This is a genomic window from Maritimibacter fusiformis (assembly GCF_008086115.1).
Taxonomy (GTDB): Bacteria; Pseudomonadota; Alphaproteobacteria; order Rhodobacterales; family Rhodobacteraceae; genus Muriiphilus; species Muriiphilus fusiformis.
On the sequence record NZ_VSIY01000003.1, the window covers coordinates 560,895 to 671,270 of the forward strand.

General features: G+C 65.7%; 117 protein-coding genes and 1 tRNA gene (2 of these 118 running past the window's edge). 53 read left to right on the forward strand and 65 right to left on the reverse strand.

Annotation, left to right across the window (positions count from 1 at the left end; translation table 11 throughout):
• Window positions 1-138, forward strand: partial view of an SDR family oxidoreductase gene (locus FVF75_RS03390; protein ID WP_148376325.1) — the 3' end only. The gene continues 651 nt to the left of window position 1, outside the view; 138 of the gene's 789 nt are visible here — the last part of the coding sequence; the start codon falls outside the window, past its left edge; the stop codon is at window positions 136-138.
• Window positions 139-348: 210 nt separating this feature from the next.
• On the opposite strand, the gene FVF75_RS03395 is transcribed toward FVF75_RS03390, so the two are convergent.
• The gene (locus FVF75_RS03395) at window positions 349-1,422 is read right to left on the reverse strand and encodes an NAD(P)H-dependent flavin oxidoreductase (RefSeq protein WP_148376326.1); all 1,074 of its coding nucleotides are present in this window, start codon (window positions 1,420-1,422) and stop codon (window positions 349-351) included.
• A gap of 153 nt (window positions 1,423-1,575) precedes the next feature.
• Here FVF75_RS03395 and FVF75_RS03400 point away from each other — a divergent pair, with 153 nt between their 5' ends.
• Window positions 1,576-2,046, forward strand: a complete 471-nt coding sequence (locus FVF75_RS03400; protein WP_148376327.1) for a nuclear transport factor 2 family protein — start codon at window positions 1,576-1,578, stop codon at window positions 2,044-2,046.
• A complete protein-coding gene (locus FVF75_RS03405; protein WP_148376328.1) occupies window positions 2,043-3,131 on the forward strand; it encodes an alkene reductase in 1,089 nt (362 codons plus the stop codon). The genes FVF75_RS03400 and FVF75_RS03405 overlap by 4 nt, the downstream gene beginning before the upstream one ends.
• 4 nt (window positions 3,132-3,135) lie before the next feature.
• Here the strand turns inward: FVF75_RS03405 and FVF75_RS03410 are convergent, their stop codons facing one another.
• A complete protein-coding gene (locus tag FVF75_RS03410; protein ID WP_148376329.1) occupies window positions 3,136-3,705 on the reverse strand; it encodes a UbiX family flavin prenyltransferase in 570 nt (189 codons plus the stop codon).
• Window positions 3,702-5,210, reverse strand: coding sequence for a UbiD family decarboxylase (locus FVF75_RS03415; protein WP_148376330.1), 1,509 nt, complete (start codon window positions 5,208-5,210; stop codon window positions 3,702-3,704). Before FVF75_RS03415 ends, FVF75_RS03410 begins: the two co-directional genes overlap by 4 nt.
• A gap of 152 nt (window positions 5,211-5,362) precedes the next feature.
• Here FVF75_RS03415 and ubiT point away from each other — a divergent pair, with 152 nt between their 5' ends.
• From ubiT to FVF75_RS03435, 4 genes are read left to right on the forward strand one after another with little or no spacing between them, the layout of a single operon-like run.
• Window positions 5,363-5,905: a ubiquinone anaerobic biosynthesis accessory factor UbiT gene (gene ubiT / locus FVF75_RS03420; protein ID WP_246137981.1), complete on the forward strand. Its 543-nt coding sequence runs from the start codon at window positions 5,363-5,365 to the stop codon at window positions 5,903-5,905.
• On the forward strand, window positions 5,905-6,882 hold the full coding sequence (ubiU, locus tag FVF75_RS03425; RefSeq protein WP_148376474.1) for a ubiquinone anaerobic biosynthesis protein UbiU: 978 nt from the start codon (window positions 5,905-5,907) through the stop codon (window positions 6,880-6,882). The genes ubiT and ubiU overlap by 1 nt, the downstream gene beginning before the upstream one ends.
• Before the next feature lie 4 nt (window positions 6,883-6,886).
• Window positions 6,887-7,789 (forward strand): ubiquinone anaerobic biosynthesis protein UbiV, encoded by a 903-nt coding sequence (gene ubiV / locus FVF75_RS03430; RefSeq protein WP_148376331.1) that lies wholly within the window; start codon window positions 6,887-6,889, stop codon window positions 7,787-7,789.
• 2 nt (window positions 7,790-7,791) lie between these two features.
• Window positions 7,792-8,307 (forward strand): DUF2478 domain-containing protein, encoded by a 516-nt coding sequence (locus FVF75_RS03435; RefSeq protein ID WP_148376332.1) that lies wholly within the window; start codon window positions 7,792-7,794, stop codon window positions 8,305-8,307.
• 2 nt (window positions 8,308-8,309) lie between these two features.
• On the opposite strand, the gene FVF75_RS03440 is transcribed toward FVF75_RS03435, so the two are convergent.
• Together FVF75_RS03440 and FVF75_RS03445 are read right to left on the reverse strand one after the other, a co-directional pair.
• Complete coding sequence (locus FVF75_RS03440; protein ID WP_148376333.1) at window positions 8,310-9,461, reverse strand: alkane 1-monooxygenase; 1,152 nt, start codon at window positions 9,459-9,461, stop codon at window positions 8,310-8,312.
• A complete protein-coding gene (locus tag FVF75_RS03445) occupies window positions 9,458-10,888 on the reverse strand; it encodes a cytochrome P450 (protein WP_148376334.1) in 1,431 nt (476 codons plus the stop codon). Before FVF75_RS03445 ends, FVF75_RS03440 begins: the two co-directional genes overlap by 4 nt.
• 185 nt (window positions 10,889-11,073) lie before the next feature.
• Between FVF75_RS03445 and FVF75_RS03450 the strand changes: the two genes are divergently transcribed.
• Window positions 11,074-11,787, forward strand: coding sequence for a Crp/Fnr family transcriptional regulator (locus FVF75_RS03450; protein ID WP_148376335.1), 714 nt, complete (start codon window positions 11,074-11,076; stop codon window positions 11,785-11,787).
• On the opposite strand, the gene FVF75_RS03455 is transcribed toward FVF75_RS03450, so the two are convergent.
• From FVF75_RS03455 to FVF75_RS03525, 15 genes are all read right to left on the reverse strand, one after another.
• On the reverse strand, window positions 11,774-12,628 hold the full coding sequence (locus FVF75_RS03455) for an amidohydrolase family protein (RefSeq protein WP_222861183.1): 855 nt from the start codon (window positions 12,626-12,628) through the stop codon (window positions 11,774-11,776). The two genes, FVF75_RS03450 and FVF75_RS03455, sit on opposite strands and share 14 nt — an antisense overlap.
• Window positions 12,629-12,656: 28 nt before the next feature.
• Window positions 12,657-13,394, reverse strand: coding sequence for an SDR family oxidoreductase (locus FVF75_RS03460; RefSeq protein WP_148376336.1), 738 nt, complete (start codon window positions 13,392-13,394; stop codon window positions 12,657-12,659).
• Between the two features lie 12 nt (window positions 13,395-13,406).
• A complete protein-coding gene (locus FVF75_RS03465; protein ID WP_148376337.1) occupies window positions 13,407-14,600 on the reverse strand; it encodes a UxaA family hydrolase in 1,194 nt (397 codons plus the stop codon).
• A complete protein-coding gene (locus FVF75_RS03470; protein WP_148376338.1) occupies window positions 14,597-14,917 on the reverse strand; it encodes a UxaA family hydrolase in 321 nt (106 codons plus the stop codon). Before FVF75_RS03470 ends, FVF75_RS03465 begins: the two co-directional genes overlap by 4 nt.
• A 2-nt stretch (window positions 14,918-14,919) precedes the next feature.
• Window positions 14,920-16,032, reverse strand: a complete 1,113-nt coding sequence (locus FVF75_RS03475) for an enolase C-terminal domain-like protein (protein ID WP_148376339.1) — start codon at window positions 16,030-16,032, stop codon at window positions 14,920-14,922.
• 2 nt (window positions 16,033-16,034) lie between these two features.
• Complete coding sequence (locus FVF75_RS03480; RefSeq protein ID WP_148376340.1) at window positions 16,035-16,685, reverse strand: RraA family protein; 651 nt, start codon at window positions 16,683-16,685, stop codon at window positions 16,035-16,037.
• Complete coding sequence (locus FVF75_RS03485; protein WP_148376341.1) at window positions 16,678-17,007, reverse strand: L-rhamnose mutarotase; 330 nt, start codon at window positions 17,005-17,007, stop codon at window positions 16,678-16,680. Before FVF75_RS03485 ends, FVF75_RS03480 begins: the two co-directional genes overlap by 8 nt.
• 2 nt (window positions 17,008-17,009) lie before the next feature.
• Window positions 17,010-18,131 carry a mandelate racemase/muconate lactonizing enzyme family protein gene (locus FVF75_RS03490; RefSeq protein WP_148376342.1) on the reverse strand — a complete coding sequence of 374 codons (1,122 nt, stop codon included), beginning with the start codon at window positions 18,129-18,131 and terminating at the stop codon, window positions 17,010-17,012.
• Window positions 18,131-19,225, reverse strand: coding sequence for an ABC transporter ATP-binding protein (locus FVF75_RS03495; RefSeq protein ID WP_148376343.1), 1,095 nt, complete (start codon window positions 19,223-19,225; stop codon window positions 18,131-18,133). Before FVF75_RS03495 ends, FVF75_RS03490 begins: the two co-directional genes overlap by 1 nt.
• Window positions 19,226-19,231: 6 nt before the next feature.
• The gene (locus tag FVF75_RS03500) at window positions 19,232-20,089 is read right to left on the reverse strand and encodes a carbohydrate ABC transporter permease (protein ID WP_148376344.1); all 858 of its coding nucleotides are present in this window, start codon (window positions 20,087-20,089) and stop codon (window positions 19,232-19,234) included.
• Window positions 20,086-20,985, reverse strand: coding sequence for a carbohydrate ABC transporter permease (locus FVF75_RS03505; RefSeq protein ID WP_148376345.1), 900 nt, complete (start codon window positions 20,983-20,985; stop codon window positions 20,086-20,088). The genes FVF75_RS03500 and FVF75_RS03505 overlap by 4 nt, the downstream gene beginning before the upstream one ends.
• Before the next feature lie 87 nt (window positions 20,986-21,072).
• Window positions 21,073-22,392, reverse strand: a complete 1,320-nt coding sequence (locus tag FVF75_RS03510; RefSeq protein WP_148376346.1) for an extracellular solute-binding protein — start codon at window positions 22,390-22,392, stop codon at window positions 21,073-21,075.
• A 25-nt stretch (window positions 22,393-22,417) separates the two neighbouring features.
• Window positions 22,418-23,656, reverse strand: coding sequence for a CaiB/BaiF CoA transferase family protein (locus tag FVF75_RS03515; protein WP_246137982.1), 1,239 nt, complete (start codon window positions 23,654-23,656; stop codon window positions 22,418-22,420).
• Window positions 23,653-24,789, reverse strand: coding sequence for a type 2 periplasmic-binding domain-containing protein (locus FVF75_RS03520; RefSeq protein WP_148376347.1), 1,137 nt, complete (start codon window positions 24,787-24,789; stop codon window positions 23,653-23,655). The genes FVF75_RS03515 and FVF75_RS03520 overlap by 4 nt, the downstream gene beginning before the upstream one ends.
• A complete protein-coding gene (locus FVF75_RS03525) occupies window positions 24,782-25,345 on the reverse strand; it encodes a MaoC family dehydratase (RefSeq protein ID WP_222861184.1) in 564 nt (187 codons plus the stop codon). The genes FVF75_RS03520 and FVF75_RS03525 overlap by 8 nt, the downstream gene beginning before the upstream one ends.
• 114 nt (window positions 25,346-25,459) lie before the next feature.
• Between FVF75_RS03525 and FVF75_RS03530 the strand changes: the two genes are divergently transcribed.
• Both FVF75_RS03530 and FVF75_RS03535 read left to right on the forward strand, forming a co-directional pair.
• A complete protein-coding gene (locus tag FVF75_RS03530) occupies window positions 25,460-25,912 on the forward strand; it encodes a MaoC family dehydratase (protein ID WP_148376349.1) in 453 nt (150 codons plus the stop codon).
• On the forward strand, window positions 25,909-26,973 hold the full coding sequence (locus tag FVF75_RS03535; protein ID WP_148376350.1) for a Gfo/Idh/MocA family protein: 1,065 nt from the start codon (window positions 25,909-25,911) through the stop codon (window positions 26,971-26,973). Before FVF75_RS03530 ends, FVF75_RS03535 begins: the two co-directional genes overlap by 4 nt.
• On the opposite strand, the gene FVF75_RS03540 is transcribed toward FVF75_RS03535, so the two are convergent.
• A complete protein-coding gene (locus tag FVF75_RS03540; RefSeq protein ID WP_148376351.1) occupies window positions 26,930-27,739 on the reverse strand; it encodes an IclR family transcriptional regulator in 810 nt (269 codons plus the stop codon). The two genes, FVF75_RS03535 and FVF75_RS03540, sit on opposite strands and share 44 nt — an antisense overlap.
• A gap of 308 nt (window positions 27,740-28,047) precedes the next feature.
• On the opposite strand from FVF75_RS03540, the gene FVF75_RS03545 reads away from it, so the two are divergent.
• Window positions 28,048-29,049, forward strand: a complete 1,002-nt coding sequence (locus FVF75_RS03545; RefSeq protein ID WP_246137983.1) for a diaminopropionate ammonia-lyase — start codon at window positions 28,048-28,050, stop codon at window positions 29,047-29,049.
• Window positions 29,050-29,058: 9 nt separating this feature from the next.
• On the opposite strand, the gene FVF75_RS03550 is transcribed toward FVF75_RS03545, so the two are convergent.
• The gene (locus FVF75_RS03550; RefSeq protein ID WP_148376353.1) at window positions 29,059-30,423 is read right to left on the reverse strand and encodes an MFS transporter; all 1,365 of its coding nucleotides are present in this window, start codon (window positions 30,421-30,423) and stop codon (window positions 29,059-29,061) included.
• 105 nt (window positions 30,424-30,528) lie between these two features.
• On the opposite strand from FVF75_RS03550, the gene FVF75_RS03555 reads away from it, so the two are divergent.
• The 6 genes from FVF75_RS03555 to FVF75_RS03580 are packed head-to-tail and all read left to right on the forward strand — an operon-like array spanning window position 30,529 to window position 35,810.
• Window positions 30,529-30,891, forward strand: a complete 363-nt coding sequence (locus FVF75_RS03555; RefSeq protein WP_148376354.1) for a hypothetical protein — start codon at window positions 30,529-30,531, stop codon at window positions 30,889-30,891.
• 36 nt (window positions 30,892-30,927) lie between these two features.
• Window positions 30,928-32,472 (forward strand): ABC transporter substrate-binding protein, encoded by a 1,545-nt coding sequence (locus FVF75_RS03560; protein WP_148376355.1) that lies wholly within the window; start codon window positions 30,928-30,930, stop codon window positions 32,470-32,472.
• Between the two features lie 57 nt (window positions 32,473-32,529).
• Window positions 32,530-33,468, forward strand: coding sequence for an ABC transporter permease (locus FVF75_RS03565; RefSeq protein WP_148376356.1), 939 nt, complete (start codon window positions 32,530-32,532; stop codon window positions 33,466-33,468).
• The gene (locus tag FVF75_RS03570) at window positions 33,461-34,321 is read left to right on the forward strand and encodes an ABC transporter permease (RefSeq protein ID WP_148376357.1); all 861 of its coding nucleotides are present in this window, start codon (window positions 33,461-33,463) and stop codon (window positions 34,319-34,321) included. The genes FVF75_RS03565 and FVF75_RS03570 overlap by 8 nt, the downstream gene beginning before the upstream one ends.
• Window positions 34,315-35,082, forward strand: a complete 768-nt coding sequence (locus tag FVF75_RS03575) for an ABC transporter ATP-binding protein (RefSeq protein ID WP_148376358.1) — start codon at window positions 34,315-34,317, stop codon at window positions 35,080-35,082. Before FVF75_RS03570 ends, FVF75_RS03575 begins: the two co-directional genes overlap by 7 nt.
• Window positions 35,076-35,810, forward strand: coding sequence for an ABC transporter ATP-binding protein (locus FVF75_RS03580; protein ID WP_148376359.1), 735 nt, complete (start codon window positions 35,076-35,078; stop codon window positions 35,808-35,810). Before FVF75_RS03575 ends, FVF75_RS03580 begins: the two co-directional genes overlap by 7 nt.
• Window positions 35,811-35,845: 35 nt before the next feature.
• Here FVF75_RS03580 and FVF75_RS03585 read toward each other — a convergent pair whose 3' ends face one another.
• The 4 genes from FVF75_RS03585 to FVF75_RS03600 all read right to left on the reverse strand — a co-directional run bounded on the left by FVF75_RS03585 (window position 35,846) and on the right by FVF75_RS03600 (window position 41,020).
• The gene (locus FVF75_RS03585) at window positions 35,846-36,277 is read right to left on the reverse strand and encodes a universal stress protein (RefSeq protein WP_148376360.1); all 432 of its coding nucleotides are present in this window, start codon (window positions 36,275-36,277) and stop codon (window positions 35,846-35,848) included.
• Entirely contained in the window at window positions 36,274-38,880 is a 2,607-nt protein-coding gene (locus FVF75_RS03590; RefSeq protein WP_148376361.1) for a TRAP transporter permease, read from the reverse strand. The genes FVF75_RS03585 and FVF75_RS03590 overlap by 4 nt, the downstream gene beginning before the upstream one ends.
• Before the next feature lie 272 nt (window positions 38,881-39,152).
• Window positions 39,153-40,118, reverse strand: a complete 966-nt coding sequence (locus tag FVF75_RS03595; RefSeq protein ID WP_148376362.1) for a TAXI family TRAP transporter solute-binding subunit — start codon at window positions 40,116-40,118, stop codon at window positions 39,153-39,155.
• Between the two features lie 38 nt (window positions 40,119-40,156).
• Window positions 40,157-41,020, reverse strand: a complete 864-nt coding sequence (locus tag FVF75_RS03600) for a MurR/RpiR family transcriptional regulator (protein ID WP_246137984.1) — start codon at window positions 41,018-41,020, stop codon at window positions 40,157-40,159.
• A 115-nt stretch (window positions 41,021-41,135) separates the two neighbouring features.
• On the opposite strand from FVF75_RS03600, the gene FVF75_RS03605 reads away from it, so the two are divergent.
• Window positions 41,136-42,458, forward strand: a complete 1,323-nt coding sequence (locus tag FVF75_RS03605; protein WP_148376364.1) for an aspartate aminotransferase family protein — start codon at window positions 41,136-41,138, stop codon at window positions 42,456-42,458.
• Window positions 42,455-43,219: a beta-keto acid cleavage family enzyme gene (locus FVF75_RS03610; protein ID WP_148376365.1), complete on the forward strand. Its 765-nt coding sequence runs from the start codon at window positions 42,455-42,457 to the stop codon at window positions 43,217-43,219. The genes FVF75_RS03605 and FVF75_RS03610 overlap by 4 nt, the downstream gene beginning before the upstream one ends.
• A gap of 89 nt (window positions 43,220-43,308) precedes the next feature.
• Here the strand turns inward: FVF75_RS03610 and FVF75_RS03615 are convergent, their stop codons facing one another.
• From FVF75_RS03615 to FVF75_RS03705, 20 genes are all read right to left on the reverse strand, one after another.
• On the reverse strand, window positions 43,309-44,496 hold the full coding sequence (locus tag FVF75_RS03615; protein ID WP_148376366.1) for a glycosyltransferase: 1,188 nt from the start codon (window positions 44,494-44,496) through the stop codon (window positions 43,309-43,311).
• Entirely contained in the window at window positions 44,497-45,645 is a 1,149-nt protein-coding gene (locus FVF75_RS03620; RefSeq protein WP_187392958.1) for a glycosyltransferase family protein, read from the reverse strand.
• A complete protein-coding gene (locus tag FVF75_RS03625; protein WP_148376368.1) occupies window positions 45,642-46,901 on the reverse strand; it encodes a hypothetical protein in 1,260 nt (419 codons plus the stop codon). Before FVF75_RS03625 ends, FVF75_RS03620 begins: the two co-directional genes overlap by 4 nt.
• Window positions 46,902-47,366: 465 nt before the next feature.
• A complete protein-coding gene (locus tag FVF75_RS17480) occupies window positions 47,367-48,260 on the reverse strand; it encodes a sulfotransferase family protein (protein WP_281289565.1) in 894 nt (297 codons plus the stop codon).
• Window positions 48,261-48,289: 29 nt separating this feature from the next.
• Window positions 48,290-49,840, reverse strand: a complete 1,551-nt coding sequence (locus tag FVF75_RS17485) for a lipopolysaccharide biosynthesis protein (RefSeq protein ID WP_187392960.1) — start codon at window positions 49,838-49,840, stop codon at window positions 48,290-48,292.
• Window positions 49,841-49,900: 60 nt separating this feature from the next.
• Complete coding sequence (locus FVF75_RS03635; protein WP_148376369.1) at window positions 49,901-50,815, reverse strand: hypothetical protein; 915 nt, start codon at window positions 50,813-50,815, stop codon at window positions 49,901-49,903.
• On the reverse strand, window positions 50,815-51,081 hold the full coding sequence (locus tag FVF75_RS03640; protein ID WP_148376370.1) for a spike base protein, RCAP_Rcc01079 family: 267 nt from the start codon (window positions 51,079-51,081) through the stop codon (window positions 50,815-50,817). Before FVF75_RS03640 ends, FVF75_RS03635 begins: the two co-directional genes overlap by 1 nt.
• A gap of 108 nt (window positions 51,082-51,189) precedes the next feature.
• Entirely contained in the window at window positions 51,190-52,131 is a 942-nt protein-coding gene (fcl, locus tag FVF75_RS03645) for a GDP-L-fucose synthase (RefSeq protein ID WP_148376371.1), read from the reverse strand.
• A 246-nt stretch (window positions 52,132-52,377) separates the two neighbouring features.
• Window positions 52,378-53,226: an FkbM family methyltransferase gene (locus FVF75_RS03650; RefSeq protein WP_148376372.1), complete on the reverse strand. Its 849-nt coding sequence runs from the start codon at window positions 53,224-53,226 to the stop codon at window positions 52,378-52,380.
• 226 nt (window positions 53,227-53,452) lie between these two features.
• On the reverse strand, window positions 53,453-54,574 hold the full coding sequence (gmd, locus tag FVF75_RS03655) for a GDP-mannose 4,6-dehydratase (protein WP_148376373.1): 1,122 nt from the start codon (window positions 54,572-54,574) through the stop codon (window positions 53,453-53,455).
• A gap of 30 nt (window positions 54,575-54,604) precedes the next feature.
• Window positions 54,605-55,858, reverse strand: coding sequence for a WcaI family glycosyltransferase (locus tag FVF75_RS03660; protein WP_148376374.1), 1,254 nt, complete (start codon window positions 55,856-55,858; stop codon window positions 54,605-54,607).
• Between the two features lie 191 nt (window positions 55,859-56,049).
• Window positions 56,050-56,322: a sugar phosphate nucleotidyltransferase gene (locus FVF75_RS03665; protein ID WP_148376375.1), complete on the reverse strand. Its 273-nt coding sequence runs from the start codon at window positions 56,320-56,322 to the stop codon at window positions 56,050-56,052.
• Between the two features lie 98 nt (window positions 56,323-56,420).
• On the reverse strand, window positions 56,421-57,098 hold the full coding sequence (locus FVF75_RS03670; protein ID WP_246137985.1) for a sugar transferase: 678 nt from the start codon (window positions 57,096-57,098) through the stop codon (window positions 56,421-56,423).
• Between the two features lie 462 nt (window positions 57,099-57,560).
• Window positions 57,561-57,635 (reverse strand) — tRNA-Gln (locus FVF75_RS03675).
• A gap of 65 nt (window positions 57,636-57,700) precedes the next feature.
• Window positions 57,701-59,029: a mechanosensitive ion channel family protein gene (locus FVF75_RS03680; protein ID WP_148376376.1), complete on the reverse strand. Its 1,329-nt coding sequence runs from the start codon at window positions 59,027-59,029 to the stop codon at window positions 57,701-57,703.
• 84 nt (window positions 59,030-59,113) lie between these two features.
• Window positions 59,114-60,814, reverse strand: coding sequence for a KpsE/RkpR family capsule polysaccharide export protein (locus FVF75_RS03685; RefSeq protein ID WP_148376377.1), 1,701 nt, complete (start codon window positions 60,812-60,814; stop codon window positions 59,114-59,116).
• Window positions 60,792-61,451: an ABC transporter ATP-binding protein gene (locus FVF75_RS03690; protein WP_148376378.1), complete on the reverse strand. Its 660-nt coding sequence runs from the start codon at window positions 61,449-61,451 to the stop codon at window positions 60,792-60,794. Before FVF75_RS03690 ends, FVF75_RS03685 begins: the two co-directional genes overlap by 23 nt.
• Window positions 61,452-61,644: 193 nt before the next feature.
• Complete coding sequence (locus FVF75_RS03695; protein WP_148376379.1) at window positions 61,645-62,943, reverse strand: Na+/H+ antiporter NhaA; 1,299 nt, start codon at window positions 62,941-62,943, stop codon at window positions 61,645-61,647.
• A 112-nt stretch (window positions 62,944-63,055) separates the two neighbouring features.
• Window positions 63,056-64,096, reverse strand: a complete 1,041-nt coding sequence (locus FVF75_RS03700) for a permease (protein WP_148376380.1) — start codon at window positions 64,094-64,096, stop codon at window positions 63,056-63,058.
• Window positions 64,089-64,436, reverse strand: coding sequence for an ArsR/SmtB family transcription factor (locus tag FVF75_RS03705; RefSeq protein WP_148376381.1), 348 nt, complete (start codon window positions 64,434-64,436; stop codon window positions 64,089-64,091). Before FVF75_RS03705 ends, FVF75_RS03700 begins: the two co-directional genes overlap by 8 nt.
• 101 nt (window positions 64,437-64,537) lie before the next feature.
• Here FVF75_RS03705 and FVF75_RS03710 point away from each other — a divergent pair, with 101 nt between their 5' ends.
• Window positions 64,538-65,131: a uracil-DNA glycosylase family protein gene (locus FVF75_RS03710; protein WP_148376382.1), complete on the forward strand. Its 594-nt coding sequence runs from the start codon at window positions 64,538-64,540 to the stop codon at window positions 65,129-65,131.
• The gene (locus FVF75_RS03715; protein WP_148376383.1) at window positions 65,128-65,967 is read left to right on the forward strand and encodes an SseB family protein; all 840 of its coding nucleotides are present in this window, start codon (window positions 65,128-65,130) and stop codon (window positions 65,965-65,967) included. Before FVF75_RS03710 ends, FVF75_RS03715 begins: the two co-directional genes overlap by 4 nt.
• A 117-nt stretch (window positions 65,968-66,084) precedes the next feature.
• Here the strand turns inward: FVF75_RS03715 and FVF75_RS03720 are convergent, their stop codons facing one another.
• Window positions 66,085-66,363, reverse strand: coding sequence for an accessory factor UbiK family protein (locus FVF75_RS03720; protein ID WP_148376384.1), 279 nt, complete (start codon window positions 66,361-66,363; stop codon window positions 66,085-66,087).
• 92 nt (window positions 66,364-66,455) lie between these two features.
• Between FVF75_RS03720 and lgt the strand changes: the two genes are divergently transcribed.
• The 4 genes from lgt to FVF75_RS17810 all read left to right on the forward strand — a co-directional run bounded on the left by lgt (window position 66,456) and on the right by FVF75_RS17810 (window position 69,375).
• Window positions 66,456-67,325 carry a prolipoprotein diacylglyceryl transferase gene (lgt, locus tag FVF75_RS03725; RefSeq protein ID WP_148376385.1) on the forward strand — a complete coding sequence of 290 codons (870 nt, stop codon included), beginning with the start codon at window positions 66,456-66,458 and terminating at the stop codon, window positions 67,323-67,325.
• Complete coding sequence (locus tag FVF75_RS03730) at window positions 67,322-68,380, forward strand: class I SAM-dependent methyltransferase (RefSeq protein ID WP_148376386.1); 1,059 nt, start codon at window positions 67,322-67,324, stop codon at window positions 68,378-68,380. The genes lgt and FVF75_RS03730 overlap by 4 nt, the downstream gene beginning before the upstream one ends.
• The gene (gene pgeF, locus FVF75_RS03735) at window positions 68,377-69,135 is read left to right on the forward strand and encodes a peptidoglycan editing factor PgeF (RefSeq protein WP_148376387.1); all 759 of its coding nucleotides are present in this window, start codon (window positions 68,377-68,379) and stop codon (window positions 69,133-69,135) included. Before FVF75_RS03730 ends, pgeF begins: the two co-directional genes overlap by 4 nt.
• 108 nt (window positions 69,136-69,243) lie before the next feature.
• Complete coding sequence (locus FVF75_RS17810) at window positions 69,244-69,375, forward strand: hypothetical protein (RefSeq protein WP_281289563.1); 132 nt, start codon at window positions 69,244-69,246, stop codon at window positions 69,373-69,375.
• Between the two features lie 83 nt (window positions 69,376-69,458).
• Here the strand turns inward: FVF75_RS17810 and FVF75_RS03740 are convergent, their stop codons facing one another.
• A complete protein-coding gene (locus FVF75_RS03740; RefSeq protein WP_148376388.1) occupies window positions 69,459-69,959 on the reverse strand; it encodes an Lrp/AsnC family transcriptional regulator in 501 nt (166 codons plus the stop codon).
• On the opposite strand from FVF75_RS03740, the gene FVF75_RS03745 reads away from it, so the two are divergent.
• The 3 genes from FVF75_RS03745 to FVF75_RS03755 all read left to right on the forward strand — a co-directional run bounded on the left by FVF75_RS03745 (window position 69,946) and on the right by FVF75_RS03755 (window position 73,027).
• Entirely contained in the window at window positions 69,946-70,146 is a 201-nt protein-coding gene (locus FVF75_RS03745) for a hypothetical protein (RefSeq protein ID WP_148376389.1), read from the forward strand. The genes FVF75_RS03740 and FVF75_RS03745 overlap by 14 nt on opposite strands.
• A 4-nt stretch (window positions 70,147-70,150) precedes the next feature.
• Entirely contained in the window at window positions 70,151-71,146 is a 996-nt protein-coding gene (gene trxB, locus FVF75_RS03750; RefSeq protein ID WP_148376390.1) for a thioredoxin-disulfide reductase, read from the forward strand.
• Between the two features lie 174 nt (window positions 71,147-71,320).
• Entirely contained in the window at window positions 71,321-73,027 is a 1,707-nt protein-coding gene (locus tag FVF75_RS03755; RefSeq protein WP_148376391.1) for a bifunctional sulfate adenylyltransferase/adenylylsulfate kinase, read from the forward strand.
• Window positions 73,028-73,088: 61 nt separating this feature from the next.
• Here the strand turns inward: FVF75_RS03755 and FVF75_RS03760 are convergent, their stop codons facing one another.
• Window positions 73,089-73,316 (reverse strand): DUF1150 family protein, encoded by a 228-nt coding sequence (locus FVF75_RS03760; RefSeq protein ID WP_148376392.1) that lies wholly within the window; start codon window positions 73,314-73,316, stop codon window positions 73,089-73,091.
• 54 nt (window positions 73,317-73,370) lie between these two features.
• Window positions 73,371-73,784 carry an Hsp20 family protein gene (locus tag FVF75_RS03765; protein WP_148376393.1) on the reverse strand — a complete coding sequence of 138 codons (414 nt, stop codon included), beginning with the start codon at window positions 73,782-73,784 and terminating at the stop codon, window positions 73,371-73,373.
• 167 nt (window positions 73,785-73,951) lie between these two features.
• On the opposite strand from FVF75_RS03765, the gene FVF75_RS03770 reads away from it, so the two are divergent.
• The 3 genes from FVF75_RS03770 to FVF75_RS03780 all read left to right on the forward strand — a co-directional run bounded on the left by FVF75_RS03770 (window position 73,952) and on the right by FVF75_RS03780 (window position 75,802).
• Window positions 73,952-74,170 (forward strand): YdcH family protein, encoded by a 219-nt coding sequence (locus FVF75_RS03770; protein ID WP_148376394.1) that lies wholly within the window; start codon window positions 73,952-73,954, stop codon window positions 74,168-74,170.
• Window positions 74,171-74,241: 71 nt separating this feature from the next.
• Window positions 74,242-74,730 (forward strand): 5-(carboxyamino)imidazole ribonucleotide mutase, encoded by a 489-nt coding sequence (gene purE / locus FVF75_RS03775; protein WP_148376395.1) that lies wholly within the window; start codon window positions 74,242-74,244, stop codon window positions 74,728-74,730.
• A complete protein-coding gene (locus FVF75_RS03780) occupies window positions 74,723-75,802 on the forward strand; it encodes a 5-(carboxyamino)imidazole ribonucleotide synthase (protein WP_148376396.1) in 1,080 nt (359 codons plus the stop codon). The genes purE and FVF75_RS03780 overlap by 8 nt, the downstream gene beginning before the upstream one ends.
• A 112-nt stretch (window positions 75,803-75,914) precedes the next feature.
• Here FVF75_RS03780 and FVF75_RS03785 read toward each other — a convergent pair whose 3' ends face one another.
• The 7 genes from FVF75_RS03785 to FVF75_RS03815 form a co-directional block, all read right to left on the reverse strand.
• Window positions 75,915-76,673 carry an esterase/lipase family protein gene (locus FVF75_RS03785; RefSeq protein ID WP_148376397.1) on the reverse strand — a complete coding sequence of 253 codons (759 nt, stop codon included), beginning with the start codon at window positions 76,671-76,673 and terminating at the stop codon, window positions 75,915-75,917.
• A gap of 117 nt (window positions 76,674-76,790) precedes the next feature.
• Window positions 76,791-77,912, reverse strand: coding sequence for a DUF8173 domain-containing protein (locus FVF75_RS03790; protein WP_148376398.1), 1,122 nt, complete (start codon window positions 77,910-77,912; stop codon window positions 76,791-76,793).
• Window positions 77,913-78,038: 126 nt separating this feature from the next.
• On the reverse strand, window positions 78,039-79,148 hold the full coding sequence (locus FVF75_RS03795) for a GNAT family N-acetyltransferase (protein ID WP_187392961.1): 1,110 nt from the start codon (window positions 79,146-79,148) through the stop codon (window positions 78,039-78,041).
• A 150-nt stretch (window positions 79,149-79,298) separates the two neighbouring features.
• On the reverse strand, window positions 79,299-80,945 hold the full coding sequence (groL, locus tag FVF75_RS03800; RefSeq protein ID WP_148376400.1) for a chaperonin GroEL: 1,647 nt from the start codon (window positions 80,943-80,945) through the stop codon (window positions 79,299-79,301).
• 46 nt (window positions 80,946-80,991) lie between these two features.
• Window positions 80,992-81,279 carry a co-chaperone GroES gene (gene groES / locus FVF75_RS03805; protein WP_148376401.1) on the reverse strand — a complete coding sequence of 96 codons (288 nt, stop codon included), beginning with the start codon at window positions 81,277-81,279 and terminating at the stop codon, window positions 80,992-80,994.
• Window positions 81,280-81,415: 136 nt separating this feature from the next.
• Window positions 81,416-82,090, reverse strand: coding sequence for an SOS response-associated peptidase (locus FVF75_RS03810; RefSeq protein WP_148376402.1), 675 nt, complete (start codon window positions 82,088-82,090; stop codon window positions 81,416-81,418).
• 90 nt (window positions 82,091-82,180) lie between these two features.
• Window positions 82,181-83,185 (reverse strand): ABC transporter substrate-binding protein, encoded by a 1,005-nt coding sequence (locus FVF75_RS03815; RefSeq protein ID WP_148376403.1) that lies wholly within the window; start codon window positions 83,183-83,185, stop codon window positions 82,181-82,183.
• A 121-nt stretch (window positions 83,186-83,306) separates the two neighbouring features.
• On the opposite strand from FVF75_RS03815, the gene FVF75_RS03820 reads away from it, so the two are divergent.
• From FVF75_RS03820 to FVF75_RS03850, 7 genes are all read left to right on the forward strand, one after another.
• On the forward strand, window positions 83,307-83,966 hold the full coding sequence (locus FVF75_RS03820; protein WP_148376404.1) for a TetR/AcrR family transcriptional regulator: 660 nt from the start codon (window positions 83,307-83,309) through the stop codon (window positions 83,964-83,966).
• A gap of 77 nt (window positions 83,967-84,043) precedes the next feature.
• Window positions 84,044-84,862: an ABC transporter permease gene (locus tag FVF75_RS03825; RefSeq protein WP_222861185.1), complete on the forward strand. Its 819-nt coding sequence runs from the start codon at window positions 84,044-84,046 to the stop codon at window positions 84,860-84,862.
• Between the two features lie 9 nt (window positions 84,863-84,871).
• A complete protein-coding gene (locus FVF75_RS03830; RefSeq protein ID WP_148376405.1) occupies window positions 84,872-86,281 on the forward strand; it encodes an amidase in 1,410 nt (469 codons plus the stop codon).
• A complete protein-coding gene (locus FVF75_RS03835; RefSeq protein ID WP_148376406.1) occupies window positions 86,278-87,345 on the forward strand; it encodes an NAD-dependent epimerase/dehydratase family protein in 1,068 nt (355 codons plus the stop codon). Before FVF75_RS03830 ends, FVF75_RS03835 begins: the two co-directional genes overlap by 4 nt.
• Window positions 87,332-88,171, forward strand: coding sequence for a GNAT family N-acetyltransferase (locus FVF75_RS03840; RefSeq protein WP_148376407.1), 840 nt, complete (start codon window positions 87,332-87,334; stop codon window positions 88,169-88,171). The genes FVF75_RS03835 and FVF75_RS03840 overlap by 14 nt, the downstream gene beginning before the upstream one ends.
• Before the next feature lie 11 nt (window positions 88,172-88,182).
• Window positions 88,183-89,238 carry a dihydrodipicolinate synthase family protein gene (locus FVF75_RS03845; protein WP_148376408.1) on the forward strand — a complete coding sequence of 352 codons (1,056 nt, stop codon included), beginning with the start codon at window positions 88,183-88,185 and terminating at the stop codon, window positions 89,236-89,238.
• 14 nt (window positions 89,239-89,252) lie between these two features.
• Window positions 89,253-90,050, forward strand: a complete 798-nt coding sequence (locus tag FVF75_RS03850) for an ABC transporter ATP-binding protein (RefSeq protein ID WP_246137986.1) — start codon at window positions 89,253-89,255, stop codon at window positions 90,048-90,050.
• Window positions 90,051-90,059: 9 nt separating this feature from the next.
• Here the strand turns inward: FVF75_RS03850 and FVF75_RS03855 are convergent, their stop codons facing one another.
• Complete coding sequence (locus FVF75_RS03855; RefSeq protein ID WP_187392962.1) at window positions 90,060-91,037, reverse strand: AraC family transcriptional regulator; 978 nt, start codon at window positions 91,035-91,037, stop codon at window positions 90,060-90,062.
• A gap of 212 nt (window positions 91,038-91,249) precedes the next feature.
• Between FVF75_RS03855 and FVF75_RS03860 the strand changes: the two genes are divergently transcribed.
• A complete protein-coding gene (locus FVF75_RS03860; RefSeq protein ID WP_148376410.1) occupies window positions 91,250-91,726 on the forward strand; it encodes a hypothetical protein in 477 nt (158 codons plus the stop codon).
• Between the two features lie 71 nt (window positions 91,727-91,797).
• Here the strand turns inward: FVF75_RS03860 and FVF75_RS03865 are convergent, their stop codons facing one another.
• Together FVF75_RS03865 and FVF75_RS03870 are read right to left on the reverse strand one after the other, a co-directional pair.
• A complete protein-coding gene (locus FVF75_RS03865) occupies window positions 91,798-92,079 on the reverse strand; it encodes a PAN domain-containing protein (RefSeq protein ID WP_148376411.1) in 282 nt (93 codons plus the stop codon).
• A gap of 223 nt (window positions 92,080-92,302) precedes the next feature.
• A complete protein-coding gene (locus FVF75_RS03870; protein WP_148376412.1) occupies window positions 92,303-93,061 on the reverse strand; it encodes an SDR family NAD(P)-dependent oxidoreductase in 759 nt (252 codons plus the stop codon).
• A 129-nt stretch (window positions 93,062-93,190) separates the two neighbouring features.
• Between FVF75_RS03870 and FVF75_RS03875 the strand changes: the two genes are divergently transcribed.
• Window positions 93,191-93,799 carry a class I SAM-dependent methyltransferase gene (locus FVF75_RS03875; RefSeq protein ID WP_148376413.1) on the forward strand — a complete coding sequence of 203 codons (609 nt, stop codon included), beginning with the start codon at window positions 93,191-93,193 and terminating at the stop codon, window positions 93,797-93,799.
• 46 nt (window positions 93,800-93,845) lie between these two features.
• Here the strand turns inward: FVF75_RS03875 and FVF75_RS03880 are convergent, their stop codons facing one another.
• A complete protein-coding gene (locus FVF75_RS03880) occupies window positions 93,846-94,109 on the reverse strand; it encodes a hypothetical protein (protein WP_148376414.1) in 264 nt (87 codons plus the stop codon).
• Window positions 94,110-94,145: 36 nt separating this feature from the next.
• Complete coding sequence (locus FVF75_RS03885; RefSeq protein ID WP_222861186.1) at window positions 94,146-94,403, reverse strand: DUF1127 domain-containing protein; 258 nt, start codon at window positions 94,401-94,403, stop codon at window positions 94,146-94,148.
• A 574-nt stretch (window positions 94,404-94,977) separates the two neighbouring features.
• Between FVF75_RS03885 and FVF75_RS03890 the strand changes: the two genes are divergently transcribed.
• The 13 genes from FVF75_RS03890 (at window position 94,978) to FVF75_RS03950 (ending at window position 108,295) form a co-directional block, all read left to right on the forward strand.
• Complete coding sequence (locus tag FVF75_RS03890) at window positions 94,978-95,430, forward strand: GreA/GreB family elongation factor (RefSeq protein ID WP_148376415.1); 453 nt, start codon at window positions 94,978-94,980, stop codon at window positions 95,428-95,430.
• Between the two features lie 98 nt (window positions 95,431-95,528).
• Window positions 95,529-95,966 carry a nucleoside diphosphate kinase regulator gene (gene rnk, locus FVF75_RS03895; protein WP_148376416.1) on the forward strand — a complete coding sequence of 146 codons (438 nt, stop codon included), beginning with the start codon at window positions 95,529-95,531 and terminating at the stop codon, window positions 95,964-95,966.
• Window positions 95,967-96,288: 322 nt separating this feature from the next.
• Complete coding sequence (locus FVF75_RS03900; protein ID WP_148376417.1) at window positions 96,289-97,230, forward strand: mechanosensitive ion channel family protein; 942 nt, start codon at window positions 96,289-96,291, stop codon at window positions 97,228-97,230.
• Window positions 97,231-97,294: 64 nt separating this feature from the next.
• Window positions 97,295-98,611, forward strand: coding sequence for an RNA polymerase factor sigma-54 (gene rpoN / locus FVF75_RS03905; RefSeq protein ID WP_187392963.1), 1,317 nt, complete (start codon window positions 97,295-97,297; stop codon window positions 98,609-98,611).
• Window positions 98,612-98,833: 222 nt separating this feature from the next.
• Window positions 98,834-100,372: an ABC transporter substrate-binding protein gene (locus FVF75_RS03910; protein ID WP_148376419.1), complete on the forward strand. Its 1,539-nt coding sequence runs from the start codon at window positions 98,834-98,836 to the stop codon at window positions 100,370-100,372.
• Between the two features lie 26 nt (window positions 100,373-100,398).
• Window positions 100,399-101,406 carry an ABC transporter permease gene (locus FVF75_RS03915; protein ID WP_148376420.1) on the forward strand — a complete coding sequence of 336 codons (1,008 nt, stop codon included), beginning with the start codon at window positions 100,399-100,401 and terminating at the stop codon, window positions 101,404-101,406.
• Between the two features lie 5 nt (window positions 101,407-101,411).
• Window positions 101,412-102,311, forward strand: coding sequence for an ABC transporter permease (locus FVF75_RS03920; protein WP_148376421.1), 900 nt, complete (start codon window positions 101,412-101,414; stop codon window positions 102,309-102,311).
• Window positions 102,308-103,318: an ABC transporter ATP-binding protein gene (locus FVF75_RS03925; RefSeq protein WP_148376422.1), complete on the forward strand. Its 1,011-nt coding sequence runs from the start codon at window positions 102,308-102,310 to the stop codon at window positions 103,316-103,318. Before FVF75_RS03920 ends, FVF75_RS03925 begins: the two co-directional genes overlap by 4 nt.
• A complete protein-coding gene (locus tag FVF75_RS03930; RefSeq protein WP_148376423.1) occupies window positions 103,315-104,346 on the forward strand; it encodes an ABC transporter ATP-binding protein in 1,032 nt (343 codons plus the stop codon). Before FVF75_RS03925 ends, FVF75_RS03930 begins: the two co-directional genes overlap by 4 nt.
• The gene (locus tag FVF75_RS03935; protein WP_148376424.1) at window positions 104,343-105,422 is read left to right on the forward strand and encodes a C45 family autoproteolytic acyltransferase/hydrolase; all 1,080 of its coding nucleotides are present in this window, start codon (window positions 104,343-104,345) and stop codon (window positions 105,420-105,422) included. The genes FVF75_RS03930 and FVF75_RS03935 overlap by 4 nt, the downstream gene beginning before the upstream one ends.
• Window positions 105,423-105,447: 25 nt before the next feature.
• Window positions 105,448-106,443 carry a sigma-54 interaction domain-containing protein gene (locus FVF75_RS03940; protein WP_148376425.1) on the forward strand — a complete coding sequence of 332 codons (996 nt, stop codon included), beginning with the start codon at window positions 105,448-105,450 and terminating at the stop codon, window positions 106,441-106,443.
• A 147-nt stretch (window positions 106,444-106,590) separates the two neighbouring features.
• A complete protein-coding gene (locus tag FVF75_RS03945; protein ID WP_148376426.1) occupies window positions 106,591-107,979 on the forward strand; it encodes an acyclic terpene utilization AtuA family protein in 1,389 nt (462 codons plus the stop codon).
• Window positions 107,969-108,295: a DUF4387 domain-containing protein gene (locus tag FVF75_RS03950; RefSeq protein ID WP_148376427.1), complete on the forward strand. Its 327-nt coding sequence runs from the start codon at window positions 107,969-107,971 to the stop codon at window positions 108,293-108,295. Before FVF75_RS03945 ends, FVF75_RS03950 begins: the two co-directional genes overlap by 11 nt.
• An 88-nt stretch (window positions 108,296-108,383) precedes the next feature.
• Here the strand turns inward: FVF75_RS03950 and FVF75_RS03955 are convergent, their stop codons facing one another.
• From FVF75_RS03955 to FVF75_RS03965, 3 genes are all read right to left on the reverse strand, one after another.
• Window positions 108,384-108,950 (reverse strand): hypothetical protein, encoded by a 567-nt coding sequence (locus FVF75_RS03955; protein WP_148376428.1) that lies wholly within the window; start codon window positions 108,948-108,950, stop codon window positions 108,384-108,386.
• A gap of 31 nt (window positions 108,951-108,981) precedes the next feature.
• On the reverse strand, window positions 108,982-109,500 hold the full coding sequence (locus FVF75_RS03960; protein ID WP_148376429.1) for a hypothetical protein: 519 nt from the start codon (window positions 109,498-109,500) through the stop codon (window positions 108,982-108,984).
• A gap of 255 nt (window positions 109,501-109,755) precedes the next feature.
• On the reverse strand, window positions 109,756-110,376 hold the 3' portion of the coding sequence (locus FVF75_RS03965; protein WP_148376430.1) for a response regulator. Its footprint extends 333 nt past the window's final position; only the last 621 of its 954 coding nucleotides appear in the window; its start codon lies beyond the right edge, outside the window — the gene reads right to left on this strand; it ends in the stop codon at window positions 109,756-109,758.

Genomic DNA, 110,376 nt, shown 5'->3' on the forward strand with positions numbered 1-110,376 from the left:
CAGATCATCGAGCAATACGAGGCCTTCGGGCGGGCGGCGGAGCCGTGGGAGATCGGCAATACCGTGGTGTTCCTGGCCTCGGACTATTCGAGCTACATGACCGGCGAGGCGTTGTCGGTGAGTTGCCGGCATCCGTGAGGGGGCTTGGCGCCTGAGATTTGAGGGCGGATTTCGAAGTAGATACTTCTTCGCCCGGCGGGCACCGCCGGGCAGCGCCGACCCGCCCCCACGGGGCGGCGCTTCACGCCACCCCGCGGGCCGGCGCTGCCCTCATTTACTCGCTCTAACGAATGCAATGGGCAGTTGGGCGAGAACGGCGGTTCAATCGCGCGGTAGCGTCAGACCCCCTCAGCCCTCGACCACCAGCCCCGACACCGCGTCGATCCGCGCCAGCGCCTCGTCCATGATGCGGGTGATCAGCGCCTCGACGCTTTCCAGCTCACCGATCATCGCAGCGGCCTGACCGCTGGGCAACAGCCCGTGGTCGGGGTCGCCCTGGCCGATGCCGCGATGCACCATTTCCAGAAGGTTCGGCGCCAGCACCGCCTGGGCAAAGCTTTTCGGATCGGACGAGAACGCCTTGAGGCCAAGCCGCGCCATGCCGGTCAGGCCGAGGTTGTTCTCACGCCCCCACTTCACCGCGTGTTTCATCGCCATCGTGAACCGCGCCGCGCGGCCCATGCCCTCGATCCGGCGCAGCTCGTCATTCTCGATGAAGCGCTGCGACAGCCCGTCGACGGCGGTGGAAATCTTGATCACCGAGGGGTCGCGGGTCTCGAGGTAGCGGTTGAGCGCGTTGCGGTGCACCGGGCTTTCCTCGGTCAAGAGAAACCGCGTGCCCATCGCGATGCCCGCCGCACCGTAAGCGAGCGCCGCCGCCAGCCCGCGCCCGTCGAACATGCCGCCCGCAGCCACCACCGGCACATCCACCGCGTCGATGGTCTGCGGCAGCAGGATCGAGGTCGGGACCGAGCCGGTATGCCCGCCGCCCTCGCCGCCTTGAATGGTGATGATGTCAGCCCCCAGTTCCACCGCCTTGACCGCGTGCTTGACCGCCCCCACCGTCGGCATGCAGATCACGCCCGCATCCTTCAGCCGGCCGATTGTGGCCGCATCCGGGCCACGGCCATAGCTGACCGCGCGCACCTTGTGCTTGATCACCGCCGCGATCACCTCTTCGGCGTTGGGCTGGAACATGTGGAAATTCACCCCGAACGGCCGGTCGGTCAGGTCCTTGATGGCAAGGATCTGGTTCTCGACATCGCCCGGCTCGGCAGTCGCCCCGGCGAAAAATCCGATGCCGCCCGCGTTGCAGGTCGCCGCCGTCAGGGCTGCGTCCGAGACCCAGCCCATCGCGGTCTGAACCACCGGATAACGGCAGCCGAGCGTGTCGCACAGGGCGGTGTGCAGGGTTCTGGTCATCACGGGGATCTCCGGTTGGGGCTTTCGGGATGGCATAGGGCGCGGTCGGCATGCAAGCATCGTCCGAACCGATTAGGGCGGCGCGGGATCGTTTGAACGGACGATGCGCGCGGGGGGTTGCGCAGTATCTCTGGGCCGAACACAGGAGCCGACATGACCGATATTGAAAGACTCGTGGCAATCGAAGAGATCCGCAACCTGGTGGCGCGGCGTCTGCGCGCGATGGATGAAAAACGCTGGGCCGATTACGAGGCGATGCATGCCGAGGACCATGTGTCCGACACCTATGGCGGCGAGCCTGCGGTGGGCGCCAAGGCCAACACCGCGCGGCTAGCCGAGGTGCTGGGGCACATCGCCTCGGTCCACCACGCCCATACGCCGGAACTGACCATCACCGGGCCGGATACTGCCGAAGGCGTCTGGGCGATGGAGGACATGCTGTTCTGGACGCAAGGCGACACCGAGCACTGGCTGCACGGGTTCGGCCACTACCACGAGCGTTACCGCAAGGGGCCGGACGGCTGGCAGTTCGTCTATCGCCGGCTGACGCGGCTGCGGGTCAACACCTCGGACGGGGCCAACCTTGGCGATCTGAACGCGCGCAAGCCGGAGGGGTCGCAATGACTGTCGAGACCGCCGAAACCCGGCTCGCGCCGCTGTTTGAGCCGGTGACGCTGGGCGCGCTCGACCTTCGCAACAGCATCGTGATGTCGGCCATGACCCGCTCGCGCGCCGGGCCGGGCGACGTGCCGCTGCCGATCCATGCCGACTACTACAGCCAGCGCGCGGGGGCCGGGCTGGTGGTGACCGAAGGGGTGCAACCCTCGCCCGACGGCAAGGGCTATTGCCGCACGCCGGGGATCTATTCCGAGGCGCAGATCGCCGGCTGGCGCGATGTGGCCGACGCGGTGCACGCCAAGGGCGGGCTGATCGTGATGCAGCTGATGCATTGCGGGCGGGTGGCCTCGCGGCTGAACAAGGACGACAATTCGGACGTGGTCGCGCCCTCGGCGATCCGGGGGGACGCGCAGATATTCACCGACCAGGACGGACTGGTCGATCTGGAAATGCCGCGCGCGCTGAGCACCGACGAGGTGGTCGGGGTGGTCGGCGAATACCGGCAGGCGGCGCTGAACGCGCGTGCGGCCGGGATGGACGGGGTCGAACTGCATGCCTCGTCGGGCTATCTGCCGATGCAGTTCCTGTCGTCCAACACCAACCAGCGCACCGACCGATATGGTGGCAGCGTCGAGAACCGGGTGCGCTTTGTCATCGAAGTGCTGGAGGCGATGGGCGAGGCGATCGGCTTTGATCGCGTCGGGCTTCGGGTTTGCCCGGGGTTCGAATATAACGATATCCACGACGAGAACCCGGCGGAAACCTATGGGGTATTGTTCGAAAAAGCCTCTTCGCTCGGGCTGGCCTATCTGCACCTCGTACGCCGCAGCTTTCCGAAGATCGACAACTTCGCCCATGTCAAAAAGCACTGGCGCGGCAACCTGATCCTGAACAACGACCTGACCGGCGAGACCGCGGCGGCGGCGCTCGCCGCTGGTGAGGCCGAGGCGGTGTCGTTCGGGCGCGACTTCATCGCCAACCCCGACCTGGTCGAGCGGCTGCGCCAGGGCATTCCTCTGGCCGAGCGCGATCTGGCCACCACCTACACGCCGGGGCCGGTGGGCTTTTGCGACTATCCGGCGGCGACCTGAGACCTCACGCGTCGCTCCAGGCCCGGGCTTGCGGCGGCGCGATGCCGAGAAGGTCGATGGCGCGCGCGGCGATCTGGTCGACGATGGCCTGAACGCTGTCGGGCAGCAGGTAGAAGGCCGGCACCGGCGGCAGGATGATCGCGCCCAGTTCGGTCGCCGCGGTCATGTTGCGCAGATGCGCCAGCGTCAACGGCGCCTCGCGCGCCAGCAGGACCACCCGGCGGCGTTCCTTGAGTTGCACCCCGGCGGCGCGGGTCAGGAGATTGTCGTCAAGCCCGTGGGCGATGGCGGCGAGGCTGCGCATCGAACAGGGCGCGACGATCATCCCCGCCACCGGCACCGATCCCGACGAGATGCTGGCGCCGATGTCGCCGATCGGGTGTTCGCGGGTGACCAGCGCACCGAGTTCCGAGCGCGCGCCCGCGCCGCATTCGGTGACCAGCGTGCGCTTGGCAGCGGCGCTGACGACAAGGTCGATCTCGGCCCCCAGCCCGGCAAGCTGGCGCGCCACCGACAGGCCCAGCGCGGCCCCCGAGGCCCCGGCAATGCCAAGCACGACACGCCCGGCGCTCATGCCCCCGGCGCCTTGAAATGGCGCGCGATCAACGCGGCGGCGAATTCGGCATCCTTCGGGTCGGTCTGCATCACTGTCCCCCAGTCGCGGCTGGTTTCCGACCCGATCTTGGTGGTCGCGTCGATGCCCATCTTGCCCGCAAGCCCGGGCCGTGGCGAGGCGAAATCGAGGTAGTCCATCGGCGTGTTCTCGAGGATCGTCACGTCGCGCGCCGGGTCCATGCGCGTGGCCAGCGCCCAGGCGATGTCGTCCCAGTTCGACGGGTCGATGTCGTCGTCCACCACCACGATGATCTTGGTATAGCTGAATTGCGGCAGCATCCCCCACAGCGCCATCATCACCCGCTGCGCCTGGCCCGGATAGCGCTTGTCGATGGATATCACCGCCATGCGATAGGAACAGGCCGCCGGCGGCAGCCAGACCGAGCGGATCTCGGGGATCTGGCCGGTGATCGTGGGCAGGACGAGGCGGTTGAAGACCTCGCCGATGATCGCGGGCTCATCCGGCGGGCGGCCGGTATAGGTCGAGAGGTAAATCGGGTCGCGCCGGTGGGTGATGGCGGTGATGTCCATCACCGGGAACGGCTCGGCGGGGTTGTAGTATCCGGTGTGGTCGCCGAACGGACCTTCGGGCGCGGTCTCGTCGGGCGAGACCCAGCCTTCCAGCACCATCTCGGCCTCGGCGGGCACCATCATCGGCACGGTTTTCCCCGGCACAAGGCGCGGGCGGGTGTCGTTCAGCGCGCCCGCGAAGGTCAGTTCGGACACCGCCTCGGGCAGCGGCAGGGCCGCGGACAACAGCGTCGCCGGATCGGCGCCCAGCACCAGGGCCACCGGCATCCTTTCGCCCCTGGCCTGCCAGCTTCGATGATGGGCGGCACCACCGCGGTGGGCCAGCCAGCGCATGATCACCCGGTCGCGCCCGATCACCTGCACCCGGTAGATGCCGGCGTTGTAGCGGCCCACCGCGTCAGCCTCGGTGCCGTGCGGGCGCGTCAGGACCACCGCCCAGGTGATCAGCGGGCCGCCGTCGCCCGGCCAATGGGTCTGGACCGGCAGGCGCGTGAGGTCGATCTGGTCTCCTTCAAGCACCACGTCCTGCACCGGGCCGGAGCGGGCGATCTTTGGCCGGGTCGCCAGCGCGGCCTTGAGCATCGGCCAGCGCGACAGGGCATCGCGCATCCCGTCGGGCGGGGTGGGCGCGCGCAGGGCGGCCAGAAACGCGCCGAGATCGTCCAGCCCGTCCAATGTGACGCCAAGCCCCGCCGCGACCCGCTCGGGCGTGCCGAACAGGTTGACCACCACCGGCACCGTCGAGCGGCTGCCGTCGTCCAGCACCGGGTTGTCGAAGCGCAGGACCGGCCCGCCCGCCTCAAGCACCGCGCGGTGCACGGCGGTCATCCGGTGGCGGACCGGGACCGCGTCGGGCACGGGTTTCAACTGGCCGTTCTCGCCGCACCAGTCGAGAAATCCGCGAAGGCTTGGAAATGGCGGAAGTTCGCGCAAGATATCTCTCCCGTAGCGCCCACATTGCATGGCCCTGAGCGGGTAACAGCAAAAAAGCTGTCTCGACTTGACGAAGATCAATTCCCCGCTCGCCTCAAGTCAATATCAGAGATGCGCGGATCGTTTCCCGAAAACGACCGGAAAGGACTGCCTTGCCCCAACCCGCCACAACCATCCCGATCTTTCCGCCCTTGTTCGCGGCCCCGCTGCGCACGCTTCCGCTGGCGCCGCTGTCGGTGGCGCTGTCGCTCTATGCGCGCACCGTTGCAAAGACCCATCCGAGGCTGTTTCGCCGGTTGGGCGAACACGCGCACAAACGCTACGTGCTCGACCCGACCGACCTGCCCTTCGCGATCCTGCTGGAGCCGAACGGCGGCGCGCCCAAGGTGCATGTGACGCGCCGGGCGGTGACCGGCGATGCCCGGATCGCCGGATCGCTGGCGGCGCTTCTGGGCATGGTGCATGGCGCCTATGACGGCGATGCGCTGTTCTTTTCGCGCGACCTGATGGTCGAGGGCGACACCGGCGCCGCACTGGCGCTGCGCAATGCCGTCGACGACGCCGAGCTTGACCTGTCGCAAGAGGCCGCGCGCCTGTCCGGCCCGCTGGCCCGGCCATTGCAGAAGATTTTCGCGCTGGCCGAACAGAGAACCGGCGTATCCCTGTCCAGACCCGAGGAGACAACAGCGTGGTAATGGAAATCGTGTGCCCGGCCGGCACCCCGGCGGCCCTGCGGGCTGCCGTCAAGGCTGGCGCCCATACCGTCTATTGCGGTTTCGCCGATGAGACCAACGCCCGGAACTTTCCCGGCCTCAACTTCGACCGCGAGGAAATGCGCGAGGGCGTGGCCTTTGCCCATTCGCATGGCTCCAAGGTGCTGGTGGCGATCAACACCTTCCCGCGCGCGGGCGACGAGGCGATCTGGCACCGCGCCGTGTCGGATGCCGAGGCCGCCGGGGCGGATGCGGTGATCCTGGCCGATGTCGGGCTGCTGGACTATGCCGCGCGCTACCATCCGGGGCTGCGCCGCCATTTGTCGGTGCAGGCCGCCGCCGCCAATGCCGACGTGATCAACTTCTATGCCGAAACCTTCGGGGTCAGACGCGTGGTCCTGCCGCGCGTCTTGTCGGTGCCCGAGATCGCCGCGATCAACGCCGAGACCGAGGTGGAAACCGAGGTGTTCGTGTTCGGCGGCCTGTGCGTGATGGCCGAAGGGCGCTGTTCGCTGTCGTCCTACGCCACCGGCAAGTCGCCGAACATGAACGGCGTCTGCTCGCCCGCCAGCCACGTCGAATACCACGACGAGGGCGGGGTGCTGGACGCCAAGCTGGGCGGCTACACCATCCACCGCGTCGCCAAGGACGAACCCGCCCCCTACCCGACCCTGTGCAAGGGCTGTTTCAGTGCGGGCGACAAGACCGGGCATCTGTTCGAGGACCCGGTCAGCCTCAATGCCGAGCACCTGATCCCGCAGTTGAAAAAGGCCGGTGTCACCGCGCTGAAGATCGAGGGGCGGCAACGCTCGCGCTCCTATGTCGCGCAGGTGGTCGGCAATTTCCGCGCCGCCGTCGATGCGCTCGAGGCCGGGCGGCCGATGCCCGAGGGGATGCTGACGCGGCTGTCCGAGGGGCAGGCGACCACCGCCGGGGCCTATATGAAAGTCTGGAGATAACGCCATGGACCTGACCGTAGGACCGAACCAGTATTTCTGGGCCGCCGACACCTGGGCCGGGCTTTACGACGAGCTTGCCCAAGCCCCGGTCAAGCGCGTGGTGCTGGGCGAGCTTGTGTGCTCCAAGCGCCTGCCGTTCTTTCAGGACCGCATTCCCGACGCCATCGCCACGCTGGTCGAGGCGGGCAAGGAAGTGGCGCTGACCAGCCTTGCGCTGGTCACGCTCAAGCGCGAGCGCAAGCAGACCGCGTCGCTGATCGGCATGGAGGTCGAGATCGAGGTGAACGACCTCACCGCGCTGGCGCATATTCCCGAGGGCACGCCGTTCTCGGTCGGCCCGCTGGTCAATGTCTATAACGAAACCACGCTGGCCTGGCTGGCGAAACGCGGGGCGACGCGGGTGTGCCTGCCGCCGGAACTGTCGCTGGCGTCGATCGAGATTCTTGCCACGGCGGCCAAAAGCCTGGGCGTCGCGATCGAGGTCTGGGGCCATGGGCGCATTCCGCTGGCCATTTCCGGGCGCTGCTATCACGCGCGGCTGCATGGCCGGACCAAGGACAACTGCCAGTTCGCCTGCGAGGACGATCCCGACGGGCTGGACGTGCGCACGCTGGAGGATCAGCCGTTTCTGACCATGAACGGCGTGCAGACGCTGTCGGGCAGCTATGCTGCGATGATCCGGCAGGTCGACCGGCTGGAGGCCGCCGGGGTCTCGGCGCTGCGCCTGTCGCCGCAATCGCAGGATTTCGCCGGGCTGTGCCGGCTCTACCGCGACGTGCTGGATGGCAAGATCGACGCGGATGCGGCCGAGGCCGCGATCCTGGGCATCGACCCGGGCCAGCGCCTGTCGGACGGGTTTCTCGACGGCGAACGCGGTGCGGACTGGTCCGGCCGGATGGCGGTCTGATCATGCGGATCGCGGGGGTCGGATCGGCGGTAAAGGGTGAAACCGACCGGCTGCTTACCGAGTTGGCCGGGCAGTTGCAGGCCGAGGGGTTGGCGCTGGCCGGGATCGTGCGTGACGCGGCGCACGAGGCCGCCTATGCCAATGGCTGCGACATGCATGTGCGGGTGCTGCCCGCAGGTCCGTCGATCGCGATCACCCAGGACCTCGGCCCCGGGTCGGATGCCTGCCGGCTGAACCCCGCCGCGATCTCCGAGGCCGTGGCGCGGGTCGAAGCGGGCGCGCTGGGGGCGGCAGACGTGTTCATCCTCAACAAGTTCGGCCCCGAAGAGGCCGCCGGGCGCGGCTTCGTTCCGGTGATCGCGCGCGCGCTCGACCTGGGCGTGCCGGTGCTGGTGGGCGTGGGGCTGGCCAATGTCCCGGCCTTCGATGCCTTCGCCGGCGGGCTGGCCGAAACCCTGCCACCCGAGCCGGACGCGCTCAGGGCATGGTGCCTTGAGGGCGTCGCGGCGCGGGTCTGACCTCAGCCCGCGCCTTTGGGCATCGGGTTGCTGCCTTCCTTGTAGGGCGTCCAGTCGTTGATCTCGGGATAGAACTGCCGCCGCCAGGCGCGCACGCGCGGATTGAACACCCGGCGCCAGATCGGCGGCACCATCGCCATCGCGGTCATCGGCGGATAGCCGGTCGGCAGCATCGGCACCTGGCTTTCGTCATAGACCTGCAACAACGGATAGCGGCGCATCGGGTGCAGGTGATGATCGGCGTGGCGTTGCAGGTTGATCAAGAGGTTGCCCGACACCCGGTGCGCCGAATCCCAGGAATGATGCGGCTTGACCGGCTCATACTTGCCGTCGCCCAGGTGCTTGCGCGTCAGCCCGTAATGCTCGACGTAGTTGGTCAGCTCGAGCTGCCAGACCGCGACGAAGGCCTGGAAGACGAACAGCCCCACCGCGAGCCAGCCGCCGATGGCGAAGGCGAGCGCCAGCGCGGCCAGCCCCAAGGCCAGATACTTCCAGATCGGGTTGGTCGGATGCCAGGGCGAAAGCCCGCGCCGCGCCAGCCTGGCCTTTTCCGCGCGCCAGGCCGAGCCCGGTCCCTGCCAGAGCACACGCGGGAAAGCGCGCAGGAACCCCTCGTTGTAGCGCGCCGTGACGGTGTCGCGCGGGGTGCCGACCCAGGGGTGATGCACAAGAAGGTGCTCGGTGCGGAAATGTCCGTAAAGGACAAGTCCAAGCAGCAAATCGCCCAGATGACGCTCATACGGGTTTGATTTGTGCATCAACTCATGCGCGTAAACGATGCCCACCGTGCCGGTGGTCACGCCGATTCCGAACATGATGCCCAGCGTCTCGGCGGTGGAATAGCCGGTGCTGTGGGTCAGCACGTAAAGCGTGCCGTAGATCAGGCAGACCTGGATCGGAAACCAGATCCACGTCAGCAGGCGGAACCAGAACAACTCGCTGTCCGGCGTGTCGGGGTCGGGGTTTCGCAGGTCCTGCCCGACCACGATATCCAGCAGCGGCATCAGCACCCAGCCGTAGAACGGGATCAAGAGGATGGTCCAGCCGCCCTCGGCCACCGCCAGCACCACCAGCGGCACGAAGGTCAGGGTCAGCCAGTAGGGCCAGGCCTTGAGCCGCCCGGTATCGGTCCTGGTCTCGATCAGGTCGGTCATGTCGCGGCCTTTTCGGTGGGTTTCACATGGGCACTATCGCGGGGCATCAGGCGCAGGTGGATGCCGTCAGCCGCGCGCACCGTCAGATGCGCCACCGGCATCGGTTCGCGCCCCTCGACCAGTTCGAAGCGAAAGGCGCGCAGGAACATCGACAGGATCAGCGTGCCCTCGGCCATGGCGAAAGCCGACCCGGGGCACACCCTCTGCCCGGCTGAAAACGGGATATAGGCGTTGCGCAGGCATTCCTTGCCGTTGGGTGTGGCAAAGCGCCCCGGGTCGAACTCGTCCGGCCGCTCCCACAGCCGTTCATGCCGGTGCAGGTGCCAGGGGCTGAGGATCACCTGCGAGCCCTTGGCCACGTCGCGGTCGCGGAAATGCTCCGGGCAGGCGGCTTCGCGCACGAACATCGGCACCGGCGGGTAAAGGCGCATCGCCTCGCGGAACACGGCGCGGGAATCCTTGAGTTTCGAGAGCGTCGAGAAATAGATCTTCTCGGGCTCGAAGGCCGCGCGCGCCTCGTCCGCCACCCTCTCCTGCCACTCCGGGTCGCGGGCCAGCAAAAACAGCGCCCAGGCCAGCGCGGCGGCCGAAGTCTCGTGCCCGGCGAGAAAGAAGATGGACACCTGGTCGACCATTTCATCGCGGTCAAAACACTTGTCGGTCTCGGGATCGGGCGTCGTCATGATCTTGGTGGCCAGGTCGTCGGGCGCGGTGCCCTCGGCGATTTCGCGCACCCGCATGTCGACAAGCTGGCCGATCAGATCGCGGATGATGCGGGCGGTGGCCTTGGTCTTGCGCGAATGAAAGCGCGGGAACCAGCGCGGCAGGGGCAGCACGGCGGTGACGTTGGCGACCGGCTGGGCAGCCTGATGCTCGCGGAAGGTCTGAAACGCCGCATTGGCGATTTCGTGTTCGATCGGCACGGAAAACAGCGTGCGAAAGATCACGTCCATCGCCACATGGCTGGTCTGGGCCTCGATCTCGACCGGGCCCTTGTCCGCCAGCGCGCTCAGCCGCTCGACCGCCGCGACGCCGCTGTCCCACATCGAGGGGAACACGATGCGCAGCCGCCCGCCCTCGAACGCCGGGTCGATGATGCGGCGCTGATGCGCCCAGAGCTCGCCGTTGGAAATGAAGATCGACTCGCCCAGAAGCGGCTTCAACCCGACGCGCATCCGCTCGGACTTGGGGAAGTCCTGGGGGCGCTGTTTCAGCACCAGGTCGACAAGCTCGGGGTCGTTGCACAGGTATGAGCGAAAGAACGGCGTGCGCATTTCCGCCATCCAGGCGCGGTAGAGCCGCGCCGGTTGCGCCGACAGAATGTCTTTCTTGAACAGCCGGAAATAGGTCCAGAGCGAGACATTTCCCTTGCGCGCCGCCGGTTTCGGCGGTGGCCCTTTGGGGGTCGGGCTGGGGCTGTCGAACACGCCGGGTCTCCGTGCTGGGCGCCATTGGCGCGGGGTGATGCACCTTTTGGGGCCGTCCCCGGCTTGTCATTGACGATCATCAAAACAGAACGGGAACAGTTTGTTACCCGGTGGAAAACCGTGCTAGGATTGCGACTCATAACCCGAGGCGGATATGCGCCTTTTCCAAACCGCGTGTCTTGCCGATGATCCACGACCGACCCACAGCCGCCAGCCAGACGCCGCATCCCTGCGGCCAGTGCCAGTTCTACGAGGGCAGCGTCTGGACCCCGATCGAGCCGGGATCGGTCTCGGTGCTGGCCGGACGGTTTCACCGGCGCGAGCTTGAGGCCGACCAGGTCCTGTTCGAACAGGGCGACGCCAACCAGGGCGTTTTCTGCGTGTCGCGCGGGCTGATCGCGCTGCGCACGCATCACGCAGATGGCACCTCGACGCTGCTCAAGCTGGCCTATCCGGGCGAGGTGATCGGGTTCCGCTCGTTCCTCGACAACGGCAACCACAAGACCGAGGCGCGCGCGCTGATACCGTCCAGGGTCTGCACCGTGGCGCGGCGCGATGCCGAACGCGTGGTGCGCGCCAGCCCCGGGGTTCTGGCCCGACTCGCCGCGCGCTGCGTGGACGAGATCGACCGCAACCAGGCCCGGATCATCGCCACCGCGACCACCTCGAACAAGGAACGCCTTGCCGACACGCTGATGGAGCTGATCGAGCGGCACGGCGAGGTCGACGGCGAGGTCATCCGCGCCCGCCTGCCCCTGTCGCGCAAGGATCTGGCCGACCTGATCGGAGTGCCGCCGGAAACCCTGTCGCGCCTGATCGGGCGGCTGGGCAAGGAGGGTTTTTTCGCCTTTTCCGGGCGCGAGGTGCGCATCCCCGCCGAGGGCGTCAGGACAGCTTGACGCGGTAAACCCGCTCGGCGGTGCCGTGCGCGATGGCCGTCGCCTCATCCGCCGTCAGCTTGCCCAATATTCCGCGCGTCACCGCGATCCATTCCGGCAGCCCCTTGGCGAGGTTGACCACCGGCCAGTCGCTGCCCCAGACCATGCGGTTGGGGCCGAACACCTCCAGCACATGATCGACATAGGGCGCAATCGCCTCGGCGGTCATGGCATCGGGCGCGCAATAGGCCATCAGGCCCGACAGCTTGCAGGTGACGTTGGGCATCTCGGCCAGCGCCGTCATGTCGGCGCGCCACGGGTCCAGCCCGCCGCCCGCGATATCGGGCACACCGCAGTGGTTCAGAACCAGCCGCGTGTTGGCGCAGGCCGCCGCCAGCGCGGTGGCAAGCGGCAGTTGCCGGGCGAGAAAACACATGTCGAAGACCCGGCCCGTCTCGCCGATCCGGCGGACGTTGCGGCGGAAGGTGTCGCCCTCCGACAGATCGTCGGGCATGACATGCAGGATGCGGCGATAGCCCGCGACGCCCATCGCGGCGGTCTCGTCCAGCCAGGCGTCGAAGCCGTCATCCTCTTCGGGCCGGATCGAGGCGATCAGGCCGCGAATGCCGCTGCCGGGTTCCTGCGCCAGCCCGTGAACATGCCGCGTTTCGGCCTGATAATCCGCATCGTCGACGCCGGTTTCCATGAACAGTGTGCCGCCGACGCCGAGCCCCTCGGTCAGCGCGCTGTAGTCCTCGAGCGTGAAATCGCCCTCGGCCAGCGGCGGGATGCCGTCGGCCCAGCCATAACCGGCCACGTCGCGGTAAAACAGGTGTTGGTGGGTGTCGAGAAGCGGGATCATGTCGTCCTCCTGTGGGTTGCCGGGCGGCTCAGGTATTGGCCCAGCCGCCGTCGATCACGTGGGCCACGCCGGTGGTATAGGCGCTCTCGTCCGAGGCGAGGTAGACCACCAGAGCCGCGATCTCCTCGGGCTTGCCGATGCGCCCGATCGGCTGGCGCGCGATGAAGGCGGCGCGGGCGGCGTCATAATCGCCGGTTGCGGCCAGGCGCTGCTCCAGTGACGGGCTTTCCACCGTGCCGGGGCAGATCGCGTTGCAGCGGATACCTTGGGTGATGTGGTCGGCGGCAATGGCCTTGGTCATGCCGATCACGGCGGCCTTGGTGGTGCCATAGGCAAAACGGTTGGGCGCGGCGATCACCGACGAGGCGACCGACGCCATGTTGATGATCGAGCCGCCCCCGGCCTCGATCATCCCCGGCAGGAAGGCGCGGTTCATGCGATACATCGCGGTGACGTTGAGGTTCATCGAAAAGGCCCACTGATCTTCGTCACAATCGAGGATCGAGCCGTTGGCGACGAACCCGGCGCAGTTGAACAACACGCTGGGCGCGCCGACTTTCCTGACCGCCGCCGCAATCGACTCCGGGTCGAGCACGTCGAGCCGGAAGGTCTTGATCCCGTAGTCACCCAGGTCGGCCAGTGCGGCCTCGTTCACGTCGGTGGCAAAGACCGATGCCCCCTCGGCCTGCATCGCCAGCGCGCTGGCCCGTCCGATCCCTTGCCCCGCGGCGGTGACAAGGCAGGTCTTTCCGTTCAGTCGTCCCATGGTCTTCCTTTCTCATGCCGGCAGGCAGGCCGGCCCAATCGGTTCAAAGCTCTTGTAGGTCAGGATGAACTCGGCATGGCCAAGCGCCTCCGATTTGGTCTGTGCGCCGCTGGCGACATCCAGCACCATGTCGAAAATCTCGGCGCCCACCGCGTCCAGCGTGGCGGTGCCGGTGATGATGCGCCCGGCGTTCACGTCCATGTCGCCCGCGAGGCGTTCATACATATGCGGGTTGGCGGCGACCTTGATGACAGGGGCCAGCGCCGAGCCGACGACCGAGCCGCGCCCGGTCACGAACAGCGTCATATGCGCGCCCGAGGCCATCATCTCGACGATCTCGGCATTGTCCGAGATGTTGGGAAAGCCGAACCGCACCTCGCCATCCGGCACCACGTCCATCAGGTAAAGCCCGCCGCGTGGCGGGATGTCGCCGGGCTTGATCAGGCCGGAAATCGTGGACGCGCCCGACTTGGCATAGGCGCCCATCGACTTTTCCTCGATGGTGGTCAGCCCGCCCTCGGCATTGCCGGCGGCGAAGCTGCCGAACCCCAGCGTGTCGTAATAGCGCGCTGCCTTGGCGACGGCGGCGCGGATCTCGTCTGCCAGCGCAGGGGTCGCGGCGCGAGCGGCCATGATTTCCTCGCAGCCGATCAACTCGCCGGTTTCCTCGAAGATACAGGCGGCACCTTCGTCCACCAGCCGGTCGAAGGCGCGGCCCACGGCGGGGTTGCCAGTGATGCCGCTGGTCCCGTCCGAGCCGCCGCAGACCGTGCCGATCACCAGATCGGACACCTGCATCGGCACCCGTTCGGCCCCGGCCAGCGCCTCGACCTGTTCGGCCACCCAGGCTTGCCCCTTGGCGATGGTCGCCGCCGTGCCGCCGTCGTTCTGGATCACCAGAGTGGCGACCGGGCGGCCGGTGGCGCGGATCACCTGTTCGAGCTGGTAGCGGTTGAAGCTTTCGCAGCCCAGCGACACCAGCAGCACCGCGCCCACGTTGGGATGGCTGCAGAGCCGCTCCATCATCGTCTGGGCATAGGGGTTGGGAAAACAGCCGGGAAAGCCGATCAGATGCGCCTGGTGGCGCTGCGGCCAGGCAATCTCGCGCGCGACGTGGTGGGCGCATTCGACAAGGTAGGCGACCGCGACATGGTTGCGGATGCCCTTGCGCCCGTCGCTGCGGGGATAGCCGGTGAGTTGGGTCATGCCGTGCCTCCGAACCGCGCCTTTTCGGCTTCCAGCGAATGGGTGGCGGTGTAGTCGCTTTTCAGATTGTCCAGATGGACGTGATCGCCCGGCGCGATGTCGCGCGTGGCGGTTCCGATCGGGGCGCCGTATTTCAACACCTTGTCGCCTACCCGGATCGGTTGACGCGCCAGCTTGTGGCCCATGCCGATACGGCTCTGAACGGTCACCTCCTGCCCGGACACCGTCAAAGTCTCGCCCGCCTCGATGGCGGCGCGCAGGACGAAGACGTTGTCGCGCGGGCTGAGCAGCAGAAGGCGGGGGTCGGTGTCTTGCATCGTCATAGCTCCGCGATGGTGGCGTTGTCGATCATGTCCCAATCGAGCGCGATGCCAAGGCCCGGTGCCTCGGGCATCGTGGCGATGCCGTCCGTTATCGGCAGGGGCGCGGTCAGGCCGAAGGCGAAAGTTTCGACCGGCCAGAGCAGTTCGAAATAGCTCGAATTGGCGATGGCGCCGTTCAGGTGCAGGTTCACCAGTTCGAGCGGGTGCAGGATGGTGGTGTGCAACTCGCAGTTCATGTGGTGTGCCTCGGCCAGATGCGCGGTCTTGAGCGTGCCGGTGATGCCGCCCGACCAGCTTGGATCGGCGCGCACCGCGTCGACCACGCGGCTGGCGATGCATTCGGCCACCGAATAGGGGTGTTTTGCCAGCACCTCGGTGCCGACGACGGGGATATCCAGCACCCGCGTCAACTCGCGCAGCGCGCCAAAGGCCTCGTCGGGCAACGGCTCTTCCAGCCAGAGGAAATCAAGCTCTTCCAGCACCCGGCCAAGGCGGATGGCGTCTTCCAGCGTATAGGGCGCGACCGGGTCCGACATCAGGGTGAAGCCGTCGCCGACCGCATCACGCACGGCGCGGTGAATGTCGATATCCTCGGCCAGCGACTTGCCCGGCGGGTGGATCTTGTAGGCCTTCATCCCCGCCGCCTGCACCGCGCGCGCCTCGGCGGCGTAGGCATCGGCATCGGGCAGAACCAGCGACGAGGCATAGACCGGAACTTGCGCCCGCGCGCCGCCAATATAGCGCCAGAGCGGTTGCCCGGCGGCCTCGGCACCAAGCAGCCACAGGCAGCAATCGACCGGGCCGTAGCTGTAGATCGGCAGGTGATGCCACCAGCGGTCGGCCACCCGCCAGTCCTGCCACGCCGCCTCGCGATCCAGCGCGTTGCGCCCGGTGAAGAACGGCCTGAGCGACGCCGCCGCCAGATGCCCGGCCCCCAGCGCCGAACGCCCGGTAAAGCCGAACATCGAGGCCGAGCGGCCGCATTCGGTGTTCAGCGTGTAGACCAGAAACTCCAGCCCTTCCTGCGACTGGCCATCGCGCATCGACGCACCGGCGACCGAAGACCCGAGGTGGCGACAGGCGCGGATATCCAGCCCGGCGATCCGCATGGTCAGAACTTGCCGTAATTCAGATAGGCTTCCTGCGGGTCGACGCCTTCGAGGATCGCCTTTCGCACCTTGCTTTCGGTCTGCATCGCGGTCAACGACGCCTCCAGCACCTCATCGACGATCTCGGCGGGGATGCGCACCATGCCGTCGCGGTCGCCGTGCAGCCAGTCGCCGGGGCGGATCAGGACATCGTCGATCATGATGTCGACCTCATGCGCCTTGGGCAGCCAGAACCCGACCACGTCGCGCGGCGTGTTGTGCGTGCCCCAGGCGGGAAAGCCCAGATCGAGGATGAAATGCGTATCGCGCAACCCGCCATCCACAACGCAGCCCAGCACGCCCTTGCGGTGCAGGGTTTCCGCCGACAACTCGCCCATCTGCGCGATGGCATGGGTGTGCGGCTGGGTCGTCCAGATGTGGCCCGCCGGCGCCTTGGACAAAAGCCCGGTCCAGGCCAGCAGGGTTTCATGCGGGTCGGCGCTCTCGTCCACCCGCCCCTCGATGGTCCAGGCCGGGCCACAAAGCGTCATCTCGGGCTGAAGCGGGCGGATGCGGGGCGGCAGGGTGAAATTGCGCCGCCCCATGCCGCGCAGGATATCGTGGATCACGCTGGTATAGCAGCTCCGGTATTGCGCAAGGCGCGTGTCAGTCATGGTGAAAAACCTCTTCCATCATTGCCCACCATTCGCCCTCTTTTCGGGTCTCGAGCGGCTCCTGGCAGGGCATGCAGATATCCCACCATTCCTGGGTGCGCGGATCGGCGGCCATCTTGGCCGCGTCCGCATCGAAATCGTCGCCGGTGTATTCCCAATAGCCGAACAGAAGGTTCTCGGGTTCGCGCAGGTAGATCGAGTAATTGGTGATGTTGCAGGCCGAGATCATGTTCAGGATATCGGGCCAGGCATCCGCGTGCAGGCGTTTGTAGTCGTCGATCCGGTCGGGCTTGATGCCGATCACCATGGCCATGCGTTGCATTGTCAGGCTCCTTTCTGTCCGAAATGATGCTGCGTTCCGGCCACGATCCGACCCCGGACCGCGTCCCAATCCCAGTCGATGCCGATGCCCGGCGCGCTCGGCGGATGCGCCTGGCCGTCGCGTATGTCGAGCGGCGCGCGCGTCACCTCGTCAAGCTGCGGGATGTATTCCAGCGTCGGGGCGTTGGGCACGGCGCAGACCAGGCTGACATGCAGTTCCATCAGGAAATGCGGGCAGATCGGCACGTTGAACGCCTCGGCCAGATGCGCGATCTTGAGCCAGGGGGTGATGCCGCCGACACGGGCGACATCGGCCTGCACGACGCTGCAGGCGCCGGCCTCGAGGTAGTCCTTGAACTGGCTGAGGCTATACATGCTTTCACCGACCGCAATCGGCACCCGCGACTGGCGGGCAAGCTGGCGGTGCGCGCCGACGTCATCCGCCGGCATCGGTTCCTCGAACCAGTGGATGCCAAGGTCGGCCAGCATGTCGGCGCGGCGCAGCGCCTCGGCCAGCGAGAACGCCTGGTTGGCGTCGACCATGAGCCGAAAATCGTCGCCCACCGCATCGCGCACCGCAGACAGCCGCGCGCGGTCCTCGGCGATGGAGGGCTTGCCGATCTTCAGCTTGGCGCCGGAAAACCCGGCCTTTTTCATCGCCAGCGCATCCGCGACCAGAGCCTCCGTCGGCAGATGCAGCCAGCCGCCCTCGGTGGTGTAGAGCGGAACGGAGGGCTGCGCGCCCCCGGCCATGCGCCAGAGCGGCAGCCCGGCGCGGATGAGCCGCAGATCCCAGAGTGCCGTATCAATCGCGGCCAGCGCCAGTGAGGTGATCGCGCCCACCGCCGTGGCGTGGGTGCTAAACAGTAGATCGCGCCAGATGCCGTCGATCTCCTCGGCCTCGCGCCCGATGAGGCGGGGCACGAGTGTCTCGGCCAGAAGGCTGACAATCGCCTTGCCGCCGGTGCCGATGGTATAGCTGTAGCCGGTCCCCACCTGCCCGTCCGCGTCGGTGATGCGGACAATCGGGGTTTCCTGGCTGACGAAGGACTGGATCGCGTCCACCCGCTCGACCTTGGGGGCGAGGTCGATCATCAGGATCTCGGCTGCGACGATCCGGGCCATCAGTCGAGCCTTACCGAACGGCCAGTGCCGGCGTCGAACAGGTGGACCTTGTCGAGCGCGACCCGGAACTCCAGCACCTCGCCCGGCTCGACATCGCGCGGATCGAACATCTTGCCCTGCGCCTCCTGCCCGGCCAGGCGGGTGTAGATCAGGGTTTCGGTGCCCAGAAGCTCGGCCAGTTCGACCGGCAGCGACAGCATCGCGCCCTCGCCGCTGTCGTGGATGCCGTGGCCGACGGGCGTCATGTCGTCGGGGCGGATGCCGAGGATCACCTCCTGCCCGTCCGTCACCCGGCCCGCCAGACGCCCGGGCACCGGCAGGCGGGTGTCGTCGGCCAGCACCACCTCGCCACCCGCGATCCGGGCCGGGACCAGGTTCATCGGGGGTGAGCCGATGAAGCTGGCGACGAAGGTGTTGACCGGGTGGTTGAACACCTCCATCGGGGTGCCGACCTGCTCGATATGGCCGTCCTTCATCACCACGATGCGGTCGGCCAGCGTCATCGCCTCGACCTGGTCGTGGGTGACGTAGACCACCGTGGTCTTGACCTTCTGGTGCAGCTTCTTGATCTCGGTGCGCATCTGCACGCGCAGCTTGGCGTCGAGGTTCGAAAGCGGCTCGTCGAACAGGAACGCGCCGGGCTGGCGCACGATGGCGCGGCCCATCGCGACGCGCTGGCGCTGCCCGCCGGACAGTTCGGCGGGCGTGCGCTCCATCAACTCGGTGAGGCCCAGAATGTCGGCGGCCTCATCGACACGGCGGACGATCTCGTCGGGCGGGCGCTTGGCGATCTTGAGGCCGAAGCCGAGGTTCTCGCGCACCGACATATGCGGATAAAGCGCGTAGTTCTGAAACACCATCGAGATGTTGCGCTTGCGCGGCGGCAGATCGTTCACCAGCACGTCGCCGATCCGGATTTCGCCGCCCGATATGTCCTCGAGCCCCGCGATCATGCGCAACGTGGTGGACTTGCCGCAGCCCGACGGCCCGACCAGCACCACGAACTCGTTATGCGCGATGTCGAGGTTGATGCCGTGCACGACCTCGGTCTTGCCATAGCGTTTGACGACGGTGTTCAGGTTGATGCTCGCCAAGGGTCTCTATCCTTTCACGCCGCCGAAGGTCAGCCCGGCAATCAGGTGTTTCTGCACAAGGAAGGTCAGGATCAGCGCCGGGACGATGATGATCACCGCCATCGCGCACATGCCCGCCCAGTCGATGGTGAATTGCGCGGTGAAGTCCATCAGGCCCACCGGCAGGGTTTTCGAGTCGGTCGAGCGGGTCAACTGGCTTGCCAGCGCGTATTCGTTCCACGAGGTCAGGAAGGCGAACACCCCCGCCGCCGCGATGCCCGAGCGGGCCAGCGGAAACTCGATCCTCCAGAACGCCTGCCAGCGGGTGCAGCCGTCGACCTGCGCGGCCTCGTTCATTTCCTTGGGGATCTGGCGAAAGAAGCCGTCGATCAGCCAGATGGTGAAGGGCACGTTGAGCGCCACGTAAACGATGATCATGCCCAGCTTGGCGTCGATCAGGCCGAGTTTCGACCAGATCATGAAAACCGGCAGCGACAGCGCGATCCCCGGCACCGCGCGCGACAGCATCAGCCCCAGAAACAGCGAGTTCTTGAAGCGGAAGCGAAAGCGCGCAAAGGCATAGCCGCCCGACATGCCGATCATCAGCGCGATCACCGTCGAGGTGGAGGCGATGATCATCGAGTTGGTGAAGTAGCTCAGCACCGGGATCGCGACCTGGGCATCGCCGAAGCCGAAGATCGCGGCGAAGTTGGAGAAGGTCGGGTTTTCGGGAATCCAGATCGCGGGCTTGGCCATGATCTCGCGATTGGGGCGAAAGGCCGACAGCACCACCCACAGGCCCGGCACCCCCATCACGATCATCAAAAGGAAGGTGGCGATCCAGGTGGCGATCTTCGACAGCCGCTTTTTCAACGCACCGCTCATTCCGCACCTCCCATGTAACGGCGGGCCGCCACCAGCTTGGTGAAGAAATAATAGGTGAAGGCCACCGACAGCAGCGTCGAGACATAGGCCATCGCATTGGCCTCGCCCATCTTGGAATTGTCGTATCCGACCCGCGCGATCAGGGTCCAAAGCACCTCGGTGCGCCCCGCCGGGCCGCCGCCGGTCATCACGTCGACGATGTCATAGGCCCGCGCCACGTCGAGCGAACGGATGGTCATCGCGATGAAGGCGAACGGCATCAGGAATGGCAGGGTGATATGGCGAAACACCTGCCACGGGTTGCAGCCATCGACCTTGGCCGCCTCCAGCGGGTCGCGCGGCATCGCGAACAGCCCCGCCAGCAGCAGGATGGCAAAGACCGACGTGCTCATCCAGACCTCGGCGGTGATGATCGAGATCATGCCCAGGGGCTTGTCGACCAGCCAGGCGATCGAGCCATCGGTGATGCCCAGCGCCTGCAGCGCGTTGTTCAGGATGCCGATATTGTCATTGAAGATGTATTTGAACTGAAAGCCCACGAGGATCGGCGAGAACATCATGGGAAACATCATCATGGTGCGCAGCGTGCGCTGGCCCCAGGTGATGCGGTTGATCAGAAGCGCGATGCCAAGCCCGAGGATAAACTCGAGGTTGAGCGCGACGGCGAGAAACAGGATGGTGCGCCCGAACGCCCACCAGAACTTGTCGTCACTGAACAGCCGCACATAGTTGCGCAGGCCCACGAAGGTGTTGATCGTGTCCGGCTTGGTCAGCTTGTAGGGCGTCATGCTGGTATAGAGCGAGAACGCCAGCGGGATCGCGACGACAAACAGGATCGTCAGGATCGCCGGTGACAGCAGCAGGAACGGTGTGTGTTTTTCCGCGCGCCAGCGCATGGGCAGCACCTTGGGTCAGAGGGCTCGGGTCATCGGGTGGACGGCAGGGGCGACAGCCGAAGCCGCCGCCCCGCCGGGAGGAACGGTCTAGTTCCGGTAGCCCGCGTCTTCCATGATCTCGCCCGCCGCCTCGGCGGCATCGTCGAGTGCATCCTGGATCGACTTTTCACCTAGGATCGCCGCCTGCAGCGCCGGCCAGATCTCGTTGGAGACCTCGATCCAGGGCTCGATCAGCGGCGGGGTGAAGGCATCCTCGGCCATCGACTGGGCGTAGGTCTCAGACACCATCGCCTGGAACTCGTTTCCCTCCGCCAGGAACTCGGCCTTGACCGCATCCCAGACCGATTGCCGCGTCGGCAACAGGCCGGTGCGCGCCTCGACCATCTGGCGGTCGTGGTCGGTCAGGAAGGTGATGAACGACGCCGCCGCCTCGGGGTTGTCACAGGACTCGGTGATCGAGAACGTGTGGCTGCCCGACCAGCCCGAGCGGATGCCCGCCGCCCCCTTGGGCGCGCGCACCAGCCCGACGTTGCCCGCGACCTGCGAGGCGTCCGGGTCGTTGAAATACGCAGCCCAGCCGGCCCAGTCGAGGTTCAGCGCCACCGTCCCCGAGGCAAAGCCCGCGCCGGTGTCGTCCCACAGGTAGTTCATCACCCCCGCCGGCACCGCGCCCGCGTCGTAGAGATCCTTGAACCACTGCACCGTCATCACGCCTTCGGGCGAGTTGAAGGTCGGGTTCCAGTCCTCGTCGAACAGCGCGCCGCCATTGGCCACCAGCATTTCGTAGAACCGGCCGGTGATGGCCTCGTCCTTGCCGACGTATTGCGTGCCGTAGAAATCGGGCGGATTGGCGAAGAACAGCGCCTGGTCCTTGACCTGGTCCCAGGTGTCGGGCGGGGCAAGCTCATAGCCGTATTCGGCCAGGAACGCCGCCTTGTTGTCCTCGTCCTCGTAGAGCGATTTCTGGTAGTAGAGGTTCGAGATGTCCGAGTGGCGCGGCAGTTGCACCAGCCGCCCGTCGACGGTCGAGTTTTCCAGCGCCAGCGGCTGGAACTCGGCGAGCACCGCCGGGTCGAGCAGCTCGTTCAGGTCGCGGTAGATGTTGCCGTATTGTGGCGCAAAGCTGGTGTGGTTCGAGCCGACGCACCAATCGAGCGTGCCCGCCGCGATGTCCTGCTTGATCTCGCGGTCCAGCTCGAAGTGGTTCTTGCGCGACAGGATGTCGACGGTCGCGCCGGTCTCGGCCTCCCATTTCTCGATCTCGGCATAGAGCGGCTCGTATTGCGCGCCGCCGATCAGTTTCACCCGCAAGGTATAGCCGTCGAAGTCGCCGGCCAGCGCCGGGGCCGTCAGGCCAATCGGCACCAATGCGGTCGCCGCAAGCAGTTTCAGGGTCGTATGTTTCATGGTCGTCCTCCCGTAGGTTTGCCGGTCACTTTTCCTCAAACGCGCCCGCCTCCCGTGCGGGCGCCGCCTTTGCACCGCTTTCCCCCGGCAAGTTATCGGAAAGCAGTTCGTCAAATATCCTGTCCCGGTCCGCGCCCAGCGCAGGTGCGGCGCGGTCCGATTTCAATGTGCAATTGTCGATCCGAAGCGGCCCGCGCAGCGCGTTGAGCCGCACCTCGCCATTGCGCCGGATCTCCTGCTCGAGGCTCAGGATCTTCCACGCCTCGCTGGCCATCAATTGCGGCCAGTCCAGCACCTCGGAACACCAGATGTCGGCCGGTTGCAGGATCGCCAGCCACTCGGCGGTAGTCCTCTCACGGATCGCCCCGGCCATCACCGCCTTGATCTCGTCGCGCTGGCGCATCATCGCGTGCTTGTCGTCGTAGTATTGCGACAGGCCGTCGATTCCCATCAGCTCGGCCAGCTTCTGCAACGACGGCGTCATCGCCACGGCAAGAAAGCTGTCGGCGGTCTCGTAGACGCCGTAGGGCGCCCCGAGATAGGCATGCGCGCTGTTCACCGCACCGCGCACCGGCAGACGCCCGCCATCGTTCAGATGGGTGGTCAGAACCTCGAACTGGAAATCCACCATCGCCTCCAGCAGACTGGTCTGAACCAGCGCGCCGCGCCCGTGGATGCCGCGCCCGACCAGAGCCGCAAGGATGCCCTGCGCCAGCGCGTTGCCGGCCAGCATGTCGGCCACCGCCAGCCCCATCGGCATCGGCGGATCGTCGCGGCTGCCGGTCAGCCACAACAGGCCCGAGCGCGCCTGCGCCAGCAGGTCCTGGCCCGGCAGGTCTTTCCACTCGCCCTCTTCGCCATAGCCCGAGATCGAGCCGTAGACGATGCGCGGATTGATCTCGCGCACCGCGTCATAGCCAAAGCCCTGCCGCTCGATCACGCCGGGGCGGAAGTTCTGCACCATCACGTCGGCGGTTTTCAAAAGCGCGCGCAGACGTTCGCGGTCGTCGGGCTCGCGCAGGTCGGCGGTGATGCTTTCCTTGTTGCGATTGATCGCGTGGAACAGCGAGTTGTCGCCGTCGATATCGGTGTCCGAGATATAGAGGTTGCGGCACAGATCACCGATGCCGGGACGCTCGACCTTGATGACCCGCGCGCCCAGATCGGCCAGTTTCAGCGTGGCCAGCGGCGCCGACAGGAACTGGCTGAAATCCAGAACCACCAGCCCGTCGAGCGGGCGTTGAGATTGCGGCAGGGATTTCACTTGAGGCTGTCCTCCCAGGCGGATTGCAGGCGGTCGACGGTGGCCGCGACACTCGCGTCGCCGCGAAGGCAGGCATGGACCAGATCGCCGCCACGCTCCTGAAACCCCATGTAGCCGTCATGGCGCGGGCGCAGATAGGCGGTCTCGAGCGTTTGCCGGGTGTTGCGGAAAAAGTCGCGGCTGGCGGCGTTGCAGGCGTCATCGTCCCAGGCCACGGCATTGGCGGGCTGGCCGCCGGCCTCGAAGAACAGCCCCTTCTGGCACTCGGCCCCGGCGATCCAGAAGGCATAGTCCGTGGCGATCTCGCGATGCGCCGAACGGGCCGACACCGCGATGCCGGTGCCGCCGATCACGGTGCCGCGCGGGCCGTTGTCGCCGAACCCCGGCGCGTCGGCAAAGACCAGCGGAAAGCGGCAGTATCCGTCGCGGCTGTAGTTGGTGTAGCCATAGCCGAACGGCGAATAGGCCGGCGCATCGACGCTGCGCCCCATCCATTCGTAGATGCCGATCGGGTCCAGCGTCAGGCAGCGCGGATCAACCAGCGCCACGATCTCGCGCAGGGCTTCGAGGATTTCGACGGAGTGTTCCGGTGCCATCAGCCGGTCGCCCTCGGCCACGGCGAACCCCTTGTTGTTGGCCAGCCCCAGGTAGCACATCAGCGCATTGATCGGGATCAGCGCGAAGCCCACCTCACCGCTGCGCGCAAGCGTCAGCACGTCTTCCCACCGCGTCGGGGCTTCGTCGATCCGGTCGGGCCGGTAAGCCGCCACCGGCGTCGCGGCGTCGATCGCCAGCGCCCATTGCCGCCCGTCGAATTCGTAGGACGGATGCGACACCCCAACCGACTGCGCTGCCAGCGCCGCCAGATCGTCGTCGCGCCCCTGCCCGTCGAACGGCAAAAGCAGCCCCGAACCGGCCACCTCGCCCACATGCGGGTGGTCGATCACCATCAGGTCGTAGGCATCCGCCATTTCGCCAATCGGCCGGTCCGCGAAGGCCTGGAGCGAGCGTTTTTCCCAGGAAATGGTCACGCAGGGATGCGCCTCGCCATACGCCGCCGAGGTCGCCAGCATCGGGTCGAACCCCCGGCTGTGATCCCAGGTCATGCCCTTGAGGTGCACCGGATCAGCCACGTTTCCTGGCCTCCTGCACCTTGCGGGCTTCTTCCTCGAACGGCTTCGGGTCGCGATAGAGCGCGGTCAGCAGGTGCTCGGCATAGAGCACCAGTTCGCCCTCGCCCTTGTAGACCGAATAGCTGACCCGCAGCTTGCCCATCTCGGCGCTGTGCACCTGTTTGGCCAGGTTCTCGCGGATGGTGTAGATCGTGTCGCCGATGAACACCGGCTTGATGAAGCGCAGCCGGTCGTAGCCGTAGGAAAACGAGTTCAGGCAATTGGTCGCCGCCAGCCCCAGCCCGTAGGAAAACACCATCGCGCCCGCCACCAGCCGCTTGCCGAACACGCCCGCCTGCGCGGCGAACTCCTGGTCGGACACATAGGGGTGGTGGTCCATCACCAGCGAGTTGAACAGCATCGACTCGCCTTCGGAAATGGTGCGGCGGATCGAGCGGATCTTGTCGCCGATCTCGAAGTCCTCGTAATACCAGTCCTCGGAATTCCACACCGGGATTTCGGCGTGGTCCTCCGGCAGTCCCGGCAGGCTGCGTGGATGCACTCCGATTTCGGCCATGTCTCCCCCCATCACGACTCGGTCGCGTTTCGGAAAGTCTCACATGGCTCTTTTCACATGTCAAAGATTTTTGTATATATGAAATCAACGGAACAACCGACCGGGGACTAGCGTATGGAAAGAGAACAGTTTTTCGAGGATTACGTGGTCGGCGAGGTTAGGCACACGACCGGCCGAACGATCACCGAGACAGATATCGTCTTTCATGCCGGGCATTCCGGCGACTATTTTCCGCACCATGTCGACGTCGAGTTCTGCAAGACCCAGCCCTTCAAACGCCCCATCGCCCATGGCACCATGACCTTCGCCATCGGCATCGGCCTGACCGCGACCGAGATCAACCCGCGCGCCATGTCCTACGGCTATGACCGGCTGCGCTTTCCCAATCCGGTCTTTGCGGGCGACACCATCCGCACCGCCGTCACGGTCAAGTCCAAGGAGGTCGACGAAAAACGCCCCGGTTTCGGTCGGGTGATCGAGGCCAAGGACGTGACCAACCAGCACGGCAAGACGGTGATGTATGTCGAGCATATCCTGATCGTCGAAATGAAGGGGGACGCGAAATGACACTGGATCTCAGGCAAAGCTGGCCGGCACCGTCAAAGCCCAAGCCGGTGATCATCGTCGGCGCCGGCGGCATCGTGCGCGACGCCCACCTGCCCGCTTATGCCCAGGCCGGCATCCCGGTGAAGGGCGTCACCGACCTCGACGCCGAGCGCCGCGCGGCACTGGCGCGCGACCATGACCTGAAACATGTCTACGCCACGCTGGCCGAGGCGGTGGACGACAACGGCACCGATGCGGTCTATGACGTGGCCGTGCCGCCGCACGCGATCACCGATATCCTGCCCGCCCTGCCCGACGGCGCGGCGGTGCTGATCCAGAAACCGATGGGCAGCGATCAGGACCACGCCCGACAGATCCGCCAGATCTGCCGCGACAAGGGCCTGAAAAGCGCGATGAACTTCCAGCTTCGGTTTTCTCCGATGATGATGGCGGTCAAGGACGCGGTGGAACGCGGCGTGCTGGGCGAATTGCTCGAGGTCGAGGTGCATCTGAACATCTTCACGCCGTGGACCCTGTTTCCTTTCCTGATCCCGATGGATCGCGTCGAGATCGCGGTGCATTCGATCCACTACCTCGACACGATCCGCGCCATCGCGGGGAACCCGGACGCCGCCTTCGCCCGCTCGATGCGCGACCCGCGCGCCGCCGATTTCGCCCAGACCCGGACGACGGCGATCCTCGACTACGGCGACCGGTTGCGCGCGGTGATGTCGATCAACCACAACCACCAATGCGGGCGCAAGTTCCAGTCGGCGTGGTTCCGGTTCGAGGGCACCGAAGGCGCGATGATGGTGAAACTCGGCGTCTGCTACGACTACCCCAACGGCGAGGCGGACGAGTTGTGGTTTTGCAAAAACGGCGGCGAGTGGGAACAGATACCGCTTGAGGGGTCATGGTTCATCGACTCGTTCATGGGCACGATGCGCAACCTGCAACGCTTCGACGCGGGCGAGGACGACCACCTCTATGCCTCGACCGAGGACGGCTATCAAACGATGGCGCTGGTCGAGGCCTGCTTCAAGTCGCTCGAGGTGCCCGCGGTGGGGCTGGTGCTGGACTGACACCGCTGCCGCCCGCGCCCAGCGCGACCGACAGTTCGCGCGCCGCCTGCACCACCTTCTCGACGCAGGTGGCAAAGCCGACCGGGTCGCCGACCCGCTCGATATGCGGCACCGTCAGCGCGGCGGCGGGGGTGCCGGAATGGTCGAACACCGGGGCCGAGATGTTGACCACGCCGCGCACCACGAAACTGTCGCGCACCTCGTGGCCGATCTCGCGGATCTTGGCGAACTCGGCCTCCAGCCCCGCCCGGGTGACGCCCTGCGGCAAGGGCACCGTGGTCAGCAGTTCGTCGACCCGTTCAGGCGGCAGAAAGGCCAGGATCACCCGGCCGCTCGAGGCATTCCACAGTTCGATCTTGGCCCCGAGCCGCACGCTCATCACGTTGTTGGACGGACTGTCGACCTGCCCGACCACCAGCACCTCGTTGCCGGCGATCAGGCCGAGGTGGACCGACTGCCGGATCTCGCTGGCAAGCGTGCGCATCCGTGGTCCGGCGATCGAGGTCAGGCGGCGCACGATGGGCAGCTTGTGGGCCAGTTCGAACAGGAACGTGGTCAGCACATAGCGCCCGGTGGCGCTGTCCTGCGCCACGTAGCCGCGCGCCTCGAGCACCGCGAGCATGCGGAAAATCTCGCCCACCGAGCGTGACAGCGCGCGCGCGATGTCCGACAGGCTCAGCCCGATCTCCTCGCCCGACAGAAGCTCGATGATGTCGAGGCCCTTCTCGAGCGCGGGCGCGGTGTATTTCTTCTGTTCGTCGCTCATCTGGTGTCCACGCGCGGGCTGTGACGGGAATGAGTTGGCCGGTGCGAGTGTAGGCGTTTGCAGGTCGGGGTAAAGCGTTCACACCCGGAGCGGGTGATATCGACCCGATCCGGGTGTGACTGGGCATCGTCGACCGTGAAGGCGCCGGGTGCGCGTCGATTGCGAAACCACCGGAAATGCGCGAAAAGGTCCGGGTTGCGACCGCGTTCCCGATTGCCGCCCCAAACGTCAGAAAAGCCTGCCATACTGTCCAGATGAAACATTCGAACACTCCCCTTCCGCCCAACCCGCAACCGCCCGGATTTCGTGTGTCCGCCGACCGTCCGCTGGCGTTGCTCGGCGCCTGTCCCGTCTACCAGCCGACCCCGTTGACAGGCGCGCCGGACCTGGCCCGCGCGCTCGGTCTGGCCGGGCTGTGGGTCAAGGACGAAACCGCCCGGATGCAGCTAGGCAGCTTCAAGGCGCTTGGCGGGGCCTTCGCGGTGGTGCAGATGATCCTCGACCGGGCCGGCGTGTCCGACCCGCGCGCGCCCGAGGCCGTGGCGGTGGCAAGCGATCTGACCTTCGTCACCGCCAGCGCCGGAAATCACGGCCTGTCGGTGGCTGCCGGGGCAAAGATCTTCGGCGCGAATGCGGCGATCCTGCTGCCCGCCGCCGCCCCCGAAGCCTTTGCCACGCGCATCCGCGGCAAGGGTGCCGAGGTCATCCGCGTCGATGGCTCCTACGAGGACAGCGTGGCCGAGGCGATAAGGCTGGCCGAGGCGGGCGGCTGGCTGCATCTCGCGGACGGGTCGTGGCCGGGCTACACCGCGCCACCGGCGCTGGTGCTGGAAGGCTACATGGTGCTGGCCGAGGAATGCCGCCAGAGCTTTGCCTCGCTGGGCACATGGCCAAGCCACGTCGTGGTGCAGGCCGGGGTCGGCGGGCTGGCCGCCGCGCTGGCGGCCCATATCCGCGCCACCTGGCCGCGACAGCCCGAGATCGTCGTGGTCGAACCCGACGCCGCGCCTTGCCTGATGCAAAGCCTCAAGGCGGGCAAGCTCACGCCAGCCGAGGGGCCGGTGTCGATCATGGGGCGGCTCGACTGCAAGGAGGCGTCGATGCTGGCCTTCGAGAGCCTGCGCGACACCGCAGACACCTTCGTGACGATCAGCGACGCCCAGGCCACAGAGGCGGTCCGGGCGTTGGCGCAGGCCGGGATCGCGACCACACCCAGCGGCGCGGCAGGGATGGCGGCGCTGCGCCTCCTCGACCTGCCCGCCGATGCGACCTGCCTGATCGTCGCCTCCGAGGGGCCGGAAGACGCCTGACGCCGGATGCTACAGGTTCGACGGCCAGACCGGGTGGTGATCGTCGATCACGAAGGGGTGGCGGTGGCGAACCGGCGGGTGGCGGTGCTGGACTGGCCGGTCCGACCCTGACGCATCCGCATGGTGGTGGGTCGGGTCGCCGTGGGCATGGGCATGTTCGACCGCGGCATGTTCGTGCTCGATCTCGCGCGGATCGAAGGACGGCCACAGCCGAACGGCCAGAAGCGAGGCGGCAGCCGACAGCAGGGCCATGACCAGAAACGTGGTCGGCAAGCCGACCGCGGCACCAAGCCGACCGGCAAGCGGATAGGCCAAAAGCCAGGCGGAGTGCGACAGCGCGAATTGCGCGGCGAACAGGGCCGGACGATCCTCTTCGTTGCACGACCGGGTGATCAGCAGGCCCGCCGGGGTCTGAACCAGCGACGCCCCTGCGCCAAGTGCCGCCCAGATCGCCAGCCCGCCAATCATGCCCGGCACGAACGCGGCCAGCACCAGGCTGACCGTCACCACCGCCGCCCCGGCAAGCATCGCCGGGCGGGCCGAAATCCTGCCCAGAAGCCGGGGCAGCAGCAAGGCGACCGTCATCGAGCCGATACCGCTTGCCGCGAAATAGAGCGCGACAATCTCATCGCCGAGGCCGAGATCGCCCTTGACCCGAACCACGGTGTTGACGATGACCATCGCGGTGCCTGCGGCGACGGAGACATAGAGCGCCAGCAACCCGCGCAGGCGTGGCGTGGCGAGGTAGATCCAGATGCCGCGCGTCACCCGCTTGCGAAACGGCGCCGGCACGGATGCCGCGGTTCGCCGGGGCAGCGCCACGCTGAACACCAGCGCGGCGGAGGCCAGAAAACCGATCGCTGTTCCGACGAACAGCACATGGAACGAGAACACCGCCAGCACCAGCCCGGCGATCAGCGGGCCGATGAGCGATTCGAGGTCATAGGTCAGGCGCGACAGCGACAGGGCCTGGGTATAGTCGGCCTCGTCTTTCAGGATATCGGGGATCGTGGCCTGGAACGTCGGCGTGAAGGCCGCCGAAAATGCCTGAAAACCGAACACCAGCAGATAGATCTGCCAGATCTCGGTCACGAACGGCAGGACCAGCACCATCGCGGCGCGGGCCAGGTCGAGCGCGATCAGGAACGGCCTGCGCGGCAGGCGCGCCGAGATTGCGGCGGCGATCGGGGCGAGGCCGACATAGGCCACCATCTTGAGCGCCAGCGCCGTGCCCAGCACCGCGCCCGCGTCGCCCCCGGCCAGTTCAAACGCCAACAGGCCCAGCGCAATCGTCGTCAGGCCCGATCCCAGGACCGAGAAGATCTGCGCCAGCAAAAGCCGGCGATAGGTGCGGTTGGACAGGGCGCCGTTCATGCGCAGAGATTAGAAGATTGCAGATGCGACACAATGGCATGAGTGACGCAGGCGGGGGCCGTGTTACGTTTTTTCCGGTCCGCCTTTCGGCGGCAGGAGGTGGCGATGCGCTCAAGTGCAGGGAATGTCTTGCGGCTGTTGATGGCCCTGACGATCCTTGCCAGCGTCATGATCCGCCCCCCCGGCACCATGCTGGTGACCGAGGGCGACACCATCACCTACGTGCTGTGCGGGGCCGGCGAGGCCCGGTCCGTGCAGATCGCGCTTGGCCAGGACGAGGGCGAGGAACGCGATCTGAGCTGCGATTTCTTCGCCGCGCAGATCGCCAGCCTGACACCAGAGCCGCCGCAAGCCCCTGAATTCGACCAGTCCGCGTCCCGGCGCGCGACCGATTTGCAGCCCGCGCCACTGGCGCAACGCCGGCTGTGGCTTCCCAATAACGCCCGCGCCCCACCCCTTGTGAGTTGACTTCGAACCAACGTCAGACCTCACAAGGACTTGCCAATGCCCAATATCCGTCTGGCCGTGCATCTTGCCACGGCTGCCCTCGTTGCCTTGCCCCTCGCGCTTGCGCCGGCACGGGCCGAAACCTCGCTCACTGTTGCAATCAAGCGTGACCGGTATTCGGTCGCCGACGACAACTTCACCTTCACCACCCGGCGCCCGGCGGCCCAGATCGTCGAAACGGCGGTGCGGCCGGATGCGAACTTCCTGCCCAGCCCGCTGCTGTTCGAAACCTGGGACTATGCCGATGGCGCCTATACAATCACCCTGCGCCAGGGCGTGACCTTTTCCGATGGCACGCCGTTCGATGCCGACAGCGCCATCGCCGCGCTGAGGCTCTATGACCAGGGCAAATCGGACTTCCTGCAGATCGACCAGGACAGCTTTGTCCGGCTGGGCGACCACGCGATCGGCTTTCGCTCCGAGAAAGGCTCGGCGCTGGTGATCGAGAACATGACGCACCGGGCCACGTCGCTGTTCGGTCCGTCCGACGATCGCGCCGCGAACCCGGTCGGCACCGGGCCCTACCTGCTGCACAGCTATGACCCGAAACAGCAGCTGACCGTGGTCAGGAACCCCGACTACTGGGGCGATGCGCCCAGCGTCGACCGGCTGACGTTCCGCTTCATCGGCGACGACAACGCCCGGCTGATGGCGTTGCAGAACGGCGAGATCGACGTGATCGGAGAGGTGACCCCGCAGATGCTGCTGTCGATGCCGCAGGACGGCTCGGTGGTGCTGCATGAAAGCCGCCCGATCCGCTACGTGGCGCTGATGACCAATATCCACGGCGAGGCTCCGTTCGACATCCTTCAGGACCGGCAGGTGCGCGAGGCGCTGGCCTGGGCGGTCGACCGCGAGACCCTCGCCAGTGTGCTCTATGCCGGGCACGGCGTGCCTGCCAAGGGCGTGCTGCCGGGCTGGATGTTCAACCTTGGCGACGACCACACCGATGGCTTCGGCTTCGACCCGGCCAAGGCTGGCGAAATGCTCGACGCTGCGGGCTGGACGATGGGCGGCAACGGGGTGCGCGAGAAAGACGGGCGCAAGCTCGGCCTGCGGCTGGTCGCGGCCTATCCGAACGTCTCGACCGTGAAACCGATGCCCGAGATGCTCGAGCAGATGTTCGCCGCGGTCGGCGTCGAGATCGACCTGGTCGAGGTGGACGACAGCGGCGTCTACGGCTCGACCTATCTCGACACCGGCGAGGCCGACCTGTTCCTGGAGTTCGCGTCGAACAACAACACCGACCCGACCTACCTGCTCAACAACATCTTCACCACCGGCACGCCCTGGGGCGGCTACAGGTTCTTTGCCCCCGGACCGCATGTGGACGCACTGCTAAGTCAGGCCCGCGAGGCGCAGACCCGTGACGCGGTGATCGACCTCGTGCGCCGGGCGCACCGCGCCATCGTGCAGGACGACCTGGTGGCGATCCCGATCCTGATGGTGCCGAACTTTGCCCTGTCGCGTCCGGGCATCGAGGTTCCGATGTCCGAATACGAGGATTGGATCGACTACGGGCGCGTGACGTTCGCGCAGTAGATCGCCGCATCAGCAACACGGAGCCCCGCGCGGGGCTCCGCCCAAACGGATCTGTCCATGCTGCGCTTTTTCCTCATCCGCCTGGCGGCCGCCATTCCGCCCCTTCTCGGCATGAGCTTCGTTGCCTTCGCCATCGTCGCGCTGGCGCCGGGCGATCCGGTGATGATGGAGCTTCGCGCCATGGGCATCGTGCCGGAACCCGAGGACATTGCCGCGCTGCAGGCGCAGTTCGGCCTCGATAAGCCGTTCCTGCCGCGCTATTTCGACTGGCTGATGCGGGCGGTCCGGTTCGACTTCGGCACCTCGGTCGCCACCGGGCGCAGCGTGATGTCGGAGATCGCCATTCACCTGCCCGCCACGCTGGCGCTGGCCGTCAGCGCGCTGGTCGGCGCGGTGGTCATCTCGCTTGCGCTTGGCGCCTTCGCGGTGGCGGGCAACCGCGTGACCGGCGTTGGCCTGCGCGGGCTGACCATCCTCTTGGTCTCGGTGCCCTCGTTCTGGCTGGCGCTCTTGCTGATCCATGTGTTCGTGCTCAACCTCGGCTGGACCCGGCTGGTCGGCGATGGGTCGTTGCCGGACCTGGTGCTGCCTGCGCTGACCCTCAGCCTCGGCGCCGGGGCGGGGCTGGGGCGCGTCGTCTATGAACGGGTGCGCGCCGAGAAAAGCGAGGACCACGTGCGCCTTGCCATCGCCAAGGGGCTTGATCCCCTGCGCATCATGCTGACCCATATCGCGCCGCGCATCCTCGGGCCGCTGGCCACGGCCTGGGCCAACACCTTCGGCGCATTGCTCGGCGGGGCGGTCATCGTCGAAAGCATCTTCGGCTGGCCCGGCCTCGGGCAGCTTATCCTTCAGGCCATCGCGCAGCGCGATTTCCCGGTGATCCAGGCCTATCTCGTGTTCATGGGGCTGATCTTTTTCGCCACCAGCCTGATCGCGGACATAATCGTGATCCTGGCCGATCCGCAATTGCGCCGGAGGCTCGGGCATGAGTGAGCGCACCCTTCGCATTCCGGCCCTTCGCCTTGGCATCGGCAGCGGGCGGGTCGGCCTGATCCTGGGGCTGGTCCTGATGGCGGCATTCCTCGCGCTGGGCCTGTCGCCCCTGCTGCTCGACCTGCCGCCGCCCGAAAAGATGAACCTGCTTGCCCGCCTCGCGCCACCGTCGCCGGAGCATCCGCTTGGCGCCGATCACCTGGGCCGGGACGTGCTGTCGCGGCTGATCGCGGCTGTGCCGGTGTCGCTCGGGGCCGCTCTGGTGACGATGACGGCGATCCTGGTGATCTCGCTGCCGTGGGGCATCGTCGCCGCGCTGGCGGGCGGGCGGGTCGACATGGTGATGATGCGGCTGGCCGATATCGTCATGGCGTTTCCCACGCTGGTGCTGGCGCTGGCGGTGATCGGGTTCATGGGCGCGTCGCTGGAGGCCTCGATCATCGGCGTCGCGGCGGCCTGGTGGCCGTCCAACGCGCGGCTGGTCCGGGCGCTGGTGCTGTCGGCAAGCCAGCGCGATTTCGTCCATGCCGCGCGGCTGGGCGGTGCCTCGCGCATGCGGGTGGTGCTGCGCCATATCCTGCCGCAGGTTCTGCCGCCGCTTGCCGTCATCATCTCGCTGGAAACCGCCTCGGTCCTGCTGGCCCTGTCGGCACTCAGCTTTCTCGGGATCGGGGTGCAGCCCCCGACCCCGGAATGGGGCGCGATGCTGAACGAGGCGCGGCCGTTCTTTGCGCAGGCGCCGCATATGCTGCTGGCCCCCGGGCTGGCGGTGACCCTGGCCGTGCTGGCCTTCAACCTCGTTGGCGAGGGGTTGCGTGAACTGTTGGACAAGAGGGAGCCGTATCTATGGTAAAAGCGCTTTCGGTAAAAGACCTTACGATCACTTGCGGGGTCGCCCGCCCGCTGCTCGACCGGGTCGGTTTCGACCTCGCCCCGGGCGAGCGTGTCGGCCTGGTCGGTGCAAGCGGGTGCGGCAAATCCCTGACCGCAGGCGCGCTGTGCGGACTGCTGCGCCCGCCGCTCAGGGTGTCCGGCGGATCGGTGCGGCTGGATGGGCGCGAGGTTCTGGACCTCTCCGCGGCGTCCTGGCGGCGGGTTCGCGGCGAACGGATTTTTCAGATCTTCCAGAGCCCCGGCACCGCCCTTACCCCGGGCCGGCGCATCAGAACCCAACTGACCGAGACCGCACGGCTGGCCGGGGTCGAGGCGAAAGCGACTGTCGCGGCGGCGCTGGATGCGGTGGCGCTGGAGCGGCGGGTGGCGGAGTTTTTCCCCTACCAGCTATCGGGCGGGATGAAACAGCGCGTGCTGATCGCCATGGCCCTGATCCTGCGCCCGCGCATCCTGATCGCCGACGAACCCACCACCGGGCTGGACGTTCTGACAGAACGCGAGGTGCTCGCGGCGCTCAACACCATGGCCGACGAAACCGGCGCGGCGGTCCTGTTCATCAGCCACGATCTGCGCGCGGTGCAAGAGGTGGCCGGGCGCGTGCTGGTCATGGAGCACGGGCGGCTGGTCGAGAACGCATCGGTGTCGAACCTGTCGCTATCTCCCGCGCGCGCCGCACGCCAACTGGCCGAGGCAGCCCATGCGCTGCAAGGCGCATGCTAGAGGTTCGCGGCCTTTGCAAGCGTTTCTACGGGCACGAGGTGCTGGCGCAGGTGGACCTGTCGATCCGGCCCGGGGAAGTCGTCGGGCTGATCGGCCGCTCCGGTGCCGGCAAGTCGACGCTGGCGCGCTGTCTGGTCGGGCTGGAGGCGCCCAACAGCGGCGAGATCCGGCTGGACGGAGTCGCGGTCACGCCGGGCAGCGGGCAGGCCCGACGCCGCATTCAATACCTGTGGCAAGACCCGACCCAGTCGCTCAGCCCGTTTCTGGGGGCGCTCGACACGGTGCGCGAAACGTTGAACGGCTTCGCGCTCGGACCGGCGGCAACCCGCGCCGCGCGCGCCGGTGACATCCTGAACGACCTCGGGGTCGAGGGCGCCATGCAGCACCGGCGCCCGCATTCGCTGTCCGGCGGCCAATGCCAGCGCATCGCCCTGGCCCGGGCGCTGGCCGCGGAACCGGATATCCTGATCCTTGACGAACCGCTGTCGTCGCTCGACCTGGCCACGCAGGTCAGCACCATTCGACTGCTGCGCCGGGTCCACCGCGCGACATCGCTGGCGATGCTGATCGTGAGCCACGACCTCGCACCCCTGCGCCAACTGGCCGACCGGATACTGGTTCTGGACGATGCCCGGATCATCGAGGACATCCCGATGCCCGACTTCGCCGCACGGGCCACCCATCCGCTGTCGCGCGCCTATGCCGAGACGCTCGACCCCGCGAGGTAGGCGTTGCCCGTCGCGTGCAACAGTATCGCCACGCCCTAGCGGACCACGTAGACCGAGCAGGTCGAGTGACGCACGACCCGGGCCGCGTTGGGGCCGAGAAGGTAGTCCTTGAAATCGGGCTTGTGTGCACCGATCACGATCAACGAGGCCTTGATCTTTTCGGCAACGCGCAGGATTTCGTCGTAGGCGCGCCCGGTGGTCACAACCTGGCGAACACTCTCTTTCGCCTCCGCACCCAGGGCGGCGGTCACGGACTCACCCAGCAATTCGCGCGCGTGTTCCACCATCTTGTCGTGGTGGCTTTGCCCGAAATACGAGCCCACGACGCTCATGCCATAGTCCGGCACGACGGTGACCACGACAAGCTGCCTGCCGTCAAGTGCGGCGAGCCGGGCCGCCTCTTCGAGCACGTTGTCGTCGCGGTGCGGGTTGGAGATGTCGACGGCACACAGAACGGGACCGGTCATGCGGGAACTCCTTGCTTGGTCATGCGCGCACGCTGCAACAGGGCGACAAGGCCCAAAAGCAGCAGCGCGGGAAGGAAGATCAGTTCTTGCGGCCATTGCTCGGACGGGGCCTTTACCGACACGATCGTCACCGGCGTGTCGCCGTAGAAATCGAACGCCTGCATCGTCTCCGAGAAGGGGGTGCCGAACATCGGCTCTTCCATCACCACGGCGCCGCCGTTCTCCATCAGCATCAGGCCCAACCCGTCGAGCAGCGCCGCGCCGTCCTCGGCCTCGCCAACCGGCAGGACCAGCGTGGTTTCCTTGATCTCGCCCGAGATGAAATCGGGCCCCGAGACCACCACGCGCAACTCCTGCCCCGGCACCGCGACGTCAAGCGCCTGCTCCAACTGCGCCGGCTCGACCATGGTGAACGGCGGCTGCAGCCGGTCCATGATCCAGTCGGGCCGGAACAGGGCAAAGGCGATCAGAACCAGCAGGACACCTTCGTAAAGGCGGTTCTTCGTCAGGAACCAGCCCATCGTGCCCGCGGTGAACACCAGGATGGCAATCGTGGCCACCACGAAGGTGATGATCCCCTGCATCAGCGTCACGTCGATCAGCAGAAGGTTGGTGTTGAAGATGAACACGAACGGCAGCGCGACGGTGCGCAGGCTGTAGAAGAACGCGATGAACCCGGTGCGGATCGCATCGCCCCCAGACACCGCGGCGGCGGCGAAACTCGCCAACCCCACCGGCGGCGTCACGTCGGCCATGATGCCGAAGTAGAACACGAACAGGTGCACCGCGATCAGCGGCACGATCAGCCCCGACTGCGCGCCCAGTTCGACCACCACACCGGCCATCAGCGAGCTGACGACGATATAGTTCGCCGTGGTCGGCAACCCCATTCCCAGGATCAGGCTGAGCAGACCGACCATCACCAGCATCAGGATCAGGTTTCCGGCGGACAGGAACTCGACGAGATTGGCCATCACCTGACCGACGCCGGTCAGGGTCACGGTGCCGACGATCACCCCGGCGGTTGCGGTCGCAAGGCCGATGCCGATCATGTTCCGCGCGCCGTCGATCAGACCGGCCACCAGGTCGAGCACCCCCAGCCGCGCCGCCTCCATCATCTCGCGCCCGCCGCGAAACAGCGCCTTGAGCGGCCTTTGGGTCAGCAGGATCACGAACAGCAGCGCCGTCGCCCAGAACGCGCTCAGCCCCGGCGACTTCTGTTCGATCATCAGGAAATAGACCAGCACGACGATCGGCAGCAGGTAGTAAAGCCCGGTCTTGTAGATCTCGGACACCACCGGCAGTTCGACCTCTTCGGCATCGGGGTCGTCGGGCAGGAGGTCCGGCGCCTGGGCCGCCAGCCACAACAGCGCCAGATAGACCAGAAAGATCAGACCCGACAGGATCAGGCCCGAGGACGGCAGCACGTTGGAGATCCAGCGCACCGGGTATTGCACGCCATAGGCCAGCGCCGCGAACCCGGCGAAGAACAGCGCCATGCCGCCGATGGTCCGGCCCATGCTGACCACGCGGTTGCCCAGCGTCGGCATGTTGTTCTTCACCGCCTCGAGGTGGACGATATAGACCAGCGCGATATAGCTGATGGTGGCCGGCAGGAAGGCGTGGGTGATCACCTCGACATAGGAAATTCCGACATACTCGACCATCAGGAAAGCCGCCGCGCCCATCACCGGCGGCATGATCTGGCCGTTGACCGAACTGGCGACCTCGACCGCGCCGGCCTTTTCGCTGGAGAACCCGACGCGCTTCATCAGCGGGATGGTAAAGGTGCCGGTGGTCACCACGTTGGCGATGGACGACCCCGAGATCAGCCCCGTCGCCGCCGAGCCGACGACCGCCGCCTTGGCCGGTCCGCCGCGCAGATGGCCGAGCGCGCCGAAGGCCATCTTGATGAAGTAGTTGCCGGCCCCCGCCTTGTCGAGCAGCGCGCCGAACAGCACGAACAGGAACACGAACTTGGTCGACACGCCCAGCGCGATGCCGAACACCCCTTCGGACGTGGTCCACATGTGGCTCATCGCCTTTTGCAGGCTGGCGCCCTTCCAGCGGATGACCTCGGGAATCCACTCGCTCGCGCCGAAGAACACATAGCCCAGGAAGATCGTGGCGATGATCGCCATCGCCGGGCCAAGCGCGCGCCGGGCCGCCTCGAACAGGATGATCAGACCGGCCAGCGCGAACCACTTGTCGGTGTGATCCGCCAGCCCGCCGTTGCTGACCAGCTTGGCGTAGAAGAAATAGCCGTAAAGCGCGGTGAACGTGCCCGCCAGCGCCAGCGCCCAGTCATAAAGCGGAACGTGGTCGCGCGGGCTGCGCCGGAACATCGGATAGGCCATGAAGGCGAGGAAGGTCGCGAAGGCCAGGTGGATCTGGCGCGAATTGTTGATCAGATCGCCCGGAAGGACGTAGTTCGAGACCGGCGAGGCCAGCAGCACCTGATAGAGCGACCAGACCACCGCCACCAGGGCCAGAAAGGCGCCGACCAGCCCGACCGGATTGCGGGCGCCGCCATCGCTGGAGGAGACGAGTTCCTGTAGTTCGGCGTCGCTGAGCGGCCCCTTGCCGCCTGAAGTCTCGGTCATCTGGGTCCCTCCCGGTTCCGCCGAAAACGTGGCGGCACATCACTATTTGTTCGTTATGGTTACACTAAACCGGCAATCCGGCGGCGCGCGCAACGTTTATGTGGCCTTGCGCCCGCCATCGTGAATCGTCCTTGCGCGGTCGTCTCGGCGGGAAAACAGCCCTGCCGCCGGTCGCGGCGACCGCCCGGATCGGGCTGCGCAGGGGGCATCGCCGGTGGCGTCGCGGCGCAAACGGTGGAAGGGGGCAGAGACTGCCCCCTTCGCGGGTCGGATCACTCGATCCAGCCCTGTTCCCTGTAATATTTCGCCGCCCCGTCATGCAGCGGCGCGGACAGGCCCGCGGTCGCCATTTCCTGCGGCTCGAGGTTGGCGAAGGCCGGGTGCAGGTTCTTGAAGTCGTCGAAGTTGTCGAAGACCGCCTTGACCACGGTATAGACCGCCTCTTCGCTGACATCCGCCGAGGTCACGAAGGTCGCGCCGACGCCGAAGGTCGTCGTGTCCTCGTCGTTGCCGCGATACATGCCACCGGGGATCGTCGCCGTCCGGTAATAGGGGTTCTCGGCAACCAGCTTGTCGACGACCTCGCCGCTGACCTCGACCAGAACGCTGTCACAGGCGGTGGTCGCTTCCTGGATCGAGCCCGACGGGTGGCCGACGGTGTAGACCATCGCGTCGATCTGGTTGTCGCAAAGCGCCTGGCTCTGCTCGACGGCCTTGAGCTCGGTGGCGAGCGCGAAATCGTCGGTGGTCCAGCCCATCGCGTCCAGCAGAACCTCCATCGTGCCGCGCTGACCGGAACCGGGGTTGCCGATGTTCACGCGCATGCCCTTGAGATCCTCGAAGGACTTGATGCCGGAATCGGCGCGGGCGACGACGGTGAAGGGTTCGGGATGCACCGAGAACACGGCGCGCAGGTTCTCGAACGGACCGTCTTCCTCGAAGCTCGAGGTGCCGTGGAAGGCGTGATACTGCCAGTCCGACTGCGCGACGCCGAATTCCAGCTCGCCCGCGCGGATCGTCTTGATGTTGTAGATCGACCCGCCGGTCGATTCGACCGAGCAGCGGATGCCGTGATCCTTGCGGCCCTTGTTGACCAGCCGGCAGATCGCGCCGCCGGTCGGGTAATACACCCCGGTGACACCGCCGGTGCCGATGGTGATGAATTCCTCGGCCTGCGCGGCCGGGGCCATCATCGCCGCCATCGCGGCGCCGAGAACGGTCAGTTTCAGTTTGGACATCATCTTGGTCTCCCTTTTGGTGATGCTTGGTGGATGTCTCAACCGGCCCAGACTTCGCTGAGCCGGCGGTTGCTTTCTTCGACCTGTGCGATCCGCTCGCGGGCGGCGGGGCCGGCGCGCCCGACCAGCATGCCGACCATCGTTTCGACCAGAACCATCGTCGCGGCGTAGGACGAATAGAAATGCGGGCTGTCGGTCGGCACCACGAACCCGGCCGAGGCATGGCGCAGCGCCGGGCAGGCGTGGGTGTCGGTGATCACGATGACATAGGCGCCCCGTTCGGCGGCCAGTTCGGCGGTCGCGATCGACCGGGTGGAAAACGGCGGCTTGGTCACCACGATCAGGGCATCGCGGGCGTCCAGCCCGGTCAACCCGGACCCCAGCGACGCGCCCATCCGACCGATGACCGACCAGTTGTCGGCGCAGAAATCCGCGATATAGGCCATGTATTCGACCACCCCGGTCGAGCCGAGCGCCCCTGACAGCCGCACATGCCGCGCAGCGTGCAGCCGGTCCACCGCCGCCTCCAGCAGATCGCGGTCGATATCGGCGGCCATCCGCTCCAGGTTGGCCATGCAGGCGCCCACATGCGCGTCGAAAAACCCGGTCTTGCCGGTCGCGTGGTCTTTTTGCAGCGATGCCGCCCGTTCGGCGAAACTGTCGACCCGGCGGCCGATCTTGGTCCGCATCGCCTCGCGCAGATCCTCGAAACTGTCGTAGCCGATCGCTCGCGCCATGCGCGAAAAGGTGGCAGGGGCCAGCCCCGAGTCCTGCGCCACGGTGCGCAGCGAACGTGTGGCGATGTCAACCGGGTTGCGCGCGACGTATTCGGCGGCGTCACGCAACCGCGCGCTCAGCCCGTCGAAATTCTGCGCAAGCCTGTGCTCGAACGATCCATCCACGCGAACGCGCCCCCTCCCAGGAAATTTTCGCCTGCCCGAATACGTTTCATTTGTTTCACATATTGTCAACACGCGATTCATCTGTTTCAGTTCCCGCACCTGACAGGATACCCACATGACCCACGTTTTCCCCCGCCACTCCCGCGCCCGCATGCCCATCGCCGTTCGTGGCGAGGGGGCGTATATCTTCGATGCCGATGGCAAGCAGTATCTCGACGGGTCGGGGGGCGCGGCGGTGTCGTGCCTCGGCCATTCCGACCCGGACGTGATCGCCGCGATCAAGCAGCAGGCCGACAGGATTCCGTTTGCCCACACCGGGTTCTTCTCGTCCGAACCGGCGGAGCGTCTGGCCGACCGGCTGATCGCCCATGCGCCGGGCACGCTCGACCGGGTCTATCTCGTCTCCGGCGGGTCCGAGGCGGTCGAGGCGGCGCTGAAACTGGCGCGGCAGTATTTCCTGGAGCGCGGCGAGCCGCAGCGCACCCGCTTCATCGCCCGCCGGCAAAGCTATCACGGCAACACGCTTGGGGCGCTTGCGACCGGCGGCAACGAATGGCGCCGCGCGCCGTTCGCGCCGATGCTGATCGAAACCAGCCACATCTCGCCCTGCTACGAATACCGGGGCCGGGCCGCCGACGAGACGCAGGAGGCCTACGGGCTGCGCGTGGCCGACGAGCTGGAGACCGAATTGCAGCGCATCGGCCCCGACAACGTGATCGCCTTCGTGGCCGAGCCGGTGGTGGGCGCGACCGCGGGCGCGGTGCCGGCGGTGCCGGGCTATTTCAAGCGCGTGCGGGAGATCTGCGACCGCCACGGCATCCTGCTGATCCTCGACGAGGTGATGTGCGGCATGGGGCGCACCGGCACGCTGTTCGCCTGCGAACAGGACGGCATCACCCCCGATATCGTGACCGTGGCCAAGGGGCTGGGGGCCGGCTACCAACCGATCGGCGCGATGCTGTGCACCGCCGAGATCTATGACGCGATTGCCCAAGGCTCGGGCTTTTTCCAGCATGGCCACACCTATATCGGCCACCCGATCGCCTGCGCGGCGGCGGATGCAGTGGTGCAGAAACTGACCGAGGGCGGGCTGACAGAGCGTTCGGCCCGGATGGGCGCGGTTCTGGACGAGGCGTTGCGCGACGCCTTCGGCCAGCATCCGAATGTTGGTGACATTCGCGGCCGCGGGATGTTTCGCGGGCTCGAACTGGTTGCCGACCGCGAAACCAAGACCCCGTTTGCCCCCGAACAGGCCGTGCACAAGGCGGTGAAGGCCGCCGCCTTCGAGGCCGGGCTGATCTGCTATCCGATGGGGGGAACCATCGACGGGCAGACCGGCGATCACGTGCTCCTGGCGCCGCCATTCATCCTGACCGAGGCGCAGATCGGCGAACTGGTCGACAAGCTCGACACCGCCTTTCGCGCGGCGCTGCCATGACGCCCCTGCCCCGCCTGATGGTCGCGCCCAACGGCGCACGGCGCGGCAAGGCCGATCATCCGGCGCTGCCCGTGACCCTGCCCGAGATCGTCGAGACCGCGCGCGCCTGTGCCGAGGCGGGCGCGGACGGGCTGCACCTGCATCTGCGCGACGCGGACGGCGCGCATGTGCTGGACGCGGGGCTGTATCGCGAGGCTCTGGCCGAATTGCGCACCGTCGTGCCCGGCATGGCGATCCAGATCACGACCGAGGCCGTTGGCCAATACGACGCGCCGCATCAGCGCCGGGTCGCGCTGGATTCGGGGGCCTCCCTCGTCTCGGCCGCCCTGCGCGAGATGACCGTGGACACACCCGACAAGGTCGCCACCGAGTTCTACCGCGACTGCGCGGCGCGCGGCATCGCGGTGCAGCACATCCTCTATGGGCCGGAAGATTTCGACCTGCTCATCCGGCTCGTGCCCGCCCCCCTTCTGCGCAGCCGCGACCTGCAACTGATTTTCGTGCTGGGCCGCTATACCCGCGATCAGGAAAGCGACCCGTCCGATCTTGCGCCGTTCCTGCACGCATTGACCGAGCATGATCTCGCCCTCGACTGGGCCATCTGCGCCTTTGGCCGAGGCGAAACCGCCTGCCTTGTCGAGGCGCACCGGCGGGGCGGCAAGCTGCGGGTCGGATTCGAGAACTCGCTCTGGCACGCCGACGGCCAACTCGCCCGCGACAATGCCGAGCGCGTGCAGGCTGTAAGGGCCGCGTGCGCCTAGGACTCCGACCCGCCGGCAACGTCCCGCGACTGATTTGACAGGTCGGAATGATACCGAGACGAAGGAAAGGGCCAGCACCACCAAAGACCTCAATCCTTCTCGAGGCACCCGGCCAGGAACGCCGCCATCTTTTTCGCGCGATCGTCCCAGTCATATGCCGCCACAGCTTTTCGGCGCGCATTTCGCGCAGCGGTTTCCAGGCGGTCCGTCTCATCCACCAGGTCATTGATCCGACGCATCGCATCTTCGGGGCCATCTACGCGGAAATAATCGGTTTCGGGGTCGAGATCGGTGCCCGCCAGGGCATGCGGATATCCGACCACGGCAAGATCGGAAAAGACATAGTCGAGCGTCTTGAGCTTGAAGCCTCCGCCCATGGTTTCCAGGACGAGGCCAATACGTGCATCCGTCACAACGTCGCTCAACTCGTCAAAGCGGCTGATGAACTCCACGCTGTTGTGCTGGCGCGAGAGCCTGTCGAACAGACCGGGACGGCTTCGCCCCGCTATGCGCAGAGAGAAGCGGACATGCCCGGTATCTGCACGATACCGTTGATACGCGTTCAGAATCTCCTCGAGATTCGCAATCTTGGCGTTCCATTCGAAAGAACCGAGAAGAAGGGCAACCGGTTGGCGATCTCGCATCGGCAGGCTCGGTGCCTGTGAAACAGGGCGAAATCCCGGCGTCACCACGATGGCCGGCAGCGTTGGCGCCAACGTGCGGTATCGCGCGAAATCCTCGGATGTGATCGTTGTCAAACCGCGCACCCGCTTGAGCAAGTCCAGCTCCATCCGCCGGTATTTCTCGGCGTCGCGACGATGCAGGAACCGCTTGGCGGGGTTGCGAACTTTTGCGGCGATTGCGGGGCGAATGTCCGCGTCGACATTGTGCGAGACATAGACCGCCGGCACGCCATGATGCTCAAGCAGCCGCACCGCTGGCGCCATGACGGACTCATTGAGCAGCGCGATATCGAACGTCTCGCGGTCGAGAAGCGCCGCCAGCGCGCGATGCGCCGACGGTGGCATGGCGCGCTGCGCACCTCTGGGAAATCTCCCAAGGAGTCCGCGAATATCCGCGCCACGACCGGGTAATGTGTCGGTCCCGGCCCACCGGGCGTGGCTTTCGGCTGGCGGTTCGCGAAAACCGGAGCCACAGAAAACGGTTACGTCGAGATCGGGGTGGGCTGCCAATGCCTCCGCCAACTCCACCGAATAACGCAGATCACCTGCATGTGCAGGCAAAGGGAACACACGGGTCAGAAACAATACGCGCATTCAATCGTCCAAGGCTGTTCGCAAGACGGCCTCGATGGCTGCGCCGGGCGAATGCTCTTTCAGGAAGGCGCCGGAAATGGCCCTTGCACCGGAGTCGCAGTCAAGCAAAGCCGTCGCAATACGCGCCGGATCGGTGCAATCGGTCGCGCGCCCGAGGCCATAGCGTTCCACCTGATAGCCGATGAGCCCGGTGTTCTGGGTGATCAGCGGCCGCCCTGCCGCCACCGCCCAGTGCAGCACGCCGGACGAGCCGACATGGTTCTGGTAAGGCGCCAGGATGACGGCCGCACTCAGCACCTCCCGGGCAAGGTCGAGATCGCTGACGAACCGATCTTCGAGTTCAATTCGCATATCGGGCCGCCGTTTGCGGCACCCATCGCGCGCGCGCAGGAACCGATCGCGTTCATCGGCCCCAAGGCGTCCGACAAAGCGCAGCGCGTGGCCGGCATGGAAGGCGGGATCGAGCATTTCCCACGCGGCAAGCGCCTGGAAGATCCCCTTGCGTTCGGTCAGGGCGCCGAACACAAGGACCACGCGGCGCCCGTCGTCGCGCAGCGCCGGGCTGGCCGACGCGAGAAGCGAGAGGTCCGGCGCCGGGTCGGGCAGATAACGCAACGCCCCCGTGGCTCGCCCGGCGCTGCTGGCGGGTGCCACTTCATCGAGCGTCAAGAGCGGGCCACCCAGGGTGCGCCGTGCAAGTCTGTAGGTGGTCCATCGCCGCAGCGAGTCGATCCGGCTCTGCCATGTGTCCGCCAGCCCGTGCCGGTTGGGCGGGCGGAAGATCACGCCCGAGATGCGGCCACCGCCCGGTATCGGACGGGGATCGAGTGCCGCGGCGACCACGGCGTGGTCGAAAAATGGAAGGAATACCGGCCCCTTGCGGGCCTCTCGGCGCGCAGCCTGCCATTGCGCCCAGCCGCGCGCCAGCAACCGGCCCTGCGTCATGCGTGCCAAAGTGTCTGGCTCGATCACCACCACCTTACCGCCAAGCCCGGCCACGCGATCTCCGATCCGCTCGGCGATCTGCGGCCCGGTGACCAGCCGCAACCGCCCGACCCGCGCATCCCGCGCCGCCGCCTCAAGCACCATCTGCGCCCAAAAGGTACAATGCCCTTCGGTGAGGGGTTCCAGGTAGGTGAAGGTGGTCATGCCGCGTTCGTTCCGGCTAGAGCACGGCCAGAAAACAGAAGCATTCCGAACCCGATCGCAGCATCGCTCGCCACGAATGGCCAAGCGCGAAAATACAGAAAAAATGAAACTGAAATAATGATTGGCAGGAGTGATAGCTTCATACTCCAACTAGAATTACTCATGGCGAAATATTTCCAAATGACAAACAGGACGAGCAATGGAATCGCAATGAAGGCAGAGAAGTGGTAATTAAAGAAAATCATCGAATTGTCGATTGTGTTCCCCCCCCAAATGTCCGGGTCGCCGTAGGTTACGGCCTGACCGAGGCCGTGCGGCAGCGCGAAGTGCGGTACGTTGAACAGGTTCTCTAGATAAACCAAGTAGTCTCCATCGCCGCCGGTTGGTGTTTGGCCTGCCAAACTCCTCGCGGTTTTGTAGAACAGTTGTTCCACCGTTCGTGGGTCGATCCCGACAGCGGTGAGTTTCTTACCAAAAAACAAGAGCGCATTTCCAATTTGCTCTGAAGGTAATTGGCTAAGTTTGAACAGGATCATAGCAGTTCCAACAACCAAAAGCGTATTGGTAATTGGCGACAGTCGCCCCGAAAGCCGTACAGTTGTTGCGTGTAAGATGCCGATGATAAGTAGGGCCGCTATCACGAGGACTTGGCGATAGGAGGTCGTAGATGCCATCATGGCGAGGAGAGCGATACCAAATATCGGAACTAACCGAGCCTTTCGTCGCGCAAAGAAGAGAGCAAGCACAAGCGCAGGAAAAATGGGCGGGAAATATTTTCCTGAAAACCCATGCTCAATGAGGTTTGGCATAACGCCAGAGCGTACAAGAAGGTACAATAGCCCAGTGAAACCGATAGTTGCAGCACAAGTTCTATAGGCAATCTTTAGTCCGGTTTTCGGCGTGACGGAATGCAACCCGGCCAACGTGACGATCAACAGAAGCAACGCTCTAAAATCAGGGTAGTAGTCCTGAAAGGTCACACCGTTAAGTGCTGCAAACAACACGAACGGAATGAGCGCCATGGAGCCGCAGGCGAAGCCCAGAAATAGTCCTCGCGCGAACCGCAGAGTGATACGCATCGGCCAGAGGATTGCGACCAATGCGACGACGACGATGGGGATTTCGACACTGTAACCGAAATCGAACTTGAACAAAACTTGCGAGAGCGGAGAAAGCACCAGGATACCTAGCAGGCTCGAAACAACCCATAGATATGCCTCTGATGGGTGGGAAGCCCTAGAGTTCCAGCGTTGCACTGGTGGATGTGTCCTGGTTATTGGGTGTTCGGGGCCAGAGGTCATGGCGTCCTTCGCGAGAGGATTTGTACATACGTCAAGATCAGGGTTCAATCTTCGACGGCCAAAAAAGAGAGCAGACAAACCGTTTTGGAGAGTCTATCAACCTGCACAACCAAATTAGTCCCGATTAGAGGTCGCCGTCTTACCCACGTTCGTTTTAGCCAGTTCATCCACCCCATAAGGGCAACCCGGAAACGCGTCCAGCACCACCCGAACGCCTTCGAGGTCCTTGTCCGACAGATCCTCACGCCAACGCCCGACCAGCGCGTGCGCGTTTCCGGCTACAATAGCACGCGTCTCCAAGCGACTTCCGCAACTCCGAGAAAACCAAAATATGTGATTCCGTGAACCATTAGTGTGGTTCATCTTGATGGGTACACCCGTGCAATCAAAAAGAAGCGAGAACAACCTATTGAGGTGTCACTATGATGGTGTACTTTCGGAATGTCCATTGCGGAAGTCTGGGTAGAACGCTTCTAGCTCCAGCCCTGCTGCATCCGTTAGTGCCTGGATTTCGGTATTACTGAGTCGTTCCTTCCACAAGTGAACTAGTTTCGCGGCATCTCTATTCATACTGTGTAACACCTTTTCCGGTGGAACAACGACATCGCCCGTTGTCGATTCGATCAAGAACTTGCGGGCGCTCAGCGTCATTTCCACGCCCAAATGATTGAAGCCCTTTTGAGCCTCCTCGAGCGGTCGCAAACTCAAATCCTCGTGGCGCAGCAGCATGATCCTGCCACTGGCGCTCAATGCCTGCGCTCGAGCATCTCCGTAAAGTCGGCGCCACAACAAACCGAATTCCCTAGCTCTGGCCTCAGGTTCCAACTCGACACCGGCTTCCAAATGGCCATAGACGCCATTGTCCGAAAGCAAGGGAATGGGCCAATGCATCCTCTTCAACGACCCGTAGAGTGCGCAGGGGTGTCTCACGAGAATAAGAACGCGGAAATCGAATTCATTTGCTAACCAAAGACTCAACCGCATGGCAAATGGGTCTTTCAAGATCATGTGGTTGGCGGACGATTTCATTTGTTTTCGGTATGTCCAGTAGTCAGGCCCTCCACTCGTCAAAACGCGGACAATCGCTTTCATTGGCCCATCACTGGACCTTCGCATTCGGTATTTCGCTTTTCCTGTCACAATTTGGTTTACCATTTTTCGGAGAATTACCGCTTCGGCATGGGTTCTTACCTCAGGATACCAACTGGGCACTCCCCTTACCCCGGACGCAAAATTCAACGGCTCGTGCAGAACCACGCTGTTTCTAGCCTTGCTGAAAGCCGTTCCCATCCAGGTCGTTCCCGACCTGTGCATTCCAGTTATCAAACCGATTCTTTCGAAACTCAAAGTTCGCTCCCCTTCGATACCATTGCCCCGCGCGCCAGCGACACGATCACCAAGGGTCCGAAGATGATCGCATTCGCACAAAACGCAGCAATAAGCGCAAGCTCGGATTTCTGATCCTGGAGCAGATTGACCAGGCCCGCGTTCAGGACGAGCGAGAGCAGCACATACATGAGCAGCCGGACCTTGCACAGATCCACCAGGCTCGGTCGAACCAGATCGTAGCGGAAATGCGCAACAAGGCTCACCGCAAGCGAGAACACGCTCTGCCCGAGTGAAAAGGCAAGGACGAAGCCCATCACGCCCGCGCCGAACAGGCTTGCGATCGCGCCGGCGGCGAGGACGATAAGCAGTCTCAGGACGCTCAACACGCCCACCGCGCGCGCGCCGCCGGCGGCCTGGACGGCCCAGAAATACGGCGTGGCGACGCTCACCACGACCATGTTCAGCGCGAACAGGCGCATGGCGAGAACCAGGGGCGGCTCGACCTGACCAAGCCACACCTCGGCCACCCAATCGGCCGAGAAGACCAGCGCCGTCAATGCCGGCACGACCAGGACGATCTGGGTAACGAGCGCATCCCGCAACAAGCGATCGACCGCGCCCGTGTTGCCCTTGGCGCGCAACGCGGCCACCCCCGGAAGCAGGGTGCGCAGGGCTTCGGCAACCGTTTGATTGATCACCACCGGAATGCGCAGCGCAACGGTGAACACACCCAGTGCCGTGGCCCCCTCGAACCCGGCGACGGCGAATTGGACGAGGGGTTGATAGCCTCGGTCGGCAAGACCCAGAAGCCCGAAACCGTCCAGCGCGCGTCGGACATCCGACCGCGAGGCGACGTGCCCTTGCAACGGGAACTGGCGCGCGACGAGGAGGCCGCTGAGCGCGAACTCGGCCACCGCACCGGCAAGCAGCGCCGCCCCGAGCGCGATGCTGTCGCGGCTGATCGACATCAGCACGACGACCGCCGCACCCTGGACGACCACCCGCAGGATTGTCTTGATGTTGAACCAGTATTGCTGATGCTGCCCCATGCGGATGGCGATCAGCCACCCGGACAGCAGTTGCAACGCGCCGGCAAGCGCCGCCAGTGTTCCGCCGAGAAGTCCGTCGAGGTCGAAGCGCCAGAAAAACACCGCGGCGACGGCAAATCCGAAAACCGGGATGACCGCCAGCCGCACGAGCCACCGCAGGACCGGCAGCGTGCCGGCAAGCCCCTGGTGCGCAATCCGGTAGGTCAGCGCGTTGGTGACGCCGAGGTCGAGGATCAGGACGTTCAGGATGATCGCGCCAAACAGCGCCCATGTGCCGACCAGGTCCAGCCCGCCGATGCGCGCCAGAAATCCGATAAGGACGATGTTGACGGCGGTGCTGACAGCGAAAGACCCCCCGACCGCGACGCGCGTTCGCCGCAGGTTTTTCTGTGCATGCCTTTCGTCATCGCTCATCTCCCGGCCCCGCATTGAAAAGCTTGGCACCGGCGCGGCGCGCGACAGGGACGCCGCGATCGACCGTCGCCGCGCCGCGCCGGGCACCCGTGCGTCGTGCATGTGTCTGATCCGCGGATCGATGCGAGGCGGGGACGTTTGGTCACGTTGCTTGATGAACCTCTAGTATGCGCGCACCATTGTGACGCGTTTTTCCTGTGCCGCGACCGAAAAGCCATCCGTGACAACGGCGTTTTCCGTCGTCGTGGAGCTGCCGTCGGCGAACGTCACGGTGATGTCATAGGTGCCGGGCGGAGGTGACAGCACCAGCGTTTCCGCCGCGCGCGATGTCATGGACCCGTCGGTCTGGATGATACTGGTCATGCCGGTGCGGCCGGGCTCCCATTGCGGCAGGGCGATCCAGGCCTTTGCGCCGGACGCGATGTCGCACCACAGGACATCCGCTGCGTTGAACGCGCCCGCGGATTTTTGCGTCCGGTCTCGCCGCACCCGGACATAGCCGCCCGAGGTCACCGCCGGGTCGCCCGGGAGCTGGCCGATCGGTGGATAGCCGCCATAGCCGGTGCGCAGTGTGAAAGGCCCGGTGGCGCGCACCCAGGCCGAGGCCACCCAGTCGCCGGTACTGTCGACGGTGCGTTGCAGCGCCATGCGGGCGTTGCCGGTGCCAGCGCTGTTGTCGAGAAGGAAGGCCTTGCCGCCGGTCAACGCACCAAGCCCGGCGGCCCCCAGAAGGGCGGTATCGTCGGCCACCGACAATGTCGCGGCGGCATCGCCGGTCTTGTAGACCCCGGCGAGCGATATCGGCGCGCTCGGCGCGCTCGACCGGTTTGCGGACGCGGGTTCGAGCATGAGGCCACGATTGGCGCCGGCGCCGACGATGCGTGCGACATCGGACGCGACGGGAACCAGATCACCCGCACCGGTCGTGGTGACCGCCGCGCTCGGGCGCGCCAGGCTCCAGCCGGAGGTGTAGACCTGTTTCGAGAAATCCCACACCGCGCGCGGCACCCCCGACGCGCCGGCGTAGGCGGCAAGGGCCGAGCCGCCCCAGATCGTCTGCCAGTACGCCAGCGTCATCACCAGCCCACCATCAGTCCGGCGGCGGTCGTCCCGGTCGCATGGATGCGGGTGATTTCCATCGGGTGCCACCCCGGCAACAGCGTGGGCGTGGTCAGGGTCTCGCCGCCCATGGTGGTCACGCGCAAGCTGCCGGGGGTCGCGACATAGACGATCTGGGCGACCTGCGCGAGGTCCGCGCCGTCGTCCGGGGTGACCTCGGCAAGATGCGTGGGCGATCCAAGCCGCGAAATCGGGCGGCCTTTGAACTGGTTGATTGCCGTCATGGTTCGATCCTTGTCTGGCGATGTGTTGACGTGACCGACAATACCCGCGAACCCTGCCGAAAGACTGAACCATGCGTGCGCCACACCGGTCCGGGGCGCAACACCCCCTCAGCCCCGGCTCTCTGCCGCCAGCCAGTCGGCATAGGTCTGCGCGATCCCGTCGCGCAGTAGCCGGGCCTCGTTCCATCCAAGATCGTGCAGCCTGCCGCTGTCGATCAACTTGCGCGGGGTGCCATCGGGTTTGGTGCTGTCGAACACCAGCCTGGCCTCGTAGCCGACGACCTCGGAGATGATCTCGGCCAGCTCACGGATCGTCACCTCGACGCCGGACCCGACGTTGATATGAGACGCGTCGGAATAATGTTTCAGCAGGAAGACCAGCGCGTCGGCCAGATCGTCCGCATGCAGGAACTCGCGCAGCGGCGTGCCCGAGCCCCAGACCACCACTTCGCTGTCGCCGCGCAGTTTTGCCTCGTGGACCTTGCGCAGCAGCGCCGGCAGGACGTGGCTGGTCTCGAGGTCGTAATTGTCGCCGGGACCATAAAGATTTGTCGGCATCGCCGAGATCCAGTCATGGCCGTATTGCTGCCGGTAGGCCTGGATCAGCTTGATGCCGGCGATCTTGGCGATCGCATACCATTCGTTGGTGGGCTCGAGCGGGCCGGTCAGCAGGCTGTCTTCGGGGATCGGCTGCGGTGCCAGCTTGGGGTAGATGCAGGACGAGCCCAGGAACAACACCCGCTCGACCCCCGCATTGTGAGCGGCGTGGATGATGTTGGCCTCGATCATCAGGTTGTCATAGAGGAAATCCACCGGCCGGGTGGCGTTGGCCTGAATGCCTCCGACCCGGGCGGCGGCGATCACCACGGCGTCGGGGCGCGCGCGCGCCATCCAGCCCTGCACCGCCCGCTGATCGACCAGATCGACCACATCGCGCCCGGCGGTGACGACCTCGCAGCCCTCCCGCCCCAGCCGACGCACCAGCGCGCCGCCAACCATGCCGCGATGTCCCGCGATCCAGATGCGTTTGTTTTTCAGATCGTAGGTCAATTTTCATACACCTGTTCCGTTTAGGTTTCGTCTAGCGCCGTCGAAAAGCGCGAAAATTCTTGGAACCTAAGTCGACCGCTTTTTCGTTCGCACGCCACTACCTGACCACTTCATGTGAAAAACAAGCCGCCGTGTGCCTGCAAACGGGCACCAACCAGTCCTGAAACGCGGGAAACAGATCGTTCCGACCGCCCGCACTACCGCTGAGGCAAACGGATTCAGCGGATGCTGTTGTCGAAGCAGCCATCAAAACGAGACGCTTTCATGCGCGATCCAAATATCGAATTGTGAGACCCCGGGAAGTATTTGCCGATAACCGTATGGTCTTAGCTTCGCCATGATCCTTTCAGCATAGCCAGCCCGGAAATTGTGCTCAATGGCAAACAATCTGACTGTCCAGATGTCGAGGTCAAGTCCTGCCAACACTTCCAACTCAGAGCCTTCGGTGTCAATCGACATGAAGCTTATTGTTTTTGGTGCGTCGACTTCGGTCAGCGCCTCATCCAAACTGACGGTTTCAACATGATAGACACTACCATCGCGCTCATGCAGGTCCGTTTTCGCATGAGCCTGCAATGAAGATAGCTCGTGAAAACCCGATACCGAAAGAAACTCCAACTGCATGCCAGATTGGCCGTAGGCAGCCTTTTTTGATAAAGCCGCCGACCGGTTTGCCGCAATATTCGCATGCGAATGTCTGTTGGGTTCAATAAGAAGTCCGTTCCAGCCAAGTTCCGTTTCCAACAAGTAGGTGTTGGACAAAGACACACCGTCACCTACGCCGACCTCTACGAAATATCCTTCGGATCCATCGCCAATTAGAGCGGCCGCTAGCACATCTTGCAAAAGTTGACCCTTGGCGCGGGAATACAGTGAAGTCAGCGTCTTTTCGTATCTGGGCGGCATCTGTGCGATTAAACCCGTGAGAAGTGTGGCCTGGAGCAGCCGGGTTGGATCACGTCCCTCGGCATTCAGTTTTCGAATCATTGGACGGATATTGTACGGATCCAATTCTATCGCCCGCGTCAACACCGACGGTTGCCTTGACAACGCCAGAGTAGTTGAACGAGCGCGATTGAACAGTTTTTTCAGCATAAGCGAACCTCGATTTGGAATGTGTGGTCGAAAATGACCGGAATCGTACTTTTCGCCCTGAAGTTGATTGCGACACGTTCGGTCGCGGCTTAAGTGTAGCAGCGCACCAATTGCCTCGTCACAATTCCCCGGAGTTCATAAAACTCAGCTTGTTCAATAGTATAACTCCGGTTTCGACAGGGCGGCAGACATCCTGCCGGCAATGCGTGGAATCCGGAAACCCCTCTCACCGCTCCTCGACCGAAACCGGGATCTCCAGGCCATGCTCACGCAGCAGCGCATGGCGCCGGGCGGCTCTCAGGTCGTATGCCACCATTTCGGCACACATTTCCCGCGCGGTGACCTCGGGTTCCCAGCCCAGTTTCTGCTTCGCCTTCGACGGGTTTCCCAGCAGGGTCTCGACCTCGGCCGGGCGGAAATAGCGCGGGTCGACCCGCAGGATCACGTCGCCGGGCGACAGCGCGGGCGCATCGTCGCCGGTGACGGATACCACCGTCGCGATCTCGGCCTCGCCTTCGCCGGAAAACGCGAGTTCGATCCCGAGTTCCGCCGCGGACCAGGTCACGAAGTCCCGCACGGCGTATTGTTTGCCGGTCGCGATCACGTAATCCTCGGGCTCGTCCTGTTGCAGCATCAGCCATTGCATCCGCACATAGTCGCGCGCATGCCCCCAATCGCGCAGCGCGTCGAGGTTGCCCATGTAAAGGCAGGGCTCAAGCCCCTGCGCGATATTGGCCAGACCGCGGGTGATCTTGCGGGTGACAAAGGTCTCGCCGCGACGGGGGCTTTCATGGTTGAACAGGATGCCGTTGCAGGCATAGATGCCGAATGCCTCACGGTAATTCACGGTGATCCAGTAGGCATAGAGCTTGGCCACGGCATAGGGGCTGCGCGGGTGGAACGGCGTTGCCTCGCGCTGCGGCGTTTCCTGCACCAGGCCATACAGCTCCGACGTCGAGGCCTGATAGAACCGGGTGGTCTTCTCCAGCCCGAGAAAGCGGATCGCTTCGAGCAGGCGAAGGGTGCCGATTGCATCGACATCGGCCGTATACTCCGGGGCTTCGAAACTGACCGCGACGTGGCTTTGGGCGCCGAGGTTATAGACCTCGTCCGGCTCGACCTCACTCAGAATCCGCGTGAGGCTCGAACTGTCGGTCAGATCGCCATAGTGCAGGCGGAAACGCGCGCTGTCGGTGTGAGGGTCCTCATAGATGTGATCCACCCTTTGCGTGTTGAAGGATGACGCGCGGCGCTTGATGCCATGCACCTCGTAGCCCTTTTCCAGCAGGAACTCCGCCAGGTAGCTGCCATCTTGCCCGGTGATGCCGGTGATCAGCGCCTTTTTCATTTTCCGCCACACTCCAAATTCAACATTGCGTCAGCCACTGACCTCGCGGGGATTCGGGCCTACTGCACGGGTCATGGCGCACATCTCATCCTCGAACCGGTCCAGAACGGCGGTCCGGCTCCAGTTCTCAAGCGCACGGGCACGGGCCGCCGCGCCCAGGCGCATGCGCTCTTCGGGCCGATCGAGCAGGAAATCGACCGCGGCCGCCATTGCCTGTGCATCTCCGGGCGGTGTGTTGACGCCACAGCGGTCAATCTCGCGCCCAAGCGCGGTGTCGGGCCGGGTTGTGGCCACCACCGGGCGGCCCGAGGCAAGCATGTTCGTCAGCTTCGACGGCAGCATGAGGTCGGCCACTCCGGCAACCTGCGGCAACAGGTGAACATCGGCCATGCCCAGAAGATCCGATAGCCTCTCGAGCGGCTGAAGCGGGATGAACCGGATATTGCCGATCCCGCTCGACATGCCAACCAGGTCGTCGCGCATCGGTCCGTCGCCACAGATCACGACTGTAACATCGCCACGTCGTTCCAGCAGTCGGGCCACGCCGGGCAGGATGCCGAGACCCTGCTTGTTTGCCAGGTTGCCGGAATACAGCGCCACGTAGCCCGTGTTTATGCCCAGTTCGGCACGCATCGGCGAGGGGCCCTCAACCGGCGTCACCGCCTCGAGATTGGCCCAGTTGCGAAGCTCGACGACCCGCGCGCGCGGCACCCCCTTTTGTCTCAGCTTGGCCAGCATCGGCGCCGAGATCGAGCTCACCCGATCGAACCGGCGCAGCACCCATCCCTCGAAGGCGCGGGCCGCGCGGCCGATCCATCCGTCCTGGTTGAGAAGCCCGGTGGTAAAGGCCGCCTCGACCTCGAAATCCTGAACGTGAAGCCAGCACCGCGCCCCGGCCAGGCGGGCCGTCAACCAGCCGACCGGCGCCGCGATCAATGCCGGAGCGACAACCAGAACGAAATCGGGCCGGCGACGCAGGCCCCACCAGAGCGTGACCGGCAACGACGCGACGGCAAATGAAACGTGGTGCAGGATACGCCGCGCACCGCTCGGCTTTGACGGGACATAGAGCGGACAATGCATCACGTCGACGCCATTTCGACGCTCGAACCGCCAGCCTTGCCGCCATCCATCCATGATCTTCCACGCCGGAAAATACGGAAGCGCGGTGACCGCTGACACTTCATGTCCGCGAGACGTCATGTCTTCTGCAAGGTCGGTGGTGTAAACCGCTGTAGAGATGATTTCCGGGGCGTAGTTTATGCCGAGGATCAATAGCCGCATCGGACTATGATCCCTTGCCCTTTGGGCGGACCGGGGCTGCTTCGGCGCGGTCGGCGGCTTCGGTCGACTTGGTTTCGGCTTCGTGGCCTCGACCCTCGCAAGACCAATACTGGCAGAGTTCGGTTTCAGCGTTCTACACCCCTGGCGCGATCGGGCACACCCGCGGATCGGATTTGATTACCGGCTTTTCATCATGGGATGCGCGCATACACATCCTCGTGGCGCACGATCTCGTCCTCGCCCAGGTATCTGCCGGTCTGCACCTCGATCAGCGTCTTGCCGGGGTGCTCCATCCGGTGGCGCGAGTTCCAGCCCGCCTGCCTAGCCTGACAAGCAAAGGCCGAGGCCTGAAACAGGGTCAGCTCGCCCATCAGCGGCAAGAACTGCTTGGGGCAGGATTGCCGCGACAGGGGCCACAACCGTGTGCCCGATCCGCCGCAGAGGATGACTGGAGTAATCTTCATTCTGTCAGAACGTCAAATCGCAAGACGCAGGGCACGTTCGTTTGTTTCGCTCTGGTTGCATGGGGCAACAGGTCAAGACCTCGTTAGGCATCGGATTCTCACACTCCGGTTCGCTTGATGACGGCCCCGACCGTTCTCAGTATCAGCCGAAAATCGGTGCCGAATGAGTAACCCTTGCAATAGCAAAGATCCAAATCCACACGCTCATTATACAGGGTCTCATTGCGGCCGTAGACTTGCCACGGCCCGGTAATACCCGGCCGGACGCTGAGCAGTAACGGGAGACCATCCCCGTATCTTGGGTGTTCGTCTACCGTCACGGGTCGCGGGCCGACCACAGACATGTCGCCGCGAAGCACGTTCAAGAATTGCGGCAATTCGTCGAGACTCGTCATTCTGAGAATGCGACCGATTCGCGTGATGCGCGGATCATCCTTTAATTTGAAGTCCTGCTCCCATTCCGCACGCGCGTCGGGGTTTTCAGCGAGGAATTCCTCAAGCCTGTTATCCGCATCCGGAATCATGGTGCGAATCTTGTAGCACTTGAACTCGCGACCGCCTTTTCCGACCCTGCTGTGCGCGAATATCGACTTGCCACCGTCCAGATGAACCATGAATGCCAAGAAGGCTGTCGCCGGCAAGATCAGGGGGGAAATCACAACCACGAACAAGACATCAAACAACCGCTTGCCGTAGCGTCGATACAGGCTGTGGTTTTGACGTTTCGCGCGCGTGCGATAGACAAGGCGATCACGCAACCCCACATTGTCAGACAAACAACTGTTCCTCGTGAACCCAAATTGCCGCAGGTATTGACGAAATTCTTTTTCTGCGTGTCATGCGATCGCGCTATCCAGGTCATCAAACTCAATGCACCTAAACAACCATAGGCTGATTTCTGAATCAAGTGACGATCTGGCCGCAAACGAAGTCGCGCCGAAACATCGACTTTGGGCAAAAATTCCGACGCGGTGCCGGTTCCTGGCCCATCGGATCGCGCTCACCATTCGGCCACCCGCGCCGCCCCGCGATTGGCCGATGGGGCGCGAGGAACGAAGGCCGCGTCGTGCGAAACCATGACCGGCGATTGAGCAAAGGCAGTCTTCACCCGGGAACATGAGATCACCACGCAATCCCCACGATCCGATTGCGGCGCGAACGGCAAGGGCGCAAAGCGCTGACAAGCCCGCGCTTGCGGTTCGTTCGGGGCGTATCGGTTCAGTTGCCATGACGGAGACTGGCTGGGGTGGTAGGATTCGAACCTACGGTACACGGTACCAAAAACCGCTGCCTTACCACTTGGCTACACCCCAACAGTGCGGGCCGTTCCTACTCAAACCGGCCCGACCCTGCAAGCCCAAAAACCCGGGCCCCGCGCTCACTCGGCGCGCGCGCCGTGCTTGAGCAGGTCGTCGGCGTCGGTGCTCTTGCGTTCGTCGTTGACCATCTGTTCAAGCTCGTGCTCCGCCGTGGCCTGCACGTCCTGCACCGCCTCGGGCGCGGCCTCGGTGATGGCGCGTCGGGGGGCGACGGGCGCGGCCTGCAGCGGCGGGATCGGCACGCCGGCGGCATCCTTGACGAGCAGACGGTAGGTCGGTTCCGGCATCTCGATATCGGCCCTGTCGAAGGCGATCAGCACCTGGCGGATCGCCTCGGAGCGGGCCGCGAACAGGTCGGTCTCGCGCTGGTCGATCCAGCCGACCACGGTCATGCCGATGTCCGACCCGCCCAGTTCAGTGGTCCAGGAGTTCACCGCGGGCGCGCGCAGCACGAAGGGCAGCGCCGCCACGGTCGCCTCGGCCAGCGCCTTGGCGGCGGCAAGGTCGGTGCCGTAGCCGACGGCGATGTCGAACTTGAAGCGCCGTTCGGGGTTGCGCGAATAGTTCACGATCCGGCTTTTGAACACCGTCGCGTTGGGGATGCGGATGTGGTTTCCGTCCCAGCTTAGCAGGATGGTGGCGCGCGAGGTCAGGCGGATCACCTTGCCCTCGTCGCCACCGATCTCGATGGCGTCGTTGGGGCGGAACGGCTGGCGGATCGACAGAAGGATCGAGGCGATGAAGTTCTCGACGGTGTCGCGCACCGCGAAACCGATGGCCAGACCGATGATCCCCGCCGCCCCCAGGATGGTCGACAGAAGCGCCGTCGCCCCCATGATATCGAGCGCCACCACAAGCCCGGCCACCAGCGCCGCCAGCTTGATCAAGGTGCGGTAGATGTCGGCGATGAAGGCGTTGGGGGCCAGACGCTCCCACGGCTCCTTGCGTCCACCGATGAGAAAGCCGATCCAGACCACAACGGCAAAGGCGACCAGCGCCACCGCGATCAGGGGCAGGAAGGCCACCGTCTGCTGTATCCGCGACACCAGCCGTTCCCACACCGGCGTCAGCCGCTCGGTCACGCTGGTGGACAATGTCACCTTGTTCTCGATCGCAACCACGCCCTCGACCCGGCCGATCAGCCCTTCGAGCTTTTCGGCGGCGCTGGCATCCAGCGTGGTGCCGCGCAGGGTCACGATGCCGGCCTTGACCACGACGGTCACGTCCTCGTAGCCCTCGAGCTCGTGCAGGATATCGCGGATGCGGGTGGCGATGGCGGCGTCGGTGACGGCCTGCTCGGCGGTGGTGCCGCTGCCCGGCACGATGGCGCCATTCTGCGCTTGGGCCGGCAGCGCCAGAAAGATGAACAACAACAGAACTCGAACCATACCCGTCCCTTCCCCGGTTTTGGCCGAGACTAGACGGGTCGGCGCGAAGGGGAAAGGCGGATCGCCGCCTTTCCCGATCGGGACCTAGCCGGTCACCTGTTCACGCAGGATCGAGGCGGTGATCGAAACCATCAGGTAGATGCCCGCAAAGACCAGGAACGCCAGCACGGTATTCTCGAAGGCGCGCGGATAGGTCGGGCGGTCGGGCGCAACTGGATGCACGCCCATTTCCAGATAGCGCGTCTGCTTGTTGGCCTCGATGCGGGCGCTCTCGAGTTGTTGCAGCGCCTGCTGCATCAGGATCGTGCGCGTCTCCAGGTCGGATTGCGCAACGGCAAGCTGGCCCGAAATCTGCGCCAGGCTCTCGCCGGTGCCGGCGGTGCCGCCGGATTCGGTCAGCTTCGCGCGCAGCGATTCGATCAGGCTTTCCAGCCGGCGGATATCGCCGCGCACGCCTTCGACACGCGCCTGGTTGGGCCGTGCGTTGTCGAGCAACTGTTCGAGTTGCAGGCGCTTTTCGCCAAGCTGAACTTCGAAGGTGTTGATCTGGCTCATCACCGCGCTGGCGTCCGATGTGGCATCGAACACGCCCATTTCCTGTTGCAATTGCAGCACGGCGGCCTGCGCGGCGGCGCGTTTTTCCTCGGCTTCGCGGAAGCTTTCGACCGCCCCGGCCATCTGGTCTTCGCGCAGCCGCTGGGTCAGGTTGTCGACGCGCTCCTCGGCATAGCGGATCAGCGCCTCGGAAAAGGCCGCCGACATCTCGGGGCTGGCGGCGATCACCTCCATCTTGATGATGCCCTCGGTCGGGTCGAAGCCGATCTTGACGTTGCGCTTGAACACCTCATAGGCGTCCTCGTTCGAGGCATCCGGTGTCAGCCGCTGGATCGGGTCGATCTCGGGGGCCTGGAAATGCGCCTTGAAGCCCAGTTCGCTGTCGAGCCTGAGCAGCGCGTCGCGCGAAGTCAGATAGCTTTGCACGGTGATCGAATCCTGGCTGGTGGCCAGGCCCGATCCGGCGAACAGGCTGCCCAGCCCGGATGCACCGCCGCCATCGGCCTTCTGGATCACGAATTCGGACTTGGTGGCATACATCGGCGTGGCGATCTGGTAGTAGTAATACCCCGCCATCAGCGTCGGCAGCAGCACGAAGAACGCCAGCCGCGTGAACAGAAGCGCCAGTTTGCGGCGGCGGCGGCGCGCGATGTCGCGCTGGATCTCGATCACCGATTTCGCCCGCTCGGCGATGTCCATCACGCGGGTCGAGGGCAGGCTTTGCTTGTTGGGCACCGTCTGCGGCAGCTTGACCTGGTCCTCGCGCGCTTGCGGCGGGCGGCCATCGGCAGACACAAGTTCCAGCATGTTGGCCTGAAGGAACGGGTCGATCCCGGCCCGGCGCAACAGCCGCACCGCATCGAAATCCGAGGTTGCCGGCAGCCCGTGTTTCTGCGCCACCCGGCGCGCCATGCGCAACTGTCGCCCGGTCAGCCCCTCGCGGCGAATCGCGGCGATTTCCTGGTCGGCGGCCACTTCGGCGGGGCTTTCGACGGCGCCATCGCGCACCGGCACCCGGCCCGCCCCCGCGACTGCACCGCGACCCGCCGTCGCGAATCCCTCGGCCGGAAACCCGTCCTCGGTCCCGTCGAGCGCAAGCTGTTCCATCGCGTTGAGCACCCGCGCGCCGCTCCTCGCCGCCGGTTGCGTCTCGTCGCGCTCGACCGGCGGCACGGTGGCCCCGGTGGTGCGGCGGATGCGGAATTTCTTAGCCTTGGGTTTCGTAGTCATAGAGCTGTTTCGCTTCTTCCAAGGTGTCAAATTTATGCAATTGCCCGTTCAGCAAGACTGCGGCGGAACGGCAGAATTTCTCGATCGTCTTGGCCTGGTGCGACACGATCACGACGGTGGCGTTCTCAAGCCGCTGGCGCAACACGTCGCCCGCCTTGCGGTTGAACTCGGCATCGGTGGTCTGCGGCATCCCCTCGTCGATGAGATAAATGTCGAATTCCAGCGCCAGAAGCAACGAGAACGTGAATCGCGCCCGCATCCCCTGGCTGTAGGTGGCGACCGGGAAGTCGTAGTATTCCTCGAGCCCGCAGAGCCAGCGGGTGAACGCCTCGATATAGTCCGGGTCCAACCCGTAGAGCCGCGCGACGTAGCGCGCGTTTTCCTTGGCCGACAGCTTGCCGACCACACCGCCCATGAACCCCAGCGGGAACGACACCCGGCAACCACGCACCACTTCGCCTTCGTCCGGTTTCTCCAGACCCGCCATCATGTTGATGATGGTGGTCTTGCCGGTGCCGTTGGGGGCGAGGATGCCCATCGAATTGCCGATGTCGACGCGGAACGACGCGTGATCCAGGATCACCTTGCGCTGTTTCCCGGTCCAGAAGGACTTGCTGACACCTTTGAATTCGATCATCGCGTGTTGGCTTTTCCGCTGCTTCGTCCGACACCGTCCCGGGCCGCTTCGCATAAGTCATAGAGTGCCAATAGGGCGCCATTATGTCTGCAAATCGGGCAACAATCCAATGCTCAGGGCATTATTGCGGCCAAAATCGGGCTTTACGCGGGGGAAATCGGGCGCGTGCGGCGGCGCCGGCTCCTCTCGCGGATCAGCCCTTCTGCTTGCTGACCCCAAGCAGCCTGGCGGCGATGACCGACAGGATCACCGCGCCGAAACTGAACAGTGCGCCCATCTTGGCGGCGTCCTGCACCGGGCCGGACGGGAAGGCGACCGAGGCGATGAACAGCGACACGGTAAAGCCGATGGCGGCGACGAACCCGATCACCACCAGATCGGCCATGCGCATCCCCAAGGGCAGGCCCAGCCTCAGAGGCCGCGCCGCGAGCCAGCCGAACAGGAAGATGCCGACCGGCTTGCCGATCAACAGCCCCGACAGGACCAGCCAGGTCGGTGTGCTGATGGAGGCGAACTCGAGCCCCGCATTTGCCAGTCCGAAGAAGAACAGGATGATTTCCACCGGATATTTCAGCGCGTGCTCGACGACATTGAGCAGGTCATGCAGGTATTGCTCGGCCTCGGAAAAGATCCCGAAGGCCCTGTCGGCATGGGGAATCGCGGGAATCACCGGCAGTAGGCCCAAGGCCGGGTGCAGGCCGGCCTCGGAAAAGCCGAACCAGCTTGCCACGCCGGCGACCGCATAGGGCCAGAACGACAGCCTGGCGCGCACCCAGGTCGAGGCCGGGCGTGCCTGGTTGCCCCGGTCGAGCCGGCGCGGCAGCCAGTTGAACAGCACGAACGCCGCCGCCGCCGCGCCCGCCGACAACAGCAGCCATTCCGGCGCGATCTCGGCCGAGGGATAGAACACCGCCAGGATGATCAGCCCGGCGGCGTCATCGGCGATGGCCAGAAGCAGCAGGAACCGGACCGCCGGATGCCCGCCGCCGAACACCAGCCGTCCGACGAGGTAGGAAAACGCGATATCGGTGGCAGTCGGGATCGCCCAGCCGCGAAACACCGCGTCGAAGGTCTCGGACCCCAGCAGCATCGCGATCCCGAGGTAAACCACGACCGGCCCGGCCATGCCGCCCGCCGTGGCAATCAGCGGCGTCGCCGCCTTGCGGCCGCGCAGCGCGCCGTTTTGCAGGATCACCGCCTCCCAGACCTCTTTCGCGGCCATCGCGAAAAACAGCGCCATGAGCACGTCGTTGATCAGGAAATGCAGCGTCAGAACCCGCTCGACGTCGCCCACTTCATAGGCCGCGGCATCGGCCCCGAGGGCCGCGGCCCAGTGATGAATCTCGTCCCCGACCAGCGAGTTGAACCAAAGCGGGTATTCGACGAAATGGCGATAGGACTGCGGGTCGACATTGGCCCAGATCAGCGCCAGCACCGTTCCCGACACAAGCAGGACGGAATAGGCCGTGATGAAGTTCCAGACCCGATACATGCCCCCTCCCCCGACAGCCCGGCACGGGCACTTTCGCTGACATAGAACAAGCGATGCGGCGCGACAACCTCGGGTCGCGCCGGTTTCATCGCAGCCGGCGGGGAGTTTGCGTTCAGGCGACCAGCGACCAGGCCGTCCCGGCCAGAACCGCACCAACGACGGCAAAGCCAATATAGGCGGCGAACACGCGCGGCTTGACCAGCGCCCAGACCGCGACCGCCGCCGGAATGCAGCTCACGCCGCCGGCCACGACAAAGGACATCGCGGCGCCCTGGCTCATCCCCTGTTCCAGCAGTCCGGCCACCAGCGGCACCGCACCGTAGCCGTTGAGATAGGTGGGCGCACCGATCACCGCGCCCAGAACGATCGGTCCGATCCCCTCGCCACCCAGCCAGTGCCCGACCAGATCGGCCGGCACGTAACGCAGCATCAGCGCCTCGAGCAGATAGGCCAGCATCAGCCACTTGCCGAGGAACAGAAGGTTCTCGACCGCCGAGGCGCGGAAGGTCGCGCGGCGCGCACGCTCGCCCCAGAAACGCCAGACCGGGCGGCCGGACAGGGGTGCATCGTCATCGCAGCACGACGAGGACGAACAGGATTTCCGGGGGGCGTGTTTCAGCGGATCGGCGAACAGCGCGCTTTTTGCAAATGCGCGCACCGTGAAGCCGCCGAACAGCCCCAGCCCTACCGCCACCACGGTCTTGCCGATGGCGAAATCCAGCCCCAGGGCCCCCGCCGTGACCGCGAACATGCCCGGGTCCATCAGCGGCGAGGCCAGCCAGAACGCCATCACCGCCGACAGGGGCGCGCCCACCGCCAGAAGGGCCGCGATGAACGGAATCACCTGGCAGGAACAGAACGGCGACAGCCCGCCCACCAGCGCGGCCAGCAGGATCATGCGAACCTCGCGCCCCTCGAAGGCGCGCGACAGCAGCGTCTCGGCCCCGCTGGCATTCATGTAGGCGACCGCGGTGACCGCGATCAGGATGTAGGGCAGCGTGCGCAGAAACGCTTCGGCGGCGAAGGTCACAAGCGCGCCTGCCTCGTCCGGCACGGACACCGCCAGGGCCAGCGGAATCGCCGCCACCGCAAACCATGCCCAATCGGGCTTCCACCGGCGCCAGAGCGGCAATGTTGTAGATGTGTCAGCCATTGGTCGATTCCTTGCGGGTTTCAGCACAGTCGGCGCAGCATTCGGACAAGAGATAGGCCGAGATGGTGCGCATCGTTTCCATGTCCGCTGCACCACAGATGATCGAGCGGCCGCGCCGCTCCTGCGTGACCAGCCCGGCGGCGGCGAGGATTTTCAGATGATGGGTGAGCGTCGAGCCGGTGATGCCGGTGCGCGCGCCAAGCTCGCCGATCGCCAGCCCCTCGGGCCCGGCGCGCACCAGGCAGCGCACCACTTCGAGGCGTTGTTCCGAGCCAAGGGCGGCAAAGGTCGACGCCGCGACGGCGACCGGCAGGCAGGTGTCGGGTGTGTCATGTTTCATGATTCGAGAATTATCGAAATGATCCCGTCCACGCAAGATATTTCGACATTCATCGAAATGATCGCGGTTGCACCCTGCCCGCCCACACCTATCTTTCTGCCATGACCGACCTCGCCGCCCGGATCGCCGCCTGCCGCCTCTGCGCCGACCGTTTCGCGGCGACCCGCACGGCGCATGGCCCGCGCCCGGTTGCGTGGTTCGCGCCGACCGCGCGCATTCGCGTCATCGGCCAAGCGCCGGGGATGCGGGTGCATGAAACGGGCCTGCCGTTCAACGACGCCTCCGGCGACCGCTTGCGCGACTGGATGGGGATCGACCGCGCCACATTCTACGACAAGAGCCGCATCGCGATCACCCCGATGGCCTTCTGCTTTCCCGGCTACGACGCGCGCGGCTCCGACCTGCCGCCGCCGAAAATCTGTGCCACGACATGGCACGACGCGGTCGACGCGGCGCTTGCCGAAACCCGCCTGACGCTGATCATCGGGGCGCATGCCCAGCGCCGCTACCTCGCCACGCGCGCGCCGGTGACCGAGACCGTCGCCGCCTGGCGCGACCATGCGCCCCGCATCTTTCCCTTGCCTCACCCGTCCTGGCGCAATACGGGCTGGCTGAAACGAAACCCGTGGTTCGAGGCCGAGCTTGTGCCGGTGCTGCGGGCAAGCATTGCCGATGAACTGGGAGAAACCCCATGACCAACCCGACCCCGCTCGACCAGGCCCATGCCGCGATGGAGGCTGACGAGTCCGACGACGCCGCCCGGCTGAAATTCTATGAGCGTCTTGCAGACGCCGAATTGTTCCTGCTCCTCAAGGGCGAGGCACAGGGCGAGACGATGGAGCCGGAGCTGCTCGATCTCGAAGCCGAGGACGGTGGCGACCCCGAGCAATACGCGCTGGTGTTCGACAACGAGGACCGGCTGGGCGCCTTTGCCGCCGATCACAAATCCGACGCGATGCCCTATGCCGCCCTGCCCGGCCGGGTGATCGCCACCATGCTCAAGGGCCAGAAGATCGGGCTGGCGCTGAACCTCGGCGTCGCACCCTCGTCGATCCTGGTGCCGGATGCCGCGCTCGACTGGCTGGCCGACACGTTGGCCGCCGCGCCCGAGGACGGCGGTGAACGCCAGTTGATCGGCATCGACACGCCGCTGGGCCTGCCCGACGCGCTGATTCAGGGGCTGGAGGAAAAGCTGGTCAACGCGGTTGGCCTCGCCTCGCACGCGGTTTTCGCCAAGGGCAAGTTCTCCGACGACAGCGAAGGCTGGCTGCTGGCGTTCATCGACGCGGCCCCGGGGGCCGAACCGGCGCTGGCCCGGGCCACGCAGGAGGCGCTGGTGTTTTCCGGCACCGATCTTGCGACGGTCGATGTCGCCTTCTTCTCGTCGGGCGATCCGATCTGCGAGCATCTCGACCACCTGGGGCTGCGCTACGACTTCCCCGATCCCGAGGCCGAGGAGCGCGACGACGACGGGGCTGTGACCCGCGCACCGGGCAGCGATCCGTCCAAGCCGCCGATCCTGAAGCACTGAGGCGCAGGGCAAACGGCACATTCGCCACCGTCGCTTGAACAATTCCGACTATCGAAACACGAAAGGCCCCGTTTCCGGGGCCTTTTTCATCACTTTTCCGACAATCTCCGAAACGCGTCAGTCGTCCTTGGCCGCCGTCTTCTTCGCCAGTTTCGCCGCCGCCTCTTCCAGCGCCACGATCCGGGCCTTCAGCGCCTCGTTCTCTTCGCGGGCCTTCTGCGCCATTGCGCGCACCGCGTCGAACTCGTCGCGGGTGACAAGGTCGCGGTCGGCAAGCCAGCGGTCCATCCAGCTTTTCATTGCCGTCTCGGCCTCGTCCTTCGCGCCCTGGGCCACGCCCATCGCGTTGGTCATCAGCTGAGAAATATCCTCGAACACCTTGTTGCGGGTCTGCATGTGGGCCTCCAAAACGCTACCCCGCCAATATGGGTGATCGCGCGCGTCAGCACAAGGTTGACAGCCCCGCCGCCCCGGCCCAACAAGTGGCCATGTTCGCCGCGATCCCCTTCCCCGATATCTCGCCCGAGGTGTTTTCCTTCGACCTCGGAAGCTTCCATTTCGCTGTGCGCTGGTATGCGCTTGGCTACATCGCGGGCATCGTCATTGCCTGGGTGATCATCGCCCGCGCCCTGCGCACGCCCCGGCTGTGGGACGGCGAGCCGCCGATGACCCGCGATCAGCTCGAGGCGATGGTGACATGGATGGTGGTCGGCATCATCCTTGGCGGGCGACTGGGATATGTGCTGTTCTACCAGCCGGCCTATTACCTGTCGCACCCGCTGGAGATCCTCGCGGTCTGGACCGGCGGCATGGCGTTTCACGGCGGCTTTCTCGGCGTCCTGATCGCGGCCTGGCTGTTCGCCCGCAAGCACGGGCTGCGCCTGATCCGCATTTTCGACCTGCTTGCGCTGTCCACCGCGCCGGCCTTTGCGCTGGTCAGGATCACCAATTTCATCAACGCCGAGCTTTGGGGGCGTCCGACCACCATGCCCTGGGGCGTGATCTTTCCCGGCGCGGCGGCGCAAGACTGCCCCGGCTTCGACCTGCCCTGCGCGCGCCATCCGTCGCAGCTCTACGAAGCGGCTCTGGAGGGCGTGGTGCTGGCGGGTATCCTGCTCTACCTCGGCTGGCGGCGCGGCTGGCTGAAGCGGCCCGGCCTGCTGACCGGCGTCTTCTCCATCGGCTACGGGATGGCCCGGTTTTCGGTCGAGTTCTTTCGCCAGGCCGACGCCCAGTTCGTCACGCCGGACAACCCGTGGGGCCATGTCTTTCTCGGCATGACGATGGGACAGATCCTGACCCTGCCGATGATCGTGGCCGGGGCGGCCGTGCTGGTCTGGGCGCGGCGGCGGGCATGACCCTGCGCGACCTTCTTGTCGCTCGTATCCGCGCGGGCGGGCCGATGCCGGTGTCGGATTACATGGCCGAATGTCTGCTGCACCCCAGGCACGGCTACTACACCACCCGCGACCCGCTGGGAGCGACAGGCGATTTCACCACCGCGCCCGAGATCAGCCAGATGTTCGGCGAGTTGGTCGGGCTGGCGCTGGCGCAGGCGTGGCTGGACCAGGGCGCGCCGGCGGCTTTCACGCTGGCCGAGCCCGGCCCCGGGCGCGGCACCCTGATGGCCGACCTCCTGCGCGCCACCGCAAGCGTGCCGGGCTTTCACGACGCGGCACGGATCGTGCTCATCGAAGCCTCGCCCACCCTGCGCGAGGCGCAGCGCGCGCGGCTGGCAGGCTCGCCCATCGCGTTTGCCGACAGCGTGCACGACCTGCCCGAGGCCCCGCTGTTTCTGGTCGCCAACGAGTTCTTCGACGCCCTGCCGATTCGCCAGTTCACCCGCGAAGGCGATCACTGGCGCGAGCGTCAGGTGGGGCTGCGCGACGGCGCGCTGGCCTTCGGGCTTGGCGGCCCGACCGCGCCCGCAGCGCTGGCCGGGCGTGACGACACGCGCGACGGCGACCTGGTCGAGACCTGCCCGCAGGGGCAAACCGCGATGGAGGCCATCGCCAGCCGCATCGCCGCCCACGGCGGGGCCGCGCTGGTCGTGGATTACGGCGACTGGCGCTCGCTCGGCGATACGCTGCAAGCCCTGCGCGACCACAAGCCCGAAGACCCGCTGGCCAACCCCGGCGAGGCTGACCTGACCGCGCATGTCGACTTCGAGGCGCTGGCCGCTGCCGCCCCCGGCCTGACCCATTCGCGCCTGACGCCGCAGGGGGTGTTCCTGGAGCGTCTTGGCCTAACCCAGCGCGCGCAGGTTCTGGCGCGGGGGTTGGACGGCGACGTGCTCGACAACCACATCGCCGCCCATCGCCGCTTGACGCACCCGCAGGAAATGGGAACGCTGTTCAAGTGCCTCGGCTTTGTGCCCGAGGGTGCCGCGATGCTGCCCGGATTGGAAACATGACGCTGGAAATCATCACCGCCGACGTGCTCGCACCGATCCGCCACGGGTTCTTCACCCGGCGCGGCGGGGCGTCCTCGGGGGTCTATTCCGGGCTGAACTGCGGCGGCGGATCGGACGACCAGAACGATGCGGTCGAGATCAACCGCAACCGCGTTGCCGACGCGCTGGGGCTTTCCAGCCGCGATCTGGTCACCGTGCACCAGGTGCATTCGCCCGACGTGGTCGAGGTTTCGGGGCCGCTTGAGGGCGCGCGCCCGAGGGCCGACGCGCTGGTCACCGCAACCCCGGGCGTTGCGCTGGCGATCCTGACCGCCGATTGCGGCCCGGTGCTGTTCGCCGACCACGAGGCCGGGGTGATCGGTGCCGCCCATGCCGGCTGGCAAGGGGCGCTCGACGGCGTGCTCGAGGCGACGATCGAGGCGATGGAGCACCTTGGCGCGGATCGCGAGGACATCACCGCCGTGGTCGGCCCCACGATTTCGCAGGCCGCCTACGAGGTAGGGCCGGAATTTGTCGAGCGATTTTTCGACGAATCCCCGGAGAACGGCCGTTTTTTCGCCGGCGGCACCGGCGACCGGGCGCAGTTCGACCTGCCCGGTTATTGCCTTTACCGGCTGCGCGCCGCCGGGGTAGATCACGCGGAATGGACGCGTCATTGCACCTATTCCGATGCCGACAGGTTCTATTCCTATCGCCGCTCGGTGCACCTGCGCGAAGCCGACTATGGCCGCTTGATCTCGGCCATCCGGCTTTAGGCGCGCGCCCCGCTCTTTTCGCGCCTTCGCCAAATCATCGCCCGATTTCGCATCCATCCTTGAGGCCGAACACCCGCAAGGGTCTGAAAACAGGAAAGGTCAGTAACGATGAGCCGACGCCGCTGGATGAAATCCGTGATCGAAACCGCCGACAGCAACGACATCGCGATGCCCTGGGCCCGTGGCAGCCGTCGCGCGCGCTGGAAATCGGCGGCCCGCAAGCGCGCCCACGCCGCCTGATCCGACATTTCCGCAAGACAACTCCGCCCTGTTTGGGGCGGAGTTTGCATTTCTGCGGATAGCTTTGCGAAAATATCGCTACGTCAGCTCGCAGCGCTCACCCGTGCCTCAAGAACGTCAAAGGGCACGCCGGGTTCGTCCTTGGCATCGCGGATCACCAGCGAGGTCTTGACGCTGGCGACGTTCCTGGCCGCCGTCAATTCGCCGGTCAGGAAGCTCTGGAAGCTCGACAGGTCCGGCGCCACGCATTTCAGGATGAAATCGACCTCGCCGTTCAGCATGTGACACTCGCGCACCAGCGGCCATTCGCGGCACTGCGCCTCGAATCTCGACAGATCGGCCTCGGCCTGGCTCTGCAACCCGACCATGGCGAACACCTGAACCTCGAAGCCCAGCTTGCGCGCGTCCACATCGGCGTGATAGCCCCGGATATACCCGGCCTCTTCCAGCGTGCGCACCCGGCGCAGGCAGGGCGGTGCCGAGATGCCGACCCGCTTGGCCAGTTCGACGTTGGTCATCCGCCCGTCGGCCTGCAACTCGGCCAGGATCATGCGGTCGATCGGGTCTAACTTGGAACTCGACATCGGATATCCTCTTGAAAGTTGCGCGAACACTATCCCGCCGCGCAGCGATGCGCAATTATCTTTCAACTGCGCGCAATTAAGTTTCTCGATCACCCGATGGGCGGGCGGCTTTGACAGCATGTCGCAAGGGGTTTCGGCGCCGGCGACGCTCGCCTATATCGGTGACAACAGCAGATTTGAAGGATAATCCGATGTCCGAAACACGTCATACCAAGGTTCTCATCGTCGGCTCCGGCCCTGCCGGCTACACCGCCGCCGTCTATGCCGCGCGCGCCATGCTCGAGCCGGTGCTGGTGCAGGGGATGGAGCCCGGCGGCCAGTTGACCACCACCACCGAGGTCGAGAACTATCCCGGCTTCACCGAGATCCAGGGCCCGGAACTGATGACCAACATGGAGGCCCACGCCAAGGCTATGGGCGCCGAGGTGATCTCCGACATCATCACCGAGCTTGACCTGCAAAACCGCCCCTTTACCGCCAAGGGCGACAGCGGCACCACCTATACCGCCGATGCCGTCATCCTGGCCACCGGGGCGCGCGCCAAGTGGCTGGGGCTGCCCAGCGAGGACAAGTTCAAGGGCTTCGGCGTGTCGGCCTGCGCCACCTGCGACGGGTTCTTCTATCGCGGCAAGCCGATCGTCGTGATCGGCGGCGGCAACACCGCCGTGGAAGAGGCGCTGTTTCTGACCAATTTCGGCTCCAAGGTCACCCTGATCCACCGCCGGGACGAGTTGCGCGCCGAGAAGATCCTGATCGACCGGCTGATGAAGAACCCCAAGGTCGAGATTCTTTGGGATCACGTGCTGGAGGAAGTGGTCGGCACCGACACGCCGATGGGCGTGACCGGCGTGCGCGCGAAACACGTCAAGACCGGCGAGATTACCGAAGTGCCCGCAGATGGCGTCTTCATCGCCATCGGGCACGCCCCGGCGTCGGAACTGGTCAAGGACCAGCTCGAGCTGCACCACGGCGGCTACGTGACTGTCGAACCGGGCTCGACCCGCACCTCGATCCCCGGCGTCTTTGCCGCGGGCGACCTGACCGACCACATCTATCGCCAGGCGGTCACCTCGGCGGGCATGGGCTGCATGGCCGCGCTCGATGCCGAGAAGTATATCGCCGAGCTTGACCTCGATGCGGGGACCCCGGCCGCGGATGTGCCAGGCAAGGCGGTGGCGGCGGGGTGAACCCCGGCACCGGAAGATCCCGAGAGACTTGAAACCGCCCGGCGCACACGCGCCGGGCTTTTTCGACACCGATCCGCGAAATCCCCGCTGTGGCGCTTGAATTCGGCCACATTCGCGGCGTAGATGCGCGCAAAATAACGGCTCCGCCGAGCAGCAGTCCCGAAGGCCATGTTCATGATCCCATCAAACCTCACCCCGATCCCCGAGCTTTATGTCTCCTACGAGAGCGCCCAGAAACTGAAGGTGGAGGCGGCCGATCTGGTCAGTTGGGACCTCACGCCGCGCCAGATCTGCGACCTGGAACTGTTGATGAACGGTGGTTTCAACCCGCTCAAGGGGTTCCTGACCCGTGCCGATTACGACAGCGTTCTCAAGGACATGCGCCTTGCCGACGGCACGCTCTGGCCGATGCCGATCACGCTGGATGTCTCCGAGGCGTTCGCCGCCGGTCTGGAAGAGGGCCAGGACATCGCCCTGCGCGACCAGGAGGGCGTGATCCTCGCCACCATGACCGTCACCGACAACTGGACCCCGGACAAATCGCACGAGGCCACCGCCGTGTTCGGTGCCGACGATGATGCGCATCCGGCGGTGAACTACCTGCACAACCAGGCGGGCAAGGTCTATCTCGGCGGGCCAATCACCGGCATCCAGCAGCCGGTGCACTACGATTTCAAGGGACGCCGCGACACGCCGAACGAACTGCGCGCGTTTTTTCGCAAGATGGGCTGGCGCCGGGTGGTGGCGTTCCAGACCCGCAACCCGCTGCACCGCGCGCACCAGGAACTGACCTTCCGCGCCGCCAAGGAGGCGCAGGCCAACCTGTTGATTCACCCGGTCGTCGGCATGACCAAGCCGGGTGACGTCGATCACTTCACCCGCGTGCGCTGCTATGAGGCGGTGCTGGACAAATACCCCTTGTCGACCACCACGATGAGCCTTCTGAACCTCGCCATGCGCATGGCCGGCCCGCGCGAGGCACTCTGGCACGCCCTGATCCGCGCCAACCACGGCTGCACCCACTTCATTGTCGGGCGCGACCATGCCGGGCCGGGCAAGAACAGCCAGGGGGTCGATTTCTACGGCCCCTACGAGGCCCAGGACATGGTGCGCAAGTACCAGGACGAGATCGGCATCGAGATGGTCGATTTCAAACACATGGTCTATGTCCAGGAACGCGCCCAATACGAGCCCGCCGACGAGATCGAGGAGGGCGTGACGGTTCTCAACATCTCCGGCACCGAGTTGCGCCGCCGTCTGGCCGAGGGGCTGGAAATCCCCGAATGGTTCTCGTTCCCCGAGGTTGTGGCCGAACTCAGGCGCACGCGGCCGCCGCGCTCGAAACAGGGTTTTACGGTGTTCTTCACCGGCTTTTCCGGCTCGGGCAAATCGACCATCGCCAACGCGTTGATGGTCAAGCTGATGGAGATGGGTGGGCGTCCCGTTACGCTGCTCGACGGCGACATCGTGCGCAAGAACCTGTCGTCGGAACTGGGCTTTTCCAAGGAGCACCGCGACCTGAACATCCGCCGGATCGGTTATGTCGCCTCCGAGATCACCAAGAACGGCGGCATCGCGCTCTGCGCCCCGATCGCGCCCTATGCCGCCACACGGCGCGCGGTGCGCGAGGAGATCGAGCAATTCGGCGCCTTCCTCGAGGTTCACGTCGCCACCTCGCTCGAGGAATGCGAACGGCGCGACCGCAAGGGGCTTTACAAGCTGGCGCGCGAGGGCAAGATCAAGGAATTCACGGGGATTTCAGACCCCTATGACGTGCCCGAGAACCCGGAACTGCGGGTCGAGACGGAAAACGTCGATGTCGACAACTGCGCCCACCAGGTCATTCTCAAGCTGGAAAGCATGGGGCTGATCGCGGGCTGAAGAACGACCAACAGCGGCCCTCATTCGGGCCGCCGCAATCGTTCGCGGTCAATTCATCCGCTCAGTGCACCGTCACCGGCGCGAAATCGTTCTGCCGCGCCAGCACGAAGGCCATGTGCCGGTCGCGCACCAGCGCCAGCCGTTCGCCTTCGGCGGTGTGCACCGCATAGAGCTTTTTCAGCCCGCCGACCTGGCTGCGCACCTCGTCGGGGAGCTCGGCCACGTCCACTTCGCGGACATAGACGATCCGGTCTTCGCTTTCGGGCAGGGCTTCGTATTTGACATCCATAGCTCGCTCTCCTTCCTCACCTGAGGCCAGTGGACCTGTGGGGCAGCATCCTGCTCACCCCTTGCGGATCTGGATGGTCTGAACGACCGTGTTGGGCTCCGCCCGCTCCAGATCGATGTGCAGAAGTCCGTTTTCAGTGGCGGCGCCGATCACTTCGACGCCATCGGCCAGGACAAAGCTCTTCATGAACTGCCGTCCGGCGATCCCACGGTGCAGAAAGATGCGATCGTCATCCTTGTCCGAATTCCGACCCCGCACCACGAGCTTGCGGTCTTCCACGGTGATCGACAGATCGTCGTCCGAGAACCCGGCCACGGCCAGCGTGATCCGGTATGCACGGTCGCTCACCTGTTCGATGTTGAACGGCGGATAGCCTTCGGTGCCGCTTTTCGCGGCCTGTTCGACCATCCGTTCCAATTGCTCGAACCCAAGCAGGAACGGGCGCGACCCCAGCGTCATTTTCGTCATTCACACGTCCTTCTCAAAAGCGACCTGTCGTCAGGGCCCCGATTCCGGCGACCCGTGGCTGAAATATGGGGGTGCGACCCCGATGTCGCAAGAGGCGCGAAGGGCTTGGAGCAAACCCGACGAGGGGGTAGATTGGCGCATCCAGGGGGCAAACGGGGCCAGCGCCGATGAGCAATGCCGAAGAGATGAAGTCCGAAGAGGTGCTGCGCGTCGAGCTTGAGGTGTTCCGCCGCGAGCACCGCGACCTCGACGAGGCGATCACCGCGCTGGTCGAGCGCGGCACCTCCGACCAGGTCACGATCCGGCGGCTGAAAAAGCAGAAACTCGCCCTCAAGGACAAGATCACGCGGATCGAGGACAAACTGACCCCCGACATCATCGCCTGATCCGATTGCAAGGCGAGGCGATCCCGCCTAGAACGCGCATTCCCGACAGCGGGCCCGACAGCGAGGCGCATATGTCCGACGTGAAAGTAGGTATCATCATGGGCAGCCAGTCCGACTGGCCGACCCTGCGCGAAGCGGCCACGGTGCTGGATGAGCTGGGCGTGGCCTACGAGGCCCGCATCGTCTCGGCCCACCGCACCCCGGACCGGCTGTGGGACTATGGCAAGACCGCCGCCGAACGCGGCCTCATGGCGATCATCGCTGGCGCCGGGGGGGCGGCGCATCTGCCCGGCATGATGGCCTCGAAAACCCGCGTGCCCGTGATCGGCGTGCCGGTCCAGACCCGCGCGCTGGGTGGTGTCGACAGCCTCTATTCCATCGTCCAGATGCCCAAGGGATTCCCCGTCGCCACCATGGCGATCGGCGCGGCGGGTGCCGCCAATGCGGGCCTGATGGCCGCCGCGATCCTGGCACTGACCGATCCGGCGCTGGCCGAACGGCTCGATGCCTGGCGCGCCGCGCTCTCGGCCTCGATCCCCGAGGAGCCAAGCGATGACTAGGCCGCTCGCCCCCGGAGCCTGCGTCGGCGTTCTTGGTGGCGGTCAGTTGGGCCGGATGCTGGCGGTCGCCGCGTCGCGCCTGGGCCTGCGCTGCCATATCTATGAGCCGGGCGCGATGCCGCCCGCCGGCGATGTCGCCCACCGCGTCACCACCGCACCCTATGACGACACCGAGGCTCTGACCGCCTTCGCCGAGAGCGTCGATGTCATCACCTACGAGTTCGAGAACATCCCTACCAGGGCGCTCGACCTGCTCGAGACCCTGCGCCCGGTCCGCCCGGGCCGCCGCGCGCTGGCGGTCAGCCAGGACCGGCTGACGGAAAAGGCGTTTCTCGCCGGGCTTGGCCTGAACGTCGCCCCCTATGCCGCCGTCGACGATGCCGTCGACCTTGCCGAGGCATTGGACGAGATCGGCGTTCCCGCCATCCTCAAGACGCGGCGGCTGGGCTATGACGGCAAGGGCCAGGTGCGCCTGTCCTCGTCCGCCGAGGCCGAGGCGGCGCTGGCGGCAATGAACGATGCCCCGGCGATCCTCGAAGGGCACATCGACTTCAGCCACGAGGTCAGCGTCATCGCCGCCCGGGCGCTGGATGGGCAGGTCGCCTGTTTCGATCCCGGCGAGAACGAGCACAAGGGCGGCATCCTCGCCACCACCACCGTTCCCGCGCGGCTGTCGGCGGCGCAGCGCACCGATGCGGTGCTTCTGGCCGGCCGTATCCTGAACGCGCTCAACTACGTCGGCGTGTTGGGGGTAGAGCTGTTCGTAACGCCCGGCGGCCTCATCGTGAACGAGATCGCGCCGCGGGTGCACAACTCGGGCCACTGGACGCAGAACGGCTGCGTGATCGACCAGTTCGAACAGCACATCCGCGCGGTGGCGGGCTGGCCGCTGGGCGACGGCGCACGGCACGCGAACGTGACGATGGAAAACCTGATCGGCGACGATATCGAGCGCGTCCCTGTCCTTGCCGCCGACCCGGCGAACGCACTGCACCTCTACGGCAAGACCGAGGCCCGCGCGGGCCGAAAGATGGGCCACGTGAACCGCATCACCGGCCCCGCCGGCGGCTGATCCCGCCCGCGTGTGCGCCAAGGAAATACCGCGCCGAAGCGTGAAAAGTTCTATTCCCGACGCCGCATAGCCGTGAAACCGCGATGGAATTGCGCGATTCCTGCAACCCGGCTCAACGATACCCGGCTTCGCGCGCGATCTGGTCGAGCACATCGGCCAGCGTCAGATTGTGGTCGAACCGGCCAGCTCGGATGAACTGGACCACCTGCGCGATCACCAGCGGATTGACCATCATGAAGGTATGCGTGACCGGCAGCACGATATGGTCGGCCATGCCGGCGATCTTGGTCGACTCGACCGACACCTTGCCATCGTCCTCGCCCTCGATCATCGACGAGAACACCGGGTTCAGCGACCGGTTGCCGGCGATGACCCCCAGTTCGTAGGCCGGCAGTCCGGCGGTGTTGGGCAGCGTTCCCGGCCCGGTGCCCAGTTCCGTCCCGGCCGGACCCATCAGCCATTCGAACGGCTCGAAATCACCCAGGTTGAAGTCACGGAACTCATCGACCAGTTGCGAGCCGTGGTTCGGTGGCGCCAGCATCACCACCCGGCCCATTCGCGCCGGCCGAAAATCGTTGAGCCAGATTCGCGCGAGGATGCCGCCCATCGAGTGGGTGACGAAATGCACCCGCTCTTCGGCGCCGCAGCGCTCGACCGCAGGCGGCACGGCCATCGCCACCAGATCCTCGATCCGGGCCTCGGTCGAGGGATAGCCGTCATTGACGACGCGATAGCCCAATTCCTTGAGGGTCTCCTCCATCACCGTCATCGAGGCGGGCGAACGCGCCAGCCCATGCAACAGCACCACGCAATCGGCGAGCGCCGGCAGCGGCAACAGCGTCAGGACCAGGGCAAGGGTGAAGCGTCGCATGATATCAGGATACTCCGAGGGGCGGGACGTTACGAGGCCCCAGTTGCAAAGCGGCGCCACGCGGCGGCGCGGCGCCAAGGCCGGGCCGGGGCGAAGCCCGGCCCGAACCCGGACAGCTTACGCCTGTTCGACGCGGAAGGCCGGCCCGAACATCCGCACCACCAGCGCGCCCGCGCCGACGAAGAAGATCGCCATCATGGCCAGCCAGCCCAGCCACGGCACCAGCGCCACCGCGCCCGCGATCGCCGCACCGGCAAAGGCCGCGATGGCGCGATCCGCAATCGTGGCGGGCTCGCCGCGCCCGGCCACCCCGGTCGCCCAGACGCCCAGCACATAGGCGCCGACCACATAGCCGCCCACCCCCAGAAGGATCGCGGCGATCAGCGACACCGGCACCAGCACGATGCCGATCCCGGTCATCGCCAGGAACAGCATCGACCCGACCAGGGTCGACAGGCCGAGAAAACCGAGCCACAGGCTGCGCACCGGGCGGTTCAGCGCCTTCTGGCGCAACTCGGCGACGTAATTCGGGGCCAGTGCTGCAAAGGCCGTGCCCAGCAACCCGACCACCACCACGCCGCCGACCCAGCCCTTCAGCCGCGCAAAGAAGCCCGGCCGCTGCATCCCTTCGGCGCCCTCGAATTCGCTCATATCGTGCCGTTCGATCCGGTCGGCGGATGCCACCCGTTCGGGCACCTCGACGGCGGCGGGATCGTTGGCATAGATATGCAGTGTTCCGCCGACGCGGGCCGCCTCGCCCCATTCGACGGTCTCGGCGGCCAGCGCCAGGTCACCGGCGATGGCGGCGTCGATCTCGACCTCCTGCCCGGCCAGAACGGCGTTGCCCGCGACCGGCGCGCTCAATTCGATATTGGAGCCGATGGCGCGCAGGTTGCCGGAGACCGGGGCGCCGATGCTCAGCGTCTCGCCCGAGACCGAGGCATTGCCGCCGACCGCGCCGGTCACGTCGACATCGGCCCCGGCGGCATAGAGGTTCTGCCCGACATCGGCATCCAGCGTCACGTAGCGCCCCGCCATATGGGCCGACCCGGTGATATCGGCACGGGCCTTGACGTTGTAGCCGGCGATGAACAGATCGCCGTCGATTTCGCTGGTGGCCGTGACGGTGCGCCCGGCGGCGTAACTGTCGCCGCCAAAGCTCCAGGCCGACGCAGCGTCATCCGCCAGCGCCGGTGCCGCCAGTGCCGCGAACAAAAGCGGATAAAGGAATTTCAACATGGGACCCCCTCGATCATGAAATGTTGCTCGGATTAACATAGGTAGCGGTCACACCAATGTTAAGGGCGCGTGATGATTTGCCGCCGCGTGCTCGTCACGCCTTTGTCGCGCGCTTGGGCGTCGCGTTCAAGACGACGCCTCGACACCTGTTCCGGCCACAGTCCGGGCAGCCTCGGCCCCGCCACCTGAACCGCGTGCAAGAACATGCCCGGCGGCATCTGCCGCCATCGCCGCCATGCCGCGCGGGTTCAGCGGATAGACCCGCAGCGACGTGGCCGGGATCGCCTTGTCGGTCCAGGTGCGCTTGAACCCGTCCTGCCGACCCTGAAAGTCGAACCGGTTCAGCCCCCGTTCGGCACAATGCCGGATCAGGTGGTATTGCATGAGGATTCCCGGCCCGTATCTGCGGAACTCCGGGGCATAACCGGTCTTGTAGGCCCAGTAGACGCCGCCGTGGATCTCGCCCAAGCTCATCGCCAGGGCCGCGCCGTCGAGGGTGAGAAAGGTGACGTGCAACCGGCCGTGCCGGGCGAGCGCGCGCGTATAGGTGCGATAGAAGGCGGCCTGCCGCGTGTCTTCGGCCAGCGCGATGCCGGTGGCACGCTTCCAGCCCAGCGCCTCGACCGCGACGGCGCGCTCCACCACGGCGTGCACCTCATTCTCCGTCGGGGTCAGGAACTCCAACCGCAGATCTCCCAGGGCACGCAACTGTCGCTCGCGCCGGCGGATCGACGTGGTCATGCTCCTGGGCACATGGCAGGCCGGATCGGACCAGCTTGCGTCAAGCTCGATGAACGGCCAGAGCGGTGTCGCCAGGGGCTTGGTCACCACCACCGCCCGGCCAGGACGCCCGGCCTCGAGGTGGTGGCGCAGGCGCGATCCGGTCGGGACATGGCCGAGATTGACCGGGTAGCCGAAGCGCAGAACACCACGGGCCAGTGCCGCCATGGCATCGTCATCGGCGCAGGCCACCGACACGCCGCCGCCCTCGTTGCCGGCAAAGAAGTGCCGCCCAGCCAACCCGGGAAGGCGCACCAGCGGCAAGACCGCACGGGGTGCGGCAGGGTCTCCGACCACCAGCGCCCGCGCACCATCCGCCACGCCATAGGCGCGCGCCGAACAATCGACCCACAGCCGCAGCGACATCGGGCTGCGGCTCGTGCCAGGCGCGACCGCATCCCAGACCTCGGGCGGGACCGCGGACAGCGGAACGGATTTTGCGACCGGGGCATTCATGGCGGCTATGTCTGTCTGTGGGGTCATCGCGGGAGTTCGCGCGACCATAGCACCGCGCCAACAAAAGAAAACCTTGCGCCAGGCCACCGGCCCCAAAACAGAAAAGGGGCCGCGTGAGCGACCCCTTTCCGATGTCATGTGCCGGGTGGCTTACATCATGCCGCCCATGCCGCCCATGCCGCCCATGTCGGGCATGCCGCCGCCGCCGGAGCCTTGTTTCTCCGGCTTGTCGGCCACCATCGCTTCGGTGGTGATCAGCAGGCCGGCGATCGAGGCCGCGTCTTCCAGGGCGGTGCGCACCACCTTGGCCGGGTCGATCACGCCGAACTTGAACATGTCGCCATATTCTTCGGTCTGGGCGTTGAAGCCGAACTTCAGATCGTCCGATTCACGGATCTTGCCGGCAACCACGGCGCCGTCGACGCCCGCGTTCTCGGCGATCTGACGCAGCGGCGCTTCCAGCGCGCGGCGCACGATGCCGATACCGGCGTTCTGATCCGAGTTCTCGCCGGTCAGACCCGCGAGACCCTTGGCACCTTGCACCAGCGACACGCCGCCACCGACGACGATGCCTTCCTGAACCGCGGCGCGGGTCGCGTTGAGCGCGTCGTCGACGCGGTCCTTGCGCTCCTTGACCTCGATCTCGGTCATGCCGCCGACGCGGATCACGGCAACACCGCCGGCCAGCTTGGCCACGCGCTCTTGCAGCTTTTCGCGGTCGTAGTCCGAGGTGGTTTCCTCGATCTGGTTGCGGATCTGGGCCACGCGGGCTTCGATCTCGGCCTTGTCACCGGCGCCATCGACGATGGTGGTGTTGTCCTTGGAGATCTCGATCTTCTTGGCGGTGCCGAGCATGTCCATGGTGACATTCTCGAGCTTCATGCCCAGGTCTTCCGAAATCACCTGGCCGCCGGTCAGGATCGCGATGTCCTGCAGCATGGCCTTGCGGCGATCGCCGAAGCCCGGCGCCTTGACGGCGGCGATCTTCAGGCCACCGCGCAGCTTGTTGACCACCAGGGTCGCGAGCGCTTCGCCCTCGACATCCTCGGCAATGATCAGAAGCGGCTTTTGCGACTGGATCACCTGCTCGAGCAGCGGCACCATTGCCTGCAGCGAGCTGAGCTTCTTCTCGTGCAGAAGCACGTAGCAGTCTTCCAGCTCCGCCAGCATCTTCTCGGGGTTGGTCACGAAGTAGGGCGACAGGTAGCCGCGGTCGAACTGCATGCCTTCGACCACTTCAACCTCGGTCTCCATGCCCTTGTTCTCTTCGACGGTGATGACACCCTCGTTGCCGACCTTCTGCATCGCCTCGGCGATCTGGCGGCCGATCTCGGCCTCGCCGTTGGCGGAGATGGTGCCGACCTGGGCCACTTCGGCCGAGTCGCTGACTTCGCGCGCCGCCGCCTTGATCGAGGCGACCACGTTCGCGGTGGCAAGGTCGATGCCGCGCTTGAGGTCCATCGGGTTCATGCCCGCGGCCACGGCCTTCATGCCTTCGCGCACGATCGCCTGGGCCAGCACGGTGGCGGTGGTGGTGCCGTCGCCGGCCTCGTCATTGGTGCGCGAGGCGACTTCTTTCACCATCTGCGCGCCCATGTTCTCGAACTTGTCTTCCAGCTCGATTTCCTTGGCGACGGTCACGCCGTCCTTGGTGATGCGCGGGGCGCCGAACGACTTGTCGATCACCACGTTGCGGCCCTTCGGACCGAGGGTCACCTTGACCGCGTCTGCAAGGACGTTGACGCCCTTGAGCAGCTTGTTGCGGGCGTCGGTGTTGAACTTGACGTCTTTTGCCATGTTCCTGGCTCCTGTTCTTTGAATGTCGTGAATTGCGGTGCGACGATCAGGCGATGATGCCCATGATGTCGCTTTCCTTCATGATCAGCAGTTCCTTGCCGTCGAGCGTGACCTCGGTGCCCGACCACTTGCCGAACAGAACCTTGTCGCCCTTCTTCACATCCATCTCGATGCGGTCGCCGTCTTCGTCACGGGCGCCGGCACCCACGGCCACGACCACGCCCTCGGCGGGTTTTTCCTTGGCGCTGTCGGGGATGATCAGCCCGCCAGCGGTTTTCTCTTCGCTTTCGACGCGCTCGACCAGCACGCGGTCATGCAGGGGAGTAAATGCCATTTCCGAGGCTCCTCAACTCTTTTGGTTGCTTCTGGCACTCACCGAGGGCGAGTGCTAACGGCGCATAGCTAGGCAGATGCAAATGGGCTGTCAACAGGCGGGGCCGGATATTTTTTTTGCGTCGGCGCTGCGGCGCTCAGCCCGCGTCCGGCTCGATCGGCTCGATCAGCTCCGGGCCCTCGGCGCGGTTGGAATTCACCGCAGTCGAAACCCGGTGCAGCGCAAGCACATCCTCGTCCGGCGCCACCATCAGCGCCGCCGCCCCGTGCCCCGCCTCGCCCAGCCAGAGCGGCCAGTCGGATTGCTCGATCACCACCGGAATCCGGTGATGAATGGCCGACATGGCCGCGTTGGCAGAGGTGGTCAGGATGGCGAAGGTGGAAAGGCGGTCTTCGCCCCAGTCCTGCCAGATGCCGGCCAGCACCAGCGGCTGGCCATCGGCGCGGCGGCAATACCACGGCAGGCGGGCCTCGTCGGTGCGGTGCCATTCGTAAAAGCCCGACACCGGAACCAGGCAGCGGCGCTGGCGGCAGGCCTGCCGGAAAGCCGGTTTCTCGGCCACGGTCTCGGCCCGGGCATTGATCAGAAGCGGCCCGTCGGTCGGGCTGTCATACCAATGCGGAACGAACCCCCAGCGCATTGCGCGCAACCGCCGGGCCGGGTCCTGCCCGGGATCGGCGGTGACCACCGCGACCTGCTGGGTGGGGCAGATGTTGTAGTCCGGCACCGGCGGCAGATCGTTGCCCGGCACCGCCGCGAACAGCCGCGCGACCGCATCATGTGGCAAGGTGTTGGCCATCCGTCCGCACATCCGGCCATGTTCGGGCGGCGCGGCGCGGATTGCAAGCAAACAGGGGGCCGCGGAACGGCCCCCTGCCGATTGATCTGAAAGCAGGCCGCCTTACGGCGTCGGCGCCTTGATGTCTTCGCTCAGGAACTCGTTGGTATAGGCGTCCTCGACGGCGAACGGCTGTTCCAGCGTGAAATACTTCTCGACCAGCTCATAAGAGGCTTCGAGCCCCGCCGGGTCGAGATAGCCAAGCGCGACGGTGCGCGTCGGCTCGGTCGACATCAGCTCTTCGACCCGCAGCCACTGGTCCATCTGCGCCGCGCGGTCGAGGCCGCTGACATCCGCCATCAGCGCGTCGATGCAGGGATCGTGATCGACGGCGCAGGCGTCGAAGGCGCGCTGGGTGATCTCGATGAACTTGGCCACCGTCTCGCGGTTCTCGGCCAGGTATTCGGCATTCACGAAGATCGAGTTGCCATAGGGGTTGATGCCGATGTCACGCCAGGCGACGAAGCCCATGTCATCGCCGATCTCGTTCACCTTCAGGTCATGGCCGTTGTAGAAGTCGCTCATGATGTCGATCCGGCCCGACATCAGGCTGGGCATCTTGGCCTGGGGTGCGATGTTGACGAAGTTCACCGAATCAACGTCGATCCCGACCGCCTGGGCAAAGGCCGGCCACATCACCCGGGCCGCGTCGCCCGGCGGGTTGCCGATGGTATGGCCGGGGAAATCCTCGGGTCCGGTGATGCCGCTGACACTCTTGCGCCAATAGAAGCCCTGCGGCGAGTTGGCATAGACCGCCATGACCGCGACGATATCGGCCCCCTTGCCGCGGGCGATGAACGCGGTGGTCAGATCGGAGACGCCGAGCGCGGATTTGCCGATGGCGATCTGCTGCGCCGAGGCGCCGGAACCCTTGGCGCTCTCGATCTCGAGGTCGATCCCGGCCTCCTCATACCAGCCTTGCTGGCGGGCGTAGTAATAGGGCGAATGGTCCGCGGTCGGAAACCAGTTCAGAACGAACGGGAGCGTTTCGCCGGCCTGGGCCGCGCTGCCAAGGGTTGCCCCGGCAAGGGCGAGCGTGGCGGCGGCGAGGTGTTTTGCGTGATGCATTGGTCTTCCCTGTCTTTGCTGTGGCGAAGCCCCGGTTTTTCGGTGTATTTGCATCGCCGGTGCCGCAAGCTTAGGATCGGCGCTTGAACGAGTCAATATTATCCAACCAGTTGGTTGATACATGAAAACGAACACGGCCCAGAAGAAACCCCGCGGCGGACGCAACAAGAAAAGCGACAGCGAGGACACGCGGCGCGCCCTGCTCGACGCCGCCCGGCGCGAGTTCGCCGCCGGCGGACTCGAAGGCGCGCGGGTCGATCGGATCGCCGCCTCGGCGGGGGTCAACAAGCAGCTCGTCTATCATTATTTCGGCAGCAAGGACGACCTATATGGCGCGGTTCTGATGCAGGCCTACCAGGGCATCCGCGACCGCGAACGCGATCTCGACCTTGCCGGTCTGCCGCCGCTCGAGGCGATGCGGGTGCTGGTCGAGTTCTCGTTCGACTACCTCGACGAAAACCGGGAATTCGTGGCGCTGATCACCGACGAGAACAGCCACCAGGGCCGCCATGTGAAGGAATCCGAAGCGGTCGAGCCGATCAACCGGCCGATCATCGAGTTGATCCGCGAAACCCTGACCCGCGGGGCCGACGACGGGGTGTTCAAACAGGGGCTCGACCCGTTGCAGGTCTATGTCTCGATTGCCGGGCTGTCGTTTTTCTATTTCTCCAACGCGCATACCCTGTCGCGCATTTTCGGGCGCGACCTGCTCGACGCGGGCGCGGTGGCCGAGCGTCGCGCGCATGTGGTCGATTTCGCACTGGATGCCCTGACGCCCTGAAACGGGCACGTTTCCCTTGACACGCGCGGGGCTATTCTCAACAATCAACCAAACGGTTGGTTACATGAGGCGCCCCGATGGCTGACGACAACACCGGCACAACGGCATCGACCGGCGATTTCGTCGCCCCCACGCGCGGCCGCATCGCGATGCGCGCCCTGACCCCGATCGTCGCCTCGCACGGCCTGCTTTTGCTGCTGTGGTTCCTGGCGGCGGAATACGGGGGCATCCCGGCCTTCATCCTGCCTTCGCCCGCCGCGACCGTCCAGACCCTGTTTTCGGACACCTACGCCTGGGGGCTGAATACCTATGTCACCGCCGCCGAGATATTCGTCGGCTACGTCGCCGCCGTGATCTTCGGCATCCTCATGGCGATGATCTTCTACTGGTTTCGGTGGATCAGCATCCTGGTGTTCCCGGTCTTCGTGACCCTCAGCATGGTGCCCAAGGTGGCGCTGGGGCCGCTGTTCGTGGTCTGGTTCAGCTACGGCATGGGCACCAACATCTTCATCGCCTTCGTGATCTCGTTCTTCCCGATCCTGTTGACCACTTGGCGCGGGCTGCGCGAGGTCGAGCCGGAGTTGCTCGAACTGGTCAACGCGCTGAAAGCGTCGCGCTGGCAGGTGTTCACCAAGATCCTGCTGCCGAACTCGCTGCCCTACATCTTCTCGGGCATGAAGGTCGGCAGCATCCTGGCGGTGGCGGGCGCGATCGTGGGCGAATTCATCGCCTCGGAAAACGGGCTGGGCTACCTGATGATCCAGGTGCAGGCGGTGCTGGATACCGCGGCGATGTTCATGGCGGTGATCCTGCTCAGCATCCTCGGCGTGGCGCTTTACCTCGGGATCGTCCTTCTGGAACGGCTGATGGTCGTTCAGGACGCCCGGATCGACTGAGGCAGACCGATGCAACCTGACCTCTGCGAGATGACGGCGGGCGAGCTGGCCGAGGGCTTTCGGCGCCGGGCGTTTTCGCCGGTCGAGGCCGCGTCGGCCTGCCTTGACCGCATCGCCGCTTTCGACGGGGCCATCAACGCCTTCTGCCTGGTCGATGCCGACACCACGCTGGCCCAGGCGCGCGCCGCCGAGGCCCGCTGGCAGGCGGGTGCGCCGCTGGGGCCGCTCAACGGTGTGCCGGTGTCGATCAAGGATCTGCTGCTGACCGATGGCTGGCCGACCCGGCGCGGCTCGACCACCGTGGCCGAGGCCGGCGACTGGACCGAGGACAGCCCGCCGGTGGCGCGGCTGCGCGAGGCCGGGGCGGTTCTGCTGGGCAAGACCACGACGCCGGAGTTTGCCTGGAAAGGCACCACCGACAGCCCGCTGACCGGCATCACCCGCAACCCCTGGAACACCGACTGCACCCCCGGCGGCAGCAGCGGCGGCGCTTCAGCGGCGGTTGCGGCGGGTATGGGGCCGCTGGCGCTGGGCACCGATGCGGGCGGCTCGCTGCGCATCCCGGCTGCGATGTGCGGGCTTTTCACCATCAAGCCGACCGGCGGGCGGGTGCCGTCCTGGCCGCCGACGCCCTACGGCAGTTTCGCGGCCAGCGGGCCGATCAGCTGGTCGGTCGCGGACGCGGCCATGATGCTCGACGTGCTGTCGGGCGCGGACTGGCGCGACCCGGCAGCCCTGCCACCGCAGGGCGCGCGCTTTGCCGACGCTCTGGATCTGCCGACCGGCAGATTGCGGATCGGCTTTTCGCGCGACCTGGGCTTTGCCACGCCCAGCGCCGAGGTCGTCGCGGCAGCCGAGGACGGCGCGCGCCGGCTCGAAGCGCTAGGCCATACCGTCGAGGAGGTCGCCCCGCCCTTTGACGACCCCTCCGTCACCTACGAGACCCTGCGCGCCGGCATGACCGTCGCCGCCTTCGCCTGGGCCGACGAGGACACGCTGGCCGCGATGGACCCCGGCCTTGCCCAGCACATCCGCGAGAGCCGCGAGAGCGCCAACCTCGAGGATTTCCTGCGCGCCGACGCCGAGCGCACCGCGATCGGTCGGGCGATGGGGCGGTTTCATACCGATTTCGACCTGCTCCTCACGCCCGCGCTGGCCACGGGCGGCTTCGAGGTCGGGCGCGACGGCCCCGAGGACTTGCCCACCAGCCGACTGTGGTCGCCCTTCACCTTCCCGTTCAACCTGACCCGCCAGCCCGCCGTCACCCTGCCCTGTGGCCACGACGCGCGCGGCCTGCCGCTGGCCGTGCAACTGGTCGGCCCGCTCTACGGCGAGGACCTCTTGCTCAGGATCAGCCGCGACTATGAGCGCGCCTACCCCTGGAGCCGCGCCCGCGCCAGACCGGCGGCGCGTTCATGAAACACCGAAAGGCCGATGCCGTGAAACAAGACACCCCTCTTCCGCCCCTGCCCGCGACGGTGCCCGATATCGAGACCCTCGAGGAACTCTTGTCGCGCCCCAGCGCCGCGCTGCGACACGAGTTGTGCGGGCTGGACGGCGACATCATGATCCTGGGTGCGGGCGGCAAGATCGGCCCGTCGATGGCCCGGATGGCCAAACGCGCCTGCCCCGACAAGCGGGTGATCGCGGTGGCGCGGTTCTCGGATGCCGCCCTGGCCGATCAACTGGAAGCGGATGGCATTGAGATCATCCGCGCCGACCTGATGGACCGGGCCGCCATCGAGGCGTTGCCGAAAGCGAAAAACGTGATGTTCCTGGCCGGGCAGAAGTTCGGATCGAGCGGCAACCAGGCCGGCACATGGGCGATGAACAGCTACATGCCCGGCATGGTCGCGGACGCCTTCGCAAAGAGCCGCATCGTCGCCTTCTCGACCGGCTGCGTCTATCCCTTCGTGCCCGTGACCTCGGGCGGCGCCGAGGAAAGCCTGCCGCCCGATCCGCCGGGCGAATACGCGCAATCCTGCGTCGGGCGCGAGCGTTTGTTCGAGTATTACTCGCAGAAACACGGCACGCCGGGGCGGCTGTTCCGGCTGAACTATGCCATCGATCTGCGCTATGGCGTGCTGGTCGACATCGCCCAGAAGGTCGCGGCAGGCGAGCCGGTCGATGTCACCATGGGTCATGTCAACGTGATCTGGCAGGGCGACGTGAACGAGATGGCGTTGCGCTGTCTGGCCCATGCCACCACCCCGACCACGCCGATCAACATCAGCGGGCCGGAAACCGTGTCGGTGCGCTGGGCCGCCGAGGCCCTTGGCCGGCGCCTTGGCAAACCCGCCGTCATCACCGGCGCCGAGGCCGACAAGGCCTGGCTGACCAACACCGCCAAGGCCAACGGCCTGTTCGGCTATCCGAGCGTGCCGCTCGATCTCATGATCGACTGGGTGGCCGACTGGATCGCGAACGGGCGCGAGACCCACGGCAAACCGACCAAGTTCGAAGTGCGCGATGGCAATTACTGAGGGCCACACCCAGACCCGGCTGGCCGAGACCGACATCGACGCCGTCATGGCGCTGGTGGCCGAGGCCGGTTGGAACCAGGTCGCCGAGGACTGGCGGCTGATGGCCGGGATCGGCGATGCCGTGGTGCTGCGCGATGCCGGTGGCGCGGTCTGCGCCAGCGCGCTCGCCCTGCCCTACGCGGCCGGGTTCGGCTGGATCAGCATGGTGCTGGTGGCCAAGGCCAGCCGTCGGCGGGGGCTGGCAACGCATCTGCTGGCCGACCGGGTGGCGTGGTTGAAAGCGCGCGGCGCGGTGCCGATCCTCGATGCAACCGAACTGGGCGTGCCGGTCTATGAACAGGCCGGGTTCACCGGCGGCGCGCGTCTCAGCCGGTGGCAGGGCGTGGCGCGGCCCGGCAAGGTGCGGGGCGATCTGCGCGTCGCGGGACCGTCCGACCGGGCCTGGATCGGCGCGCTTGATGCCGAGGTGTTCGGCGCCGACCGATCCCGACTGATCGACGATTTCCTGTCGCGCCCCGGCAGCACCGGGCTGGCGCTGGACGACAGCGGCTTTGTCATCGCGCGGCGGGGACGCAGGGCGACGCAACTGGGGCCGCTGGTCGCCGCGTCGGAGCCGCAGGCGATCGCGCTGCTCGACGCCGCACTTGCCAGCCTCGACGGGCCGGTGTTCTTCGACCTCTTTGACGCGCGCGGCGCACTTGAGGCGCATGTGCGGGCGCTGGGCTATGAGCGCCAGCGCGGCTTTCTGCGCATGAGCCTGGGCGAGATGCCCGATTTTGATGGCAACGGCCGGGCGATGCTGATCGCCGGCCCGGAATACGGATAGGAGACCCGGCCATGCACCGCACCGAGATCGACGCAGAGCTGATGGCGGCCTTCAGGGACGGGCTGGTCATCCCCGCGCACCCGCTGGCGCTGGATGCCGCGCGCAGGCTCGATCCGGTCCGCCAGCGCGCGCTGACCCGCTACTACATCGACGCCGGGGCCGGTGGGCTGGCGGTGGGGGTTCACACCACGCAATTCGCGATCCGCGATGTCGGGCTTTATGAGCCGGTGCTGCGCCTCGCCGCCGAGACCGCGCGCGACTGGGCCACGCGCCCCATCCTGATGGTTGCGGGCGTCGCCGGGCCGACCGCGCAGGCACTGGCCGAGGCAGGAACCGCCCGCGCGCTGGGCTATCACGCGGTGCTTCTGAGCCTCGCGGCGCTGGGCGAGGCCAGCGAGGACGAGTTGATCGCGCATTGCGCGGCGGTGGCCGAGGAGATGCCGGTGATCGGCTTCTACCTGCAACCGGCGGTGGGCGGGCGGCGTCTGCCGCGCAGCTTCTGGCGCCGCTTCGCCGCCATCGACAACGTGATCGGCATCAAGATGGCACCGTTCAACCGCTATGCCACGCTCGACGTGATCCGCGGCGTGGCCGAGGCGCGGGCCGAGGAGCGGGTGACGCTCTATACCGGCAACGACGACCACATCGTGCTCGACCTGGTGTCGAAAACCCGGATCATGCGCGACGGTGCGCCGGTCGAGATGACCATCGCCGGCGGGCTTCTGGGGCATTGGAGCGTCTGGACCAAGGGCGCGGTCGATATCCTCGACCGCTGCAAGGCGGCGCGCGGCGAGGGCACGATCCCCGACGAAATCCTGCGCCTCGACGCCGCCGTGACCGATTGCAACGCCGCCGTGTTCGACGTGGCCAACGACTTTCACGGCGTCATCGCCGGGTGCCACGAGATCCTGCGCCGTCAGGGCCTGCTCGAAGGCCGCTGGTGCCTCGACCCCGACGAAGACCTCGGCCCCGGGCAAAGCGCCGAGCTTGACCGGGTGATGCGCGAATACCCCGAACTCACCGATGACGATTTCGTCGCCCGCAACCTTGAACGCTGGCTCGCATGATGAGGAAGAACGCCATGAAAGGCACCCCCGAACAGACGCCGCCGCGCGATCGCACGATGATCCGGCTGGAGGGCGTCAAGAAGACCTACGTCAGCCGCGAGGGCGCGCGGCAGGTGGCGATCAGCGATGCGACCATGACGGTGAACACCGGCGACCTGGTGTCGCTGGTCGGCCCGTCGGGATGCGGCAAGACCACGTTGCTCAAGATCCTCGCCGACCTGCACGATGCCGACGAGGGGGTGATCGAGATCGGCACCGACGATGACCCGTTCACCCCGGGGCGCGATGTCGGCATGGTGTTCCAGCAATCGCTGCTTTTGAAATGGCGCCGCGTGCTCGACAACGTGATGCTGCCCGCCGAGATTCTCGGCCTGCCCCGCGCCGAGGCACGTGCCCGCGCCCGGCACCTGATCGAGATGGTCGGGCTGGCGGGGTATGAGGACAAATACCCTTATGAGTTGTCGGGCGGGATGCAGCAGCGCGTCGCCATCGCCCGCGCGCTGGTGCACGACCCCAAGCTGGTGCTGATGGACGAACCGTTCGGCGCGCTCGATGCGCTGACCCGCGAAAAGATGAACCTCGAGCTTTTGCGGATCTGGGAAGAAAGCGGCAAGACCATCGTTTTCGTCACCCACTCGATCCAGGAGGCGGTGCTGCTCGGTTCGCATTGCGCGGTGCTGACCTCGGGCCCGGCGCGGATGGCGGACTATTTCGACATCGACCTGCCCTATCCGCGCACCCTCGACATGAAGGTGACCGAGCCGTTCGGGGAATACACGAGGCGCATCTACAAGCTGCTCGGGATGGCCTGAACGGGCGGCCTATTCGGCCCGCCGCATATCGGTCGGAGTCTGCCCGAACCGACGCGCGAAGCAGCGGTTGAAATAGGAAATGTCGCCAAAGCCGCAATCGAGCGCGATCTGCCCGATCTGCATGGCCCGCCGGCGCGGATCGGCCAGCCGGTCGCGCGCGCGCTCCAGCCGGGCCTCGAGCAGCAGCGCGGAGAAGGTCGCGCCGTCCTCGGCCAGAAGTTTGCGCACATAGCTTTCCGAGGCGTGCATCGAGGCCGCAAGGTCCGCCATGCGATACCCCGGGTCGGTGGCGTTGCGCCGGATCGCCGCGCGCGCCTGGGCGCGCCTTGCCGCACGCAGGCCCCGGTTCCGCGCCACGTGCCAGGCATCGCGGTTCGCCCCGATCGCCAGCGCCGCAAGATCCAGCAGGTGTTCGCGTGCGACATGGCCTGTGCCGTCGCCCAGCGGCGCGTCGCGCGCCATCATCATCCGGCAATAGCCGGCCAGCAGGCCCAGCGCGTCATTCTGCCTTGGCACCACGGTGACCACCAGCCGGTCGACATCCGCCACCCGCTCGGCCAGCCGCCGCACCGGCAGCGACAGCGTCACGAACCGGCCCGCGCGCGAGCGGGTGCGCCCGATCTCGCTCGAGCAGCGCACCAGACCGTCGCCCGGACCCAGCGTTTCATCGACCTGCCCCTGTTCCACCCGCACCACGCCGGTTTCGGGGATCAGGAACACGATGTCGTCATTGCCATCCGCGATCAGCGGCCGGGTGCGCGCGCAGGAGATCGCGCTTATATCGCCAACCCCGACCGAGGTGTCGCCGAGGAACTGGAACGACGCATCGTAGTGCAGCGGGGCATCGTCCAGCGTCTCCATGTCCAGCCGCACGAAACGCTGCCCGAACTCCTCGCGCCAGATGCCGACCCGGTCGGGCGCTGGCAGGGCCGCCGCCGAAAACCGAAGCGCACCGGCGGGTGCTGCGGGCTGTGTCTTGGGCTCCATGGCGGTCATGATCGTGCACCGGAAATGGGGAAAAAGAACTGGTTACGGCTGCCCGGATGCAAAACCCTGTCCCGCGCCGGGGCCGCCTGTCAAGCGACACGTGCGCCGAAACGTCCCGTTTCGTCCCACCCGGCATCGCGCCCCGTCCAAGCCCCGCGCCCGCGACAAGGCTAGCATCGGCCCTCGTATTGTTCCGATTTTAGGGGGAAACCATGAGACAACCCGTTCGTATCTGCACGCTTGCGCTGGCCGCGATGCTGGCCGTTCCGGCAACCCTGGTGGCCGACACCGCCTATGCACCGCCTGCGTTCGCGGCGGGCGAGAACGGTTGGGAAGACTATGTCGAGGCGCTGACACTCGACCGGGCCAGCGCTTCGGGTCTGTCCCCGACGCTCGACAGCGCGGAGGCCGCCGTGGTCCTTTTCCTCGCCAGCCGCATCCGGGGCGACAACGACTGGAAATCGGCGATGGTGTCAGACCCCGACCGCAAGGCGAAAAAGGCTCTGAAGGCGTGGAAAGGCTGGACGCTGCATTCGGCCCGGCTCGAGGCGCGCAAGCTCAAGGACACGCGCGGCTATATCCGGGTCTGGATGGACTTCACCGTCGACGGGGACCGCGAAACCGGCAGCGACGATTTCACCATGCTGCGCGACGGCGACACCTGGCGCATCGCATCGCCACCGTCCTGAGCCAAGCAAAACGCCCGCCCGGCACCTCTCGCCGGACGGGCCCCGCGCAAACTCCCCCCGTTATGAACCCCTCAGAGTTTGCCGCAGAAGGATCGCGTGCTCTCTTCCAGCGCGAAGACGCCCTTGATCAGCTTGCAGCTTCCCGGCATCGAGCTGTCGAAACTGTGCGGCAGAAACGACCAGCTGTCACAGCCCTCGGTCTCCTTGCAGGCCGCGACGCATTCATCGGGCGTCAGGAAAGTGTCGATATATCCCACCTGGTCGACCGGGGTGATCGAACAGTTCTCGAACTCCTCGGCCAAGGCCGGGCCCGCCAGGACCGCGATGGCGGCGGCAACGCAAAGGTTTTTCATGTCTGTCTCCCTGTGATGTTTCCCGAGGTGAAAGGCCCGGCCCGGTGACGAGGGCGAACCCCGCCACCGGAAGAACGAAACACCCGGGAAAACCACAGATCGTTACCGCCAAACCGTTCACCATCGAACACGGGTCCAGTTTGACGCGGTGCGGGGATTTGTCTTGGACAATGCGGGATCGCCGCTTGGCCTCGGCGCTATGGCCCGCGCCGGGTTCAGCCGGTCAATCCGCCCAGCCCATACGGCTGCGAATGTCGGGATCGCGGATGTCGGCCATGCTGCCGGCCAGGTCATCGGCGTCGCCACCCACCAGCCATGCGGCCATCCGGGCCGGTTGCGTCACCGGCGACAGGTTTTCGCGCGGGATGTCCGACACGCGGTTGATCTTGGCGGCGCGGATGGCGACCTGCATTTCGGTGTCGACCACGCCCGGAGACAGGCCGAAGGCCCGGATGCCCTCCGGCGCGCCTTCCAGATCGGCGCAGCGCGTCAGCATCAACAGCCCCGCCTTGGAGGCGCAATAGGCCGCCCAGCCTTCCAGTGGCGCCACGGCGGCGCCCGACAGCAGGTTCAGGATGCGCCCGCCGCCCCTGAGGTGCTGCCAGCCCGCGGCGATCACCGCCGCCGGACCCGACAGGTTGACGCGCGCGGCCCGGTCGAACTCGACCGGGTCCAGCGCCGCGATCCGGGCCATGGGCTCGATCACCGCGGCGTTGTTGACCACGATATCCAGCCCGCCGAGCACGTCGGCGGCCGCGTCGATCCGCCCGGCGATTGCCCCGAGGTCGGACACGTCCAGCCCATGATCGAAGGCCTGTCCGCCGGCATTGACGATCTCGGCGACGACCTCGTCGCAGTCTCCGGCGTTGCGCCCGCAGACCGCAACATGCGCGCCCTGGGTCGCCATCACGCGGGCAATCTCGGCGCCGATCCCGTGGCGCGCGCCGGTGACCAGCGCGCGTTTTCCGTCGAGTGGTTTCATCGGGTTCTCCTGTCGTTCGGACCCGGCTGACACGTCAGGCCCGGCTGGAAACCGAACCTTAACCTTATTGCGGGATTATGCGCGCATCATGCCCCGATTGCGGGCGATCTGACAGGGGAAAAACCGGACATGCACAGTGCCGTCGACAGACGCGAACTGAAAAACGCGATGGCGCGGGTCACTTTGGAACGACGCCACACGGCAGGCTGCGAGTTGCTGCCCGACCGGGGGCATTTGCTCGACGAGATGCCGAAAGGCGCGGTGGCGGCGGAAATCGGCGTGGCCTTCGGCGACTACACGCGCGAGATCATGAACCGCACCGATCCCGCGCGCCTTTTCCTGATCGACGCCTGGGCCACCGAACGCTACCGCGAGGGGCTTGCGAAAATCCGGTCTGACTGGGCCGGCGAGATCGACGCGGGGCGGATCGTGATCGAACAGGGGCTGTCGACCGATGTGCTGCCGACGCTCGCGCCGGCCAGCCTCGACTGGGCCTATATCGACACCAACCACGCCTACCAGACCACGCTGGAGGAACTGGAGCTGTGCCGCACATTGGTGAAACCCGGCGGACGCATCGCCGGGCACGACTTCTGCACCGGCAACGTGATCGACGCGGTGCCTTACGGGGTGGTCGAAGCGGTGGCGAAGTTCTGCCACGACCACGACTGGGGCTTTCGCTTTCTCACGCTGGAGACGCGCGGGCATTTCTCGTTCTGCCTCGAGGCGCTGGCATGATCGGTGCCGGCGCACGGGGCTGCCCTACGGCCCGCGCGGCCCCTTGCTAGCGCCCCGTCATCTGCCGGTAGGTCCCCATCATCCGGTTCGCGTTCATCATCGCCAACAGGAAAAAGGCCGCGGCCGGGACCGGTGCCGCCGGTCGCGTCTCGGCGTTCGCCGCCGCGATCACGCCGGTGGGCCGATCGGGCACCTGCCCGCCGTCATCTTCCCAGCGGGCGAGCATGTCGTCACCCGTTGCAACGGCCCGATCTCCGGCCAGTCCCGGGAACAGTTCGTCGAAGTCGGCTTTGCAGAGCATCATGGTCATATTCCCTTGTTGTAGGGTGAGGTCGGGCCGGTCGGGTCAGATCCCCCGGGCCAGCGGCACCATCCTCAGTTCCTCCGCGCTGAACCCCTCGACGATATGCGCGATATCGCCACGATAGACGCCGATATCCGCGAGGGTCCGGTCATCGAGACGCTCGAGCGCCTGCCGCATCCGGTGTTTCTGCCAACGCCTCAGCGCAGACCCAATGACCCGCGCGAGCAGGCTGCCATCGGTTTGCACCCTGTCTTCATACGACGCGGGCCCCAACATGTTCCTTGTGATGTAGACGGACATATCATCCTCCAAATACGAGATTGCCGATTGCACGACCTGAGCCATCGCGACCCTCGGAGACGAGGCGGCGCAGTGCGGCGCATCTCACTCCGGGGCGGCGTAAGTACCCCTGTCGTCCGATTGATCCAGAAAGATCGAATGGTCCCCCGTGGCGTGGCATCGGCACACAGGCCTGCCCCGCCCGGGGCTACCGGCGGTTCAGCAGATTTCCCGCGAATTGCAGGAACCTCGTATGAAGGCTAAACATCGTCATGACCCGTATATGATCCTTTCGCTCAGGCTTTTCAATCCAACCGGCCCGGGCTGCGACATTCCGGCGCAAACCCGCCTGATTCAGAGGGAATCTGCCCAATCCCGTCGCGCACCTGGCCAAGAGATTGACTTTGCTACGGGCAATGCCTAGCTCTGAGGGCATGTTGGACCGGCCTGATCATTTCCGATTTCTTTTGCTGAACCGCCCGCATCCCCGGGCGGTCTAGGCGCGTTCGCGCCTGCAATCCCCCGGGGCTCCTCACCATTCCAGTCATACCATGCGGCATTCATGCCGCCCCGCCGTGTCGCCCGAGGAAGAACCATGTCCCGTATCCAGCGCCTTCACACCGCCGAACCCGCAAGCCGGACCATCCGCAAATCCCCGACGCGGGTTGCGAGACACCTGCCCGCCGCCGACCGGCAGCACCTTGAACGGCACCTGAAGCGCTGCGCGGACGACGGCACGCCCGCGGCCCCGCTGCTGCGTCATGTCCTCGACCACAAGGTGCAGAGCACGACGCCGCTTGAGGGCGAATGCCCGCGCGATCTGGTCTGCTCCGGCCGGCTGGTGACCTGGTCGGTCGACGGCGGTCCGGCCCGCACCGGGCTGTTGTCGCACCGCGCCAGGACCGGGTCGCACAGCGGCGTGATCGCGGTGGCGTCGCTTCTTGGCGCCACGCTGATGGGCATGCGGGTCGGCCAGCAGGCGCCGCTTCTGCGCGAAGACGGCGCGATCCTGTCGCTGACCGTTCTCAAGGTGTCAGACCCCACCTGACGCGCCCGCACCCGCAAGACCGGACCAGGGCGGCAGACCAGCCGCCGGACGCCCCCTATCCAACGTTCCATTCAACCGAGAAACCAATGGTGAGCCCCATGAACCAGATTATCCAGAACACCCCGCTGCGGCGGACCAAGACCCCGAAAATCGTCGTCAACCAGGATGACCTGGCCCATCTCGAAGGCCTGGCCGAAGGCGCGATGCAGCGCAATCCCGCACTGGCCGACCGCCTGCTGGACGAGCTTGGCCGCGCCCGCGTGGTTGCGGCAGCCAAGATGCCGGCCAATGTCGTCGCGATCGGCAGCACCGTCACCTACCGCGACGAAACCACCGGGCAGGAAAAGGCGATCACGCTGGTCTATCCCGAAGACGCCGACATCGCGCGCGGCCGGGTCTCGGTGATGACCCCGATCGGCGTGGCGCTGATCGGGCTGGCCGAAGGCGCCGCGTTCCACTGGGACACGCGTGAAAACCAGCGCCGGATGCTGACGGTGATCCGGGTCGATCAAGACACCGACGGAGACGCGAATTGACGCGCCCGCGCATGATTGCCGGCGATCCCGGCCCGCTTGATGACCCCGGAGGAGGCGAACGGATGAGTTAAACCCAGCCGCCACGCTTTCTCCGGGCGTCCCGTGCCATTCACTGCCCCTTGTCTTTCCGGAGAACCACCATGAGCCCCCGTCCCTCGCGCCGATATTGCACACGCTGCAACCTGTCGATGCCGCGTGCGGCCGCCCATCGTTGCCCGCATTGCCATCAGCCGATCGCGTCCGCCGGTCCCGGCGTGCCGCCGCAGATCGGCCCGCAGCCCCGTCCGACCCAACCCAGCCAGGCGCTTGCCAGAGGTGCGAAATGACCATTCGTCAGAACGCGCGCCGTCTGGTCTGGCCTCTCACCCTGACGATCCTGAGCCTCGTGCCGGTGCTGTTTCACACCGAGATCGCCGGCCTGCTCGGTCAGGAAGACGGCCTGCCGCCGGGCTTGATCGCGCTCGCCTTTTTCGCGGCGGCGTGGCTGGTCAGCCGGGTGCTGGGCATCGCGCTCGACCAGGCGGGGTCGCGGCGGCGGCCCTATCCGCGGCTGCTGAAAGACCTGATCGCCGCCGTGGTGTTCCTGAGCGCCTTCGTCGCCACCGCCTCGGTCTACATGGGCCAGGGCGCGGTCGGCGCGCTGGCCGGCTCGGGCCTGATCCTGGCCATGCTGGGCTTTGCCATCCGCAACGTCGTGGCCGACACCCTGTCGGGTATCGCGCTGGGGATCGAGGGGCCGTTTCGCATCGGGGACTGGATCGATATCGAGGGGCTGGGGCGCGGCAAGGTGATCGAGATCGGCTGGCGCACCACCCGCATCCTGACCAGCGACGCAACCTATCTGATCCTGCCCAACAGCCAGATCGCGCGTCGGCGCGTGACCAACTACTCGGCCCCCAAGCCGCAATACCGCGCCCAGGTCGCGATCACGCTGGATCACTCGGTGCCGATCACCCGGGCGCGCGAGGTCATGCTCGAGGCCGTCGGCAAGGCGAAACTGATCCAGCACGACCCGGCCCCGGACGTGCGCGTGCTGGCCTATGAAGAAGGCGGCATCACCTATGCCCTGCGCTACTGGCTGTCGCGGTTCGACCGGGATGTCGATTGCCGCGACGAGGTCTACAGCCTGGTCGACGATGCCCTGCGAAACGCGGGCACCCTGGCCCCGCGCCGGCGGATCGAATTCGTCGCGGCCGACCGGCTGCCCACGCCGCTCGGGCATCGTCCCGACCCGCGTCCGGCGCCGCAACCGGCGGCTTCGTGACCGGCGGCGTCGGCGGCTTGACACCTCTGCGCCACCGACGGAGGCTGGGTGCGAGGGAACGTCGATGAAACTTGGCCCGGCACTCAGTATTCGACAGACATCCACGCTGGCGATGACCTCGCAGCTGTTGCAGGCGATCGGGCTGTTGCAATTCAACAATGCCGAATTGGCCCGCTATCTTGCCCGCGAGGCCGAGAAGAACCGGTTTCTAGAAGTTCGACGCAAACCCCCGGGCGCAGGGCAGGACAGGCCTGCCGGCCACCCGGGGCTGTCCGGCGGCGACGGCGTGGAAAACCTGGCCGCCCCGTCGGACGGGCTAGAGCAGCACGTGGAACGACAGATCGGGCTTGGCATTCGCGATGCCGGGCAGCAACGGATCGCGCGGGCCTTTCTGGCTGCGTTGGAACCATACGGCTGGCTGGGCCGGGACGTGGCCGAGATTGCGCGGGAATGCGGCGTGTCCACCGGCGCGGCCGAGGCGGTTCTTGCCGTCCTGCAGAAGTTCGAGCCTGCGGGACTTTTCGCCCGCTCGCTGGCGGAATGCCTCAGCTTGCAGGCGCAGGATGCAGGCGTGCTGGATGAGGTGATGTCGCAGATGTTGCAGCGGCTCGATCTGGTGGCGGAAAACGATCTCGCGACGCTCGCTGAGCTTTGCGGGTGCGACTCCGGCGCGGTCGAGGCGCGGATTCGAAGGCTCCAGACCTTCGACCCCAAGCCCGGGGCGCGATTCGCACAGCACGACGCACCGACCCGCCCGCCCGACCTGATCGTGACGCGGGCGGGCAAGGCGTGGCGGGTGGAGTTCAATGCCTCGACCCTGCCGGAGATCGACGTGCGCGAGGATCTGGTGCAGGACAGCGAGGCACGCGATGCCTTCGTGGCGCAGGCGCTGGCCAGTGCGCGCGGGCTGAAACGGGCGATCGAGCAGCGCAACGCCAATACGCTGGCCGTCGCCGCCGAAATCGTGCGCCGGCAGATGAGGTATTTTTCCAAGGCAGACGCGCATCTTGCACCGATGTCGCGCAAGGACGTGGCCTTGTCCGCCGCGCTGCATGAAAGCACGGTCAGCCGGATCACCACCGGCATGACGATGGAAACGCCGGTCGGGATCGTCGAACTGAAACAGCTTTTCTGCCGGGGGCTTCCCGTGCGGGATGGCGGGGCGGCGGTGTCGGTGGCGCAGATCCGGGCGCGCATTACCGAGATGATCGGCGGCGAGAGACCGGACCGGCCGTTGAGCGACGCCCGGATCGCAAGCCGACTGAAACAGGAAGGGGTCGTCATCCAGCGCCGCACGATTGCGAAATACCGGGCGGAATCCGGCATTCCCAGTTCTGTCGCCAGGCGGCGCTCCGGGCCGGCACGCAGCGCGCCATCCTAGCCCGCGTCATTTCCGCGCGGATGCGTGACTTGCACGCGCTAGATGCGCCAGATCGCAGCAGGCTTGTTTTCACCACCCGCTTCACGATTGATCTCATTCGCTTTTTCTTGTCTCAGCAGTTTGTAGCGAGTTGGCACAGAGCTTGCATATCCCTAAGCAACAGGTGTGCTGCGCCTGTTGGACACGACCGACTGATGTTCAATCAAGGGAGAAACCAAAAAAATGAAACGCACGTCACGTTTACTGGCCGCCTCGCTGCTGGCCGTCGGTGTCACGGCCCCGGCTGCCAGCGCGCAAGAGCTTGTCGTCGGCTTCACGCAGGACGCCAACACGCTGGACCCCGGAAACCACCGCAACCGCGAGACCGAAACCATCATCCGCAACATGTTCGACGGGATTCTGACGCGGGATTCGTCGATGAATATCCTGCCCGAACTCGCCGAGTCCTATACGCAGGTCTCGCCAACGGTCTACGACTTCGAGATCCGCGAAGGCGTCACCTTCCATGACGGCTCGGTGATGACCGCCGAAGACGTGCGCTTCACCCTGCACCGCCTGACCGCCGAAGGTGCGATTGGCGACGGTCAGACCAGCCCGCGCCAAAGCCTGCTCGGGCCCGTCTCGGGTGTCGAGGTTGTCGACGGCAACACGGTGCGCGTGACCCTGTCCGAGCCCTGGCCGCTGCTGCCCGCGATGCTGCCGTTCCAGGAAATCGTCTCGCAGGCCTTCGTCGAAAGCGTCGGCGCCGATGGCATGGCCACCAGCGTCAATGGCACCGGACCGTTCAAGCTGGTCGACTGGCGGCGCGGCGACTCGATCATCATGGAGCGTTTTGACGACTACTACGGCGGCGCTCCGGGGATCGAGCCGGTCGGCAAGGCCTGTGTCGAGCGTGTCATCTTCAAGGTCATTCCCGAATCCGCCTCTCGCGTGGCCGCGCTTCTGGCCGGGGATGTGCATATCATCAACGACCTGCCGCCCTTCGCCATCGAACAGGTGGAAAACAGCGAAACCGCCAAGGTGATGACGGTCAACGGCACGCGGAGCTTCTTCATCGCGATGAACGTCGAGGGCGAGATCTTCGACGACATCAGGGTCCGCCAGGCCGCCGCGCACGCCATCGACAAGGATCTGATCATCGACCGGATTCTGGGCGGCAATGCGGCTGCGATCTCGGGCATTCTCAGCCCCGACGCCTTCGGCAAGAACATGGACCTGCCGGATTACGCGTACGACCCCGAAAAAGCCCGCGCGCTTCTCGCCGAAGCGGGCTATCCGGACGGTGTCGACATCACGATGGACACCACCGGCGCCTACAAGGATACCGCCGAGGCCGTTGCATCGCTGCTGACCAAGGCTGGCTTCAACACCAAGGTCGCGGTCGGCGAAAGTGCGCTGCTGACCGAGAAATGGCGCACCGAGGGCGGTCCGAAAACGGGTGACATGTATTTCACCTCGTGGGGCAACGGCTCGCTCGACCCGCAGGGCATCTTCGTGCCGACCCACATGACCGCGGCGCGCGGCAACTCTGCCGGCTATGCGAACCCCGAGATCGACCGGCTGCTGGATGCGGCGTCGACCGAAGTGGATCGTGAAAAGCGCGCCGAGATGTATCGCGAGGCCGAGGCGATCGCCAACGCCGACGTGCCCTATGTCTACCTGTGGGTGCCGCAGGACATCTACGGCGTGTCCACGCGCCTCACCGGGTGGAGCCCGAGCCCGGACAGCCGCATCAACCTGCATGATGCCTGCCTGAACTAAAACGGCCCAAACCGGGGAGTCCACGTATGTCATTGGCAAGGTTTGTCGAACGCCTGCTGCAACTCATCCCGGTACTGCTTGGGGTCAGCGTGATCGTATTCGCCATGATCACGCTGACGCCCGGCGACCCTGTGCAGATCATGATCGGGGATCAGATCGTGACCCCGGAACAGGAAGCGGCGATGCGCCGCGACCTCGGGCTTGACCGCCCCATTCACGAACGCTTCTTCGCCTTCCTGGGCAACGCGGTGCAGGGCGATTTCGGGCAGAGTTTCTACCATCGCCGCCCCGTCATCGACGTGATCAAGGAACGCCTGCCCGCCACCATCGAACTGAGCCTGGTGGCCCTGATCATCGCGCTGGTGACGGCCATTCCGCTGGGCGTTCTGGCCGCAATCAAGCGCAACTCATTCCTGGACCGGCTGGCGACGGTCGGCTCGCTTCTGGGGGTCTCGCTGCCGGGGTTCTGGTTCGGCATCCTGCTGATCATGCTGTTCGCCGTGCATCTGCAGATCCTGCCGGTGTCCGGGCGCATCGGGTATGCCAGCGAGATCGAACCGATCACCCATCTGCTGCTGATCGACACCTTGCTGCGCGGGCGGGTCGATGCCTTCTTCGATGCGCTGTCGCATATCATTATGCCGGCGATCACGCTGGGCCTGCCGATGACCGCGATCCTGATGCGGGTGACGCGGACCTCGATGCTGGAAGTGATGCGGCAGGACTATATCACCTTCGCCGAGGCCAAGGGGCTGTCGCGTCAGAAGGTGCTGTTTCGCCACGCGCTCAAGAACGCGCTCATTCCGACCGTGTCGGTCGCGGCGATCGAGACGGGGTCGCTGCTGGGCGGCAACATGATCGTCGAGACCGTGTTCGGCTGGCCCGGTCTGGGGCGGCTGGTGGTCGAAAGCATCTTCGTGCGCAACTACCCGCTCGTGCAGGCGGCGGTGCTGTTCTACGCGGTGACCTACGTGATGCTGAATTTCTTTGCCGACATCCTCTACACCATCCTCAATCCGAGGGTGAAGCTGTGAGCGCAATGCCGGATACCGATACCAAGGCCAGCACCGGCCCGGTGCAAGAGACGATCTTTCGCCGCAACATGCGCAATTTCGTTGGCAACCGGCTTGCCTTCGGCAGCGCCTTGGTCGTCCTGATCTTCATCTTCCTCGCGATCTTCGCGCCGCTGGTGGCGCCGCACGATCCGGCCGAGACGGATCTCTTTCGCAGGCTCCAGCCCCCGGCCTGGATGCCGGGCGGCGAGTGGAGCTATCTGCTGGGCTGCGATGCGCTCGGCCGCGATATCCTGACCCGCATCATCTACGGCGCGCGGATCTCCATCTTCATCGGCGCCGCCGTGGTCCTGGTGGCCACGACGATCGGGATCATTGCCGGCCTGGCCGCGGGCTACCTGCGCGGCTGGGTCGACATGGTGATTTCGCGGGTGGTCGATATCCTGCTCGGGTTTCCCTACCTGATCTTCGCCATCGGGCTGATGGCGATGATGGGGCCAGGCCTGATCAACATCATCATCGCGCTGGTCTACAAGGAGTGGGTCATTCCCTGCCGGGTGGTGCGCGGCGAAACGCTGGTGACGCGCGAGCTTGAATATGTCGAGGCCGCCCGCGCCCTGGGTGCTTCGGGGCGGCACATCATGCTGCGGGAAATCCTGCCCAACATCCTGTCGCCGGTGATCGTGGTTTCCACCATCCGCATGGCGCATGTGATCATCCTCGAGGCCAGCCTGAGCTTTCTCGGGCTTGGCGTTCAGCCCCCGACCGCGTCCTGGGGCGCGATGGTGTCGGACGGGCGCGCATTCATCCTTCAGGCCTGGTGGGTCAGCACCTTCCCCGGCATCGCCATCCTGCTTCTGGTGCTGGCGATCAACGTGGCCAGCCAGGGTCTGCGCGATGCCTTCGATCCGAGGTTCCACGAATGAGCGCACCGACTGACAAGACCCTGTTGCAGGTCGAAGGGCTGCGCACCGTGTTCGAGACGCGCGACGGCACCGTTTGCGCGGTCGACGGCGTGGACGTGATCGTGGAGCGCGGCGAATGCCTGGGCGTGGTCGGGGAATCCGGCTCCGGCAAGAGCGTGACGTTCAACTCGGTGATGGGGTTGGTGCGGTCGCCGGGGCGTATCGAGGCCGGGCGCATCATGTTCGAAGGGCGTGACCTGCGCGCGCTCAACCAGACCGAGATGCGTGCGGTCCGGGGCCGCGATATCGCGATGACCATGCAGGACGCGATGACCGCCCTCAACCCGGCGCTGACGGTCGGTGAACAGATCGCCGAGATGCTGGAGGCGCACGACAAGGGCCTGCCGTCGGGCCGCAACGCCCGGCGACGCGCGATCCGGGCGCATTCGGTCAAGATGCTCGGCCTCGTCGGCATCGCCTCACCCGAGACGCGGCTTGGCCAGTATCCGCACGAGTTTTCCGGCGGGATGCGGCAACGCATCATGATCGCCATCGCGCTGGCCTCGATGCCCAAGCTCCTGATCGCGGACGAACCCACCACGGCGCTCGACGTGACCATCCAGGCGCAGGTTCTCGAGCTTATCACCGATACCCGCGCGAAACTTGGGATGAGCGTCGTTCTCATCACCCACGACCTTGGCGTGGTGGCCGAGCATTGCGACCGCGTGATGGTCATGTATGCGGGCCAGGTGGTCGAGCAGGGCCGGACCGCGGACGTGATCATGCGCCCGAAACACCCCTATACCAAGGGGCTGCTCGGCTCGCTTCCGCGTCTGTCGCTGCGCGGCCAGCGGATCGAGCCGATCGAGGGGCAGGTGCCCGAACTGATCGACCTGCCGGCCCAGTGCCGTTTCTATTCGCGCTGCCGCGAGCGGGGACCGGAATGCCTGAAAAACATCGAAATGCGCGACGCGGGCAACGGGCAAACGGCGCGCTGCGTCCGGGTCCAGAAGGAGCTGGCAACATGACCGCCAACAGGGATTCCGGGCCGCTGCTGTCGGTCGAAGGGGTGTCGAAAACCTATCGCAGCGGACGACGCCTTGCCGACCGTCTGACCGGGCGGCCGGAAACCTTCGTCCAGGCCGTGAACAACGTGAGTTTCGGGATCGAGCGTGGCGAAATCATGGGGCTGATCGGGGAAAGCGGTTGCGGGAAATCGACCCTCGGCCGGACGATCCTGCGCCTGCATGAACCGACCGCGGGCCGGGTCACCTTTGACGGGACCGACCTTGGCGCGCTGCCGGATGCGGAGATGAAGGCGATGCGGCGGCGCATGCAGATCATCTTTCAGGATCCCTACGCCTCGCTCAACCCGCGCCGCACGGTGGCCGAGATCGTGGGTCTGCCGCTGCAACTGCACGGGCTGGCGACGGGTCGCGGCGCGTTGCGGGAAAAGACCGCCGAGATCCTCGAAAAGGTCGGGCTGAAGTCGATGCACCTCGACCGCTATCCGCACCAGTTCTCGGGCGGTCAGCGCCAGCGGATCGGGATCGCGCGGGCGCTGGTCAGCCACCCCGAATTCATCGTCTGCGATGAGCCGGTGTCGGCGCTCGATGTCTCGATCCAGGCCCAGATCATCCAGCTTCTGACCGATCTCAAGCAGGAGATGGGGCTGACCTACCTGTTCATTTCCCACGACATTTCAGTCATCGGCTATCTCAGCGACCGGGTGGCGGTGATGTATCTGGGCGAGATCGTCGAGCTTGGCAGCGTCGAGACGGTGCTGGCGAACCCGCGCCATCCCTATACCCAAAGCCTGATGTCCGCCGTGCCGGAAGTCGACCGGCCAGGCCACCGCAGCCGGGTCCGGCTGACCGGTGACCTGCCGTCGCCGCTGGCCCCGCCACCGGGCTGCAAGTTCCACACCCGCTGTCCGCTGGCCATCGACATCTGCCGCCAGAAAGCCCCGGTGGCCGAAAGCGTCGGGCCGGGCCACACCGCGGCCTGTCACCGGCTGCATGAAAACCTGTCGCTTCTGGAGCAGGAAGCGTCATGACGGCGCGCAAGGCAGGGCCGGGCGATGTGCTGAACCTTGCGGGCGACCCGTTCACGCGGGGCGCATCGCAGGCGATCGGCGCGCCGGTCGAAGAGGTGCGCGCCACCCTTGCCCAACGGCTGTCGATCGCCAATGAGGCGGGCGCGTTCGGGGCAGGCGCGCAGGACTACCTCGACGACCAGCGCCGCTTTGCCGAGCGTCATTGCCCGAACGCACTGGCCGAGGTTGCCGGTATCGCGGAAGGCTTCGGCATTCCAGAACACGAGGTTTTCGCGCATCTCTATATCGGCACCCTGACCGATCTGGCACATGCCGCGGCGACCGAGGAAGACGGGTGCAGCGCATGGGCCACCGCAGACGGGCCTGACGGGCCGCTGGTGGTCAAGAACCGCGATTTCTCGGGGCGGCACGCCGGTATCCAGCGGGTGTTTCGCCATGAAGGCCCGGACCTCGATCATGGCCCGATGCTGTGTCTTGGCAGCCTCGGCGCGCCCAGCGCCTATTCCAGCGGCATGAACGCCGCCGGTCTTGCCGTTGTCGATACCCAGGTCGGCGTGCGCCATCATGCGACCGGCTGGCTGCGCTACTTCCTGATGACCGAATTGCTTTCGAAAACGGCGACCGTGGCGGATGCGCTGACCCTGATCCGCGAGGTGCCGCACGCGGGCGGCGGAACCCTGGTTCTCGGCGACCGCAGCGGCGCGGTGGCGGCGGTGGAACTGGGCGCATCCGCGGTGGCCATTGAGCTTGCCCCGCTGGTCTGCCGCACCAACCATTTCACCACCACGGCGCTGGCCCCCGACACCCGGCGCGACACCGAGGACCGGATCGACGCCAACTCCGCCGGACGCCGCACCGTGCTGGACGCGGCCCTGCCCGGCGCGGTCTGGAGCATCGACGCGGCCACGCGCCTGATGGCCCGTCACGAAGGGGCCGGACCACTGTGCCAGCATGGCGCCGAAGGCCAGTCCCGGACCATCGCCTCGGTGGTGTATTGCTGTCGGGACGCACACCTGTATGCTTGTCTGAGCAATCCATGTTCCGGCACCTGGCTGCGTTTTGCCCTCGGCGCCTGACAAGGAACGTGCCATGAGACAGGCGATGGCAGATTATTCACAAGACCTGGTCGGTGACCACGAAAGCATGCACAACCTGCGCGATCTGATCCATCGCGTGGCGCGCAGCCCTGCCCGCACCGTTCTGATCTATGGCGAGACCGGCACCGGCAAGGGGCTTGCCGCGCGCACCATCCACAAGCTTTCCAGCCGTGCGAAAAAGGAATTCGCCGACATCAACTGCGCCGCGATCCCGTCGACCCTGATGGAGTCCGAGTTGTTCGGGCACGAGAAGGGCGCCTTCACCGGCGCGGTGGAGCGCAAGCTGGGTCTGGTGGAGGCGGCGAACGGCGGCACGATCTTTCTCGACGAGATCCGCGAGATGGACACCACGTTGCAGGCCAAGCTGCTGAGCCTGCTCGACTCGCATGAATTCCGCCGCGTCGGCGCGGTGCGGCCCACACGGGTCGATGTGCGGTTCATCGCGGCCACCAACAAGGTGCTGCTGTCAGAGGTCCGCGCCCGGAATTTCCGCGAAGACCTCTACTACCGGCTTCAGGTCGTGGCCCTCAACATCCCGCCGCTGCGCGAACGCGGTGAGGACATCCTGCTCCTGGCAGAGCATTTCATCAACAAATACAACACCCTCTATGATCGCCATATCCGGGGCATCAACCCGGAGGCGCGCAAGATCCTGCTGCAGTATCCGTGGCCCGGGAACGTGCGCGAACTAGAAAACCTGCTCGAACGCATCTTCATCCTCGAAGAGGATGACGAGGTGTTGCCCAGCCATATGCCCGACCGCATCCTGCGCACCGTCCGGGCCGGCGCGCTTTCGGTTCCGGCCCCCGACACCGACGACCCGGTCGAGGGTATTCCGGCGGCCGGTTTCCATGACGCGACCGCCGAGTTCCAGCGCGGATTGATCCGTCAGGCGCTGGCCGCCTCGCGCGACAATCTCCAGGACGCGGCCGCGCTCCTGCAGATCAGCCGTCACGCGCTTCGCCACCAGATGATCAAGCTCGGGATGCGCGGCGCGTGAAACCCGCGATCCGCCACGTGAGACACACGCAAGCCCCCGAACACATCCCGCAAAGTGACGCCTTTCCAGTGGGTTGATGGCCCCCGGTCAATTGGCACGCTTCCTGCATGAAGAAGGTGAGGCGTTACAAGGAAGTTGGAGACCGTCATGAAGTCACTCAAGATCATATGTCCGAACGGGCACCTCGGTTTCGCGCCGCTCAAACGCGACAGCTTTCTGCTCGGGGTGGCGGAAAAGCCGGACTATATCGCGGCGGATTCCGGCAGCGACGATATCGGCCCGGTCCCGCTGGGCAGCGACACCTGCGCCAGCCCGAAGGCCTGGCAGCGTCAGGATCTCGAGGAAATGCTGCTGGCGGCGCGCAAGCTCGGGGTGCCGATGCTGATCGGGTCGGCCGGGGATACCGGCTCCAATTCGCGGGTGGACATGTATGTGGAGATGATCCGCGACATCGCCCGGCAACACGGGCTGGGCAGCTTTCGCATCGGCTGGTTCTACTCCGAACTCGACAAGGAACTGGTCCGCGCCAAGATCCGTTCGGGCTCGGTGATCGAGGGGCTGGACGCGCGCGAGGCGCTCACCGAGGCCGAGCTTGACGGCACCACGCGCATCGTTGCGATGGCAGGCGTGCATCCGTTTCGCGCGTTGCTGGAACAGGACTGCGATGTCATCATCGGCGGGCGCTCGTCCGACAGCGCGATCTTCGCCGCCTGCGCGCTGCATCACGGTTTCCCCGAGGCGCAGTCCTACTACCTGGGCAAGGTGCTCGAATGCGCGTCGTTCTGCGCCGAACCTTACGGCGCCAAGGAGACGGTTCTGGGCGAGATCACCGACGAGTGGGTCGAGGTCACGGCCATGCATCCGGGTCAGCGCTGCACCATCGCCTCGGTTGCGGGTCATGCCATGTATGAACGCTCCAACCCCTTCCACGAATACGTCGCGGGCGGGTTGCTCGACATGACCGATTGCCACTACGAACAGGTATCGGAAAAGACCACCCGCGTGACCGGGATGAAGTTCATCCCGGCCGAACAGCTGCGGGTCAAGCTGGAAGGGTCGGGGCGGATCGGCGAGCGTTTCGTCGGCATGGCCGGCATCCGCGACCCCTATACCATCGCCAACGTGGATGCGGTCATCGACTGGGCCAAGGCCCAGGTGCACGAGCAGTTCGGACCGGACGGGTGGGAGCTGCATTTCAACGTCTTCGGACGCGACGGGATCATGGGCGCGCTGGAGCCGATGCGCGACCGCCCGGCGCATGAACTGCTGGTCGTGGTGCAGGGGGTCGCGCCCACCCGCGAGATGGCCGAGGAGGTTGCGATGATCGGCACGCGGCAGCTTTTCTATGCCCGCCTGCCCGACGTGAAAGGCACCGCCGGCGGCGTGTCCTTCGTCTTTGACGAGGTCTTGCCGGCAAGCCCCGCGCATAAATGGACGGTCAATCACACGATGGCGATCGACCAGCCGCTAGAACTGTTCCCGCTGCACACGGCCGAAATCGGCGCTAAAGTCCCGGAGACAACCCATGCCCGTTAAGAAGCTCTCAGACCTCGCCAAGACGATCCGCAGCAAGAACGCCGGAACCGACAAGATCACCTTCGACGTGATCTTCCGCGAGCCGGATACCTATGAGTTGGTCAAACGCTCCGGCGCGCTCAGCCGCACGTCGGTCGCGGGCATTCTGAGGATCGACCCGGCGCGGATCACCGATTTCGTGGAATACGATCCGGCCTATGCGATCAAGTTCACCATCCTGCGCGACCGGCCCAGCGGCAGCCCCGGCGACGGCGACATTTTCGGAGCCCAGCAATACGCGCCCTTCCTCGACCTCGAAATCGACACGACGGCGTAACGGCGCGAGTAGGCGTCGACGTTGGAAAAGGCCCCGAGCCTCATTGCCATTCCAACGCCGAAACGCGGTTCGTCGACGAGCGACGCGCTCATCGCCCGGCGAGGCGCATCCAGACGGTTCGGCGCGCCTCGATCGGCGTGCCCTGGACGACCGAGTCGATCTCCATGATTCCGTAGAGCGTCGACCAGTCCATCGCCATCATGCGATAGGTGAACTCCATCGGCACGCCATCCATCACCGCCGTCGACGTGCCGACCAGCCGCGGCAGGTCGAGTTGAGGACACCCCGCCACCATCGCGACATCATCCGGCGTCATCAAGGGGTCCGGAATGGCGGGGTTGTCGATGTCCACCGTCCAGCGCGGTTCATCTGCCAGGCGCAGGACCAGCGGTGCCTGCGCCTCGGGATGGGTCGCCTGCAGCGTGTCGCCCAGTTGAAAGATCGTGATGGTCTCGACCTCGCCATCGCCGGGGAACGGCAGGACCATGCCGTTGAACAAGGCATAGCCGGCCTGGTGCTCGATCAGCCACTCACCGGTGAAAATCTCCTGTATCTTCGCCCAGTCGGCCGCACTGGAGGTGCCGCAGATCGGTGGGTCCTCGGCAAGGGCCGGGCCTGCCAGGGCCATGCCTATCGTCAACAGCATCCGTTTCATGTCATCCTCCCGTTGCGGCCGTTCGACGGCGTCATCTCTCGATAAAGAACGGCGTGTCGAAGCGGCCCTCGACCGGGCGGCAGTTGCCCGGATCGGCTTCGGCGCCTAGGCCGTCCGCGAAACACAAAAGGCCGCTGAAATTGCCGACGGCGTGGCCCTCGTCGCCGTCGATGGTCAGCGTCGTGAACGTCAGGTCCAGCGCTTCCGGCGCACCCTCGGACAGCCAGAATTGCATGTTTCCATCCGGCGAATAGGTAACGCTTGCCGACACGGCCACGGTGTCCGGGCCGGGCGTGTGCGACATGAACGTGGCGTCGATCACGAAATTGGCGTCGCCGCTCATCAAGCTGAGATTCGAGAAATTGCCAACGGTCAGAAGCATGAACGCCGTCGGCGATACCTCGTCGCCGTTCGTCACGATGACCGTCGGCTTTTCGATGACCTCGTCGGCGAATACGATTTCGATGGTGCCGATTTCCTCGATCTCCCACGCGTGGGCCGGCAGGGCGAGGGCAATGAAGACGGCGAACGGGAATGCGAATGGTTTCATCATGCTTCCTTTGCGGTGTGGGATTGGTTCGGGGTCATTGGCTGCCGGCGGCGGCCAGCCGGAAGACGCCAGTGTCTGACACCTCCGCCAGACCTTTGGCGGTGCGCGCTCTCGGAGTTTCGGCGTATGCGGCGGGAACGGTAACGGACAGGCAGGCTGCGAGCGGTCGGGTTGCGTTTTTCATGGCCGGTGTCTCGATTGAGGGTGGTCGGTTGTCGAAGAACGGTGTTTCAGGGACGGCTGTCATGGATCTGCTCACGCCATCGGCATCGACAGGATCAGCGCCACCAGATCGGCCTGGCGGCGGGTTCCGGTCTTGTCGAAGATGTTGCGCAGATGGAACGCGACGGTGGTGGATGACACCCCCATCCGCGCCGCGACCTGGTCGCGACGCAATCCTTCGGCAACGAAGCGTGCGACACTGGCCTCGGTCGGAGTCAGGTCGAAAAGCTGCCGCAGGGTGTCAGCATCGAGCGCCTCCTGGTGTTCAGGATCGCTGAGCGTGAGCATCGCGGCGGCGCCGTCGCGCGCCGGGCCCGACGCCAGCGGTCGGCCCAGCACCATCACGCGGCGCACGCCCGCCTCCAGCCACAATGCCGCACCGGTGCCCGAACCCGAAGCAATCCGGGCCGTCAGTGCGGCCAACTTGCGCCCATCCTCGCCCTCGGCGGTCATACGCGATCCAAGGCTGATGCCGGTGCGCTTCGCCAACTCTCGGGCGGCGCGATTGGCATGACGCACGCACCCCTCCGCGTCCAGCAGCACGACCCCGACGGTCAACTGGTCGAGCGCCGCGCTGCCCGCCCCGATTTCGTCGGCCGACCGAAGACGGGCCACCTGGTCCAGACGCGCCGAGATCAGCGCGCGCAGAAGGTC

What these genes read in the sequence shown, in the direction of transcription:
- FVF75_RS03715 (WP_148376383.1), top strand. Translation starts at nt 65,128, where the DNA reads ATGACCAACCCGACCCCGCTCGACCAGGCCCATGCCGCGATGGAGGCT.
- FVF75_RS03765 (WP_148376393.1), bottom strand. Translation starts at nt 73,784, where the DNA reads ATGACGAAAATGACGCTGGGGTCGCGCCCGTTCCTGCTTGGGTTCGAG.
- FVF75_RS03840 (WP_148376407.1), top strand. Translation starts at nt 87,332, where the DNA reads ATGGCAATTACTGAGGGCCACACCCAGACCCGGCTGGCCGAGACCGAC.
- FVF75_RS03910 (WP_148376419.1), top strand. Translation starts at nt 98,834, where the DNA reads ATGAAACGCACGTCACGTTTACTGGCCGCCTCGCTGCTGGCCGTCGGT.
- FVF75_RS03510 (WP_148376346.1), bottom strand. Translation starts at nt 22,392, where the DNA reads ATGAAACATACGACCCTGAAACTGCTTGCGGCGACCGCATTGGTGCCG.
- FVF75_RS03660 (WP_148376374.1), bottom strand. Translation starts at nt 55,858, where the DNA reads ATGCGGCTATTGATCCTCGGCATAAACTACGCCCCGGAAATCATCTCT.
- FVF75_RS03470 (WP_148376338.1), bottom strand. Translation starts at nt 14,917, where the DNA reads ATGCAAGACACCGACCCCCGCCTTCTGCTGCTCAGCCCGCGCGACAAC.
- ubiU (WP_148376474.1), top strand. Translation starts at nt 5,905, where the DNA reads ATGGAAATCGTGTGCCCGGCCGGCACCCCGGCGGCCCTGCGGGCTGCC.
- FVF75_RS03650 (WP_148376372.1), bottom strand. Translation starts at nt 53,226, where the DNA reads ATGCTGAAAAAACTGTTCAATCGCGCTCGTTCAACTACTCTGGCGTTG.
- FVF75_RS03595 (WP_148376362.1), bottom strand. Translation starts at nt 40,118, where the DNA reads ATGTCCAAACTGAAACTGACCGTTCTCGGCGCCGCGATGGCGGCGATG.
- FVF75_RS03890 (WP_148376415.1), top strand. Translation starts at nt 94,978, where the DNA reads ATGTCCCGTATCCAGCGCCTTCACACCGCCGAACCCGCAAGCCGGACC.
- FVF75_RS03705 (WP_148376381.1), bottom strand. Translation starts at nt 64,436, where the DNA reads ATGAAACATGACACACCCGACACCTGCCTGCCGGTCGCCGTCGCGGCG.
- FVF75_RS03770 (WP_148376394.1), top strand. Translation starts at nt 73,952, where the DNA reads ATGAGCAATGCCGAAGAGATGAAGTCCGAAGAGGTGCTGCGCGTCGAG.
- FVF75_RS03635 (WP_148376369.1), bottom strand. Translation starts at nt 50,815, where the DNA reads ATGACGCTGGCGTACTGGCAGACGATCTGGGGCGGCTCGGCCCTTGCC.
- FVF75_RS03590 (WP_148376361.1), bottom strand. Translation starts at nt 38,880, where the DNA reads ATGACCGAGACTTCAGGCGGCAAGGGGCCGCTCAGCGACGCCGAACTA.
- FVF75_RS03945 (WP_148376426.1), top strand. Translation starts at nt 106,591, where the DNA reads ATGAAGTCACTCAAGATCATATGTCCGAACGGGCACCTCGGTTTCGCG.
- FVF75_RS03505 (WP_148376345.1), bottom strand. Translation starts at nt 20,985, where the DNA reads ATGCGCTGGCGCGCGGAAAAACACACACCGTTCCTGCTGCTGTCACCG.
- FVF75_RS03955 (WP_148376428.1), bottom strand. Translation starts at nt 108,950, where the DNA reads ATGAAACGGATGCTGTTGACGATAGGCATGGCCCTGGCAGGCCCGGCC.
- FVF75_RS03480 (WP_148376340.1), bottom strand. Translation starts at nt 16,685, where the DNA reads ATGACTGACACGCGCCTTGCGCAATACCGGAGCTGCTATACCAGCGTG.
- rpoN (WP_187392963.1), top strand. Translation starts at nt 97,295, where the DNA reads ATGAAACTTGGCCCGGCACTCAGTATTCGACAGACATCCACGCTGGCG.
- groL (WP_148376400.1), bottom strand. Translation starts at nt 80,945, where the DNA reads ATGGCAAAAGACGTCAAGTTCAACACCGACGCCCGCAACAAGCTGCTC.
- rnk (WP_148376416.1), top strand. Translation starts at nt 95,529, where the DNA reads ATGAACCAGATTATCCAGAACACCCCGCTGCGGCGGACCAAGACCCCG.
- FVF75_RS03700 (WP_148376380.1), bottom strand. Translation starts at nt 64,096, where the DNA reads ATGGCTGACACATCTACAACATTGCCGCTCTGGCGCCGGTGGAAGCCC.
- FVF75_RS03435 (WP_148376332.1), top strand. Translation starts at nt 7,792, where the DNA reads ATGCGGATCGCGGGGGTCGGATCGGCGGTAAAGGGTGAAACCGACCGG.
- lgt (WP_148376385.1), top strand. Translation starts at nt 66,456, where the DNA reads ATGTTCGCCGCGATCCCCTTCCCCGATATCTCGCCCGAGGTGTTTTCC.
- FVF75_RS03565 (WP_148376356.1), top strand. Translation starts at nt 32,530, where the DNA reads ATGCTGCGCTTTTTCCTCATCCGCCTGGCGGCCGCCATTCCGCCCCTT.
- FVF75_RS03695 (WP_148376379.1), bottom strand. Translation starts at nt 62,943, where the DNA reads ATGTATCGGGTCTGGAACTTCATCACGGCCTATTCCGTCCTGCTTGTG.
- FVF75_RS03830 (WP_148376405.1), top strand. Translation starts at nt 84,872, where the DNA reads ATGCAACCTGACCTCTGCGAGATGACGGCGGGCGAGCTGGCCGAGGGC.
- FVF75_RS03940 (WP_148376425.1), top strand. Translation starts at nt 105,448, where the DNA reads ATGGCAGATTATTCACAAGACCTGGTCGGTGACCACGAAAGCATGCAC.
- FVF75_RS03865 (WP_148376411.1), bottom strand. Translation starts at nt 92,079, where the DNA reads ATGAAAAACCTTTGCGTTGCCGCCGCCATCGCGGTCCTGGCGGGCCCG.
- FVF75_RS03885 (WP_222861186.1), bottom strand. Translation starts at nt 94,403, where the DNA reads ATGTCCGTCTACATCACAAGGAACATGTTGGGGCCCGCGTCGTATGAA.
- FVF75_RS03710 (WP_148376382.1), top strand. Translation starts at nt 64,538, where the DNA reads ATGACCGACCTCGCCGCCCGGATCGCCGCCTGCCGCCTCTGCGCCGAC.
- FVF75_RS03400 (WP_148376327.1), top strand. Translation starts at nt 1,576, where the DNA reads ATGACCGATATTGAAAGACTCGTGGCAATCGAAGAGATCCGCAACCTG.
- FVF75_RS03620 (WP_187392958.1), bottom strand. Translation starts at nt 45,645, where the DNA reads ATGACCACCTTCACCTACCTGGAACCCCTCACCGAAGGGCATTGTACC.
- FVF75_RS03440 (WP_148376333.1), bottom strand. Translation starts at nt 9,461, where the DNA reads ATGACCGACCTGATCGAGACCAGGACCGATACCGGGCGGCTCAAGGCC.
- FVF75_RS03530 (WP_148376349.1), top strand. Translation starts at nt 25,460, where the DNA reads ATGGAAAGAGAACAGTTTTTCGAGGATTACGTGGTCGGCGAGGTTAGG.
- FVF75_RS03720 (WP_148376384.1), bottom strand. Translation starts at nt 66,363, where the DNA reads ATGCAGACCCGCAACAAGGTGTTCGAGGATATTTCTCAGCTGATGACC.
- FVF75_RS03835 (WP_148376406.1), top strand. Translation starts at nt 86,278, where the DNA reads ATGAAACACCGAAAGGCCGATGCCGTGAAACAAGACACCCCTCTTCCG.
- FVF75_RS03605 (WP_148376364.1), top strand. Translation starts at nt 41,136, where the DNA reads ATGACCCACGTTTTCCCCCGCCACTCCCGCGCCCGCATGCCCATCGCC.
- FVF75_RS03525 (WP_222861184.1), bottom strand. Translation starts at nt 25,345, where the DNA reads ATGGCCGAAATCGGAGTGCATCCACGCAGCCTGCCGGGACTGCCGGAG.
- FVF75_RS03755 (WP_148376391.1), top strand. Translation starts at nt 71,321, where the DNA reads ATGATCCCATCAAACCTCACCCCGATCCCCGAGCTTTATGTCTCCTAC.
- FVF75_RS03860 (WP_148376410.1), top strand. Translation starts at nt 91,250, where the DNA reads ATGAGACAACCCGTTCGTATCTGCACGCTTGCGCTGGCCGCGATGCTG.
- FVF75_RS03935 (WP_148376424.1), top strand. Translation starts at nt 104,343, where the DNA reads ATGACGGCGCGCAAGGCAGGGCCGGGCGATGTGCTGAACCTTGCGGGC.
- FVF75_RS03845 (WP_148376408.1), top strand. Translation starts at nt 88,183, where the DNA reads ATGCACCGCACCGAGATCGACGCAGAGCTGATGGCGGCCTTCAGGGAC.
- FVF75_RS03780 (WP_148376396.1), top strand. Translation starts at nt 74,723, where the DNA reads ATGACTAGGCCGCTCGCCCCCGGAGCCTGCGTCGGCGTTCTTGGTGGC.
- FVF75_RS03810 (WP_148376402.1), bottom strand. Translation starts at nt 82,090, where the DNA reads ATGTGCGGACGGATGGCCAACACCTTGCCACATGATGCGGTCGCGCGG.
- FVF75_RS03665 (WP_148376375.1), bottom strand. Translation starts at nt 56,322, where the DNA reads ATGAAGATTACTCCAGTCATCCTCTGCGGCGGATCGGGCACACGGTTG.
- FVF75_RS17480 (WP_281289565.1), bottom strand. Translation starts at nt 48,260, where the DNA reads ATGCACAGGTCGGGAACGACCTGGATGGGAACGGCTTTCAGCAAGGCT.
- FVF75_RS03925 (WP_148376422.1), top strand. Translation starts at nt 102,308, where the DNA reads ATGAGCGCACCGACTGACAAGACCCTGTTGCAGGTCGAAGGGCTGCGC.
- ubiV (WP_148376331.1), top strand. Translation starts at nt 6,887, where the DNA reads ATGGACCTGACCGTAGGACCGAACCAGTATTTCTGGGCCGCCGACACC.
- FVF75_RS03820 (WP_148376404.1), top strand. Translation starts at nt 83,307, where the DNA reads ATGAAAACGAACACGGCCCAGAAGAAACCCCGCGGCGGACGCAACAAG.
- FVF75_RS03795 (WP_187392961.1), bottom strand. Translation starts at nt 79,148, where the DNA reads ATGAATGCCCCGGTCGCAAAATCCGTTCCGCTGTCCGCGGTCCCGCCC.
- FVF75_RS03555 (WP_148376354.1), top strand. Translation starts at nt 30,529, where the DNA reads ATGCGCTCAAGTGCAGGGAATGTCTTGCGGCTGTTGATGGCCCTGACG.
- purE (WP_148376395.1), top strand. Translation starts at nt 74,242, where the DNA reads ATGTCCGACGTGAAAGTAGGTATCATCATGGGCAGCCAGTCCGACTGG.
- FVF75_RS03870 (WP_148376412.1), bottom strand. Translation starts at nt 93,061, where the DNA reads ATGAAACCACTCGACGGAAAACGCGCGCTGGTCACCGGCGCGCGCCAC.
- FVF75_RS03450 (WP_148376335.1), top strand. Translation starts at nt 11,074, where the DNA reads ATGATCCACGACCGACCCACAGCCGCCAGCCAGACGCCGCATCCCTGC.
- FVF75_RS03560 (WP_148376355.1), top strand. Translation starts at nt 30,928, where the DNA reads ATGCCCAATATCCGTCTGGCCGTGCATCTTGCCACGGCTGCCCTCGTT.
- FVF75_RS03580 (WP_148376359.1), top strand. Translation starts at nt 35,076, where the DNA reads ATGCTAGAGGTTCGCGGCCTTTGCAAGCGTTTCTACGGGCACGAGGTG.
- FVF75_RS03685 (WP_148376377.1), bottom strand. Translation starts at nt 60,814, where the DNA reads ATGACTACGAAACCCAAGGCTAAGAAATTCCGCATCCGCCGCACCACC.
- FVF75_RS03785 (WP_148376397.1), bottom strand. Translation starts at nt 76,673, where the DNA reads ATGCGACGCTTCACCCTTGCCCTGGTCCTGACGCTGTTGCCGCTGCCG.
- FVF75_RS03395 (WP_148376326.1), bottom strand. Translation starts at nt 1,422, where the DNA reads ATGACCAGAACCCTGCACACCGCCCTGTGCGACACGCTCGGCTGCCGT.
- FVF75_RS03405 (WP_148376328.1), top strand. Translation starts at nt 2,043, where the DNA reads ATGACTGTCGAGACCGCCGAAACCCGGCTCGCGCCGCTGTTTGAGCCG.
- FVF75_RS03585 (WP_148376360.1), bottom strand. Translation starts at nt 36,277, where the DNA reads ATGACCGGTCCCGTTCTGTGTGCCGTCGACATCTCCAACCCGCACCGC.
- FVF75_RS03500 (WP_148376344.1), bottom strand. Translation starts at nt 20,089, where the DNA reads ATGAGCGGTGCGTTGAAAAAGCGGCTGTCGAAGATCGCCACCTGGATC.
- FVF75_RS03475 (WP_148376339.1), bottom strand. Translation starts at nt 16,032, where the DNA reads ATGCGGATCGCCGGGCTGGATATCCGCGCCTGTCGCCACCTCGGGTCT.
- FVF75_RS17485 (WP_187392960.1), bottom strand. Translation starts at nt 49,840, where the DNA reads ATGCACGACGCACGGGTGCCCGGCGCGGCGCGGCGACGGTCGATCGCG.
- FVF75_RS03850 (WP_246137986.1), top strand. Translation starts at nt 89,253, where the DNA reads ATGAAAGGCACCCCCGAACAGACGCCGCCGCGCGATCGCACGATGATC.
- FVF75_RS03485 (WP_148376341.1), bottom strand. Translation starts at nt 17,007, where the DNA reads ATGCAACGCATGGCCATGGTGATCGGCATCAAGCCCGACCGGATCGAC.
- FVF75_RS03410 (WP_148376329.1), bottom strand. Translation starts at nt 3,705, where the DNA reads ATGAGCGCCGGGCGTGTCGTGCTTGGCATTGCCGGGGCCTCGGGGGCC.
- FVF75_RS03875 (WP_148376413.1), top strand. Translation starts at nt 93,191, where the DNA reads ATGCACAGTGCCGTCGACAGACGCGAACTGAAAAACGCGATGGCGCGG.
- FVF75_RS03815 (WP_148376403.1), bottom strand. Translation starts at nt 83,185, where the DNA reads ATGCATCACGCAAAACACCTCGCCGCCGCCACGCTCGCCCTTGCCGGG.
- gmd (WP_148376373.1), bottom strand. Translation starts at nt 54,574, where the DNA reads ATGAAAAAGGCGCTGATCACCGGCATCACCGGGCAAGATGGCAGCTAC.
- FVF75_RS03550 (WP_148376353.1), bottom strand. Translation starts at nt 30,423, where the DNA reads ATGAACGGCGCCCTGTCCAACCGCACCTATCGCCGGCTTTTGCTGGCG.
- FVF75_RS03900 (WP_148376417.1), top strand. Translation starts at nt 96,289, where the DNA reads ATGACCATTCGTCAGAACGCGCGCCGTCTGGTCTGGCCTCTCACCCTG.
- pgeF (WP_148376387.1), top strand. Translation starts at nt 68,377, where the DNA reads ATGACGCTGGAAATCATCACCGCCGACGTGCTCGCACCGATCCGCCAC.
- FVF75_RS03790 (WP_148376398.1), bottom strand. Translation starts at nt 77,912, where the DNA reads ATGTTGAAATTCCTTTATCCGCTTTTGTTCGCGGCACTGGCGGCACCG.
- groES (WP_148376401.1), bottom strand. Translation starts at nt 81,279, where the DNA reads ATGGCATTTACTCCCCTGCATGACCGCGTGCTGGTCGAGCGCGTCGAA.
- FVF75_RS03680 (WP_148376376.1), bottom strand. Translation starts at nt 59,029, where the DNA reads ATGGTTCGAGTTCTGTTGTTGTTCATCTTTCTGGCGCTGCCGGCCCAA.
- FVF75_RS03465 (WP_148376337.1), bottom strand. Translation starts at nt 14,600, where the DNA reads ATGACCCAACTCACCGGCTATCCCCGCAGCGACGGGCGCAAGGGCATC.
- FVF75_RS03640 (WP_148376370.1), bottom strand. Translation starts at nt 51,081, where the DNA reads ATGACGGCAATCAACCAGTTCAAAGGCCGCCCGATTTCGCGGCTTGGA.
- FVF75_RS03615 (WP_148376366.1), bottom strand. Translation starts at nt 44,496, where the DNA reads ATGCGCGTATTGTTTCTGACCCGTGTGTTCCCTTTGCCTGCACATGCA.
- FVF75_RS03740 (WP_148376388.1), bottom strand. Translation starts at nt 69,959, where the DNA reads ATGTCGAGTTCCAAGTTAGACCCGATCGACCGCATGATCCTGGCCGAG.
- FVF75_RS03575 (WP_148376358.1), top strand. Translation starts at nt 34,315, where the DNA reads ATGGTAAAAGCGCTTTCGGTAAAAGACCTTACGATCACTTGCGGGGTC.
- FVF75_RS03730 (WP_148376386.1), top strand. Translation starts at nt 67,322, where the DNA reads ATGACCCTGCGCGACCTTCTTGTCGCTCGTATCCGCGCGGGCGGGCCG.
- FVF75_RS03610 (WP_148376365.1), top strand. Translation starts at nt 42,455, where the DNA reads ATGACGCCCCTGCCCCGCCTGATGGTCGCGCCCAACGGCGCACGGCGC.
- FVF75_RS03760 (WP_148376392.1), bottom strand. Translation starts at nt 73,316, where the DNA reads ATGGATGTCAAATACGAAGCCCTGCCCGAAAGCGAAGACCGGATCGTC.
- FVF75_RS17810 (WP_281289563.1), top strand. Translation starts at nt 69,244, where the DNA reads ATGAGCCGACGCCGCTGGATGAAATCCGTGATCGAAACCGCCGACAGC.
- FVF75_RS03855 (WP_187392962.1), bottom strand. Translation starts at nt 91,037, where the DNA reads ATGGAGCCCAAGACACAGCCCGCAGCACCCGCCGGTGCGCTTCGGTTT.
- trxB (WP_148376390.1), top strand. Translation starts at nt 70,151, where the DNA reads ATGTCCGAAACACGTCATACCAAGGTTCTCATCGTCGGCTCCGGCCCT.
- FVF75_RS03915 (WP_148376420.1), top strand. Translation starts at nt 100,399, where the DNA reads ATGTCATTGGCAAGGTTTGTCGAACGCCTGCTGCAACTCATCCCGGTA.
- FVF75_RS03880 (WP_148376414.1), bottom strand. Translation starts at nt 94,109, where the DNA reads ATGACCATGATGCTCTGCAAAGCCGACTTCGACGAACTGTTCCCGGGA.
- FVF75_RS03540 (WP_148376351.1), bottom strand. Translation starts at nt 27,739, where the DNA reads ATGAGCGACGAACAGAAGAAATACACCGCGCCCGCGCTCGAGAAGGGC.
- FVF75_RS03490 (WP_148376342.1), bottom strand. Translation starts at nt 18,131, where the DNA reads ATGGCCCGGATCGTCGCAGCCGAGATCCTGATGATCGACCTCGCCCCC.
- FVF75_RS03920 (WP_148376421.1), top strand. Translation starts at nt 101,412, where the DNA reads ATGCCGGATACCGATACCAAGGCCAGCACCGGCCCGGTGCAAGAGACG.
- FVF75_RS03570 (WP_148376357.1), top strand. Translation starts at nt 33,461, where the DNA reads ATGAGTGAGCGCACCCTTCGCATTCCGGCCCTTCGCCTTGGCATCGGC.
- FVF75_RS03960 (WP_148376429.1), bottom strand. Translation starts at nt 109,500, where the DNA reads ATGAAACCATTCGCATTCCCGTTCGCCGTCTTCATTGCCCTCGCCCTG.
- FVF75_RS03930 (WP_148376423.1), top strand. Translation starts at nt 103,315, where the DNA reads ATGACCGCCAACAGGGATTCCGGGCCGCTGCTGTCGGTCGAAGGGGTG.
- FVF75_RS03535 (WP_148376350.1), top strand. Translation starts at nt 25,909, where the DNA reads ATGACACTGGATCTCAGGCAAAGCTGGCCGGCACCGTCAAAGCCCAAG.
- FVF75_RS03825 (WP_222861185.1), top strand. Translation starts at nt 84,044, where the DNA reads ATGGCTGACGACAACACCGGCACAACGGCATCGACCGGCGATTTCGTC.
- FVF75_RS03690 (WP_148376378.1), bottom strand. Translation starts at nt 61,451, where the DNA reads ATGATCGAATTCAAAGGTGTCAGCAAGTCCTTCTGGACCGGGAAACAG.
- FVF75_RS03455 (WP_222861183.1), bottom strand. Translation starts at nt 12,628, where the DNA reads ATGATCCCGCTTCTCGACACCCACCAACACCTGTTTTACCGCGACGTG.
- FVF75_RS03950 (WP_148376427.1), top strand. Translation starts at nt 107,969, where the DNA reads ATGCCCGTTAAGAAGCTCTCAGACCTCGCCAAGACGATCCGCAGCAAG.
- FVF75_RS03460 (WP_148376336.1), bottom strand. Translation starts at nt 13,394, where the DNA reads ATGGGACGACTGAACGGAAAGACCTGCCTTGTCACCGCCGCGGGGCAA.